This window comes from Ruegeria sp. A4, from assembly GCF_056543025.1.
The window spans coordinates 114,187-225,858 of record NZ_JBQGAW010000001.1 but is presented as its reverse complement, the minus strand read 5'-3'; the positions used below and the strand labels follow the sequence as shown (position 1 = coordinate 225,858).

The following is a 111,672-nucleotide window of genomic DNA, read 5'->3' as shown; positions in this document are numbered from 1 at the left end:
CTGCCGGGACGTGGCAACATGGACCCGAAGTCCAGCGGATAATTTGCGCCCGGCAGCCCGCGCCCGGCATAAGTGGTAAAACAGGCCGCCCCCAGCTGTGTCAAAATCTGACGCCAATCATTCGACCTGCATCCGCCACCTAGGATGAACAGCGGCCTGCGGGCAAGGTTCAACATGGACACGACCGATGACACGTCAGGCGGCAAGGCTTTGGTGCGCAGCGCAGGCTGGTTGGGGAACGGCGCGGAGTCGGCCTCGGCCTGCAACTGCGCGATGGGCACCTGAATGTGCTTGGGGCGCGGGCGAGAAAGCTCGAATTCTTCAAACGCCCGTTCTATCAGCCCATAGGCAGCTTCGGCGGAGTTGGCCTGTACGGACCAATCCGCAACCGTACCGGCGGCAGCACGTTGATCTTTCATCTGGTGCAACTGACCCCGGACAGCCTGCGTTTCATCCAGACAAGAGGACAGAATCAGCATCGGAACCGAGTCGCTGTAGGCCTGTCCGATCGGGGTCATGATGTTGCACAAACCGGGGCCGGTGATCACATAGGCGACGCCGGGGCGACCGGTTGCGCGCGCGTAACCATCAGCCATGAATCCGGCCCCCTGCTCGTGCCGGGCCAGAACATGCGTGATGCCGGCCTCTTCGATACCACGATACATTTCCTGGTTGTGGACGCCCGGTATACCGAAAATCACATCCACGCCACGATCCTTGAGCATATGCGAGATTTGCGCGCCAAGGGGTCTTTTCATCAGCCTCTCCAGAATTGAACGGTGAAGATTGCGTATACCGCTAAAAGCTCGAGCCGCCCGACCAGCATTCCAGTTGTAAGCAGCCATTTGGCCGTATCGTTGAGACCAGCAAAATTACCCGCCGGTCCGATCTGATCGCCGAGACCCGGTCCAACGTTCGCCAGCGCTGTCGCGGCCCCGGAAACGGATGTAATGAAATCCAGACCTGTCAGTGCCAACGCCCAAGACAACACCCCCATCGACAAAACGAAAAACATGAAAAAGCTCATCACCGATGTCAGAACGTCCCGTCCGACCGGCCTTCCATCATAGAGCGGCATGAACACGCCATGCGGGGACCGGATCCGTTTGATCTGGCTTTTGATTGAGGCGAACAGCAACTGATAGCGAAAAACCTTGATCGAGCACGCAGTCGACCCCGCGCATCCACCGATCAATCCGATCAGGAAAAACAGCATGATCGGAAAGCTGCCCCAACCCATGTAATCGACACTGGCATATCCTGTCCCCGAGATGATCGAGGTGATGTTGAACAGTGACTCGCGGAACGCCTGTTCCCAATGATGCGGAAAGACCGAGGTCAGAAAGACTGACATGATGACAACCAGAACCAGAATGGTCGCCAGAAATGCCCGGATTTGACTGTCTTTCCATAACGACGCCGTATGACCATTGGCCAACTGGACATAGCGCACAAAGGGAAGAGCAGCCAGTATCATGAAGACGGATGCAGCATATTCGGCCGGGCCTGAAAATGTTCCAAACGAGGCATCATAGTTCGAAAAACCGCCCGTGGACACCGTCGTGAAAGCATGCACTAACGCGTCGAAAAAGCTCATCCCAAACGCGGCATAGACCAGCACGCACACAAGAGTCAGGAAGACGTAGATCAGGGAAATCTGCCCCGCAATCTCCTGCGCGCGAGGCAGAATTTTTCCCATGGTCTCAAACCCTTCCGAGCGGAAGATTTGCATGCCACCAACCCGCAATTCGGGCAGGAATACCATCGCGACGACGATGATACCGATGCCTCCCAGCCATTGCAGGATACCGCGCCACAACAAAAGGCCCTTTGGCAGCGTGTCCAACCCTGATATCACGGTCGAACCGGTCGTCGTAAGGCCTGACATCGCCTCAAAATAGGCATCGACAAAACGCAGCTCGGTTTCACCGAACAGAAACGGGATTGCACCAAACACCGGCAGCGCGACCCACACGCCGGTTGTCAGCAAAAAGGTCTGCCGGATGGTCAGCCCCTCGCCCACACCGTTCGAGCAACTCATCGCCAGGACGGATCCGGTCAGCATTGTGATTATCGCGCTTTCCAGGAACACATTCCATTCGCCGCGACCTTCGATAATGTCCGCGAGCATAGGAAACAGCATGGTCGCCCCAAGAATGGCGACCAGCAAGCCAATCACATATCCGACCGGGCGAAGATCCATCATAACGCGCAGCGTTGGCGCGCCAGCCCGACCGTGTCAAGCAGATGATCCCGGTTTACGTGTCTGTTTTGGTATCTGCCCCCGGCATTGCGGGCGGTTTTGACGGCGGTCGCGTTTTGCGCGCCTGCGGTTTTGATTGTTCTGCCGATGCCGCAGGTTTTGACTGCGCGGCAGCGGGCGCCGGCTTCTGACGTTCTGCTTTGGGCGCAAGGGGCGCGGTTTTTGCTCGGGTCAAAACGGTTTGTTCAATAGGCTTTGCGGCTTTGGCACGCGCAGCAGGTGCCTTGGTCGCAGAAGCCGCCGGTCTGGTACGAGGTTTTTTTGCCGGGGCCGACTCGCCAGAGGAAGGCGTGGTTGCAGTCGCGTTCCGCGCAGCCGGTTTGGCGTTTTTTGCAACAGCTGCGGCCGGTTTCGGTTCTGTTTTTGGCTTCGGCGCCGGTTTGGGTGCTGGTCTTGGTGCGGGCTTTGCTATCGCCGCAGGTTCAGCCTTTGGCGTGACGGCGGCGCGCGGCTTCGCGGAAAACTCCGCAGGTTTGGGCTCAGGTTTACCGGCGGTGACCTTCGTTACGGTTTTTTTCACTGCTGCGGTCTTTTTGACGGCAGATTTTTGCACACGCGGCGCAGTGGCTTTTGCCTTGACCGTCGTCTTTACCACCGTCTTTTCCGGGGACGCCGCAGCCACGTGCAACGCCTGCACAGGAGCCATCGGCAATTCGAACGCTGAACGGGCCACGATCTGCATGATCTTCATCTGGTTGACCATTGCGTAGCCAGCCATGCGAATTGCCGCAGCTTGAAACTCCAGCGGTTGGGTAATCGGATTCATTACATGCTTCTCCTGTAATAACGATGCAGCCCAAATGTGATGGATGAAACGCCTTGCCCTCTTCGATTTCTCGAACAGTGGTCGCGGTCTTGCAGTCCAAGGCGTCTCACGTCTCGGCATCCTTTTCGGGGCGGCCAGCCAATCAAATGGCAAGCATCCAGCTGCTGCATTCACGATAGATATATAACAAACGACTGCGCAAATGCAGCATTTTTGCTGCATTGCGGCAAAAGAACGCCTACCGCCGCAATCTCTGATTAAATCCTAATCGCTTACACAGCGGTATTCACCCAACGTGAAACAAAGTGTTGAACAGTCTTGGATCCAAGCTGGATGCCGCAAAGGTTGGGCCTTCGGTCAGAATCGACACAGCGTCGTGGCTATGCAGGCTTTCCTGATGGCTGGCTATTATCCGGAAATCACCAACATGATGATCTGCCAACAATTCAGCGCAGAACAAGCGCGCCGCATCTTCGACAAAAATCGGATTGGCTGCGTTCAACTCGGCGAAAGCCTGTTCGTCTTCACGTTTGACCATGACCTGAGTTTCGGTCGGCACCGCGCGTCGGCACAACCCGATCAGGTCTTCAAACCAAAGACAATCGGCATCGCAATCCACCACCACGGAAATCCGCGCGACGGATCGCTGCGAATGCGGTGTTGCCAGTTGTCCCCGCGTGGCACGGGCATGTTCGCTCAACTCCAGAGAGCACGGGCAAGTCGAGGAGTAGACATAGTCCAGATGCATGATCTTCTGGCGCACACCGCCCGACTCCACCAGTTCCAGAGCGATGTCGTAATATTGATATCCTTCCAGACCTGATCTCAGGCTTTTGATCTTGTCGGGGTAAGAAAACCGCATTTGGATACGAGCGTCAAAGCTGTCCAGATCGGTCATATAGTCGTCAAGCGCCGCCTGCATCACTTCGAAGCTGAATGTACGCTCGGCATGTTTGTAAAAAGACCGCATGATCCGGGACATGTTGATGCCCTTTTTCTCGGCCTCAAGGCTGACAGTGCCCGTAACAGACGTCTCAAGCGTCAGGTCTTCCCCATCTTTTCGATGGAAACGGATCGGCAGGCGAAAGTTCGAGATGCCAACATGCTGAATCTGTTGCTTGGCACCCCGGATCAAGCTGGACGGGCCGTTTTGCAAGTCGGGCAAAGACGCGCGGTAATTCGCGTCAACCGAGAAACCCTCCGGGTACGCGCGCGAAAGCGAAGGATAGTTCACCTGCGTCAGGCCGGGCACCAGCTGCGCAATAGCCGGATCCAGCTGGGTGATCTCGGATGCCGTCGCAGATTCCGCCCATTGCCGCAGAACTTTCAGGGCCTCGGCGGCTTTTTCCTGATCCGGGGTCTCATCAATGTCGCGCGGGTGGATGTTCATCGGCTGCGGTTCCTCGATTGGTCGTAGAAATATATACGACTGCAGGTGATTTACCAGTTTAACCCAATACGCAGGCAATAGCAGTCCGGATTGAAAAAACCGGCGCAAAACCGTCATTCTGCAACGAAATACGCCTTTCGCAGACACAAAGGCCAGGCTTCAACCGCGAACACCACCCGGAAAGACGCCGCGTTCACAGATAACGCGACGACCCCTAGTGGTAAGAGGCTTGTCACTGTGCTGCTGTTTGCTTCTGCGAAGCCTCCAATGCCTGCTGGATGTCTGCCAGCAGGTCTCCGGCGTCTTCCAGGCCAACGGAAAAACGGATCAGGCCCGGCGTAATGCCCAGCTCGTCCTTCTGCGCATCGCTCAGACGCTGGTGCGTTGTGGTCGCCGGGTGCGTCGCGATCGACTTGGCATCGCCCAGATTGTTCGAGATCACAGGAATGGTCAGCGCATTCAGGAAAGCAAAGGCCGCGTCCTTGCCGCCCTTGACATCCAAGGACAATACAGTCCCGCCCTTTCCGCCAAGTTGCGATTGAACCAGAGCATTTTGCGCGTGGGTCTTCAAACCGGGGTAAAGGGTGCGCGCCAGCGCCGGGTGCCCTTCCAGCGCCTCTGCGATCCGTTGTGCACTGTCGGCCTGCGCATTGACGCGCAGCGCCATGGTTTCCAGACCTTTGAGCATGACCCATGCATTGAACGGGCTGAGCGCACCGCCGGTATGCTTCAGATACGGCTCGACGGTTCCACGGATGAAATCCCTGGTGCCGATGATGACGCCGCCCAGCGCACGGCCCTGTCCGTCAATATGCTTGGTCGCCGAATAAACGACCACATCCGCGCCCTGTTCTATCGCGCGCGAAAAGACGGGCGTCGAAAACACGTTGTCCACCACCACAATCGCCCCGACGGCGTGGGCCAACTTGGACACGGATGCGATGTCGATCACTTCAAGAGTCGGGTTTGACATCGACTCGAAGAAGACCGCCTTGGTGTCCGGGCGGATCGCTGCCTGCCATTGCTCCAGATCGGTGCCGTCCACAAAAGTCACCTCGACGCCAAAACGGGTCAGGATGTTTTCCAGAATGTACAGGCAGGACCCGAACAGTGCCCTTGCTGAAACAACATGGTCCCCGGCCTTCAGCATCGAGGTCAGCGCACCGTTCACCGCCGCCATGCCCGAGGCCGTCGCGAACGCATCCTCGCCACCTTCAAGGGCCGCGATACGCTGTTCGAACATAGACACGGTCGGGTTGCCATAGCGGGCATAGATGAACTCATCAGGGCCGCATTCCAGAAACCGGGCTTCGGCCTGTTCGGCAGTTTCGTACACAAAGCCCTGCGTCAGGAAAATCGCCTCGCTCACCTCGTTGTACTGACTGCGGCGGACACCGCCATGGACGGCTTGGGTGCGTTTGTTCCAGTTCTCGCTCATCTCATTCCCTTTCAGCCTCCGGCGGAGGCAAACAAAAAACCCCAGACGCGGCCAAGCGAAAGGGGTCTTTCATCCTGACCTTTTAGCGGTGTTGTTTAGCGTGGCCCGCAATCCGGTAACAAATCGCCACGAAGCTTCAGGATCGCAATACGCCTCGGGCGGTTTGCGGTCAAGCCCGGCCTGCATTTTGGTCACGCTTTCGTAAGCGGCCCTTGCCGAACCGGCAGAAACCCGCATGATCCCTTCAACATCAGGAGAACACATGGCCGACCCGATTGATCTGTACTTCTGGCCCACACCGAACGGCTGGAAAGTGTCCATCGCCCTGGAAGAGATGGAGCTGCCCTACACCACGCATCTGGTCAATATCGGAAAGGGCGATCAGTTCGACCCGCAGTTCCTGAAGATCGCCCCGAACAACCGGATGCCCGCAATCGTGGACCCTGACGGGCCGGATGGTGCACCGATCTCGGTTTTTGAAAGCGGGGCAATTCTGATGTATCTGGCCCGCAAGACCGGGCGGTTCTATGGCAAGACCGAGCGTGATCGGATCGCCGTCGAAGAATGGCTGATGTGGCAGATGGGCGGCCTTGGGCCGATGGCCGGTCAGGCGCATCACTTCCTGAAATACGCCCCGCAACTGAACCCGCCACAGGACCTGCCCTATGCCAAAGATCGTTACCGGGCCGAGGTCGGTCGTCTGTACGGGGTGCTCGACAGACGGCTGGCCGAGAACGAATACGTTGCCGGAAATTTCTATTCGATTGCAGACATGTCGATCTGGGGCTGGGCCAGCCTGTGGGAAGGGCAGCAGCAAGTGCTGGAGGACAAACCCCACTTTGCGCGCTGGCTGAAGACCGTCGGCGCCCGCCCCGGTGTTCAGGCCGGGCGCGCTCTGCACGCAGAGCTACGAGGAGACAATCGTGACAAACAGGCGCAGGAGGTCTTGTTCAAACGATGACTGCGTTGAAAACCCGTTTGGATTGATGCGGATCATCAGCCCTGTCCGCCCTGGCCACGGCTGGTTCGGCTAGCGAAACTTGAATTCGGGTTCCGCCGGGAAAGGCATCGGGGTGTTCCTCCAAGCACCACTGCGCAGCGCGGCAGGATTTCTGTGGTCAACGCGCATCCGGGGCGTCAGGACAAAAGCCGCTTGCTTCTTCCCATCCGTTTCCCGCACCAAGCGTGTCATCTCTTTGCGCTTTAGACGCTGCAATTCCGAGAGGTATTTTTGGGTGTTCCCAAGGTGTCTGCGCTCGAAAGAGTGGGCACTCAATGCTTCCTCGATCATTCTGGCGGTATGCACGTATCCTTTTGAACGCGTATGCTCCAACAGCTCGCCAAGGCGACCGGCAATCTGGCTCTCATCCAGCTGGACGGTTTTTTCGAACGATCCATTTCGTGTTACTTCGGGCATCTGAACTGACTCTGAGAAGATGTTGAGTAGCGTGCCGTCGCGCCTACGTTCAGACACAGGCCGACGCATAGAGATGCCCGCAGTACTAACACGGCATCAAAGAGTCGACCGGCCAATGCCGAATTGGCGGAAAAGCGCCTTTGACCCAGCGTGATATGCGGAAACTTACCGACATTCATCAGCGCACAGGTCTTGCTGTGCGCAAGGCGGCAAGGCAGCCGCTCGCTATTGTCCGTCACGGCAGGCCGCCCCTGCGCCCTGCACCAGCATATCCAGCATCCCCGAAATATCCTCGATTTCTTCCGCAATCACATGGGTCACTGAATGCGCCCGCTGCATCCGGCCCGTCACCTTCAGCAAACGCCCCGAAATCACCGCACGGCGGAACCGTTCGTAGATTTTGCGCCAGACCACCACATTCACGATCCCGGTCTCATCTTCAAGCGTCAGAAAGATCACGCCCTTGGCCGTCCCCGGCCTCTGCCGCAGGATCACAAGCCCGGCCACAGCCACGCGCGCGCCCTCGGGTGGGGAATCCAGTTGGCTGGAAGGTAGGCAGGACGGCGGGCGCGGCCAATCCCGGTTTGAAACCACAGGGCGAATGGGTGTAACAAGCATAAGAACAAAAATAGAACAAAACACAAGAAAGTCCAGACACGGCGCGCTGAGTCGCAAATGAGGCTGGAAAGACCTAAATGCCTTCACTAAGGAAGAAATCGAACATCGCAAAAGGAAGACGCACGCAATGGCAAAGATCACCTATGTCGAGCACGGCGGTACCGAACACACAGTCGAGGTCGCCAACGGACTGACCGTCATGGAAGGGGCCCGTGACAACAACATTCCCGGCATCGAGGCCGATTGCGGCGGCGCCTGCGCCTGCTCGACCTGCCATGTCTACGTCCACCCCGACTGGGTCGAGAAAATCCCGGCCAAGGATGACATGGAAGAAGACATGCTGGACTTTGCCTATGAGCCCGACCCGGCCCGCTCGCGCCTGACCTGCCAGATCAAGGTCACCGACGCGCTGGACGGTCTGGTCGTTCAGATGCCCGAAAAGCAGATCTGATGCACAACGATGCGCCGCGCCTGCCCCGCCGCTTTTGGCAATCTCGGGCACGCGGCGCTTTGCTATCTTTCGGACTTTGGCTCACGCTGCAACCGGCTGACGCGGCGGAAACCATCAACGACGCCCGCTTCACAGAACCAACCACCCGCTACGCCCATGGCGTCCTGGGTGACACGATCGAATATGGCGCGGTGGAACTCACGACCGAAACTACGGTCGTAACTGTTCGACTGCCGCAGGATCGCGTGTTCGAAGACCTCGCTCCGCGTTTGGCAGACGTCAACCTGGACGGCGCGCGCGAAGCAATTGTCGTTGAATCCCGCGACAAATCAGGGGCTCAACTTGCGATCTACGACGCCGCCGGAGACAAGATCGCGGCCACGCCTCATATTGGCACCCGATTTCGCTGGCTCGCCCCGATCGGGGCAGCCGACCTGGACGGCGACGGACATGTCGAGATCGCCTATATCGATCGTCCGCACCTTGCCAAAACCCTGCGCATCTGGCGCTACAAAGACAACGCCCTGAGCGAAATCGCGGCTCTGCCCGGATTGACCAACCACAGGATCGGTGAAGATTTCATTTCCGGTGGCCTGCGCATCTGCGGCGACCGCCCGGAATTGATCGTGGCCAGCGCCGACTGGACGCGGATCGTCAGCGTCTTCTACGACAACGGCTGGATCATATCCGACCGGGGCCCGTTCAACGGCCGCAAAAGCCTTGCCCAAGCCCTGAACTGCTGATCCGCCTCTTCATCTGGCCAAAAATATCCCGAGGCGTGAGCGGTTGAAAGGAATTCGTCCAGTGGACGATTTCGACCGCGAACACGCGCAGCGCCGGGAAGCCGCAAGGCCGAGGGGGCACCCCCCTGCCCCGTCAACCTTCCAAAGCACGCCATCCGATATCGCGCCGGTAAAACCCGTCAGGCCAATCCACAGCTTCAACCATTTCATAGGCCCGGTCGCGCGCCTCTTGCAGCGTGTTCCCACGGGCGGTCACGTTCAGCACGCGCCCGCCCGATGCAACCACCTGTCCATCGACACTCTTTGTACCAGCGTGGAACACCATGTTCCGGCTGTCTTCGGGCAGGCCTTCGAGCCCTTTGATCGCAGTGCCTTTCTTGTAAGCACCCGGATAGCCATTGGCCGCCATTACCACCGTGATGGCATGGTCATCCGCCCAATTCACCCGCATCTCACCCAACCTGCCTTCGGCGGCGGCGTGCATCAGGTCCATCGCCTGCGCGCCCAACCTCATCATCAACACCTGACATTCCGGATCACCGAAGCGGACGTTGTATTCAACCAGCCTTGGCTGCCCGTCCTTGATCATCAAACCTGCATAAAGAACGCCCTGAAACGGCGTTCCCCGGCGCTTCATCTCGGCGATGGTAGGGCGCACGATCTCTTCCATCGCGCGCGCTTCCACCTCTTCGCTCAACACCGGCGCCGGAGAATACGCGCCCATCCCGCCCGTGTTCAGCCCGGTATCGCCCTCGCCAACCCGTTTGTGATCCTGGGCCGTCCCGACAGAAAGAATGTCCTCACCATCACACAGAACGAACAGCGAGGCTTCTTCACCATCCATGAATTCTTCAATGACGACTTCCGCACCAGCACCACCAAACGCACCGCCAAACATGTCGTCAATGGCGTCCAGTGCGGTCTTTTCGTCCATCGCAACGATAACGCCCTTGCCCGCGGCCAGACCATCGGCCTTGACCACAATCGGTGCGCCCTGTTCGCGGATATAGGCTTTGGCAGGCTCAGCCTCGGTAAACCGGGCATAAGCTGCGGTGGGGGCGTTGGCCGCGTCGCAGATTTCCTTGGTAAAGCTTTTCGACGCTTCCAGCTTCGCCGCCTCGGCTGAGGGCCCAAAAACCAACACTCCGGCTTCGCGCAACCGATCAGCCACTCCGGCCGCCAAAGGCGCCTCGGGCCCGACGATCACGAAATCAATCGCATTTTCTTCGGCAAAGCTGACAACAGCCCCGCCGTTTTCAATATCCAGAGCGGCACAATCCGCGATCTGCGCGATCCCCGCATTCCCCGGAGCAACGATCAGGCGATCACATTTGGGGTTTTGCAGCACTGCCCATGCCAGGCTGTGTTCGCGCCCTCCGCTGCCGAGAATGAGGATATTCATGAAAGCTCTCCGATCTGCTTGGCCTTGCCTGCGCGGCGTTCTAAGCTGGGCGCGCATTTGAAACAAGGCGCTGAAATGTCCGACCTGCTTGATGACCCGATTCCGGGCCAAAACACCCCTGAATACACAGTGTCCGAAATTTCGGGCGAGGTGAAACGGACGCTCGAAGGCTCATTCGGCCGAATCCGCGTGCGTGGTGAGGTTGGGCGCGTGTTCAAAGCCCGATCCGGGCATCTGTATTACGACATCAAGGACGACCGGAACGTTTTGGCCTGCACCACGTGGAAAGGTCAGATTTCCGGCCTGTCCGTTGTGCCCGAAGAAGGGTTGGAGGTCGTCGTCACCGGCCGCCTTACCGCTTTCGGGGCGCAATCCAAATACAACCTGAACGTCGATGAGGTTTCCGTCGCGGGTCAGGGCGCGCTCATGGCGCTGCTCGAGAAGCGCAAAAAACAACTGGAATCCGAAGGTCTGTTCGCACCTGAACGCAAGAAACCCCTGCCTTACCTGCCGCAGATCATTGGTGTTGTGACATCCCCTTCCGGTGCCGTGATCCGCGACATTCTGCATCGGCTCAGGGACAGGTTTCCGCGCAAGGTGCTGATCTGGCCTGTGGCGGTTCAAGGGGCCAACTGCGCGCCCGAGGTCGCCCGCGCCATCGAAGGCTTCAACCAACTGACACCCGGCGGCGCGTTGCCCCGGCCCGATCTGATCATCGTGGCCCGTGGCGGCGGATCGATCGAAGACCTCTGGGGCTTCAATGAAGAGATCGTCGCCCGCGCCGCAGCCGCGTCGGACATACCGTTGATCTCGGCCGTCGGGCATGAAACCGACACCACCCTGATTGATTTCGTGTCGGACCAGCGCGCGCCAACGCCCACCGCGGCCGCCGAACTGGCCGTTCCGGTGCGCATGGAACTGCTTGCCTGGACCGAAGAGCAGGCCGCGCGCCTGTCCCGCGCGGCAACGGATGCCGTTCAACGCCGAACGCAGAGGCTGCGCGATCTGTCCCGCGCCCTGCCGCGCCCGGACAGCCTGTTGAACACACCAAGACAACGGCTTGATTTGATTGCAGATCGGCTCACACCCGCCTTGATCCGCGGGGTTCAGAACCGTCGCCTGCAAGTGGTGGAACTGTCTGCACATCTGCGCCCCTCGACCCTGCGAAGCTTGATATCGACGCGACAGGAATCGCTGCGCAACCTGTCATCGCGCCTGTCCTTGCGACCGATCCAAAGGGAAATCGATCAACAGCGGCAAAACCTCGATCGTTTGGGCGATCGAATGCACACGGCCCAAACCACGCGACTGGACCGCCTCAAACAGCAACTCGAAGCGACGGACCGCCTGCGCGAGACGCTGAGCTACAAAGCCACTTTGGACCGCGGATACGCGGTCGTCCGGGCCGAAGGGAATGTGATCACCACCAAGGCTCAGGCCGCCAAACAAACGGCGCTCGAGATCGAATTCGCCGATGGTGTTCTCAGCACCGGCCCGGCCGCGAAATCACCCTCGAAGAAACCCAGGCCGGACGCCCCGGATCAGGGATCACTGTTCTAAGCCATGCTGACCATCTGGGGCCGTGACAATCGCCGATGCGCAACTTTCTGAAAACGCTTTCCTGTGCGGTTCCTGCCTGACTTTGGCCGATATCCAGTTGGGACACATACTCGATCGCTAATATGACATCGATGTTTCGCACGCATAACTGCCCAGTTTGCGCCGCTATTATGAAGGGTTGACGGACAGGACATCTTACCAAACCCATGTCATGATCGATTATGATGAGCTGCGCGCAAACTGATCAAACGCCAACGTCCGGCCCGTAACAAACCATTTCCTCCCCAAGGTCCTCGGCCTCATACAGTTCGGTCGCTTGCGGATTGCCTTCGAACTGCGCAATCAAACCGCCACCGGATTGAGTGAAAACCCAGCATTGCGGATCCAGCCTGTCTTCGTAGACAAAGCAGATCTGCTCACCCTGCTGATACCAGATACCTTCCTTGCAATTCCCGTCGAGAAAAGACCAGATCACACGACGGTTCGGAAGATACCGCTCCACCCCGTAAATCTGACCTTCGAACCCGTAAAACAGAGTTTTGCCCTGCGTATACTTGTCGAACTCCGAGCCAGACAGAGGCGTTTGTGCCGCCACGGAATGTGCGGCAAAAGTCACGAGAATCATCAGGAACCTGAACATGTTTCCATTTTGTCAGAAGCGCTTCGGTCATGCCATTCGCCTGTTGAACCGGTGTCATCACATAGCACTTAACTCAACGTAAGCGGTTGATTTCACGCCACGTCCCAGATCAGGTTATTCTGAACCGGCGAGGAGATGACATGCCAACCCTACTGTTCTGGATCGCCTTTGGCTGTGCCCTTGGGTACCTGCCGCTGACCTCCCGGCCCGCCGGTTCTTTGCGCACTGTACTGAAAACCGCGTCGGTCGCCCTATTGGCGGTCACGGCCATCATGAACGGTGGGCCTTGGCTGTTGGTTCTTGCCCTCGCTCTTTGTGCGACAGGTGACGCGCTGCTGTCGCGCGAAACAGATGCCACCTTCATGACGGGCATCGCCGCATTTGCCGCCGGGCATCTGGCCTATATCGCTCTGTTCCTGACATTGCCGATCAGTTCTGCCGGGCTGATCCTCAGCGCGCCTGCGATTGTATGGTCCTTGATCATTCTGGGCATCATCATGGCCACATTGCTTGCGCCCCGCGCCGGAGACCTGAAGGGGCCCGTTCTGGCCTATATCCCCATCATTCTTGGCATGGGGATCACGGTGCTGGCACTGCCGGATGCCGGTCCCCTTCGGTGGGCCTTTCCCGCCGCAATGGCCTTCATCGCGTCAGATCTGATCCTCGCAACCGAGAAGTTCCTGCTGCCGCGGCACCATCCGGCCCTCAAGGTGACGCCCTATATTGTGTGGCCCCTTTACTGGGGTGCTCAGCTTGGCTTTGTCCTTGCGTTTGCGTGACCCTTTGCAACTGCCGCAAATCCGCATTAGGTGAAGGGAACACCTGTGGAGACCAAGTATGGCGTTTTTCTCAAAGCTAAAGGACAAGCTGTTCAAATCTTCATCTCGTCTTGAAGAAGGGCTGGAAGCCATCGTCGAGGATGGCGGCGAGGAAACAGCGGTTCCGGACCCTGTGATCCCCCAGCCGCAGCCCGATCCGCAACCCGTTCCAGAAGTGCCAGAGCCTGCCCCGGCACCGCAACCGGTTGAACCGCCGGCACCGATCCCGGCTGACCCCACGCCTGTCGCTCCACCGCCGGAAATACCGGAATCCAAGGGTATCCTGAACCGCCTGTTCAATCGAGGCGCCGTCACGGAAATGCGCCGCACCCTGGACGATGACATGCTGGAACAGCTCGAAGAGCTGCTGATCGCCTCGGACATGGGCGTCGACACGGCCTTGCGGGTCACGTCTAACATGGCTGAGGGCCGCTTTGGCCGCAAACTGTCGACCACAGAGATCAAGCAACTTCTGGCACAAGAAATCGCCCGCGTGATGGAGCCTGTGGCCAAGCCTCTGCCGATCTATACCAAACGGCCACAAGTGGTGCTGGTCGTCGGCGTCAACGGCTCGGGCAAGACCACGACAATTGGAAAACTGGCCAGCCAGTTCAAAGAGGCCGGCAAAAAGGTCGTCATCGCCGCCGGCGATACCTTCCGCGCCGCGGCCGTGGAACAGTTGCAGGTCTGGGGTGATCGCGCCGGAGTTCCGGTTCTGACCGCCCCCGAAGGCTCGGACCCCGCCAGCCTCGCCTTTGACGCGCTGACCCGTGCACAGGCAGAGGGCGCCGATCTGCTGATGATAGATACGGCGGGCCGCCTGCAAAACCGCACCGACCTGATGGAGGAACTGGCCAAAATCGTCCGCGTCATCCGCAAGGTTGATGACACTGCTCCGCACAACACCTTGCTCGTACTCGACGCCACCACCGGACAGAACGCGCTGAGCCAGGTGGAAACGTTCCGCAATCTGGCGGACGTTTCCGGTCTGGTCATGACCAAGCTGGACGGCACGGCCAAGGGCGGTGTTCTTGTTGCCCTGGCAGATAAATTCGGGTTGCCCATCCACGCGATCGGCGTCGGCGAACAGATCGACGACCTTGCCCCTTTCGACCCCGAAGAATTCGCCGCCGCCCTCACCGGTCTCGACAAAGGCTGATCCCAGGCTTCATCTGGCCCCAAATATCCTCGGGGAGTGTGGGGGGCAGACAGCCCCCCACCCTCTCCGCTCCGCAAAAGGTCCGCGTATTTGAGCGACTGGCTGATCTCTCTCGAAGGCACCGAAGCCGGACACCAGCTGGCATTGGTGCTGGCTTTGATGGCGGCGTTCCTGCACGCGGTCTTCGGTGCATTGCAAAAAGGCAGGCATGACCCATGGCTGTCCCGCGGCGCGATCGACGCCTGCTATTGCCTCATGGCCGCCCCCTTCGCCTTTTTCGTGGTGCCCTGGCCCGAACCTCATATGTGGCCGATCTTCGCGCTCGTCTGGCTGATCCACATCGCCTACAAGACACTGCAAGCCATGGCATATACCAAAGGCTCTTACACCGTCGTCTATCCGGTGGTGCGCGGGACGGGCCCGCTGTTCACGGTCATCGGTGCCTATCTTCTGTTCGGCGAAACATTCTCGGCCGTTCAATGGCTGGGCGTGGCCACCTTGCTGGCGGGGATTTTCGGGTTGGCTGCCTACAACTTCAGGTTCCTGGAAACCAACAGGGATACGCTAGGCATCGCGCTGACACTGGCGATCATCACTGGCCTGTTTGTGGCCCTGTACACCACCTATGACGCCTATGGCATTCGCGCCACCGCCGATCCGTTCACCTTTCTGGCCTGGTTCTTCATGATCGACGGCGCGGCCATGCCGATCTACGCATTTCTCAGGTGGCGCGCGATGGCGCACAGACCTGCGCCTGGTCCGCTGATGCTGCGCGGCCTCGCTGGCGGTATCATCGCCCCTTTGTCCTTCGGGGCGATCATGCTGGCCACCCGGCTGGACAAAGTCGGTGAAGCAGCCGTTCTGCGCGAAACCTCAACAGTCTTCGCTGCGCTGATCGGCTGGCTTGTGCTAAAGGAAACGGTTGGCCCAAGACGCATTGCCCTGATGGCATTGATTGCACTTGGCGCCGTAATAGTTGAAATGGGCGGATAAGCAGCAGGAAGTACAGATGACAGGCAAAAAAGACATCAACCCGTTTCTGAAACAGGTTCTGGAACTTGGCCCCCCGCTGGCCTTCTTCTTCATCTACCTGCGCCTGCGCGACGACAGCTTTCTGATCGGCGGCATCGAGTATTCCGGCTTCATTATCGCCACGATTATCTTTGTCCCCCTGATGCTGGTGGCAATGGGTATCCTATGGTATTTGACCGGCAAACTCAGCCGGATGCAGATCTTCACGGCCATCATGGTGATTTTCTTCGGCGGTCTCACAGCCTGGTTCAACGACGAGCGGTTCTTCAAGATGAAAACCACACTTGTCTATGGTCTGTTTGCCCTGATCCTCGGCATCGGTCTGATGCAAAAGAAATCCTACCTGGCCTATGTTCTGGACGAAATGCTGCCGATGAAACACGAAGGCTGGATGATACTCACGCGCCGTCTGTGTGCTTGTTTCGCCGTTCTGGCCGCCGCAAACGAATTCGTCTGGCGCACCATGTCGACGGATCTGTGGGTCAAGATCGAGACCTTCGGCTTTCCCATCGCGCTGATGGCCTTCCTGATGCTTCAGTTCAGCATTCTGCAACGCTATATGGACGATCCCGAGCAGAAATAGCGGCCTTTACACCCGCCAGACCTGCCAAAACAAACAAAATTCTTGGCTTGAGCGCCCAGCTATGGGAAGTTGTGCCACCACCCACTCTCATACCCTGCCCAAGATCGGTGCATACATGACGGCCTTTCCCACCAGCGGCTTCCTTGCCGAAGCTTCCGACGGGCTCAGAGAAATGCTTTCGGCGCAGGCGACCGAAATATCTCTGTCCCAAGGTGAAATACTTTTTGAACAAGGTGACGAGGGCGACTCTCTCTATGCCATTTTGGAAGGCACGTTAGAGGTTTCCTTTCTGGCAATGAGCGGCCGCAAACTGACACTTACCTTGATGCGCCCCGGCGAAGTCTTCGGTGAAATCGCGTTGTTCGACAATGGTCCGCGTACGGCCACCATTGCGGCGGCAGAAAAGTCGCGTGTACTGCGCGTGCGCCGCAACGACGTTATGAACCAGATCAGACAACAGCCAGACCTTGCCGTGGATATGATCCGTCTGGCCGGATTGCGGATGCGATGGATGGGATTGCAATTGAACGAGCAGGTCTTTCTGCCCATGCCTATTCGGCTGGCCCGCAAGCTGCTGCACCTGTCCAGTTTGCAGGACGACCCGGCCGCGCGCATCACCCTGTCGCAGAGCGAACTGGCCGAATTTGTCGGTGCCACACGCGAGGCAGTATCCAAAACCATCTCGATCTGGAAACGCGACAACATGGTCGAAGCCTCTCGAGGTGGTTTGCTGATCCAGGACTTTGAAGCCCTGCGAGAATTGGCTGATTCAGATCTTATTTGATCCGGTGTGATCTGGTTCACAGACCATCGATTACGCTTTGACCTAACGTGAGATTGTTACCGTAGGAGGTCAGAGAATCATCCCCGATATCTGTCCACTGACCTCTCCCTGTATCTGAGCCATACGCAATCACTGCGTATGGCTCATTTTTTTGGCGCATCAGTGATACCTGGTCTGGCCCGCAATCAGAAAAAAGGCCGGGAGGTTTTCCCGGCCTGTTCAATCAGTTCTCGAGGCTCAGCGCCACAAAACGCGGATCGCCGCCCCTGCGCACCAACAGCAGCAGAGATTTGCGACCAGCTTCGCGCGATTCTTCCATGCGGGCTTCGAGATCTCCGATGGTTTCCACCTTTTGCTGGCCTGCTTCGGTGATCAGATCACCTGCCCGCATTCCCTTGGCATACGCCTCAGATGCTTCATCGACATCTGTAATCACAAGGCCGTCTGCATCACCATCCAGACCCAAATCTGCACGCAGCGTATCGTTCAGGGGGGAAATCGTCAGGCCCAGAATATCCGCGTTCTCTTCAATCGGAGCTTCCTGCGGTTCCTCCTCGCCAGTGTCAGCGCGCTCCGCATCTTCCCGACGCCCCAGTGTCACAAGTACGGTCTGGGTTCCACCGTCGCGGTGCACGACCACTCTGACCGACTTGCCAACTTCTGCTTCACCGACCTGACGCACCAGACCTCGGGTGTCTTCCACCTCGACTCCATCAAAGCTGAGGATCACGTCACCCGCCTTCAACCCAGCTTCCTTGGCGGGGCCGTCCGGTACATCGCTGATCAGCGCCCCACCCGGCTTTTCCAGGCCCATGGCCTCGGCCATGTCCTCGGTTACGTCCTGAATACGGACGCCTAACCACCCGCGGCGGGTCTCGCCATATTTGCGCAGTTGATCCACGACCTTCACGACAACATTCGACGCCATCGAGAAACCAATGCCGATTGAACCGCCGTTGGGCGAAAGGATTGCGGTGTTCACTCCGATCACTTCGCCGTCCATGTTGAACAGCGGCCCGCCCGAGTTGCCCCGGTTGATCGCCGCGTCCGTTTGAATGTAATCGTCATAGGTTCCGCTCAGCGCTCGGTTGCGTGCTGAAACGATCCCAGCCGATACCGAAAAGCCTTGCCCAAGCGGGTTGCCCATGGCGATAACCCAGTCACCCACACGTGCTACGTCGCTGTCGCCGAATTTCACATATTTTAGTGGGCCCGAAGCCTCGACCTTGAGCAGCGCGATATCGGTTTTCTCATCCGTTCCGATAACCTTGGCCACAAGCTCTTTCTTGGGTTGGCCATCGCCGGGGAAGAATTCCACAAGTATCTCATCGGCTTCGGCGATCACATGGTTATTTGTGACGATAAAGCCATCTTCCGAGATCACGAACCCAGATCCCAGCGCGTTGCTTCTGCGCGGCGCGTTGTCACCGTTGTCACCGTTGCGATCCTGAAACTCGCGAAAGAAATCCTCGAACGGAGAGCCTTCAGGAACAATACCTTGCGGTCCAGTCTGGCCTTCGATCAAAGTGCTGGTGGTAATGTTCACTACTGCCGGGCTGATTTCCTCGGCCAGCGGTGCCAAACTTTCACTTTTGGCCTGCGCTGCAACCGATTGCGCCAGCAACAGCAGTGAACCTGCAAAAGCCAGCCACATCAGCCGCATCCAAACACTCACTTCGTCCCACCGGACGGATACACTGCGCGCTTTCGCCTGCACTTGAGCTCTCCTTGTCGACATTCACGCCAAGACCGCTTGTTCTCGGCCTTTCTTACAAACCAATGTAGTCAGTTTGCCCCCACGAGCAACTCGGGATCGCAGCGAAATCACCAGCAAGTGAAACCACAGCGTCAAAATCCCAATTGTTGCGCGCCCCAAAGCAGGACCAAACCGCTGATCACGCATAGCAATCCGACCAGGCGCCGGGCTTGCTCTGGCATGTCCCGCAAGGCTTCAAGCATCCGCTCGATAAGCGAAGGGGCCAGCGCATAGGCCAGCCCCTCGACAATCAGTACCAGCCCGAAAGCCAGAAGGATCATACCCATTATTCAGACGCCGCAGCCGCCGGTGCTCGCCGTCCGGTTGGCGAAGCGAGGTAGTTGAAAAACTCGGAATCCGGGCTCAGGATCAATGAGCTATTACCACCTTGCAGCGCATTTTCATACGCGGTCAGCGAACGGTAGAACTCGAAGAACTCCGGGTCTGCACCATACGCTTCTGCAAAGATCGCGTTGCGTTCGGCGTCAGCTTCACCGCGGATGATTTCCGCCTCACGACGGGCATCCGAGACCAGTTCGACCACGGTACGGTCTGCCTGAGCGCGAACACGTTGTGCAGCTTCGTTACCGCGGGCGCGCTCGTCGGTCGCCTCACGTTCGCGTTCAGCCTTCATCCGGTCGAAGGTTGCCTCAAGGTTCGCCTGCGGCAGGTCGGTTGCCTTCAGGCGCACGTCGATAACGTTGACGCCCAGCGCACGTGCCTCGGCAATCGCACTATTGCGGATGCGCAGCATCAGCGCGGCACGGTCTGAACTGAGGATGTCACGCGAGGACACCGAACCCAGTACTTCGCGGGTTTCAGCGCGCAGGATACGATCCAGACGGTCTTCGGCGACCGGAATACCACCGACACCAACGGCCTGACGGAACTGTTCCAGATCCGAAATTCGATAGCGGGCAAAAGCGTCCACCACCAGTCGGCGATCATCCAGAGGCGTAACCTCCAACGGCTGAACATCGATGGACAGGATCCGGTCGTCATAGCGGACAACTTCCTGAATCAGCGGGATCTTGAACGCCAGACCCGGCTCTTCCTTGACCGCAACAACGCGGCCAAATTGCAGAACCAACGCGCGCTCACGTTCATCCACGATAAAGATCGAGGACAGTACACCAACAATCGCGATGAAAACGATCGGCAGAATAAAGGTCGCTTTACGCATCAGTTGCTCTCCTGTCCGGAATTGCGGCGCAGTTCGTTCAGCGGCAGGTAAGGTACGACGCCCTGCCCCGATCCGGTCGAGTTTTCGTCCAGAATGATCTTGTCGACATCACCCAGAACCTGCTCCATCCGCTCCAGGTACAGACGTTTGCGAGTCACATCAGGCGCTTTGGAATATTCTTCCAGAACCGCGCTGAAACGGCTCGCCTCACCCATGGCGCTGTTGATCTGCTGTGCGCGGTAGGCTTCGGCTTCTTCCAGAACCTGAGCGGCTTCACCGCGCGCCTCAGCCAGAACCCGGTTGGCGTAGGCGTCGGCGACGTTTTGCAGTCGGTCACGCTCCTGCGCGGCGGCCTGAACATCGCGGAAGGCGGCGATCACGTCCTGCGGCGGGTCGGCCTTGTCGAAGTTCACTCGGATGATGTTAACACCCGAATCGTAGCTGTCCATCGTCGTCTGGATCAGTTCCTGAAGGCGCTCAGCAATGATGCCGCGATCCCGGTTCAGGATTGGTGCCAGCTCGCTCTGCGCGATAATCTCGCGCATCGCCGATTCCGACACGGCACGGATCGTCTGACGCGGATCACGCAGATTAAACAGGAACTTGGCCGGGTCGTTGATGTTCCAGACGACCTGATAGTCGATATCGACGACGTTTTCGTCGCCGGTCAGCATGAGACCATCGTCGCTGCCCCGGGCTCCGCCCATATCTTCGGTCTGTTCGCGGGTGACCGGAATCACCTCGGCAGTGACAAACGGCCATGGCGCGAAGTTCAGACCCGGATTGCCAACCGCAGAAAACTCACCCAGAAACAGCTCAACTGACTGTTCTTCCGGTTTTACAGTATAAAAGCTGGCCAGCCCCCACAAAACGGCAGCCGCCACCAGACCAATCGCAACTGTACCTTTGGTAAAGGCCGGGCCTCCACCGCCCTGACCACCGCTGCCACCACGGCCACCGCCGCCGCGACCGCCCATCAGCACGCGCAGCTGCTCCTGGCCTTTTTTCATCAGCTCGTCGATCTCGGGAATCTGCGGGCCTTCGCCTTCGGGTGGGCGTCGCCCGTCCCCGTTGTTACCCCGATTTCCTCCACCTCCTGAAGAGCCTCCGCCCCCCCAGGGGCCACCGCTGTTGCCCGCCATATGTATCATTTCCTTCGTTTAGGCCCGTGTGATCACGGGCACACTTGTAACTTGTGTGCGCGCGCTTGCAAATCAAGCGGAGCGTACAGGTTGCCGCATTGTCACCAGTTCTTCCGCCATAACGGGATGTACTGCAACCGTGCGATCGAAATCTTCCTTTGTCGCGCCCATCTTTACGGCAATTCCGGCCAGCTGGATCATCTCTCCTGCTCCGGGGGCGACAATATGGCAACCCAGTACCTTGCGCGTGGCCTGAGACACGATCAGTTTCATCAGAACCCGTTGCGTGCCACCGGCAAACGCCTTCTGCATCGGTTTGAATGAAGTGGCATACACATCGATCGGTTCCAGGGCCGAGGCTTCTTCCTCGCTCAGGCCAACTGTGCCGAATTCCGGTTGCGTGAAAATGGCGGTTGGGATCAGCGCGTGATCCACAGGCGTGGGGTTACCTTTGAAGACGGTTTCCACAAAGGCCATACCCTCGCGGATGGCCACGGGTGTCAGGTTGACCCGGTCGGTGACATCGCCAATGGCATAGATCGACGGAACGGCGGTCTGGCTGTATTCATCCACGACGATCTCGCCCTTGCGCCCACGTTCAACGCCCAGCTCTTCCAGCCCGAGGTTATCGGCATTCGGTGCCCGACCGGTGGCGTACATGACAACGTCAAAACGATCCTCGGTGCCGTCCGTCGCCTTGACACGTATCTGGTCGCCATCTTTGGCCATTTCCAGCACATTGGTGCCCAGCCGTACGTCGATGCCGTTCTGGCGCATCTCTTCGCAGATCAGCCCACGCGCTTCTTCATCAAAGCCACGCAGGATCTGCGCACCGCGGTAGAATTGCGTGGTCTTGACGCCCAGACCGTTCATGATCCCGGCAAATTCGCTGGCGATATAGCCACCGCCGACGATCAGGATGCTTTCGGGCAGCTTGTCCAGATGGAAAATCTCATTCGACGTGATCGCAAGATCCGATCCCGGGAAATCCGGCACCACCGGTCGACCGCCTGTTGCAATCAAGATGTGTCTGGCGGTTTTGCGGGTGCCATCGGCCAGCTCGACCGTGTGCGCATCCACCAGGCGCGCGCGCCGATCAAAGCTTTCAACGCCGTTGTTTTTCAGGATGCTGCGATAAATCCCTTCCAACCGGTCCAGTTCTGCAACCAGTTTGCCGTGAAACATGTCCCAGTCAAACGCGCCTGGCTGAACATCCCAACCATAAGCTTGCGCATCTTCGATCATGCCCGAGTATTCACTGGCAAAGACCATCAGTTTCTTTGGCACGCAGCCCCGGATCACACAGGTGCCGCCATAGCGGTCTTCTTCAGCCAGCGCGACCTTTGCACCGGCTTCACCCGCTGCCACGCGTGCCGCCCGGACCCCGCCCGAGCCTCCGCCGATCACAAAAAGATCATAGTCAAAGCTCATGCCGGGTTCCTTCGTTCAACTTGCAAAAATCCTCTGGATATCTGGGCGCGAAAACCCCGGTGCCAACCCCCGGGCGTGGAATTTTCGATCTTTTGCCGACGCTTGTCCGATTGGCTTGCATAAAACTCAGTCCGTTTGGTCGGAAAACAGGTTTTCCCGGGATCCGCTCAGCAGCTGATCCAGTTCCAGGGTGCCCGCGTTGATATCCCGCAGTTCGACCCGCCCGTCGCCGTGGCCGATGATAACCTTGTCACAGATATCGATGAACAGGCCGTTTTCCACCACGCCGGGAACCTGGTTGAGGATCAGGGCCATCTGACGGGGATTGCCGATGCGTTGCAGGTGCAGGTCCAGAATGTGGTTGCCCTCATCCGTCACGAACGGGGCCGCGCCATTCATACGCAGCGCCGACGAGGTTCCAAGTACATCCATCGCGTCCAGCGCTTCTTCGATCAGTGTTCGCGTGGTTTGCCAGCCAAATGGAACAACCTCGACCGGCAAGGGGAAAGCACCCAGCGTTTCCACCTCTTTCCCGGCATCTGCGATGACAACCATCTGATCGCTGGCCGTGGCAACGATCTTTTCCTGCAAATGCGCGCCGCCGCCGCCCTTGATCAGGTTCAGGTCGGCGTCGAATTCATCCGCGCCGTCGATGGTCATGTCCAGCCACCCGGCCTGATCCAGAGAAATGACTTCGATCCCGACTTCGCGTGCCAGCTGCGCGGTGCGGGTGGAGGTGGGAACGCCCTTGATCCGCAGACCTTCGTCCTGCACCCGTTCGCCCAAACGACGGACCAGCCAGGCCGCAGTGGATCCCGTTCCAAGACCCACGCGCATGCCGTCCTCGACCATCTCGGCGGCACGACATGCGGCCACGTATTTTGCGGTGTCGATGGGCGACAGTTCTCCGGTCATGGCAGCTTTCCCAGTTTGGCCTGCCGGAGTTATAGGGAATGCGCCGCGCGACTGCGACCACAATTTGCGGTTCGGCAAGCGTAAAGATGCCTGAAGACTGCGCGTTTCCTATCGGAAACGTCGCAATCATGTCTTACGCTCTCATCTTTGTCATATAGATTGCCCGCATGTTGACCCGATACCGCCTGCACTACGCCCCTGACAACGCCTCGCTGGTGATCCGGCTGGTGCTGGAAGAAATGGGTGTGCCCTATGAAACTGTGCTGGTCGATCGCCGTCGCAACGAACAGGACAGCGCGGCGTACAGGGCATTGAACCCCAACGGGCTGATCCCGGTGCTTGAAACTCCGCAAGGGCCGATCTTTGAAACGGCGGCAATCCTGCTGTGGCTGTCCGAGCGCCACGGGCAACTGGCCCCGGCGGCAGGCGCCCACGAACGCGCAGAGTTTTTGAAATGGCTGTTCTTTGCGTCCAACACGCTGCACGCCGATCTGCGCATTCTGTTCTATGCCGAGAAATACATCACCCCACCACAGGCTGATACCCTGCGCGCAGGCATCAGACCCCGTTTGAAGCAGCACCTGCAACCGCTGGACGCGCTGGCAAAACGCGCGCCAGCCTGGTTCTGCGCGGAATGCCCATCGGTTTTGACCTATTATGTCGCCTGCATGATGCGTTGGATGGCCTTGTATCCGGCCGATGCAGATCGCAGCTGGTATGCGCTGGCTGACACCCCGGCCCTGCAAACCATCCTGGCACAGCTCGAGACACGCCCCGCCACCCACACGGCCATCGCGGCCGAGGGTCTGGGCCCCGCACCCTACACCTCTCCTATTTACGCCAACCCCTTAGAAGGCTCAGCTACCTGACATGTTCCTCTCTGTCTTCGATATGTTCAAAGTGGGCATCGGCCCGTCCTCCTCGCACACCATGGGCCCCATGGTGGCGGCGGCGCGCTTTCTGGATATGATGCGTGCTTCACCCTTTGAATTTGCAGGTCTGAAGGGCTCGCTGCATGGCTCGCTCGCCTTTACCGGAGTCGGCCATGCGACCGACCGGGCGACCATACTGGGCCTGGCCGGCTTTGTTCCGGATACCTATGACAACGACAAGGCCGAGGCCGCATTGGCGGATATCGCCAAGACGCACACGGTTACGCCCGACGGCCTGCCGACGCTTCAGTTCGATCCCAATACAGACCTGATTTTCGACTATGACACCAACCTGCCGGGACACGCCAACGGGATGATCCTGATGGCTACGGACGCGCAGGGGGACGTGATCCTGCGCCAGGTGTTCTATTCCATCGGTGGCGGTTTTGTCCTGACCGAAGAAGAACTGGCCGAAGGTAAGGCAACGGATGAAGGCGCACCGGTGCCGTTCCCGTTCAAGTCCGCGGCTGAAATGCTAGAGATGGCCAAATCCAGCGGCAAAACCATCGCCGAGATGAAGCGCGCCAATGAGATTGCGCGCGGCTGCGCCGACAGTTTCGCCAAAGGATGCGCCCGTCTGTGGGACGTCATGAATGCCTGTATCGAACGCGGTTTGACGACCGACGGCATTCTGCCCGGCGGGCTGAAAGTGCGACGCAGGGCAAAGGGTATCTATGACGCGCTGATGGCCGAACGCGGCATGAACCTGACCGCGCCGCACACGATCAACGACTGGATGAGTGTCTACGCCATGGCGGTCAACGAAGAAAACGCCGCCGGTGGGCAAGTCGTAACGGCACCGACCAACGGGGCGGCGGGCGTTCTTCCTGCGGTGCTGCGCTATTACCTGGACCACGTTCCTGGTGCCTCGGAGAGCCATATCGAAGATTTTCTTCTGACCGCGGCCGCGATTGGCGGGCTGGTCAAATACAATGCGTCCATCTCGGGGGCCGAAGCGGGGTGTCAGGCCGAGGTCGGCAGCGCATCAGCCATGGCCGCGGCGGGGCTCTGCGCCGTGATGGGCGGTACGCCCGAACAGGTTGAAAACGCCGCCGAGATCGCGTTGGAGCATCATCTGGGCATGACCTGCGATCCCGTCGCCGGGTTGGTTCAGGTGCCCTGCATCGAACGCAACGGGCTGGGGGCCATCAAGGCCGTGTCCGCCGCGTCTTTGTCCCTTCGCGGGGATGGCGAGCATTTCGTGCCGCTGGATGCGGTGATCGAGACGATGCGTCAGACCGGTCATGACATGCACGAAAAATACAAGGAAACCTCGCTTGGTGGATTGGCCGTGAACGTGCCAAACTGCTGAGATCGCAACAAATGGGGGTCGAAATGCGTGGACATTGCCTGTGCGGCAACATCAAGTACGAAATCGACCCTCCTGCCCTGTCGTGCGTCACCTGTCATTGCGACAGCTGCCGACGCCAATGCGCCGCGCCGATGACAACCTATTTCGCGGTTCGTGACGGTCAGTGGCGCTGGATCGGGGAAGAGCCGAAACGCTTCAACTCTTCGCCCGGAGTCGAGCGCAGCTTTTGCCCGGATTGCGGCACGCCAATCTCGTTCCGCTCGGCCAAAATGTCGGATGTGCTGCATCTTTACGTCGCCACTTTGGAGAACCCCGAAGCAATGCAGCCCACATTGCACGTGGCTCATGAAGAAAGGCTGAGCTGGCTGCATCTGGATGACAACCTGCCCACCTGCACCGGGCCGGATTACACAAAGGTTCAACCCCTGCCCGAGGCCTGACATTCGACCTTTCCACTGCGCCGCGAAGCAGATAGCGTCGCGCGCATGACTCAGGATCGTCCCGTCTTTGGCATCTTTTTGATGCTCGGTTTTTGCGTGCTTGCACCCTTGGGGGATGCGATGGCAAAGCTGTTGGGCGAAACGACACCGTTGGGTTTGCTGGTTGCAGCCCGGTTCGCGGTGCAAGCGCTGATTCTTATCCCGTTGGTGATGATAACAGGCCGGCCCTGGCGGATGCACGGGCGTATCCTGCGCCTGACAGTCATCCGCACGCTGTTGCACATCATCGGCATAACCGCGATGTTCAGTGCGTTGCAGTTCCTGCCCCTGGCTGATGCCATCGCCATTGCATTTGTCATGCCGTTCATCATGTTGCTGCTGGGCAGATACGTTCTGGGCGAAGAGGTCGGCGCGCGGCGCCTGGTGGCCTGCATCGTCGGTTTCATCGGCACACTCCTGGTCATACAGCCCAGCTTTGCCGAGGTGGGCTTACCTGCCCTGCTGCCGTTGATCGTTGCCGTGGTCTTCGCCCTGTTCATGCTGGTCACGCGGCAAATCGCCAAGGAAACTGATCCGATTTCCTTGCAGGCGGTGTCTGGTGTCATGGCAACTGTGGGGCTGGTTCCTGTCCTTGTGATCGGAACATCGCTTGGTATCTGGAACCTGTCAGCCGCCTTGCCCGCCCCCGACATGTTTTGGCTGCTGATCGCGATAGGAGTTTTGGGAACTGTCGCACATCTGCTGATGACATGGTCGCTGCGCTATGCACCTTCGGCCACGCTGGCCCCGATGCAATATCTGGAAATCCCTGTGGCGACCCTGATTGGCTGGGCCATCTTCAGCGACCTGCCGGACGGGCTGGCGGCGGTTGGGATCATGATCACGGTCGCCGCCGGTTTGTACGTTATTCTTCGCGAACGGGCCACCGCTCGCTCTGCCCCGACAGAAACACCTGCATAAGCGGATCGAGTGCGGCGCGGGGAACCATCACCAACAGGCCGGGCCCATCCATCTGCAATTCAACATCCGACAGTGCGCGATTGGAGGTGCCCACCTGGTCGTCCGGTTGCAACCGCAGGCCGTCGATGGGCCATTCCAGCCCGGTGCTGCGCCCGGTCACAGGGCACATTGGAAACAGCGACACCACATCCCCCGGCAAGACCGGCAGCCGGATTTGGCGAGGCGCGTGAAACACCACCTCATGCGCACCCAGCAGAATGCAGGCCTGTTCCTGACGTTTGACCAGCACGTTCAGAACGGCAAGCTGATGATCAAGCCGTCCGCCCAGAAAACCGGCCCCCAAAACCAGTGGAGCCTGCACATTACGCAAGGCCTTGTCGAAATCGGTGCTGTCCTGTTCACGAATGGCAAAAAGCCGGTCAGACGGGATATTGGCTTTCGTTGCTTTGTCCAGCGAATCGAAGTCCCCGATGACCGCATCCGGAATCCGGCCTGATTCTGTCAGAACTGCCGCTCCACCATCAGCTGCAACGACAGAAGTGACGCGGTTCAGCACCAAATTCAGGTCCTCGGAACCAATAAAACCACCCCCAAACAGCCCGATTGGATCGGCAGAGCGTACAATTGGTTCATTTTTCCAAAGATTGGCCATTTTTCCCGGATTTGGACACATTAAGACCACAAAATGATAGGTTCATGCATAAAGTTCAGAGCCTTCGTGTGCTCCCGATTCCGGGTAAGTGGGCTCTCGTAGTTTGTAAAGGACGTGCGTCTGATGGTACAGAATAACAAGGTATTGACCGTTTCATATGGAACCTTCTCCTGCACTTTGGAAGGATTCGACGATTCCTTTGAAACGATGAAAGCCATTGCCGAATATTTCCGCGATCTTGCTGCAGATGATCGTTACTTCGGCTCAGAGCCTCCACAACCAGACGCCGAAATGCTGACCCGTATCGCACGCCGCGACGCATCGCAACGCGTCGAAGCCAGCCAAAACGAATCCGGGCTTCTGCTGCGTGCCGCTCCAAACACCGAAGCCCCGGCACCGGTCGCTTCTGACGCACCGGTCCCGCACGCGCAAAATGCAGATGCCATGACCACTCCCCCTCCCACATATACCCAACCAAACCCGGGGCAGACCGCGTTCACGGACGCGGAGGCCGTCGACGTCACCACATCTCCGCCGGCCGACAGCATTGCCGCAAAACTGCAACGCATCCGGGCCGTTGTTTCCCATTCGGACGTCCCCCCTACTGCTTATTCCGAAGACGAGGAATCTTCGCTGCTGGCCAACACCGCCCCTCCGGTGGACGCCGTGGCCGCCGCGTTCGAAGCAGGTGCTCTCAATGCGGATGACTTTGCTGAACCTGCTGAGCCCGAGGCCGCAGAAATCGAGGATCTGCAAGCGCTTGACGCGGAAGACGTACAAGACGACGCGCCGGCAGTATCTGAACACCAGGCCTTCGAATCCGCCGCGCCGAGTATCGAGAACGATTCCGAACAGCAGGTGCAATTGACCCCCGACCACCTGCGAGATGAAGAAATCGAGGTCGCAACGGACGACGCGCAGCTTCCTGCTGAGCCCCTGTTCTCGGATCTGGAAGAGGATACCGACGAGGAAATCGACGAAGAAGATGTTCCAAACATCCTCAACGTCGAAGACGTGGCGATCGAATCCGAAGATGAAGCAGATGACGAGCCGCAAGACGATCAGGCGCAAGGAGTATTGTCGGAAGAGGACGAAATTCAGCTGCTGTCCGAGATTTCCGAAATCGAAAAAGACATGGCAGGCCGTTCAGGCCAAAAACTGACGGATGACGCCGATCCTGATCAGGATATCTCGCGACTGATGGCCAAAACCGGTGAACATATGGAGGATCCCTCCAGCAGCGACGCGCGAGAAACCTATTCGCACCTTCGCACCGCCGTTGCCGCGACCGAGGCCGACCGTGATGACCAACCGGCCCCGAAAACCTCGCCTGTTGATGAGTATCGCGTTGATCTTGCGTCAGCGGTCAGCCCGCGCCGCCCCGAAGTGAACGTGACCAGCATACGCCCGGAGGCAGATACTCCGGCTCCGTTGAAGCTGGTTGCTGAGCAGCGCGTGGACGATCAAAGCGAATCCAATGGCCCCGTGATGCCGCGTCGCGTGACCACTCAGGTGGAAGAAACCGGGTCGGAAGAAGGCGGTTTTGCGCAATTCGCACAGGATCAGGGTGCACAGTCGCTTCAGGACCTGCTTGAAGCGGCCGCAGCCTATCTGTCTTTCATTGAAGGACAGCAACAATTCTCGCGCCCGCAACTGATGAACAAAGTCCGTTCTTTGAAGCAGGATGAGTTCAATCGCGAAGAAAGCCTGCGTTCCTTCGGACAGCTGCTGCGCGATGGAAAAATCGAAAAAGCCGGTGGCGGCCGTTTTGCGGCCTCTGACCTGATCGGCTTCCGTCCTAATAATGAGCGCGCAGTAGGCTGACTGCCGCGCCAATTGACAAAAAGGGCCGGGTAAACCCCGGCCCTTTTGCTATGGCGCGCCCAGAGACAAACGCACGTTGTTAAACAAGACACAGCGTTGCCCATTGTACCGGGCCCGACCAGCCGCCTTGGTCCGAGCAATGGCCCGGCTCAGGATTGATCTGGGTCCTCTTTGCCAACGCCGCGAAAAACGAACTTGAACGGCAGGGCCCAAAGAATGCCCAGAACGATATAGACCAGAAGTTCCACCCATATTGGGGGGCGCTCCAGCCAGTTCAGAACCGTCACCACCGCCACAATGTAAAGTGGCAGGCCGATCACAAGAATAACCAACGACCAACGCCGGCGCGCCTTATAGCTCAGACCTGTTTTCTGCTCTTTGTTCATCAATCTGCAAACGGGTCGGTCACCAGAATGGTGTCGTCCCGCTCCGGGCTGGTGGACAAAAGGGCCACAGGGCATTCGATCAGCTCTTCCACCCGGCGCACATACTTGATTGCGTTCGCGGGCAAATCGGCCCAGCTGCGCGCGCCTTCAGTGGATTCGCTCCAGCCCGGCATTTCTTCGTAGATCGGGGTGCAGCGCGCCTGCTGTTCTGCGGCAGTCGGCAGATAGTCGAGGCGCTCGCCGTCCAGTTCATAGCCTGTGCAGATCTTCAGGGTTTCAAACCCATCCAGAACGTCCAGTTTTGTCAACGAGATACCGTTCACGCCACTGGTCGCGCAGGTCTGACGGACCAGGCACGCATCGAACCAGCCACAGCGGCGCTTTCGACCTGTCGTCGTTCCGAACTCATGCCCGCGTTCCCCAAGGCGCTGACCATCCGCATCCTCAAGTTCTGTCGGGAATGGGCCTTCGCCGACACGGGTGGTGTAGGCTTTGACAATCCCCAGCACAAAGTCGATCGATCCCGGTCCAATCCCCACCCCGGTCGCGGCCTGACCTGCGATCACGTTGGACGAGGTCACGAATGGATAGGTGCCGAAATCGATGTCAAGCAGAGCGCCTTGCGCCCCTTCGAACAGGATGCGTTTACCCGCTTTGCGCTTTTCGTTCAGCACTTTCCACACAGGCGCAGCAAATGGCAGAATCTCTTGCGCGATCTCTTTCAATTGGGCGATCAGCGCGTCGCGGTCGACCGGCTCGATTCCCAGACCCTTGCGCAGCGGGTCATGGTGCTGCAAAGCACGGTCCACCCGAGCCTCGAGCGTGGCCTCATCCGCCAGATCCGCGACGCGAACGGAACGGCGCCCGACCTTGTCTTCATACGCGGGTCCAATCCCACGACCTGTAGTGCCGATCTTGGTTCCCTTGCTGGCCGCCTGTTCGCGCGCACGATCCAACTCGCCGTGGATCGGCAGGATCAACGGGGTGTTCTCGGCAATCATCAGCGTATCGGGGGTGATTTCCACACCTTGTGCCTGGATGGTCGCGATTTCCTTGACCAGATGCCAGGGGTCCAACACCACGCCGTTGCCGATGACGCTCAGCTTACCGCCGCGCACGACACCGGACGGCAGAGCGTGCAGCTTGTAAACTTCGCCATCAATCACCAGCGTATGTCCGGCATTATGCCCGCCCTGAAAACGCGCGATCACGTCCGCCCGTTCGCTGAGCCAGTCGACGATCTTGCCTTTTCCTTCGTCACCCCACTGGGCGCCGACAACAACCACGTTGGCCATATCCGGTCCTTTTGCGCTGAGTTATCAAACCCGGCTCATATAGCGGGGCGCAAACGGCAGGGAAACCGATATTTCGCCGCAGATGAAAATCGCGCGAACGCGCGATGCCTCCGGCGGGGATATTTATGGCCAGATGAAAAGCGGTCCCCTGCTTCATCTGGCTGAAAATATCCCGGGGGAGCCGCACGGAACGGGCGGCGGGGGCAGAGCCCCCTGCCCGGCATCAACGCAGATGCACCGGTTGCCCATGAGGTGTCGTCAGATAAGCCTCTTCCCAGGACTGACGTAGCCCTTTTACCTCCTGTGGCGGCGCGACGCCCTGCTCGGCCAGCAACCCCTCGAGCGTTTCCAGCCATGCATGGAAATAGTCGTCGCCGCCGTCCAGCTCTCGCGCGAGCCCGTGGCGTTTCAACGTGCTCGAGAACCGTGCCGCCCAATCGGACCAATCGAACCGCCCCGCCTCGTTCAGGGCAACGGTGACGGCAAAGACCTGAGCGTGCCAGGGTTCGGCAAACACCGGTTCTGGGGCTGAATGCTCGTTGCAGCCGCTCATGCCGGTTCCAGATAACTTTGCCATAGGTCCAGTACCACTTCGTCATCCGGATGCTCCGGGCTGGTCCAAAGTTCCGAAGCGGGGAAGACCACGGCATAGATCGGTTCGGGCGCTTCGCCCAGCCCATGAGCATTGGAATCGGGCAGGACATGGGTTCCGTGCAGGCGCAGTATTCGACCCCTGGCACCGGACGCATAATTCGGCAGGCGTGTGTGCCCGCCATCCACAATGCGATTTCCCGCCGGACGGGTCGTGACCACTTGTTGACCGACGGAAAACTGTACCGCCACGTTCGAAGGTCTGTCCGCTGGTCCACCTTTGGCCAGGGCGGCTGACACGGCGTCCGCCTTGAGCATCCGTTCCGCCAACGGATGCGGCCCATCCTCTCCGCCGCTGCGCAGGTCATCCAGAGAAAGAACGCCGCGTTCAACCAACAGGTCAGCCAGGCCCGAAATCCATTTCTCGTAATATGAAAACCGGGCATAGTCCTTTGGCGACAACCGTTCCCTTGCGTGGCGGGATACGTCGATATTCCACTGCCCCAGAAAGCCGGATGCAAGTGTCACCGCCAGCGCCCGTGCGTGCCAGTCTTCGGCAAAAACCGGCCCATCCTCGGCCTCGGGATTTATCGGACCATCTCCAAAGCGGCCGCCCATATCGTGAACGCGGGTCATGAAGGGGCCTTCGGCAGGCCCGTGCCGATCATGCTGTCACGTGTCACAAGTGCGGCAAGCGCCTCCTCACTCATCCCATCAGTTCCATCAGGACGCATCGGCAGAACGAGATAGCGAACCTCGGCCGTCGAATCCCAGACCCGCACCGAAGTGTCTTCAGGCAGGGTGAGGCCGAATTCGGCCAGTACCTTGCGGGGTTCACGCACCGCTCGGGCACGGTAGGCATCAGATTTGTACCAGCCCGGCGGGATACCCAACAACGGCCAAGGATAGCAGCTGCACAAGGTGCAGACGACCATGTTGTGCCGGGTTGGCGTGTTCTCGACAACAACCATGTGTTCACCCTGGCGACCATAATAACCAAGATCCGCGACCATCGAGGTGGCGTCTTCCAGCAGAGCGGCCTTGAAAGCTGGGTCGCGCCAGGCTTTGGCAACCACCCGCGCACCGTTCTGCGGGCCAATCTTGTTCTGATAGGTGTCGATGATTTCGTCCAGAGCCGCCGGGTCGATCAGGCCCTTGCGGGTCAGAATCGTTTCCAGCGCTTTGACGCGCAGCGCGGGTTCGGGCGGCAAAAGGGCGTGCGGGTGGTCGTGGTCGTCATGAGGCATGGGCCGCAGCCTGCGTCACGCATCGGCGTTCTGTCCAGTCCCTTTGACGTGATATGACATATCACGTGCGGTGATGCGAACTCGTGACTTGCCCCCGCTGGTAAACTTGCATAGATACCACGCGATACACGCCACGCTGTACAGGAACACCATGGAAAACGTCGTTCTCATCATCCACCTTCTCTTGGCCCTAGGCTTGATTGCCGTTGTTCTGATGCAGCGGTCCGAAGGCGGTGGCCTTGGCATGGGTGGCGGTGGTGGCGGAGCCATGACAGGCCGTGCAGCAGCGACCGCTTTGGGCAAACTGACCTGGATCCTTGCCGCTTGCTTCATCGTGACCTCGATCACGCTGACCATTCTGGCGGCGCAGAAATCTTCGGGCAGCTCGGTGATCGACCGTTTGGGCGTGCCGGCTCCGGCTTCAAGCGAAGAAAGTACTCCGGCAATTCCGTCGGCGGATGACCTTCTGCCGCCTGCACAGGGCGACAACGCGCCACTGATCCCGCAGGCCGACTGACCTACAAAACCTAGAAACATGGAAGAGGACTGCAACAGCATCTTGCGGTTCTCTTGCGCTTTTGGCGCGAATCCTTTATACGTGAAGTCCCGTGATGCAGCGGTTTTTCGAAACCGTCGGGCAGCTGATAATGACGTCTCACGGGAGCAGCCGAAAAACTATGGCGCGTTTTATATTCATCACTGGTGGTGTGGTTTCGTCCTTGGGCAAAGGACTGGCTTCGGCGGCGTTGGGCGCCTTGTTGCAGGCCCGGGGGTACTCGGTACGGCTGCGCAAGCTGGACCCCTATCTGAACGTGGATCCGGGGACGATGTCGCCGTTTGAGCACGGCGAAGTGTTCGTCACCGATGATGGGGCCGAAACCGATCTGGACCTGGGCCATTACGAACGGTTCACCGGAGTGGCCGCGCGCAAGACCGACTCGGTCAGTTCGGGGCGGATCTATTCCAACGTGCTCGAAAAGGAACGCCGCGGGGATTATCTGGGTAAGACCATTCAGGTGATCCCGCACGTCACCAACGAGATCAAGGATTTCATCGCCATCGGCGAGGATGAGGTTGATTTCATGCTGTGCGAAATTGGTGGCACCGTGGGCGATATCGAGGGTCTACCGTTTTTCGAGGCGATCCGCCAGTTCAGTCAGGACAAGCCGCGCGGGCAGTGCATTTTCATGCACCTGACGCTGCTGCCTTATATCAAGGCCTCGGGCGAGCTGAAAACCAAACCGACTCAGCACTCGGTGAAGGAACTGCGCTCGATCGGTCTGGCGCCCGATATTCTGGTCTGCCGCTCGGAAGGGCCGATCCCGACCAAAGAGCGCGAGAAACTGGCGCTGTTCTGCAACGTGCGCCCCGACAGTGTGATCGCAGCGCAGGACCTGAGCACCATCTATGACGCGCCGCTGGCCTATCACCGCGAAGGTCTGGATCAGGCCGTTCTGGACGCGTTCCAGATCAGCCCTGCACCCAAACCCGATCTGGCAAAATGGGAAGACGTCAGCGACCGCATCCACAATGCCGAGGGCGAAGTGAAGGTCGCCATCGTAGGCAAGTATACACAGCTTGAAGACGCCTATAAATCGATTGCCGAGGCGCTGACCCATGGCGGCATGGCCAACCGGGTCAAGGTCAAGGTCGAATGGGTTGACGCCGAGGTGTTCGACAACGAAGACGTCGCACCCTATCTTGAAGGTTTCCACGCGATCCTCGTCCCCGGAGGCTTTGGCGAACGTGGCACAGAGGGCAAAATCAAGGCCGCGCAATATGCGCGCGAGCACAAAGTCCCCTATCTGGGCATCTGCCTTGGGATGCAGATGGCCGTGATCGAGGCCGCCCGAAATGCGGCTGGCATCAAGGAAGCTGGTTCGGAAGAATTCGACCACGAAGCCGGGAAGAAACGTTTTGAACCTGTCGTGTACCATCTGAAGGAATGGGTGCAGGGCAATCACAAGGTCGAACGCAAGGTCGGCGACGACAAGGGCGGCACCATGCGTCTGGGTGCTTACAATGCGGTGCTGGCAGAGGGATCGAAAGTCGCTGAAGTTTATGGCGGCACACAGATCGAAGAGCGCCACCGTCACCGCTATGAAGTGGACATCAAGTACCGCGAGCAGCTTGAAAAGGCCGGGCTCAATTTCTCGGGCATGTCGCCGGACGGACGCCTGCCCGAGATCGTGGAATGGTCGGATCACCCATGGTTCATCGGCGTGCAGTACCACCCGGAACTGAAGTCCAAACCGTTCGATCCGCATCCCCTGTTCCGCGATTTCGTGCGCGCTGCGAAAGACACCTCGCGCCTGGTCTGACCCTGGGCTGTGTCGGACTGTCACCCCGCGTTGTTTTGTGCGGGCTGATCTCTTAACTGTATGTGCAAGCAGAATTTCTGCTTCGCAGGCTCAATGCCGTTCAGAGTTTCAGGAGATTTCCGATGAGCAACGCAACAACGATTACCAACCTCCAGCAAGCGCTTCATATGGAGCTGACGGCGGCGCACCAGTATCAGCTGCATGCCCATGTGCTGGAGGATTGGGGGCTGGACATCCTTGCCGAAAAAATGCGCGCTGAAATGCAGGAAGAATTGGGTCACTCCGACGCGTTCATCGAGCGTATCCTGTTTCTTGGCGGCGTGCCCGAGCTTGCGTTTCAGAAAAGTCCAGTTGCCGCGGGGTCTCTGGAAGACATGTTTGCCGCGGACCTGAAGGATGAAACCGAGGCGGTCGACTTCTATACCAAGGCCGCGTTGCAGGCCGCCGAGGTCGGCGACGTTGGGTCAAGGACCCTGTTCGAACGCATCTTGCTGGAAGAAGAAGGCCACAAGGACTGGCTGGACACTCAGCTGAACCTGTTGAAGCGTTTGGGTGAGGCCAACTTCAGCGCAAAATTCGTATCCGGCGCGGCAGAAGAAGCCTGAGGCACGCACCGCCGCTTGCCCATGCACCAGCATGGCCCGGACCATCTTGCCATGGACCGGGCCATGCGGCTTCCGTCACTTCAATGTGACGCTGCCGAGCAAAATATCTCTACTCGGTCTGCCCTCATGGGGTTAACTGTTGATCACACCACGACAGGAGAGCCCCGATGAGCGATCAATCCCAACGCGCGAAGACCTTTACCAGCCTTCACAAAAAGGGCGACCCCGTCATTCTGTTCAACATCTGGGATGCTGGCAGTGCCGGCGCGGTGCGGGATGCAGGCGCGCAAGCCATTGCCACAGGCAGCGCACCTGTCGCCATGGCACAGGGTTTTGGCGACGGTCAGAACATCCCGCTTGAGGCCGCATTGGACAATGCGCGCCGCATCGTTGCAGCGGTTGATCTTCCGGTGACACTGGATTTCGAAGGGGCATATGCCGAAGATCCACTGGGCATTGCACAAAACGTCAAGCGTGCGCTGGATTGCGGCGTGGTTGGTTTCAACTTCGAAGATCAGATCATCGGCGGTGACGGGCTGTACGATACAGCGGTTCAGGCCAAACGCGTCGAAGCCATGCGCGCGGCCTGCGAAGACGCGGGCATACCTGCCTATGTCAACGCAAGAACCGACATTTTCCTGAAAGCCCCGGCAGAAACACATGATGAGGCCATGCTGAACGACGCCATTGCCCGTGCTTCGGCCTATGAGGCTGCGGGCGCCAGCGGTTTTTTTGCTCCGGGGCTGAAAGACGAGGCGATGATCAGCCGTCTGTGCGAGCGTACGAATCTGCCGGTCAACATCATCGCCCTGCCCGGCACCCCCGGCACAACACGTCTGGCTGAACTGGGGGTTGCGCGCGTCAGCTATGGTCCGGTTCCTTATCGTCAGATGATCAAGTGGTTAACAGATCAGGCGCACGCCGCTATTCACTACCGCAACTGATCACCCTGAAGTTGTGGGATTGCAATTGCCGTCACTTCTCATCACCCTGCTTTTGAAACCGAACAGGAGGCAAGCCTGATGAAAGGCTATTGGGTTGCACATGTCGATGTGGACGACATGGACACGTACAAGACCTACATTGCTGCAAATGCGGAGCCCTTTGCAGCTTATGGTGCGCGCTTTCTGACGCGCGGAGGAAAGCGCGAAGTTAAGGAAGGCGCAGCGCGCGCCCGGACCGTTGTGATCGAATTTCCCAGCTATGAGGATGCGCTTGCCTGTTACGAAAGCGAAGCATACCAGAAAGCCAAAGCACTGCGCGCCCCGGTATCGATGGGCGATCTTGTGATCATTCAAGGCTATGACGGGTAGACTACGCTTGGCGCACCACAAAATATGGAATAATCTTTTGCCATGTTGAAAAAGTTCCTTCAGGCGCTCAGACCGCCCCAGCATGAACATCTTCCGGACCCGGATGCCGAACTTGCTCTGGGTGCGCTCATGGTGCGCGTGGCGCAGGCTGATCGGGACTACAAGCTGGAAGAGATCCGCCTGATCGACAAAATCCTGGCCCGTCTTTACCAGCACAACGCGATCGAAGCAGCCAAGGTGCGCGCCACATGCGAAAAGCTTCACGCGGCAGCGCCGGATACCGATACCTTCGGCAAGCTGATCCGTGAGACCACGGATCTGAAGGAACGCCTGGCCGCTCTGGATGCGCTGTGGGAAGTTGTTCTGGCAGATGGAAACACCGACGAAGGCGAGGTGAAAATCGTCGAGGAAGCCCGCGTTGCCATGGGGTTGAGCTTTAACGACAGCAAGGCTGCGCGTGAACGCGTTCAAAGCCGCTTGGATGTGAGTTAGTCGCTCGCTATATCTAACGCATGTTCAGTGAATTTCTTTCCAGGCTCACGCAGCCTCAGCCCGATCCTCTTGTCGACGATGACGCCCGCCTGGCCCTGACGGCCCTGCTGGTGCGTCTGGCACGGTCCGACAATGACTATTCCGATACCGAAATGGCCCGTATCGACCGAATTTCGGCGCAACGCTATGGCCTGTCCCCGTTCGAATGCGCCGCCCTGCGTGCCCGCGCAGAAGATCTTGAGGCCGAGGCCCCGGACACCGTCCGCTTTACCCGAGCCATCAAAGAGGCGGTTGCCTACGAAGATCGTCTTGCGGTCGTTCAGGCGCTGTGGTCCGTGGCGTTGGCCGATGGGCACCGTACAAGCGAGGAAGATTCGCTGCTGCGTCTGGTGGTCAGTCTTCTGGGCGTAAGTGACGTGGATTCCGCTTTGGCACGGCAAAAGGCTGCAAAATCGTGATTGCCATGCTGGGCATGTATGACATGCCTGCCCTGCAAGCCGCCAATGACAGGTTCTGGAACCTGATTCGCACACAACTTGGATCAGGCCCGGAACACCTTACCCGCGACAAAGACGTGTGGACGGTCTGGCGGGACCCAAACCTGGTTCTGGCACAAACCTGTGGCATGCCGTTTCGAACCCGATTGCATGGTCACGTGCAACTGGTTGGCACCCCGGACTATGACCTGCCCGTATGTCCCCCCGGATACTATTGCTCTGTCTTTGTGGCGCGGCATGACGACGATCGGGATCTGGCGGGGCTGAGCACAGGGGTTTTCGCGTATAATGAGGGCTTGTCCCAATCCGGCTGGGCTGCCCCGATCACACATATGACCCAGGCAAACCTGCACCCCACTGGATTGTTGGAAACCGGCGGGCATGCGCTGTCTGCCCAAGCCGTCGCAGATGGCAAAGCGGACTTTGCCGCACTGGACATGCTGACGTGGCTGATACTGCAACAACATAGCAATTTGGGGACCAAACTGCGCGAACTGGCAAGAACGACTCCGACTCCGACCCTGCCCTACATCACATCGATGGGTCAGAATCCGCAGGTCATTGCAGGCGCTGTTCGGGCCGCGATTGACCAGCTTTGCGACGACGATCAACGATTGCTGCATATACGCGGGTTGATCGATATTCCCGCGGCGCACTACTTGGCTGTCCCCACTCCGGCGCCCCCCAAAGACGGCGGATCAACGACTGCCCAATTTGTCGACTGATTTTGGCCAATTTGGGTGTTTCTCCGCTTGATTCTGTCATTTGCACATTGCATTGACCTTTTTTTTCGGTCCTAGTACCGGACCAACACCACCAACCACTGGACTGCCCGTGACAGAAACTGCACCCGTTATCGAAATCAAAGACCTTCACAAAAGCTTCGGAAATCTTGAAGTGTTGAAGGGGGTCGATATCACGGCACATCGCGGTGACGTGGTATCACTGATTGGGTCGTCCGGGTCCGGCAAGTCGACGCTTCTGCGATGCTGCAATCTTCTGGAAGACAGCCAGCAAGGAGAAATCCTTTTCAAGGGTGAGCCTGTGAAATGGTCCGGGGAAAGCCACGGCCGCCGCCCCGCCGACTCCAAACAGGTTCTGCGCATACGCACCAACCTGTCGATGGTGTTTCAACAATTCAATCTTTGGGCGCATATGACCATCCTGCAAAATGTGATGGAAGCCCCCGTGACCGTTCTGGGGCGCGACAGGGCCGAGGTGGAAGAGAGCGCGCGCAAGTATCTGGACAAGGTTGGCATCGGCGACAAATGCGACGCCTATCCGGCGCAATTGTCCGGCGGGCAGCAACAGCGCGCCGCCATCGCCCGCGGCCTGTGCATGGAACCCGAAGCCCTGCTGTTTGATGAACCGACTTCGGCTTTGGACCCTGAACTGGAACAGGAAGTGATCAAGGTGATCAAGGACTTGGCCGCCGAAGGGCGTACCATGATCATCGTGACGCATGACATGAAAATGGCCGCCGACATTTCAAGCCACGTGGTGTTCCTGCACCAGGGCCTGATCGAGGAAGAAGGCACGCCCGAAGATATCTTCACATCTCCTGAATCCGAACGGCTTCGGGGTTTTCTCTCCGCCACTCAGGCGGCTTAACTTCAAAAACAGAACCAAACTGGGGAGCAACCAATGAAAAATCTGATTCTGTCCACTGCCGCACTGGCGCTGACCGCCGGTATCGCCATGGCCGACACGGTCCGCATGGGAACCGAGGGCGCCTACCCTCCGTACAACTTCATCAATGATGCGGGCGAAATCGACGGCTTTGAGCGTGAAGTCGGCGACGAACTGTGCAAGCGCGCAAACCTTGAATGTGAATGGGTCAAGAACGACTGGGATTCGATCATTCCGAACCTGGTCTCGGGCAACTACGACACCATCATCGCGGGTATGTCGATCACCGACGAACGTGACGAAGTCATCGACTTCACCCAGAACTACTTCCCGCCTGCGGCCTCGGCCTATGTCGGTGCGTCTGCGGATGTTGATGTCACCACCGGCGTCGTTGCCGCACAGACCGCCACCATTCAGGCAGGCCACGTAGCCGAGTCGGGCGCGACTCTGGTCGAGTTTGCAACTCCGGAAGAAACCATCGCAGCCGTGCGCAACGGTGAAGCCGATGCCGTGTTTGCCGACAAGGACTTCTTGGTGCCGATCGTCGAGGAATCCGCCGGAGAACTGGTCTTCGTGGGTGATGACGTTCCGCTGGGCGGTGGCATCGGGCTGGGCATCCGTGAATCGGATGGCGAACTGCGCGCAAAGTTTGACGAGGCGATCACCTCGATGAAAGCGGACGGTTCGTTGAACGAACTGATCATCAAGTGGTTCGGCGAAGGCGTTCCGACCTACAACGCTGACGGTTCGGTCGTTACAAACTAATCTGTATCAAGCGGTTCGGCGCGTCCATCGCGCCGAACCCTGCCCGGTGGAACAACCGGGTACGACGTTCGAAAGACGCTACATGTTTTCCTATTGCGCTGACCCTGACACGCTCGGAACATTCCGATGGTTCTCCTGCTATCTGACCAACGGCGTGCACTGGTCCTTCTACCTGTCGTTCCTCAAGGTGTTGGGATTGCTGGCGGTGACCGCGCCGGTCGCATTGGCGTTTGGTTTTGTTGGCGCAATGGCCGCCCGATCACATTTCCCGCCGCTAAGCTGGCTGGGCAAAGGGTATATTGCCATCGTGCGTGGTGTTCCGGACATCGCTTTCTTCCTGTTTTTCGTTATAGCCTTGGATCAGGCATTCGAATGGACGCGGCATAAGATATTGTGCCCCGAATGGACCGACCCGATCCGGCAGGGAAATGACTTTATCGTCTGTCAGGCGGCCAAGCTGCCATTGGGGACCGCACCGGAATGGGTGCATGAAACCTACGGCTTTTTCCTGGCCGTCGTTACCTTCTCGATTGTTTTCGGGGCGTTTGCGGCAAACGTTTTGTTTGGTGGAATGCGCGCCGTGCCCCACGCGCAACTAGAAACCGCCGAAGCATATGGCATGTCCCGTCGTCAGACCTTCTGGCGCATCCTTGTGCCGCAGATGTGGGTCTATGCCCTGCCCGGCCTGTCGAATCTTTGGATGGTTCTCATCAAGGCCACTCCGCTGCTGTTCCTGCTGGGGATCGAAGACATCGTTTATTGGGCCCGCGAACTTGGCGGCACCAAGACGTCAAAGTTCACTCAGTATCCGCATGGCGACTGGCGCATGTGGTACTTCCTGTTCCTGCTTGTCTTCTACCTCGGCATGACGCGCGTATCTGAACTTGGGCTTGAAAAGCTGATGCGGAAACTGTCCCACGGGCAGGCCACGTCCGGCGGCGAGCTTCTGCGCAAGGAGACCACGGCATGAGCTGCTTGCAGACGATTCAAGATTACGGCCTGCGGTCCCTGGGTATCGGCGAGCGGCTACTGCCCAAAAGTGACTTCACCCTGTGCGAACAGTTCACGCTGATCGGGTCGGGGATGATCTGGAATGTCTATTTCGGGATCATGGCGCTGGCGACCGGCTTCTTTCTGGCCACGGCCCTGGCCGTCGGCAAGGCGTCAGCAAACAAATGGCTTCGCAAGCCTTCGGAATGGTTCATTTTCCTGTTTCGCGGCTCGCCCTTGTTTATCCAGTTTTTCTTCGCCTATTTCCTGTTCTTGTCGCTGAAGAAATCCAACCCGATGTTCGACGCCTTCACCTCAGCCTGGCTGGGGGCGCTGATCGTGCTGTTCCTCAACACCGCAGCCTATTCGGGCGAGATCTTTTACGGAGCGCTAAGGTCCATTCCCAAGGGCGATATCGAAGCCGCAGATGCCTATGGCATGTCAGGCTGGGCCCGTTTTCGCCGGATCGTCTGGCCCACCATGTTGCGGCTTGCCTGGCCTGCCTACACAAACGAAGCGATCTTTCTTTTCCACGCAACAACGCTGGTCTTCTTTTCAGCCTTCCCGGCATGGCAGCAACGCGGAGACGCCCTGTATTACGCCAGTTACTTTGCAGACAAGACGTTCAACCCGTTCATCCCATACCCGATACTGGCGTTCTATTTCATCCTGCTGACGCTGGTGATTGTCGGGGGCTTTGGCCTGATCAATAAACGCCTGAACCGGCACCTGCCGGTCGCAAAACGGGCCAAGATGCGGTTCAAACTGAACCTGGCGCGCTGAGTTTCGGCGCGCCAGTCACGTCTGGACACCAAACCAAATCAACGCCAATCACCGCGCGCCCGCGCGCTTTACAGCACATTCAAAAGGGGAGAAGTGGTACCGCCTCCCTGGCTTGAACAGGGGACCTCTGGATCCACAATCCAGCGCTCTAACCAACTGAGCTAAGGCGGCACTCGTGAGGGGCGATGTACCGAACACGCCCGCGGAATGCAAGAGCATTAAAGCCGAAATTTCCAGCTTTGTTCGACAAGATCGACACCGAAGGAATGCACCGCTTTGCTGTCTGTCAATTCCCAGCCGGACGCCTTGTAAAGTGCGCAGGCGGCGGTATGGCTTTCGTGCGTCCACAGAACCATTTCTTTGTATCCTGCCCCGCGTGCGAAGGCAGTGCATGCTTGCAACAGGCGCTTTCCCAGCCCCAGCCCTCGTGCTTGCGGGACAAGCAGAAACAGCCGCAACTTGGCGGTATTCCGGTCAACAGCAACGCAGAATATACTGCCCAGACGTTGCCCGTCCTGCTCGGCGATCCAGCCTCTTTCAAGCTCGGGGTCACTGTTGGTGATGAAGTCGTCAAGGATGCTGGCCACCAGGGGCGCAAAGCTGTCATCAAACCCTTCGTCGCGCGCATAAAGCAGACCGTGCTGTTCAACCAGCCACGCGGCGTCATCGGGGTGAAAGGGTCTGAGAACGGCGTCTTCCATATCTCATCTGACCGCAAAGGTGACTTGATTCTCAACCCCGTGCGCGCTAGCAGGAACGCTCAGTCTCGGAGGCACAGATGGGCATCAATACCGAACGCGACATTCAGGCAAACCTGCAAATCGGTCCGACCGATCAGGGTATGGTCCGCCTGTTCATCGAAGCTGACGGCATCGAAATACCGATGGATTTTGACCCGGAAGAAGCAGAAGAAATCGCCGACGAAATTCGTGCTGCGGTACAAGCCGCCCTTTCGGTCAAAGGCTGACCTTACAGCCTGGGATCCCGAAGCGCGTGTAAACGGCGCGCCGCATCCGTTGCAAATTTCTGGATCATCTTCTTGCGCCGCGCCGGTGCGATTTTGTCCTCGGGCGCCATGCGCACGATTTCCGCGTCATAGGCATCGGCGATGATCAGGCCTGTTTCATCTGGCAACAGATCGGTCGGGAATTCCGTGTCGACGGCCCAAAAGAATCGGTCACACCATTCCAAATAGCCCTGCCATTTCGAATCCGACTGATAATCGGCACGGCTGGATTTGCATTCAATCACCCACAACTCACCCTTTGGCCCCAGCCCCATCACGTCAACGCGCAACCCGCGCGCAGGCACGAATTCCTCCACGGAAACAAAGCCATGCGCCGCAAGATGCCGCGCGACGCCACGTGCCAGTCTCTGTCCAGGTTGCAGATCCAAAGTCATAGCTGAAAATGTGAACAATTAGCGAACAAAAGTAAAGTGCCTTTGCGTCTTGACATAGTACCTTTTGGTATTGCACTAATATGACACCAAAAGGTACTATTTCTGGGGTTGCTTATGGAGAACCAAACTCAAAACGCGTTTCGCGCGCTGGCCGATCCCACACGCCGGAACATCGTGCGACTGCTCTCGTCACAGGACATGACGATCGGGCAGTTGACGGACCGGTTCGACATGACCCGCGCTGCGGTCAAAAAACACCTGACGATTCTGTCCGACGGTGGGTTGATCACAGTCGAAGCGCGCGGCCGGGAACGCATCAATCGACTTGAACCACAGGGTATGGCCCCGGTGCTCGACTGGCTCAGCTATTTTGACCAGTTCTGGGACGATCGCCTCAACTCTCTCAAGGAAGCCATTGAAAGGAAACAAAATGACTGATGCCGTATTGAAGAAATCGATTTTCCTCAGGGCGGAACCGGAAACCGTTTGGGCCTATCTGACGGAACCTGAGCATTTGGCGGAATGGTTCCACAAACCTGAAAGAACACTGGCAGAAGGTCAGAAGCTTGAGATGTTCGGCACGACAAGCGGCGACTTGCTGATCTGGGGAGAGGTCCGTGTCGCCCGCCCCCCAAAATATCTTGAACACACCTTCACCGTCAAACCGATGGGAGACGCTGTCAGCGTGGTCAAATGGACATTGGAGCCGGTCTCGGGCGGCACACGTCTTGAGCTTGTGCACGAAGGATTGCCGCAAGGCGTCGCAGCATTTGATCTGATCCTGGCCCTGGACAAAGGATGGGATGAACATTTCGGCAAGTTGCGTGTGGCATTGCACGAAACTGTTGACGCCTGACCTCTTGCGCGAACCCGTCAGACACCCTACTTAAGCGCGTGGCGGGTTCTGCCCTTCTTGTGACAGGTAGCATTCTGGTGGCCTTAAGCAATTCCGAGGGGGCTGGCTCTGTTCAGGTCCTGGCCTGATTACCCGGCGCCCACCTGTACATACAGGTCCTCGGGAATCAAACCGCACGGTTGACTGGTGGTCCCGCCGCACTTTCCCTGAAATATCAGCGCCCTGCGCGGGCTTCCTGTTTCACGGTTGCCGGCTCAAAACTGTGTGCGACCGGTGTTCCCCGACGCGGCCCCTGCGGCTTTTCCGCCATGCTCATGATCTTGTACGCGAACTGAACGCCGGCAAAGACGATGCCGTTCATGAACCAGATCATCACCAACGCGATCAGGCCGATTTCCGACCCGGTGATCAGATGCCGAAGGTTCGCGACGTTCAGCGCCAAGAGCACCCCGACAAACACGGCCGAAATGACGAAACCCCAAGCGACTTGCGTGATATACAGGCGGATCAGTTTGGGCATGGCGAACCTCCTTGCGCTTCGACAACAATGCTAGCGCATGTCTGGTTCAGGTAAACGTGTCAGAACGCCTCGGGCTGGGCCTCGCGCGCCATGTGATCCAGCACGGCATTGACGAATTTTGGTTCTTTACCTTCTGAAAAAAAGGCACGCGCCACATCGACAAACTCGGTGATCACCACCTTGGGCGGTGTGCCGCTTTGGGTCAGTTCCGCACCCGCCGCGCGAAACAGCGCGCGCAGGGTCGGGTCGATGCGCGCGATCGGCCATTTCGCCACCAGCGCGCGGTCGGTCATCTGGTCGATCGGCGCCTGATAGTTCACCGCGTCATCCACCAGCTTGCGGAACAGCGTGCTGTCGCCCTCAAGCATCTCGTCGCCCTCGTAGACCGCGCCGAACCGGTGGTCCAGAAACTCGTTGACCACCTGCTCGGTCGTCTGGCCCGACTGTTCCATCTGGAACAGCGCCTGCACGGCATAAAGCCGCGCTGCGGATTTCATCAGGCGTTTCCGGTTTGCCGGTTTCGGCGTGTCTGTCTGGGTCATGCTGTCGTTGATCCGTTGCTGTCGCCCGCCACCAGGATGGACTCGGACGGCGGCTTGAATCCGACGCCCTTTTTCGAAGCGCCCCACTTACGGCTGAGCGCGATCAGATGCAAGGCCGCAGCGGCCGCGCCGCCCCCTTTATTCATCTTTTCGGGGTTGGCGCGGACTTCGGCCTGCTCGTCATTCTCGACCGTCAGGATGCCGTTGCCGATGCACAGCCCCTGTAGGCCCAGCAGCTGGATCGCGCGGCTGGAGTCGTTGCAGACGGTTTCGTAATGCGTGGTCTCACCGCGGATGACGCAGCCAAGCGCGACATAGCCGTCAAAGTTGCACTGTCGGTCGGCCATTGCGATGGCCGTGGGGATTTCCAGCGCGCCGGGCACTTCGACCACTTCGCAGGTACCGCCAGCCGCTTCGATCTCGGCCGTGGCGCCCGCAATCAGGTTGTCGGCGATCGAGCGGTAGAACGGAGCGGCCACGATCAGCAGTTTCACCGGCTTGTCGAAGCTGGGTGTCGGCAGAATTCCGTGTTTGTCTTGTTCAGCCATGTTCAGTCTTCCTTCAGAATCGAGCGGGTGCCGACGATGGACAGGCCAAACGCGTCCAGCCCAAGATACACCGTTTCAGGAGAGTCGGTCAGAAGCACCAGTTCCTGAATCCCCATCTTGGACAGGATCTGCGCCCCCAGACCGGTTTGCTTGATCGTGCGCGGGCCTTCATCCTCGACCGCATACAACGAGTTGCGCGGCTGGCGGAACAGGCAGACCACACCGCGGCCCTCTTCGGCGATCTTTTCCATTGCGCGCGGCAGCTCGCGGGATGATTTCGGACCAAGCCCCAGGATATCCGGCGCTTCGTGCAGGGCGTGCGTGCGCGTCAGAACGGGCTCGGGCGTGGTGATGTCACCTTTGATCATGACAACATGTTCAATGCCGTGGGTCTGATCGGTGAAAATCCGCATTTCCCACTCACCGCCGTATTCCGAGGTGACTGTTTGACGAGAAGTCTCGACAACCAGATTGTCATTGCGCGCCCGATAGCTGATCAGATCGCTGATCGTGCCGATTTTCATGTCGTGCTTTTTGGCGAACTCGACCAGATCCGGCAGGCGCGCCATGGTTCCGTCTTCATTCATGATCTCGCAGATCACGCCTGACGGGTTCAGCCCGGCAAGACGCGAGATATCCACGGCGGCCTCGGTATGGCCTGCGCGCACCAGCACCCCGCCCCGCTTTGCCCGCAACGGGAAGACATGGCCCGGGGTGGCGATATGCGCCATCGTGTTCTGTTCGTTGATTGCGGTCGCCACGGTCAGCGCCCGGTCGGCGGCTGAAATCCCGGTGCTGACACCTTCGCGCGCCTCAATCGAAACCGTAAAGGCCGTCTCGTGCCGGGACGAGTTGTTCACGGCCATCATCGGCAGGCCCAGCGCATCTATCCGTTCCGCCGTCATCGGCAAACAGATCAGACCGCGCCCGTGGGTGGCCATGAAGTTGATCGCCTCGGCATCCGCAAACTCGGCCGGGATCACCAGATCGCCTTCGTTCTCGCGATCTTCGTGATCGACCAGAATGTACATCCGGCCGGCGCGCGCCTCTTCGATGATTTCTTCGATCGGGCTGATCGCGTCACGCAACTGGGCCTCGACCGGTCCGGGGGTTTCAAAGCTCATGGGGCAGCCTTTCACATGGCGGGTTTGCTCGGCGGAATAGACCACTGAGGGCGCAAAGACCAGTCCACAAACGGCGCAGGGGTTTTCCGACGCGACGTATCAGGACATCTCGGACAGGCGCGCGACGTACCGGGCCAGCGTATCGATCTCAAGATTGACGCGATCGCCCACACCGACATCGCCCCAGGTCGTGACTTCCTTGGTGTGAGGGATGAAATTGATGCCGAACTCGCAATCATTCACGTCATTGACCGTCAGCGATGTCCCGTTCAGCGCAACCGACCCTTTGGGCGCTATGAACCGCGCCAGTTCCTTCGGTGCAAGCAAGGTGACACGTGTACTGTCGCCTTCATCTTCGACCGCGACCACGTCGGCCACGCCATCCACATGACCCGAAACGATGTGACCGCCCAGTTCATCACCGACTTTCAGCGCTCGCTCCAGATTGACGCGTTTGCCGACGGCCCAGGTATCAAGATTGGTCTTCGAAACCGTCTCGGCGCTGATCTGAACGTCATACCAATCGTCGCCCAGCGCGATCACCGTCAGGCACACACCATCACTGGCAATCGAGGCTCCGATATCTATACCGGCCGTGTCATAGGTCGTCTTGATCCGGGCGCGCAGATCCCCCTGCTGTTCCAGCTCGGTGACGGTGCCGATGTCGGTGACGATCCCTGTGAACATTCCGTTAACCCTCTGTTCCTAACCTGTGCCTGCTATTCACCGTCGAGGTAAGCCCAATGGGCCGCGCGGGCAAGCCCCGCCTTGCCGTACAAGGCCCAAACGGGCATAGTTTCCGCAACAAAAACCAAAAGAGCAGTCCAGATGCCGCACATGCCTTCAGGCTCAGACAAACGGGTCTTCCTGTTTCTTCAGGGACCTCACGGACCGTTTTTCTCGACACTCGGGCGGATGTTGCGCGCCACGGGGGCACAGGTCTGGCGGGTTGGGTTCAATGCGGGGGATCAGGCGTTCTGGTTCGACAAGGCAAGTTTCATCGCATTCCGGAACACGCCCGGCGATTGGCCCGAGACATTGAACAGGTTGATTGCCGACAAGGGCGTCACGGATATCGTTCTTTATGGCGACACGAGACCGGTCCACGCCCGCGCAGTTGAGATTGCAAAGTCTCAAGGGCTGACAATTCATGTTTTCGAAGAAGGCTACCTGCGGCCCTGGTGGGTTACGTACGAGCGGGACGGGTCAAACGGGCATTCGCGCCTGATGTCACTGGATGTCGACCAGATGCGGCAGGCTCTGGCCCGCTCGGACAGCAAATCGCCCCCGCCACCGTCGCATTGGGGGGATATGCGGCAACACATATTCTACGGTGCCCTCTATCATTGGTTCGTCATGTTCCTGAACAAGGGATACCGCAATTTCCGGCCTCATCGTGATCTGTCGGTTTCACAGGAATTCCGGTTGTATTTCAAACGCCTGATGCTGATGCCTGTTCATCGCCTGCAACGCAGCATTGCCACGGCGCGCGTCAGATGGGGGGGCTTCCCCTATCACCTCGTGTTGCTGCAACTGGGGCATGACAGTTCGGTTCAGGCCCATTCCGAATTCTCTTGCATGTCCGATTTTCTGGAACTGGTCATCGCAGGATTCGCGCAAGGCGCACCGGCGCATCACAGGCTGGTCGTTAAAGAGCACCCTTTGGAAAACCACCGTGAACCATTGCACCTGCGCGCCATGGAGATTGCCAGAAAACACGGGGTGCAGAACCGTGTTCACTATGTCCCCGGCGGAAAACTGGCAGGTTTGCTGGATGAGGCAAACTCGGCCGTCACCGTGAATTCTACTGCGGGGCAGCAGGTCTTGTGGCGGGGTATTCCGCTGCGTATTTTCGGACGTTCGGTTTATGACAAGACCGACTTCGTATCACAGCAGTCGATCGCTGCTTTTTTTGCTGAACCAGACGCGCCGGATGTCGACGCCTATCGCTGTTACCGGCAATTCCTGCTGGAAACCAGCCAGGTTCCGGGCGGGTTTTATTCCCGGCGCGGCAGGCGGCAGTTGCTGCGCCGCGCCGTGGACATGATGCTCAGCAGCAGTGACCCTTATCAGGCCCTTCTGAACAAGAACGAGGCACCGACGCCACAGTTGAAAATCGTCAAGCAATTCGGGCGCACTGTGACTGGAAGTTGAGCTGCTTCCCGGCTAATCTTCCCGCAACAACAAAAGACTGAGGATATCCGGCAGTGCAATTCTCTCCTAAGCGATGGATGCGAGGGGTTTCCCTTGTAGCCGCAATCGGCTTGATGGCGGCCTGCCAACTTCCGAAATCCGGGCCGAACAAGACCGAAATTCTGGCGGGCGCAGTCCAGAATGGCGGCAACGCGTTTGTCGTCGAAGTCGATGACCGCGTGACACGCCTTACATCCGCCGTGCCTCAGTTCGGCTTTTCGTCCTCGTTCAGCAGCGCCCAGGCCTTGACCGCCGACACTGTCCGCCCCGGTGACGTGCTGGGCCTGACCATATGGGAAAACGTGGACGACGGGTTGCTGTCCGGCGAAACCGGTGCGGCGACCATTCTGGACGAAGTTCAGGTCGACAGCGACGGTTTCATTTTCGTCCCCTATGCGGGTCGGATTCGGGCCGCGGGCAACACGCCCGAACAGCTTCGCGTGTTGATCACGAACAAGCTGCGGGAACAGACACCCGACCCACAGATCGAAGTCCGGCGTGTTGCGGGTGACGGTTCCACCGTCTCGCTGACGGGTACAGTCGCAACCCCCGGCATCTATCCGATCGAACGCCCAACCCGTTCCCTGCTTGGCATGCTGTCCAAGGCGGGCGGGGTCTCAGTAGCGTCGGATATCGCACTGGTGACGCTGATCCGAGGGGATCAAAAGGGCACCGTCTGGTACGAAGATCTGTTCCGCAACCCGAAACTGGACGTCGCTTTGCGTGGCGGCGACCGCATTTTGGTGGAAGAAGACAGCAGATCATACATAGCTCTCGGCGCGACCGGGGGTCAGTCTCGTGTGGCCTTTGACAGTCAGGACCTTACTGCGTTGGAAGCTTTGGCTCAGGTCGGTGGTCTGCTAACACTGTCCTCTGATCCAACCGGCATTTTCATTCTGCGAAAAGAGCGCCAAGACATCGCGCGCAGCATCACCGGACGCGCCGACCTGAAGGGGGATCAACGCATGATCTACCTGCTGAACCTGACGGCCCCCAACGGCCTGTTCATCGCGCGGGATTTCGTGATCCGCGACGATGATACGATTTATGTGACCGAAGCGCCCTATGCACAGTGGAGCAAATCGATCTCGCTGATCGCTGGTGGCCTGACCCCCATCGCAAACGTCGCCACGCTGACCGGCAACTGATGCATGGTACCCGATCCGGACAGCACAGCCGGGGCCGAGCGCACCCGGCTGTTCGTCTACAACGGCGGGTTTCTTACGCAAAAACGCCTGAGACGGATTCTAACGCTTGCCGGATATGACATTCGTCTGGGTCTTCCCAAGGATGGCGATTGCGTGGGCATATGGGGCAACAGCCCGACCGCGTATCGGGGCCTGCGCATCGCCGAAAAACACCGTGCACCCGTTCTGCGGGTCGAGGATGCCTTTCTCAGGTCTCTGCACCCGGGGCGCGCCGGTGAACCGCCCTTGGGTCTTTTGCTGGACCGTTCAGGCCCGCATTTCGATGCGGCAGAACCTTCCGACCTTGAGAAGCTGCTGAACACTGATCCCTTGGACGACACCGCGCTGCTGAACCGCGCACGCGCGGCGATGGAGCGGGTCAGGGAATTGCACCTCAGCAAGTATTCCGCGTTTGACCCCGATCTTGCCGCACCTGACCCCGGTTATGTACTGGTCATCGATCAGACGGTTGGCGATGCCGCCGTCACGGCAAGCGGTGCCGATCGTGCCCGTTTTCTTGAAATGCTTGTGGTCGCGCAGGAGGAAAACCCGGGCGCGCGCATTCTGATCAAGACACATCCAGAAACGATGGCAGGTCATCGTCAGGGGCATTTCACCGATCAGGACCTGTCAGACCGGGTCACGTGGTTTGACAAATCGATCAGCCCCTGGCCCCTGCTTGAGGGTGCCGTTGCGGTTTATACCCTTTCCTCGCAGCTGGGCTTTGAAGCAATCCTGGCCGGTCACAAACCGCGCGTTTTCGGCCAACCGTTCTATGCCGGCTGGGGCCTGACGCAGGATGAATTCCCAGTCCAACGCCGACAGCGCAACCTGACCCGCGCGCAACTGTTCGCGGCCGCGATGCTGCTTTACCCGACCTGGTACGACCCCTTTCGCGATCAGCTCTGCGAACTGGAAACGGTTCTGGACATTTTGGAGGCGCAGACCCGCGCATGGCGGCAGGACAGGCACGGTTGGACGGCGGCCGGCATGCGTCTGTGGAAACGCCGGCACATGCAGCAGATTTTCGGGCGGCATGGCACGTTGCGCTTTACGGCCACACAGCCTGCCCCCTCGGATCGCCCCCTTATGGTCTGGGCCAGTCAGGCGCGCGACAGCGAAGGGGCCGTTCGTGTGGAAGACGGCTTTTTGCGTTCCCGCGGACTGGGGGCGGCGCTTGTTCCGCCCCTATCCCTGGTAACCGACGAAATCGGTATCTACTATGACCCCACAAAGCCCAGCCAGTTGGAAAACCTGATCAGCGAGCGCGCAACATTGCGCCCGGATCAGGAATTGCGCGTTGAACGGCTTGTTGAGAGATTGCTGGCCGATGGTTTGAGCAAATACAACACGGGCCAATCCGCGCCGGTTCTGCCCCATGGGCACCGAATTCTGGTGCCCGGACAGGTTGAAGATGACGCCTCGATCCTGCTGGGCACCAACACGGTGCGCAGCAATCTGGACCTGCTGAAAACAGCGCGCGAAGCCAACCCCGATGCAATCCTGATCTACAAACCGCACCCTGATGTCGAAGCCGGGTTGCGGGATGGCCAGATAGACGCAGAGTCACTTGCGGACCTTGTCGTGACCCGGACTGACCCCGCCTCTTTGCTGACGCAGGTCGACGAGGTTTGGACGATGACATCGCTATTGGGGTTCGAGGCATTGTTGCGCGGGGTGAAGGTCACGACTCTGGGCGCGCCCTTCTATGCGGGATGGGGCCTGACCACCGATCTGGATGCCATCCCCGTCAGGCGAGGTGCACGGCCGTCGCTGATGGGTTTGGTGCACGCCACCTTGATTGACTATCCACGCTATTTCGATCCGATCACCAGACAACCCTGCCCTGTCGAAGTGGCCGTTGAACGCTTGGCGCTGGGGTATTCGGCACCGTCCGGTCCGTTCAACCGCTTTCTGTCAAAGCTTCAGGGCGCGTTCGCAACGCACGCTCATCTTTGGCGTTGACGTTATTCCGACGCTCTGCGCCAACGGTGCAATACATCCCCGCCGACCGCCTGCGTCTCGATCAATTCGAACCTGGGGGCGGCCTCCAGCGTTTCCAGACCTAGTGTCCCGACCGCGGCCAGGCCCTCGGCCCCGATGGTTAAGCCGGCAGTGAACCCGATCAGCTCGTCCACCAGGTCTTCGGCCAGTAACGAGGCCGCAAGCGCGGCCCCGCCTTCGCAGAAGACACTGGTCAAACCGGTCTGACCCAGTTGCTGAAGCAGATCCACCGCATCGATATGATGATCTTTCAACGCACAGGGGATCAGCTTTGCCCCCAATCCCTCCCACGCCTGTGCACGTTCGGCATCCGGGTGATGCGCATGGCAGAGCCAGACAGGTACCTTTGAGGCTGTGCGCGCCAGCTGCCCCATCAGAGAAATATCCATATGGCGGGACACCACGACGCGGACGGGTTGATGCTCAACGCCAAGATCCCGAACGGTCAGCGAGGGGTCGTCGGTGCGCGCCGTCCCTGCCCCGACCATAACCGCATCGTGACGTGCGCGCATGGCATGGACCACACGACGTGCCTGCGGTCCGGTGATCCATTGACTGTGCCCTGTCGAGGTTGCGATACGCCCGTCAAAACTGCTGGCCATCTTCAGCGTCACAAAAGGCCGGCCTTGTTCAGTCTTGAGGAAAAAGCCTTCCAGATCCCGTTCTGCCTGTTGCGCAAGAACGCCAGTTACAACGTCAATCCCCGCCTCGCGCAACATGGCAAAACCCTGCCCGGCCACGCGCGGATCGCTGTCTTCGACAGCGGCCACAACGCGGGATACACCTGCCGCAATCAAGGCCTCGGCGCAGGGTGGCGTTTTGCCGTGATGGGCACAGGGTTCCAGAGTTACATAGGCGGTCGCACCACGCGCACCCTGCCCGGCCTGAGCCAAGGCTTCGGTCTCGGCATGAGGGCGGCCACCCGGCTGTGTCCAGCCCCGCCCAATGATCCGGTCATCACGAACGATGACACACCCCACAGCGGGGTTCGGCCAGCACGTCCCCTGACCGCGCCGCCCCAAAGACAGGGCAAGCGCCATGAATCGCTTATCTGTTTCGTTCACTCGTCAGTCGAAGGCTGCGGCGGGCGCAGTTCGTGGACGAACTCCTCGAAATCATCGGCCGCCTGGAAATTCTTGTACACACTCGCAAAGCGAACATAGGCGACAGTGTCGATCCGCGCCAGAGCTTCCATAACGATCTCACCGATCTTGTTGGACGGGATATCCGTGTCGCCCATGCTTTCCAGACGGCGCACGATGCCCGAAATCATCTGATCGATCCGTTCGGGATCAACGGGGCGTTTCTGCATCGAGATGCGGATCGAACGCTCCAGCTTGTCGCGATCGAAATCTTCGCGTTTACCATTGGTTTTTATGACAACCAGATCACGCAGTTGCACACGTTCGTAGGTCGTGAACCGTCCGCCACAGGCCGGACAGAACCGGCGTCGGCGGATTGCCACGTGGTCCTCTGCCGGGCGTGAATCTTTCACCTGAGTGTCGATATTTCCGCAAAACGGGCAGCGCATCCGCCGTCTCCTCGTCCCATGTTCGGCCTCTTTTTGTAAGCGCTGCGGCTTACTTATCCACAACTATAGGGCAGCCGCTAGGGTTTGGGTAGTCGGAAATTCAAACCGCTAAATAGTGGGTCAGGCCAGATACGCCGCAACCTTCCTTTGATGCGGCGCGGTGCGGTGTTCAAACAGGTAAATCCCTTGCCATGTTCCCAGAACAGGCCGCCCCTGCGACACCGGGATCGTCAGCGAAACCGGCAAGAGCGCGGCCTTGATATGCGCAGGCATATCGTCCGGGCCTTCATAGGTGTGCCGAAGATAGGACATGGCAGGGTTGTCTGACGGTGGAACCAGCCGTTCGAAGAACGCCTGAAGATCTGTTTGAACTTCGGGGTCCGCGTTTTCCTGAATCAGCAATGAGCAGGAAGTGTGGCGAACGAACAGGGTCAAGACCCCATCTTTCGCCACCCGTTCAAGCCATTGCAGAACGTCGGACGTGAATTCGTACAGCCCCGGTCCACGGGTGTGCAAAACGAACTCGGTCTGCATCGTGTCTATCCTGCGCGTTTGTCAGTCGTTGAAGAACGGTCGATAATTACAACGTGCATTCGCACCTTGTACAGATTCACTGTTGCCAGGCTGAAACCCGAACGAGACAAAGCTGCTGGGTTGCACATCAACCGTTTGAGGTTGCTTGATCGAAAACTGAACCGCTGTTCTGCGACCGGTTGTGACACTGGGCCCGTACCCCCGCAGCACGTAAATCCGGTCCGTCCAACCCAATCCCAAGGTTCGGCGCGCATAATCTGCGGCCGCACACCAATAGCCTTCGGTACGCATGTCGCCGCGGGGGATGACCTCAAAATCAGTGGCGTTTATGGGTTCCGTTCGAAATCCGTTCCGTGCAGCATCTGCTGTCAATGGAAGACTGAAGGCCAAGGCTGCCAACGCGGCGAAAGTGTATGACTGTTTCATGGTAATTTCTTCCCTGATTGCTTGTTCCAAATAGTGACCTCTAAATAGGTTAGTCGAACTTCACCGCGTGCACAGGGTGCCTCACGATCAATTCAGCCCGTCTGGTACATAGCGTGATCCGGTGTGAGCCAGCCTTGACAGCGGATCAGCAGGCCCAAGCCCGGTGTCGCAGACCAACGCGTCACCTGCGGGAAAAAGAGCGTGCCGGGGAGCCCTGAGCAGAGATTGGTGATTTCTCCGAGGCTCTGACCTCATCCCCATAAAGGTCCCGACCCGGCAACAAAGCTGATTTGGACAGCCCCGCTCTGCACTTCATGCGCGTTCCGGTCAAAACCTTTCGAGAACTTGCCAACAAGTAGTACTCAAGTGCAAAATCCTTTCTGCCAAAAGCCAAAGTCAACAAAGGGATTTCCCTGATAAACTGTTAGTGTATTTGAGAACGTAAGGTGTTGTACCACGATGGATGTAGATATCGACCGACTACATTTTTTGATCCAAGCACTGGATCGCCACGCCGGCAACAGCAAAGTATCCCAGCGGGTATTGAAACAGGCCGGGCTGCGTCAGCAGGATATCGCGCCCCCTGCCGCAGTCTACAGCGCACATAAAGAGGCCCTGTTCATCCGGCACGCCTGTGACGCCGTTGGTGACATCACATTTGCGGCGCGCACTGGGCTCGAGGTCACGTCGGCTTCGACCGTGACGGGGTATATCAGTAAATACTCACGCGATTTGAGGCAGGTGATGGAAAACCTGTCCCGTTTTCACGGCATCATCGATCCGGCCATCGGGCTCAGCTTCCGTGTTGCCGGTAACTTCGCGGCCCTTGAGGCCGATTGGAAAGACGCCAGCTTTGCCCGCTATCATCGGCGCACGGAATTCCTGTTGTTCGCTGCGCTGGCCAGGATGAGAAACCTCACGCAGGTGAAGTTGCACCCGATCGAGATGCGCTTTCAGCACAAAGTTGGAAGCCACGCCAAAACCTACGAAAAGCTGGCGGGCTGCCCGGTGGTTTTCAGCGCTGAAAAGATTGAGATCATTCTGCCGCTATCTGCGCTGGAATTGAAAGTGCCGACCTATGATCCCAAGCTGCGGGAGCATTTGCTGGAATACGGTGAACGTCTGCTGGCCGAAAAACCACTTCCCAAGCACCAGACCCGCGCCCGTGTCGAAGGTCTGATCACCCGATCCCTGCCCGGCGCAATCCTGCAAGCCGAAGATGCGGCGGCTGATCTGGGGATGAGCCTCAGAACCTTCAGTCGACGTCTCAAGGAAGAAGGCACAAGCTATCGCGATATTGTGGACGATCTAAGATGTGATCTGGCCCAGACTTTCATCACAAATGGCATGACTCTGTCTGAAATCTCATATGCGCTGGGGTATGCCGATCAGGCTGCTTTTTCGACCGCCTTCAAACGGTGGACAGGTCAGCCGCCCAGCGCCTTCAAGACCCGAGTGGAACATCCCATTCGGACAGTTGGCCGGGGGTCATCAGCCTGAAAAGCCTCGCCCCGACCTGTCCCATGAGTGGACAAGACCGATATAGAAAGGCACACCGCCCCGGCCTTGTGCATTCGCGCCAACGTGATGCGAGAACCAGCCAATGTGAACGAAAAAAGGCGCCTCTGACGGGGCGCCTTTGTTCTTATTGATCTTTGTTCTTATTGATCCAGGAAAGACCGGAGTTTTCGTGAACGGCTGGGATGCTTCAGCTTCCGCAGCGCCTTGGCCTCGATCTGACGGATCCGTTCGCGGGTCACGCTGAACTGCTGCCCGACTTCTTCCAAAGTGTGATCGGTGTTCATGCCGATGCCAAAACGCATCCGCAGAACCCGTTCTTCGCGCGGGGTGAGCGAGGCCAGGACCCTTGTGGTGGTTTCCTTGAGGTTTTCCTGAATGGCGCTGTCCAAGGGCAGCACGGCATTCTTGTCCTCGATGAAATCGCCCAGCTGGCTGTCTTCCTCGTCGCCAATCGGCGTCTCCAGAGAAATCGGCTCTTTGGCGATCTTCATCACCTTGCGCACTTTTTCGAGCGGCATCTGCAACTTTTCGGCCAGTTCTTCCGGCGTCGGCTCGCGGCCGATTTCATGCAGCATCTGACGGCCCGTGCGCACCAGCTTGTTGATCGTTTCGATCATATGAACCGGAATACGGATCGTGCGGGCCTGATCCGCGATCGAGCGGGTGATCGCCTGGCGGATCCACCAGGTCGCATAGGTCGAGAACTTATAGCCACGACGGTATTCGAACTTGTCCACCGCCTTCATCAGGCCGATGTTGCCTTCCTGAATAAGATCAAGGAATTGCAGGCCACGGTTCGTGTACTTTTTGGCGATCGAGATCACCAGGCGCAGGTTGGCTTCGACCATTTCCTTCTTGGCCTGCCGCGCCTCTTTCTCGCCCTTCTGAACCTGCTGCACGATACGGCGGAATTCCGAGATATCCAGACCGACATACTGGCCGACCTGAGCCATGTCGTTGCGCAGTTCCTCGACCTTCGCGGTCGAGCGTTCGATGAACATCTGCCATCCCCGGCCCGGCTTTTCGGCCATCTCGGCCAGCCAGTTCGGATCCAGCTCACGTCCCCGATACGCTTCGATGAACTCACGGCGGTTGATGCGTGCCTGATCGGCCAGCTTGACCATCGCGCTGTCCAGAGACATGACGCGGCGGTTGATACCGTAAAGCTGGTCGATTAGCGCTTCGATCCGGTTGTTGTGCAGGTGAAGGCCATTCACCAGTTCGACGATCTCAGCCCGCAGTTTCTGATAGGTTTCTTCGTCCTTTTCACTGAACGTGCCGTCTTCGTTCAGCGTGGCCGAAATCCGGCTGTCCTGCATTTCGGACAGCATCGAGAAGTCGGTCGAGATACGCTCCAACGTGGTCAGGACCTGATCCTTCAGCGCCGCTTCCATCGCGGCCAGTGACATGTTGGCCTGATCGTCGTCATCGTCATCGTCATCGTTGTTCAGCGGGTTGCCATCCGCATCCAGCTCGGGGCCGGTATCCTTGGCTGGCTTGTTCGCCTGCACGGCCGAGGTATCGACGACCGGCTCTTCAACGTCACCGTCTTCGTCCAACTGGTTGCCGAACGTGGTTTCCAGATCAATGACATCCCGCAAAAGAATGTCTTCGGACAGCAGTTCGTCGTGCCAGATGGTGATCGCCTGAAAGGTCAGCGGGCTTTCACACAGGCCCGCAATCATCGTGTTGCGACCGGCTTCGATCCGCTTGGCAATCGCGATCTCACCCTCGCGGCTCAGCAGTTCGACCGACCCCATCTCACGCAGATACATGCGGACAGGGTCGTCGGTGCGATCCAGCTTTTCCGTGCCGGAACCGGCCAGTGCAACCTCACGGTTGCTTTCCGCAGTAACCAGTTCGGTCGAGCCTTTGTTCTCTTCTTCTTCGGCCTCTTCATCTTCGATGATGTTGATGCCCATCTCGGACAGCATCGACATTACGTCTTCGATCTGTTCCGAACTGACCTGGTCAGGCGGCAACACCTGATTGAGCTGGTCGTAGGTGATGTAACCTTTCTCGCGAGCCTCGGCGATCATCTTCTTGACGTTCGCCTGGCTCATGTCCAGCGAGATTTCCTGTTCCTGCTCGTCGGATTTGCGGTCTTCGTTCGTATCCTTAGCGGCCATTCAATGCTCCTGCAGGGATGGGTGATTCGTCTCAGCCGAATCATTAGCGCGTATAAGTGATTCGGCCACCCGTTTACCCGTTTTTCTTTTCCAGTGCCTTACGAAAACACCACTTATCGGCGTTTCCGCTCGAATTTGATACCTGACATGATCGCCGCAAACGCGTCTTTCTCGTCACGATTGATTCGCGCCCCATTGTCAGCAATGTCGAAAACGGCCCTATCCTCGTTTTGGCTTCGACTCGTGCGGTTGCGCTCTTCGGCGGCTTGCGCCAGCCGGTATGTCAGCGCCTCATCGGGCAGATCGGACAGTTCTTCCGCCGCTTCGGCAATCTCGGCATCCAACCCCCGGAGCGCTTTGATCTTTGCGAGTTCCTCGGCCAGTGTCATCTCGGCCTTTTCAACGTCGCCTGGCTTGGACACACAGGGGATGACTGCCACATGGCGAAGGGTCAGCAGGTTTTCAAGGGCGTCAGGCCCCATTGATGCGATAATGTGGTCTTTCAGGTTGTCCGGATCATCAATTGCGTGGCGCAGAACAGCATCGCGCAAGGCCGCGTAGTCAGGATTGTGGCATTCCATTTCTTCCAACTGTTGCTCAAATTGGACAACAACCTTGGGATTCAGAATCGAAATCGCCAGAATAGCGGCTTCACGCAGCTGGATATCCGCGTTTTCCGAAGAGGCCAGAAACGAACTGCGCGCGCCCGGCGTCGCGGTTGGCTGCGACTGCCATTTTCCCCGCGGTTGCCAGGGACGGTTTTGAGGTTGTCGTCGCGGGCGGAACAGTTGCCAGCGCAGGTCTTTGATTTCCTGACCGTAATGCAAGCGGATCGAGGGATCCCGGATCAGTTTGATCTTGTCCCGCAGCGCCTTGTCCAGTGCTGCCTTGCGTTCCGGGCTGTCGAATACCTTTCCTTCGGTCTCGCGCTGCCACAGCAGTTTGACCATCGGTATGGCCCCTTCCAGAACGGCCTGAACGGCGCCCGGGCCTTCGGTGCGCAACAGATCGTCCGGGTCCTTGCCTTCGGGCATCAAGGCAAAACGCAGGGATTTTCCGGCCTCCAGCAGCGGCAGTGCCAGATCAACCGCCCGCATGGCCGCCCGCAGACCCGCGGCATCCCCGTCCAGTGCAATGACCGGTTCATCCGCGATCCGCCAGAGCAGCTGCAACTGATGTTCAGTAATGGCCGTTCCCAAAGGCGCAACCGACGCGCCAAAACCCGCCTCGGCCAGCGCGATCACGTCCATATACCCTTCGGCCACGATCAGCGGCTGCCCTTTGCCCGCCGCCTGCCGCGCTGGACCTTGATTGTAAAGGCTGCGCCCCTTGTCGAACAACTCGGTCTCGGGCGAGTTCAGGTATTTCGCGTTGTCATTCGGATCCATCGCGCGGCCACCGAATGCAATGCAGCGCCCACGCGGATCCCGGATCGGGAACATGATCCGGTTGCGGAATGTGTCATAGGGTTTTTTGCCTTTGTTTGAAGGCTTGGCCAGCCCGGCGCCAAGGATCAGCTCCTCTGGGATGCTCTTGCCGCGCAGGTGATCCCAAAGCGCCTGCCAACTGTCCGGCGCAAACCCGATCTCCCACCGATCCAGCGCGCTTTGATCCAAACCCCGGCGCGACAGGTAATCCCGTGCCTCTGCCCCCGCCGCTGTTTTCAGCTGCAAGCGGAAAAACTGCACCGCCTGTTCCATCACATCGGCAAGCTGACTGCGGCGATCCTGCTTTTCCTGTGCTTTCGGATCCCGCGCAGGCATCGGAATGCCAGCCTCGCGGGCGAGGATCTCCACCGCTTCGATGAACGAAACATTTTCCGTTTCTTTCACAAAGCTGATCGCGTCGCCCTTGGCGTGACAGCCGAAGCAGTAATAAAACCCCTTCTGATCATCGACATGGAATGAGGCTGTCTTTTCGTGATGAAACGGGCAAGGCGCCCACATGTCGCCTTTGCCTTGATTGGATTTGCGCTGATCCCAAATCACCTTGCGCCCGACGACCTGAGACAGGCTCAGGCGGGTGCGCAGTTCATCCAGAAATCCGGGGGGCAGTGACATGGGTCAAACCTGACAGAAACAGGAACGCGCGCCAAGGGGATGGCGCGCGTTTGTCCACAGGGAAATGTCCGGGCTGTGGATTATTGCTGCAAACACAGCTCAAGCCAAGCGGCGCCCAGATCCTTTTTGCGCACGTCGCGCATCTTTTGTTCATAGACCCACGGTGTGATCAGCGGAATCGCGGCGTTGTAGTTCTCGGGCCATGTCGGGCCACTATCAGCCACGGCTTGCGCCACATCGCGTTCTTTCACGCGGTCCAGCCGCGCCTTCTGGATCGCTGCCACCACATCCGCCTGATATTTGCAGCTTTGTTCCTTAGTTTCCTGAGCGGCCAAAGGGGTGGCCAGCAGAGCCGCGACAATGGCTATACGCAACATGGAGGTCTCCGGGATTCGTTTCTCTGAGTGTCTACTATCCGTCAAACTAACGGGCCGCCATCGACATTCAAGCCGCGGCGCGTACCGGCGGGGCGAAATGATCACCCCACCCGTCTGCTTCAGAGCCCCTTGGCGCGATAGCTTTTGGCCACGCGGTCGATCGCCACGATATAGGCCGCAGTACGCAGGTCTTCGACATCGTCGCGGCTGTGCCACACTTCACGCATCGACTGGTAGGCGATACGCATCGTGTCGTCGAGGCCCGAGCGCACCAGTTCAAGCTCATCGGCACCCTTGAGGTATTTTGCCTTGAAGTCCGGCGACATCGACCACGCGTCACCCAGATACCTGTCCAGCCGCTCCAGTTCGCTGACGATCAGTTCATGTCGCGCCTCTTCCTGCCGACGCTGCATCCGGCCGAAACGAATGTGGCTGAGGTTCTTGACCCATTCGAAATAAGACACCGTCACACCACCCGCGTTGGCATACATATCCGGGATGATAACGGTACCTTTCTTGCGAAGAATCTCATCCGCGCCAGCGGTGACCGGGCCGTTCGCTGCTTCGATGATCAAAGGAGCCTTGATCCGTTCGGCGTTGGAAAGGTTGATGACACCCTCCAGGGCAGCCGGGATCAAAATATCACACTCAGCCTCCAGAACGCTTGTGCCTTCCGCTGAATGAGTCGCGTCCGGATAATCCTTGACGCCGCCATGCTTGACGATCCACTGGCGGACGGCTTCGACGTCGATACCATCCGGGTTATACAGCGCTCCGTCCCATTCGATGATACCTACAACGCGTGAACCGTCCTCCTCGCTCAGAAACTTCGCAGCGTGATAGCCCACATTGCCGAGCCCCTGCACCACAACACGCTTGCCGTCCAGCTTGCCCGACAGGCCGGCCGCCCTGACATCTTCGGGGTGACGGAAAAATTCGCGCAGAGCGTACTGAATGCCACGTCCGGTGGCTTCGACCCGCCCAGCGATACCACCTGCGTTCAATGGCTTGCCGGTCACACAGGCCCGTGCATTGATGTCGGTGGTGTTCATCCGGGCGTATTGGTCGGCCATCCAGGCCATTTCGCGTTCGCCCGTTCCCATGTCGGGCGCGGGAACGTTTTGCGACGGGTTGATCAGATCCCGCTTTGCAAGTTCATAGGCAAAGCGTCGCGTGATTTGCTCCAGCTCGTGTTCTTCATATTTCCTGGGATCAATGCAAAGCCCGCCTTTCGATCCGCCAAAAGGCGTTTCGACAAGAGCGCATTTGTACGTCATCAACGCAGCCAGCGCTTCGACCTCATCCTGGTTCACCGCAGTGGCATAGCGAATGCCGCCTTTGACCGGCTCCATATGTTCGGAATGGACAGACCTGTACCCGGTGAACGTATGGATCTCACCGCGCAGACGCACACCAAACCGAACTGTATAGGTCGCGTTGCAAACCCGGATTTTCTGCTCCAGCCCCGGCGGCAGTTCCATCAGGGCGGCCGCCCTGTTGAACATCAGGTCAACACTCTCGCGAAAGCTTGGTTCTTGGATGCCGGTCATAAAATCCTCCGTACCGCTGGATGACGAAACGTCATGACGTTTTGTCGCACCACTCAAGTCTGGCTGCAATCAAACAATGCACTTTTTTTCATCACCTTCTTAACAGAGACTTGAGGGCCTGATGGTGAGTCGCCCAATCCAGTCAATCGCTTAACTGATTGTCTTCATTTCATCGACAGACCAGGGGAAAACGTGAAAATTATACCCCTTGAGTGCGCAAAAAGGCCAAAACCAAGCCTTTTTCGCCCAATTCACGCCACGTTTGAAAATTAAATTTAACCGGAATTTCCTTTTTTTGGCGCACGACTTCTATGTGCGAGGCGGAGTCATCAAATGATAATTTTCTCGCTTCAGAACGACGGCTCGAAGCCGAAACACAAGATTTCCCAGTTGCGGCTGTTTGCCCGAAAAGAAGACGGCACTTTTACGATATTCACCCTGCTCATTTTAATCCTGATGCTGGCCATTACCGGCATGGCGATGGATCTGATGACGTACGAGCGCGACCGCGCCAGCCTGCAATCCACGCTGGACCGCGCGGTGCTTGCTGCGGCAGATCTTGACCAAAAGCTGCCACCCAAGGATGTTGTCGACGCCTATATGGAAAAGGCCGGGCTGGGCCATCTTGAGAAAACCGTGACCGTCACCGAAGGATTTGGCTCCAGAAAGGTGGCCGCGACCGCCAATGCAGTCGTTCCGACGCGTTTCATGAGGTTCGGAAAAGTTACCGAACTGAATATGAAAGCGGCAAGCACTGCCATAGAGTCCATCGGTTCTGTTGAAATCTCGCTGGTTCTGGACATGTCCGGTTCCATGACAAGGTCTTCCGCGACCGCCGGAAAGTCGAAGATCGAAGTCTTGAGAACTGCGGCGAAGGGCTTTGTCACCAAAATGCTTGAGGAATCTGGTGAAACGAAGATTTCGATGTCGATTGTCCCCTATGCCACTCAGGTCAATGCCGGGCAGGACATTCTGGGTAAATTCACCAACGTGACCTCAGAGCACAACTATTCCCATTGCGTGAACTTTACTTCCGGACAATTCGGATCTGCGACGCTTAGCCCGAATACCTTCTATCAGCGTACTGGGCATTTCGATCCTTGGCGATACAATTGGGCAAACGTCAACGGCGTTTCAACCGATGGAGAACAGCCCCCGGCCTATTTCGTATGCCCTGTTCGCGCCGGCAGTGAAATTACAGCTGTCACCGACAATGTCCAATATCTGCACAACCGCATCGATGCCCTGACCGCAAGTGGCAACACATCCATCGACGTAGGCATGAAATGGGGTGTCGGCATGCTGGATCCGTCATTCCAGCCTGTGATCAACGCCTTGGCCACCGAAAACAAGGTTCCTGCAAAATTCGCTCTGCGCCCGGAATCTTATGACTCGGACGTGCTTAAGGTCGTAATCGTAATGACCGACGGGCAAAACACTTCGCAGTACATGTTGGACTCGTCCGCGCGTAGTGGCCTGACTGAAGTTTGGTTCAACCCTGACTACCAAAGGCCCGACGGGAAAAAGGGTGAATATAGTATCCGCTATTCGACCAACCCGGATCGTTGGGTCTGGATGCAACATACAGAAGAAAACGGCAGCTATGTCACGGCAGGCCATCCTTTTGGGAATCCACCCAATGAAAACTCCTCTAACGAAGAGATTGGCACCGCCACTCGCCTGACCTATCCCGAGCTTTTTGCCCGAGCTTCGCTGTGGTGGAACGCCAAGAACAACTTCTATTGGCAAAGCAACCACGAGAATAACTGGTACTACGGCCTCAGAAAATCAGTGGGATCTTCCACAAAGAACGCGCGCACGACCAGCATCTGCGGCGCGGCCAAAGACAAGGGTGTCATCATCTATGGCATCGCTTTCGAGGCCCCCACCAGCGGCTTGAACACCATCAAGTCCTGCGCAAGCTCGGACAGCCATGTTCACAATGTAGCTGGATTGGATCTGGACAAGGCGTTTACTGCGATTGCTTCGTCCATCCGCAAATTGAGGCTGACGCAATGATCCGCAAATCACTGTCAAAACTCCGTACTTTCAAGCGATCCGAGTGCGGGAACGCGACGATCGAATTTGTCATGATCATTCCGTTTTTCCTGGCATTCATTGGTATTGGTGGAGAGATGTCGATAATCACCACCAAGCACGCCGCGCTGGAACGGGGTGTTGATCTGGTCGTTCGGGATATCCGTCTGGGCACAGGCACCAACTGGAGCCACGATGTAATCAAGGACCGGATTTGCGACATTTCCGGTATCAAGAATTGTAAAACCAACCTGCGGCTGCAAATGCTTCGCCAGAATGCATTCAATGGCATCGTTCTTTCGGACGAAATACCCTGCACCGACAGTTCGGAAGACCCCAAACCAGTGCTCGACTTCAAAAGCGGGGCCTCAAACGAGTTGATGATTTTGCGGGCCTGCCTGCGTATCGATCCTGTTCTGGAAAGCTCGATCATCGCAAACACAGTGGTCGACGAAAGCGGCCACTATGCAGTGACCGCAACGACCGCATTCGTGCAGGAGCCACGGTAAAGCTATGTTTGTATTCAGAAACGTGAAAAACCGCATCAAGGCCTTCAAGCAGGACGAAAGTGGTATTCTGACCGTCGAGGCCATCATGATCTTCCCGCTGTTGTTGTGGACGATTACGTTTACGTTCACCGCATTCGAGGGATTTCGTCAAAGCGCGTCGAACCTGAAAGCTGCTTATACGGTCAGCGATCTGATCTCACGTGAATCGGCCGCTGTGACTGATGTTTACATCGACTCGCTTCACGAACTTATGGGCGAAATGGTCAACAACCGGTCTGAAGTGCGCATGCGTGTCTCTCTGATCCGTTTTGACGAGAACGACAACCGCCACTACGTGGATTGGTCGACCGTGCGCGGCTATGACACGGAATGGAACGACAACAACATCCAGGAAATCGAAAACCGTCTGCCGCCGATGCCGGATCAGGACACGGTCATTCTGGTGGAAACATCCAACGAGTATATTCCTCAGTTTAAACCTGGCTGGGATCTGGCGACCGGCATTAACTTTCAAAACTTCATCTTCACCCGTCCCCGCTTTTCCACCAAGGTCGCTTGCAACCTAGTGCGCCCTCCGGTCGTCTGCGTGGATAATAGCGCTTAAGACTTCTGACATGAACTTGGCCTCGGCGGCAGACGTCATGCCGCCAACGCCGACCCGGCGACCAATCCGCCACCACAATCCGGGCGCCCATTGGTACGTATCTTTGTGCTTGGTGCGAACCAGAAAGCCGTTTGACGGCTTGAACGCGAATACGCCGCGATCCACCGACTCAATATCAGCCACCTTTGCGATCATTTGACCTGACCCGGTACGCAATTCCGACTGTGTCAGTTCAATATAGTCCTGGGTCGCGTGCCATACACGATAGGCCAGCCAAAGCGACGCGCCCCCTACAGCAAAAAGAAATACTTGCCACGCCGGTTCGGGCGGAGATGCCAAAGCGACGTATGTGACCAGCACCCCAACCGTCGACAGCATCCCTACTCCGATCCACCGTCTGGGGGATGACGCCTGAATCGTTGCCAGCACTTCGTCCTGCATGGATGTCTCCTGTCCGTTCCGCTTCGACTTAGCGACTTTCCAGGGGAAACAACAGGGCTTTGGTTGATCAGCAAATTTGCACAGCTCCGGTTAATTGGCGCTGATTGACCGCAATCACGCAGGGGTTACATGCTGGTCAAACAAACCGGAGGCGAATATGTCCCTTAGACCCACACTGGAAACACGCAGGGCCACCCCAACGATGGAAGGGGCTGGCGTGAAACTTCACCGGGCGTTTGGGTTTCAGGACCCGTCCGAACTTGATCCTTTCCTGCTGTTCGACGACTTCAGGAACGAACGCCCGCAGGACTATCAGGCCGGTTTTCCCTGGCATCCGCATCGCGGTATCGAGACGATCACCTATGTTCTGGCTGGATCGGTCGAGCATTCGGATTCGCTGGGCAACACCGGCACGTTGGGCGCGGGCGACGTGCAGTGGATGACGGCGGGGTCCGGCATCCTGCATCAGGAAATGCCGCAGGGAAACACCTCGGGGCAGATGCACGGGTTTCAGCTGTGGGGCAACCTGCCTTCGGATCAGAAGATGACTGCCCCGCGCTATCAGGATGTTCAAAGCAAGGATATCCCCGAAGTCACTGATGACGACGGCACCACCGTTCGGGTGATTGTCGGAGAGTTCTGGGGCAAAACCGGCCCCGTGGACGGCATCGCGGCAGACCCGCAGTATCTTGATATCTCGGTCCCCGCAGGTGTGAAGAAGACCTTCCGCATCGACACTTACCGAAAAGCCTTTGCCTATGTCTTTCAAGGTCAGGCAGCCTTTGCAGATGCGTCACGCCCGTCCGGTGTGCTGTTGGAAAAAGAGGTTGCCGGGCAAGAGGTGAATATCCGGGATATGTCGGGCGACCGCACGCTTGTCCGTTTCGGGACGGGGGACGAAATCACCGTTCAGGCTGGCCCCGACGGCGTGCGGTTTCTGTTGATCTCGGGGGCTCCGATCAATGAGCCCGTCGCATGGCACGGGCCTATTGTGATGAACACGCGGGCCGAATTGGAACAAGCGTTTCGCGAACTGCGCAACGGGACTTTCATTCGCCCTGCGCACTGACACAGTGACGGTCTGGCCCTGTCAGGCCGTCACCGCCTTATGCACCATGTTCCAATAAATCTGTTCGACCTCGTCCAGTGACAGCCGCCCTCCGGACCTGTACCAGGTCATCACACCGTTCAACATGGCAATCACCGCCAGCGTGGCGATCTTGGTGTCCGGTATCGCAAACTGACCAGCCTGCTGGCCAGAGTGAAGGATGTACTCCAACGCGTTTTCGTATTGGCGTCGAAGGTCTTCGATTTCGGCGAAGTTTTCGGGCGAGAGGTTGCGCAATTCCATATAGGCGATGAACACCTCGTCAGGGCGTTGCAGGTGGAAACGAATGTGAAAACCGACAAATCGGCGTAACGCTTGCCGGCAGTCATCGCAGCGCTCCAGCGCGTTGAGCGCCGAAAGCAGATCCTGCATATGTTCCCGCATCAACCGATACAGCAAACTCTGCTTGTCCGGCGTGTAATTGTATAGCGCCCCCGCCTGAACGCCGACCTCTTTCGCGATCTGCCGCATCGAAACCGCGGCATAGCCGTGGCGGGCAAACAGGTTCAGGGCCGCCTTTCGAATGCGCGGGCCTGTGATATCAGAGTGGGAGCCTTGAGTACGTGCCATGCGCCCACAGTATCTGAACAAATGTTCATATAGAACCCCGCTTGATCGGCGCCGGCAAAAGGTGCATCACGAAAGGACGAACGAAACCGAAAAGCGTGCCACATGAAACTGCTGCCTGTTCTGCCTATTATTCTTGTGTTTGCCGGGTGTTCAGACTTTCCCGAACTTGAAGGCAGTGAACCGGCCTCGGTCAAATCGGCCCCCTACCCGCGCCTTGTTCCGGTGCAGGAAACGTTGGGGCCCTCGATTGATCCCGTAAGCCAGGCCGCAGAGGTGGAGGAAGACCTGACGCAGCGCAGCGAGGCGCTGGCGAAAAAGGCCCAGGCGCTGCAAAACGCGCAAACCAACTGAAGCGTGACATTTGACCTCGACAATCCCCCGGTGACGGATTGCACCCTTGGCCTGAACCCGATAAGGCAGCGCTGATCGGGCAGGCGTCCGAATTCAGACAAGTTTCGAGCGGAAAGGAACCCACGACATGACACAGGCACTGCGGCTGGGAATTGCGGGCTTGGGAACTGTCGGCGTGGGTGTCGTCAAGATTGTTCGCCGCCACGCAGATTTGCTGAAGGCGCGCACGGGCCGGTCGATTGAAATCGTGGCCGTATCGGCGCGGGATCCGAACAAGGACCGCGGCGTGAACCTGTCGGATTATGCCTGGGAAACCGACCCGGTTGCGCTGGCGAAACGTGACGATATCGATGTCTATGTCGAACTGATGGGCGGCGAAAACGGTCCGGCCAAGGCCTCGGTCGAAGCCGCGCTGGCCAGCGGCAAAGACGTCGTGACCGCCAACAAGGCTTTGCTGGCCATTCACGGGCAGGAACTGGCCGAACAGGCCGAAGCTGCTGGCCGCGTCATCCGGTTTGAGGCCGCAGTCGCGGGCGGTATCCCCGTAATCAAATCCCTGACCGAAGGGCTGGCCGGAAACGAGATCACGCGCGTGATGGGCGTAATGAACGGCACCTGCAACTACATTCTGACCCGGATGCAATCGCAGCGTCAGGGCTATAACGCCCTTTTCGACGAATGTGCAAAACTTGGGTATCTTGAGGCTGACCCCAATCTGGATGTCGGTGGCATCGACGCCGCGCACAAACTGGCTTTGCTGGCCTCGATCGCTTTTGGCACCAAGCCCAATTTCGACGGGATTGAGATCGAAGGCATTCAGCAAATCAGCCTCGACGATATCGACCAGGCCGAGGATATGGGCTTTCGCATCAAATTGCTGGGCGTGGCGCAGCGTACCGCGCGCGGGCTGGAACAACGCATGCAGCCTTGCCTTGTGCCCAGCGACTCGCCCTTGGGGCAATTGGAAGGCGGCACCAACATGGTGGTGATCGAAGGCGACGCGGTTGAACAGGTTGTTCTGCGCGGCCCCGGTGCGGGTGAAGGCCCGACGGCCAGCGCCGTGATGGGCGACGTCTGCGATCTGGCACGCGGGCTGCAAATCCCGACCTTTGGCCGACCGGCCAAATCGCTTGAGGCTGCGGCCCCCGCCGTCACGGGCCTACCGGCGCCTTATTATTTGCGGCTGGGTCTGCTGGATAAACCGGGCGCACTGGCCAAGGTTGCAGCCATTCTGGGCGATGCCGGTGTTTCCATAGACAGGATGCGCCAATATGCCCATGCCGAAAGCACGGCGCCTGTGCTGATCGTTACCCACAAAACCACCCGCGCCGCGCTGGACGTTGCGCTGGACGGGTTCCGTGACACGGATGTGGTTGCCGGTGCCCCCGTCGCGTTGCGGATTGAAGAGGTTTGAACTTGCGGCCTGCATGAAACGCAAGCTATGCCGATAGAAACGGCTTAAATGACCAGAGGATACATGACAATGAGTGCTGCCAAAACCGATTTCAACGACCGCCTGCTGTCTCTGGGGCTGGCAAGGGTGGCGGAACAGGCTGCGCTGGCCTCGGCTTCGCTGGTGGGGCGTGGTGACGAGAAAGCCGCCGACCAGGCCGCCGTGAATGCGATGCGAGAACAGCTGAACATGCTGGACATTGCTGGCGTTGTGGTGATCGGTGAAGGTGAACGCGACGAAGCACCGATGCTGTATATCGGCGAAGAGGTCGGCACCGGAAACGGCCCCGGCGTGGACATCGCGCTGGATCCGCTGGAAGGCACAACGCTGACCGCAAAGGATATGCCCAACGCGCTGACCGTGATTGCCATGGGTCCGCGCGGCTCAATGCTGCATGCGCCGGACGTCTACATGGACAAGCTGGCTGTTGGTCCGGGCCTGCCCGAGGGTGTCGTCAATCTGGACATGTCTCCACGTGAACGGGTGGAAGCCTTGGCAAAGGCCAAGAACTGCAAGCCTGCGGACATCACCGTCTGCATTCTGGAACGCCCCCGTCACGAGGCGATGATCGCCGAAGTGCGCGAAACCGGAGCATCGATCCGCCTGATCACCGATGGTGACGTGGCAGGTGTCATGCATTGCGCAGAAAGCGAAGTGACCGGCATCGACATGTATATGGGCCAGGGTGGCGCCCCCGAAGGCGTACTTGCCGCTGCCGCGCTGAAATGCATGGGCGGACAGATCTTTGGTCGCCTGTTGTTCCGCAACGATGACGAGCGGGGCCGGGCTGCCAAGGCAGGCATCACCGATCTGGACCGGGTCTATTCGCGCGATGAGATGGTGACCGCGGATGTGATTTTTGCCGCAACCGGTGTAACCGGCGGTTCTCTGTTGCCGCGCATCAAGCGCGAGCCGGGTTGGGTGGAAACCACGACGCTGCTGATGCGTTCAAAGACCGGGTCCGTGCGCCGCATGTCGTATCGCACCCCCACCTGGCCGCACGATAACGCCTGACGGCTTGCGCCGTTGCCTCCGGCGGGAGTATTTGGAAAAAGATGAAGAGGCCGGGTCCGAAAGGATCCGGCCTTGGTTCACAAGGGGCAGGCAATGGGTTTTCTTGGCGTAGAACAATCACTGACCGGGCGGCGCTGGGGTGGCCCGGAAGCCGAGCTGGAGCGGGCTGCCGAGATGATGACTCAACAGACCGACCTGCCGCGTGCGGTATGTCAGGTTCTGGCCCGTCGTGGCGTGCCGGTCATGGAGGCGCGCGGCTTTCTGGACCCCAAGCTCAAGGAGCTGCTGCCAGATCCCCGCGACATGAAGGACATGGAAACGGCGGCGGCGCGTTTTCTGGACGCCGTACGCCATCGCCAGAAAATCGCGGTGTTCGCGGATTACGATGTTGACGGCGGATGTTCTGCCGCTCTGCTGCTGGTTTGGCTTCGGCAGATGGGGTTGCAGGCGACGCTTTATGTGCCGGATCGGATTGATGAGGGATATGGTCCGAATGTTCCGGCAATGCGGGAACTGGCAACCAGCCACGACCTGATCATTTGCGTCGATTGCGGCACGCTCAGCCATGAGCCGATTGCCGCGGCCACGGGGGCGGACGTGATTGTTCTGGATCACCATCTCGGCGGCGAAACCCTTCCGGATTGCGTTGCAGTCGTGAATCCCAACCGGCAGGATGAAAGCGGTGATCTGGGCTATTTCTGCGCGGCGGGTGTCGTGTTTTTGATGCTGGTCGAAGCAGGGCGCCAGTTGCGCGCGGCAGGCGCAAAGGGGCCTGACCTGATATCGATGCTGGACCTGGTGGCCCTGGCAACCGTGGCTGACGTTGCGCCTTTGATCGGCGCCAATCGCGCCCTGGTTCGACAAGGCCTGAAAGTGATGGCCCAAAGGCAGCGCCCCGGACTTGTCGCATTGTCCGATGTCTCGCGCATGGATACGGCGCCCAACAGCTATCACCTGGGTTTTCTGCTTGGCCCCCGCGTGAACGCAGGCGGTCGCATCGGGCAGGCCGATCTGGGTGCCCGCCTGCTGAGCACGGATTCCCTGCACGAGGCACAGGCCCTGTCCGAACGTTTGGACGCGCTGAACACAGAACGCCGGGACATTGAAAACGCCGTGCGCGCCGCCGCGATGGAGCAGGCAGAGGGTCGCGGACTCGACGCGCCGCTGGTCTGGGCCGCCGGTGAGGGCTGGCATCCGGGTGTGGTGGGCATCGTGGCGTCTCGTTTGAAGGAAACCGCCAACCGTCCGGCCATCGTGATCGGCTTTGAAGGTGATGAGGGCAAAGGCTCGGGGCGTTCGGTCTCGGGCGTGGATCTGGGGGCATCGATCCAGCGGCTCGTGGCGGAAGGGTTGCTGGTCAAGGGTGGCGGTCACAAGATGGCCGCTGGACTTACCGTCATGCGCGACAAACTGGAACCTGCGATGGAACGCCTCAGCGAGCTGCTGGCAAAACAAGGCGCAGGCCAGAGCGGCCCTGCGGATATGAAGCTGGAAGGCGCCCTTATGCCCGGTGCCGCGACAGTGGATCTTGTCGAACAGATCGAACAGGCCGGACCGTTTGGCGCCGGAGCCCCTGCCCCGCGATACGCGCTTCCGGATCTTCAGGTGCGTTTTGCCAAACGTGTCGGGGAAACGCACCTGAAGTTGTCATTGTCCGATGGCATGGGTGGTGGGCTGGATGCGATTGCCTTTGGTGCCTTTGACGGTCCGATGGGCGAGAGACTGTCAAATCATGGTGGCGCGCGCTTTCATTTTGCAGGCCGGCTTGAGGTGAACACCTGGGGCGGGCGGCAATCCGTGCAGCTCAGGCTCGAGGACGCGGCAGAGGCAAATTGACGTCTCGCTCGGGCGGCGCAAAAAACTTTCTCATCCCTGCGTTTTTCGGCTTGCGGGGGTCACGGTGAAACCGTAAAAGGCCCCCCACAAGCCAGCGTGGCCCGTTCGTCTATCGGTTAGGACGCCAGGTTTTCAACCTGGAAAGAGGGGTTCGATTCCCCTACGGGCTACCACTTGTGCTTGCGTCACGACAAAGTGGCCCGTTCGTCTATCGGTTAGGACGCCAGGTTTTCAACCTGGAAAGAGGGGTTCGATTCCCCTACGGGCTACCATTTTTCCTGATCAAACCCCGAACTTCTCGCGGCACAAGTTTCCAATCTTTTGCCAGGTGGATTTGTATTCGGGTGTGTTTTCTGCCGCGTAGTGAAAGTTTTTCATCAATCCGGTCAGTTGCGTGAACACCTGCCTTGCCTCGGCCTTGTCGACAAAGACTGCCTTGGATTGCGTCACATCGTACACAAGCTTGAACGTCTTTATCTGCCGTTCAAGCGGCACCGTCGCATCGACTGTGTCAAATGCGTCCTGCTGCAAGTAGACCATATCGACGAACAAGGCTTTCTGTTGGGTTACAAAGTCGTCAATTGTGACGCCCTCTTCCCCGGTGACCTGCATCATCTGATCGACCTGTTCGCCTTTTTCGATCAGGGCCAACAGGGTGCGCACTTTGGCTGTCCACCCCGGCTCGGCGTTCCTGTCATACCAGTCGGACAATTGGTCAGTGTACCGAGACCAGCTGAGCATCGGATCGACCGCTGGATAGAACCGCTTGTAGGCGCGTTCGGATGACAACCCGAGGAAACACTTGACCGTCGACAAGGTTGACTGGGTTACCGGCTCGTCAAAATTGCCGCCAGCAGGCGAAACCGTTCCGATCAGCGTCAGGCTGCCAAGATCGCCGTCATTCGTTTTCAGCGCCCCGGCGCGTTCGTACAAACCCTTGATCGAACTTTCCAGATAGGCCGGGAACCCCTCTTCGCCCGGGATCTCTTCGAGCTTGCCAGAGGTTTCGCGCATGGCTTGCGCCCACCGGCTGGTGCTGTCGGCGATCAACAAGACATCATTGCCCATCTGGCGGTAGTATTCCCCCAACGTGATCCCGGTGAAGATCGACGCCTCGCGCGCGGCAACCGGCATGGAAGACGTGTTGCAGATGATGATCGTCCGATCCATCAGGCTGCCACCGGTGGTTGGATCGGTCATCTTCGGAAATTCCTCGATGGTCTCGACCACCTCACCAGCACGTTCGCCGCAGGCCACGACGATCACGATATCAACCTTCGCATTCCGTGCGATCAGGTTTTGCAGCACGGTCTTGCCCGCACCGAACGGCCCGGGAATACAGGCGGTGCCGCCGCGTGCAATCGGAAAGAACGTGTCGATCAGCCGTTGCGACGTCAGAACCGGTTCCGTGGGATACAACCGCTCGGACAGTGCGCGCTTCAGTATGTTTTCCGGCAATGGTCGCCGAACCGGCCATTTCTGCGAAAGCGTCAGCGTATGCTCGCCACCGACTTCGTCTTCCAGGCGGGCCACGATGTCATGGATCGTGGCCGCGCCTTTTTGCACCCACACCACCTTGTACGCGCCGGTCCAGTTGAACGGCAGCATGATCTTGTGGCTGAAATGGCCTTCGGGCACCGTTCCAATGCTGTCCCCGGCAGTGACCGTGTCGCCCACCTTCACGGACGGCGTAAAGGACCATTTCGCGTGTTCATCCAAGGGCGCGACATCTGCGCCGCGCGGCAGGAAGGTACCAAATGCTGCCGCGACCTTAGGCAAAGGCGACTGCAACCCGTCAAACACCTGCCCCAGCAGCCCCGGACCCAGCTCGACCGACAAGAGCTGACCTGATTGCTCCACCGGGTCGTCGACCGCCACCCCATCAGTGCTTTCATAGACCTGAACGTCCGCCATATCCCCACGTACGCGCAGCACTTCGCCCTTGAGCCTTTCCTGCCGCCCACCGGGGCCGGAACGCGAAGGCAATATGTAAACCACTTCGTTTTTGACCAGTTGACCGGGGTGGCCGGTCGCGTCCGGATTGGCCTGTATCCGCACAAGCCCTTCCTGAACCAGGACGACGCGTGCGGTCGATGAGTGTTTGGCTGAGATTGGGGCTGTCATGCGCTTGCTCCCTCAAAATCGACATCAGCGAAGTCGGCCATGGCCTGTTGTGCCAGTTTCTCAAATCTCTTGGCGGCTTCCGCAGCGCTGCTTTGCGCCCAGCGGTCGAAAATGTTCCAGATCAGAACGTAAATGGCGACCGCCTCGAAATCGAACATGTGACGAGCCGCGTGCAGCTTGAGCTGCTTGTGGCTTATCGACAAAAGCAGACGTTCCAGACCCAGCGGATCTTCGTTTTCCAGCAATTGGGTTGCCTCTTTGATCCAGGGCATGAGCCGTTCCAGCCGAAAGCTGGGATCACCCCAATTGGCGGGGATGTGGCGGCTCCATCGTCCGACTCCGAATGGGCCTGAAGGCGCTGGTTCTCCGCGTTTTCTCAGGCGCAGCGCCGCAACCACCGAGCGCAGTTCCATGCGTTCCATGAAGAGGTTGCGCAAGGTGGGCTGAGGGATGTCCACCATCGCTTGTTTGCAGCGCTGGATCGCCTGAGCGTCGGTGACATCCATGTCGTAGGCGCTCCAGCTCAACGCGTGCTCGAGGACCTTCAGAACGTTGCTGTCCTCCGGTGTCAAAGCCTTCAATCGACGGTCCAGCCTGATACGTGACAGGGGCGGCTGCTTGGCAACGAACAACCGTTCCGAACCCGGAAGGCTGCACATCAACGCGATATAGGCGTCCTGTTTTGACATCTCAGCGGATGACCCCTTCCAGAACGGCGCGGAACCTGGGCTGTAGATGCTCCATCAACAGCGACGCCACCGCCTTATCCGTCAGGTCCAGAACAACACCCTGTTCTTCTGCGCGAACGCGGATGCCTTCCTGCACGTCATCGGCTGCGTGCAATTCGACATTCTCGCGCAGCATCTTCGCAGTCAGGCCAAGAACATATTTTGTCAGCTTGCCGGATTGAATGTCATCAGCGTTTTGCTTGATGTCTTCCTGCGTGGCGACCCGGGCAGGAAGAACGACGGAAACCCTGCCATTCAAATTTGCACCTTCCCCGGCCCGGCCCACCACCTCGAGGATCATCTGCCTCAGAAGCTCGGGATCGGACATCTCTTTGGTCACAAGGCGTTCGACATCTGCCTTGAAGCGATCCGTCAGACCCGCCTTCATGGTCAGCACGGCATCCCGCATCGCGGTGTTCAATGCTTCTTCGCCGGCAGCCCTGTAATTATCTGTCTCCGTGCGGGCTTTCTTTTTCAACTCATCGGCTTCGCGCTTTGCCTCTGTCACGATGCGCGCGGCTTCGGCTTTTGCTTCTGCGCGCAACTTCTCGGCTTCGGCCTGACCAGCGGCAACCCCATCGTTGCGCAATTTGTCGATTAGCGCGTCAACCCCATGCGCAATTGTTCTGTCTTGTGCCATCAGCTGATCCCCGCACTGATGACCAACGCAAACACGAAGGCAAATACACCAAACCCTTCGATGATTGCGGCAGGAGCCAGAGCAAGGCCAAAAATCTCGGGCTTTTCCTTGGTCGCATTGATCGCAGCCGCACAGGCCCGACCCTGCCAGATGCCGCAATACATCAGCGCGATACCCGACAGGATACCAATTCCGAACAGACCGCCCGCGTTTTCAGGTGTCACGTCGCGGTTCAGGGTGAACATGATGACGATCCCATAGATGACCATCGTTGAGGGAAACGCGGATACACCCACGAAACGGCCATAGCCGCCCTCGGTTTCCGTCATGGCCCCGATACTGGCCATACCGGCGATCGAACACCCTATGGCGCTGGCCGCAGCCCCCAACGCCATTGGCGCATAAATACCCAGCCAACCCAGTGTAAGAACAAGCTCATTCATTCCTGAACCTCCTTGCGGGCAAATGGACGAAAGATGATGCCTTCATCCGGCAGACCCCATTTAAAGAATTCGATGTAATTGAGACGCAAGCCGTGCACGACGCCGCTCATCATCGCGAGCGCGAAGTTCAAGACATGACCTATGATCAGTATCAGCAGCCCAAACAGAATGCCCGGCCCCCTAAGGGCCTGCATGACCGACACCGCCAGATCATTGAACGTGATCGCCAGCGAGGCCGAAGCAAGGCCCAACGCGAAAAGACGCATATAGCTGAGAACATCCCCAAACGCGCCCATCGCCCCGGCAAGGCTTTGAACCCCTTCGAGCAAACGCCAGATCCAGTCCATCGGCCTCTGGATGACCCGCTCGCTGGAAAACAGGACAATCGCCACGATGCCGGCGCTCAGGATAGCTGCGCCCGGCACCGGAGACTTGCCGTTCATGTAGCCGAGCCAAAGGGCAAACCCGCCGATCAGGGCCGCAATCCAGCCCAGATTGGCAACCGCCTTGCGTTGCCCCCACGCCGCGCGCGCCGCAAGTGCGTTGGCCAGGACAAGGTGTATGACGCCAACGACGATCGAGACCATCATCATCGCGCCGAAATCGTTCAAATCCAGCACCTTGAGCCTTGTCCAAATTGAACCCGCAGCCGGTGATACCCCAAAATAGCTGCCCACCATGACCCCGTAAAATATCGTAGCAGCCGAGATGATCAGGCCGAACAGACGCCAGGATCTTTGACCAGCGGTGCGGTCCATCCGTCTCCAAAAGGCCAGCACCGCCAGCAGGATGACGGCGCCGTACCCGGCATCCGCTACGATCATGGCAAAGAAGATTGCGAAGGACGCCGAGACGATGACGCTGGGGTCCCAGTCTTGATATCCGGGCACCTGATAGAACAGCGCCAGATCGACAGCGGCCCTGCGGTTTTCAGGCTGCTTTAGCAAGGTCGGAGGCGCGTCGCCCGGCCCCGGATCTTCAATCAGGACGGCCGAACCCTTGGCGTTTGCCATGGCAAGAACAGCATCCACCTGATCCACGGGAACCCACCCCTGCAAAGCAAACACTGCCTCTTCGTCGCGCACTTTCTGAGTTGCATGGGCAAGCTCGGCGGCACTTTCGGCGACGGACAGGTTCCGGCGCATCAATGTCAGATAGCGCGTCAGCGCCACGCGTTCGGCTTCCAACGCCTCGAGGGCGATCTCGGCCTCTTCCAACTGGGCCTCAAGCTCGTGTACCGGCAGCGAACCGACATGGGTTCGCGGAACAGGAAGAACATCATCATCGGGTTCGTCAGGTGAAATCAGAACAGCATACAGGTACCGGTGGTCTTCCTCCAATATCGCCCAAGGAAGCTTGACCTTGGACAGGGCATCCCGGTGCTTCAGCGGCAGCTGATAGAACCACAGCCTGTTGCCAGCCAGCGCATCGGTCGGCGGAAAATCCAAATCCCCCCAGGGTCGCACCTGGGCGATGCGATGCGCCAGAAAGTCACGCCGGTCCATCGTATCCCGAACGCGCTGCATGAGGTCGGTCACCTCGCGCACGAAACGGTCCATGTCGAAATCGGGCGCACGCCGGACCTGGCGGCGCGGGTCAGGCACTTCTGCAAGGAAACGCAATGCCTTATACGCCTCTCTTGCACCGCGCTCACTAATCTTTTCCGGCTCTTTCGGTGTGGGAACAAGCGGCAAAACATGCATGCAGCCAAGGGCCTGAAGCGCCTCAAGCGTTTCCGCCTTTCGGGCAGCAGGCCCGATCAGAGACATCTTTTTCAGACGCGCAACGCTCATGTCAAAGCCTCCTGCGCGTGTTTGCGTTTCGAGATCTTCGACCGCACGACGGCCTGCATCTGTTCGTCGCTCAGGTAGATGCGGATCTTCTTGATGTTGGCCTTGGCGCGCGGGATCAGAACCTTTTCGAACAAGTTGACCCGCTGGGTGATGGTGGCCACCGCCTTGTCGAAGATGCGAACGCGTTCTTCGGCAATCTTCACCCGCACCCGCGCTTCGATGACGTCGTGCAGCAAAAGCGCAGCGGCATCGACCCAATGGGGCTTGGCCAAAACGGAATACGGGCGCACCTCCACTTCGATCCGATCAAGGTCAGGCAGCTTGACCCCTACCACATTGACCTCTTTGACCTTGTAGTCCTTGAGCTTGACCAGCCCATCCAGAGCGACACCTTGCTGCGCCAGCATCGGCAGCTTTTCACCAACCTGCTGCACCAGCGCCTGCACCATTTGCTCGAGGCGGTCGACCTCTTCCCGGGCCCGAACCCGTTCAGCCATCAACTGTTGTCGCTTCAGGTCCAGCGACGGCAGGAACCGCTCATAGCTTTTCAGCTGTGTCTGCTCGCGCGCAAGCGACGATTTATTCAGCTGCAACCGCGCCATTGGCATCCTTCGGGAAATACTTGTCGATCAATGCCTGCTTCATCAGCAACTGTTCCGGCGCAAAGCACTCTGCCAGCGTCTTCCAACCCAGATCAAGCGCCTCTTCCAGCGGGATCGAAACATTGATGCCCATGAACCGAGACCGGAACAGGCCGCCGAATTTCAGCAATTGGTGATCATAGTCTGACAGGTCGAAGGCCATCGCCTGTTTTTGCGCGGCATCGCGGCTTTCAGAATAGAAACGGATCATCGTGTTCATGATCTGCCCATGATCTTCGCGGGTGGTCTTGCCGATCACGTTCTGCTTGAGGCGCGACAGGCTGCCGAACGGATCGATCACGCCAGAATGCAGATAGAACTGCCCTTCAGTGATATAGCCGGTGTTGTCAGGCACCGGGTGGGTTACGTCGTTTCCGGGCATGGTCGTGACGGTCAGAACCGTGACCGACCCGCCTTTGGCATAGTCACAGGCTTTTTCGTATCGGCGCGCAAGCTGCGAATAAAGGTCCCCCATATAGCCGCGCTGAGATGGCACCCTTTCCTGACTGATGCCGACCTCTTTCATCGCGTCAGCATAGGCGGTCATGTCCGTCAGCAGGACCAGCACGCGTTTGCCCTCTTCCACAGCGAACTTCTCGGCCACTGCCAATGCCATGTCCGGCACCAGCAGACGTTCCACCAAAGGATCCATCGCCTGATTGACGAACATGACGGTGCGCGAAAACACACCCGCATCTTCGAACGAGGTGCGAAACGTGTGGTAGTCGTCAAAAATCAGCCCCAGCCCGCCAAAGATCACGATATCCGCGTCGGCCTGAATACCGATTCGGCTGAGGAACGCGTTGAACGGCTCGCCTGAAACCGAGAAGATCGGAATTTTCTGGCTCTCGACCAATGTGTTGAACACGTCGATCATCGGCACATCCGTGCGGATCATTCTGTTTGGAACCGCGCGTTCCGCCGGATTGACGGTCGGTCCGCCAATATCGATGTGCGGTTCCGCAGACAGGTCGGGGCCTCCATCAATGGCCACACCGGCGCCATCAAACACGCGGCCCAGAATGTTGGCCGAATAAGGTGTCTGCATCGGGTTCCCGAGAAAAGTTGCCGTTGCTTCGGTCGATATGCCCTTGGTGCCGGAAAACACCTGCAACGTGACGACATCCCGGTCGATGAAGATCGTCTGGGCCAGTGTTTTTCGGCCATCCACCGTCTCGATCATAGCGAGGTCGTTGAACCGGACAGCCGGCTCTCCTTTGTTCTGGATCGGAACCCGAACCTTGATTGTGTCCCCGACGATTTCCAGAACACGCGTGTACTTCAACAGACTTCGGGACATTGCCTATCCTCACTGTTCCAAGTCGTTTTTCGTAATTCGCGCCGCACGTCTCAGCGGTAATTTTTGCAATGACAATCCTAGCTTACAACGAATTCACAAATTGGCAAACGAGTTCAGCGCCACCTCTTCCGGGATGCCTGAACGTCAATTACTAAATTTTTAGTTTGACACATACGCAAGAAATCGCTGATGCTGTCCGTCATCCGGTTTCCGCCGGAGAACCATAATTTTGGGAGGAGACAGATGCGGAGACATCTACTTTCCGCAGTGGCGGCGGCTGCCGTCATTGCGGGGCACGGTCCTGCTTGGGCCGACGAAGCCGCAGCACAACGTTGGATCGACGACGAATTCCAGCCATCGACCTTGTCGAAAGACGAACAGATGGCCGAGATGCAGTGGTTCATCGAAGCTGCACAGCCTTACGCAGGTATGGAAATCAACGTCCTGTCCGAAGGTATCCCGACACATTCCTACGAATCCGAGGTGCTGACCAAGGCGTTCGAGGAAATCACCGGCATCAAGGTCAACCACCAGATTCTGGGTGAAGGTGAGGTGGTTCAGGCCGTTCAAACCCAAATGCAAACGGGTCGGAACCTGTATGACGGCTATGTCAACGACAGTGACCTGATCGGCACCCATTCGCGTTTGCAGCTGGCCTATCCGCTGACGGACATGATGGGCGGTGACTGGGCCGCGACAACTTCGCCGACGCTGGATCTGGATGACTTCATGGGCATTCAGTTCACCACCGGACCGGACGGCAAGCTGTATCAGCTGCCCGATCAGCAGTTTGCGAACCTTTACTGGTTCCGCAAGGACTGGTTCGATGATGAGGCGAACAAAGCCGCGTTCAAAGAAAAGTACGGCTATGATCTGGGCGTTCCGGTCAACTGGTCCGCGTATGAAGATATCGCCGAGTTCTTCACCAATGATGTGAAAGAAGTCGATGGTACCACGATCTACGGCCACATGGATTACGGCAAGCGCGCGCCCGACCTCGGATGGCGCATGACCGATGCCTGGCTGTCGATGGCCGGTGCCGGCGACAAGGGCGAACCGAACGGTGTGCCTGTCGACGAATGGGGCATCCGCATGGAAGCGGGCACCTGTAACCCTGTTGGCGCTTCGGTGTCGCGCGGTGGTGCTGCAAACGGTCCGGCTGCGGTCTATGCGATCCGGAAATGGGATGAATGGCTGCGGGCCTATGCGCCTCCGGGTGCCGCGTCTTATGACTTCTACCAGTCGCTGCCGGCACTTAGCCAGGGCAACGTGGCCCAGCAGATCTTCTGGTACACGGCCTTCACCGCCGACATGGTCAAGCCGAAGTCCGAAGGCAACAACACCGTGGATGACGAAGGCACGCCGCTGTGGCGGATGGCGCCCAGCCCGCACGGCCCCTATTGGGAAGAAGGCCAGAAGGTTGGCTACCAAGACGTGGGGTCCTGGACGTTCCTCAAATCGACCCCCTCGGATCGTGCCCAGGCAGCTTGGCTTTATGCCCAGTTCGTGACCTCCAAAACTGTCGATGTGAAGAAGTCCCATGTGGGTCTGACCTTCATCCGCGACAGCTCGGTCAATCACGAGTCGTTCACCGAGCGCGCACCCAAGCTGGGTGGTCTGGTCGAGTTCTACCGCTCACCTGACCGCGTGGCATGGTCGCCGACCGGCATCAACGTGCCGGATTATCCGAAGCTGGCCCAGATCTGGTGGCAGCAGATCGGTGACGTGAACTCGGGCGCCTTCACCCCGCAAGAGGCGATGGATCGTCTGGCCGAAGAGATGGACATCACTATGGCCCGGATGCAGGCCGCTGATGAAAGCGCCGGTGTCTACGGCGGCTGTGGTCCGCGCCTGAACGAGCCGCAGGACCCATCTTTCTGGCTGGAAAAGCCGGGCTCACCCAAGGCCAAGCTTGAGAACGAAAAGCCGCAGGGCCAGACCGTCAACTATGACGAACTGGTTCAGCGCTGGCAGTCAAAGTAAGCCGTTGAAACCCGGGGGTGCCGCGTCAGGCACCCCCACCTCAAGACCAGTGCATTGCACTGAAGGACCGGAACCCACGGACATGATCGAACTTCAAGACGCGACCAAAAGGGTCGGCAACGTCATCCATATCAAGCCCACAAACCTGACCCTTCAGACAGGCCACTTCAACGTGCTGCTGGGCGCGACGGGCTCGGGCAAGACCTCTCTGATCAAGATGATGGCTGGTCTGGACCCGATCGCCTCGGGCAAGGTCCTGATGGATGGGCAGGACGTCACACGGCTGAATACGCAGAAGCGAAAAATCAGCCTCGTGCACCAGTTCTTCGTGAACTACCCACATATGACCGTATTCGACAACATCGCCTCGCCCCTGCGCGTGGCGGGCATGGCGCAGTCCGAGATCGAAGGCCGCGTGGAAGAGGCCGCCGACCTGTTGCAACTGCGCCCGATGCTGTACCGCCGTCCGCACGAACTGTCGGGCGGCCAACAGCAGCGTACCGCGCTGGCGCGTGCCATCGCCAAGGACAGCCGCGCGGTATTCTTGGACGAACCGCTGGCCAACCTGGACTACAAGCTGCGCGAGGAATTGCGCGAGCAACTGCCTGAGCTGTTCGCCGGGCGCGGGGCCGTGGTGGTCTATGCCACGTCCGAGCCCGAAGAGGCGCTGCTGCTGGGCGGCTACACCGCCCTGATGGAAGATGGACGCGTAACCCAGTTCGGGCCAACCGCTGACATCTATCGCAACCCCGAGAACATCGCCGCCGCGCGGGTCTTTTCAGACCCCCCGATCAATGTCGCACGCATCACCGTTTCCGCTGCCCAGGCGCAACTGGCCGGTGGAGGTGGCTGGGCCGTCACCGACATGGCCGACGGAGATTACATGGTCGCGGTGCGGCCGCATCGTGTGACGCCGTTCCGGACGTCTGACGCGGACGTGGAACTGACCGGCCGCGTGATCGTGACCGAGCTTTCGGGTTCGGATTCCAGCGCGCATTTCCAGCATGGCGAGGACGCCTGGGTGTCGCTGGCCGCCGGAGTCCATCCCTATCAGGTGGGCGAGGATCACACATTCTTCATGAACCCGGCCCATTGCCGGTATTTCGGCCTAGACGGCAAAAGGGTGGCCTGACATGGCACAGATCAAACTTTCAAACCTCCGCCACAGCTACATGCCGTCGCCAAAAGGCCCCGAGGATTATGCGCTGAAGGAAATCGACGTGACCTGGCGTGATGGCGGGGCCTATGCCCTGCTGGGCCCGTCGGGCTGCGGCAAGTCCACGCTGCTGAACATCATCTCGGGCCTGCTGACCCCGTCCGAAGGGCAGATCCTGTTCGACGACCGTGACGTGACCGCTCTGCCCCCTGATCAGCGCAACATCGCACAGGTGTTCCAGTTTCCGGTGATTTACGACACGATGACCGTGGGCGAAAACCTGGCCTTTCCGCTCAAGAACCGCGGCGTCGATCCGGCGACGATCAAGCGCCGCGTCGATGCGATCGCCGAGATGCTGGATGTCACCGACATGCTGAACACCCGTGCCAGCGGCCTCAGCCCGGACAACAAGCAGAAAATCTCGATGGGTCGCGGCCTGGTCCGCGACGACGTAAACGCGGTGATGTTCGATGAACCTCTGACCGTGATTGACCCGCATCTGAAATGGAAGCTGCGGTCCAAGCTGAAAGAACTGCACCAGCGCGTCAAGGCGACGATGATCTACGTCACCCACGACCAGACCGAGGCCCTGACCTTCGCGGACGAGGTCGTGGTGATGCAAGAGGGCGAAGTGGTGCAGATCGGCACTCCGGTGGAGCTGTTCGAGCGCCCGCAGCACACGTTCGTGGGCCATTTCATCGGCTCGCCCGGTATGAACGTGCTGCCCTGCGAGGCGCGCGGCGACCGCGCCCTGTTCGAAGGGCACGAAGTCATGCTGGAAGGTCCCATTCACGGTGATGGCGGCCGTACCGATCTGGGGATTCGCCCGGAATATGTCGGCTTGGGCGAGACCGGCATCCCGGCGCATGTGACCAAGGTTTCCGACATCGGTCGCCACTTTGTGGTCAGCGCGATGGTCGGCAATACCGCCCTCAAGGCCGTGGCAGAACACAGCGTGCCCGAGCCCGGATCACAGGTCTTCCTGCAATTCAAACCTGAACAATCCCGCGTCTACCGCGACGGCTGGATCGCAACCGAGGAGCGGGCGCTATGAGAACGGAAAACCAAAGAGCATGGTTCTTTGTCCTGCCCGTGCTGGCACTGGTCGCGTTCAACGCGCTGGTGCCGATGATGACAGTGGTCAACTATTCGGTGCAGGAAACCTTTGGTAATAACCAGTTTTTCTGGGAAGGCCTGGGTTGGTTCGAACAGATCCTGCGGTCGGACCGGTTTCAGGCCGCACTTGGACGACAGTTCCTGTTTACTTTCCTGATCCTGATCATCGAAGTGCCTCTTGGCATCATCGTGGCCCTGTCGATGCCGCGCAAAGGTTTCTGGGTGCCTGTCTGCCTGGTGCTGATGGCCCTGCCGATGCTGATCCCGTGGAACGTCGTTGGGTCCATGTGGAACATCTTCACCCTGCCCAAAATCGGTCTGTTGGGATATTTCCTGAATGACGTTCTGGGCATCAACTATGACATGACGCAACAGCCGCTTTCGGCCTGGATCACCGTCATCGTTATGGATGTCTGGCACTGGACGTCGCTCGTCGTGTTGCTGTGCTATGCAGGCCTCGTGTCGATCCCGGACGCCTACTATCAGGCGGCCAAAATCGACGGCGCAAGCCCTTGGTCGGTGTTCCGCTACATCCAGCTACCCAAGATGAAGACAGTTCTGACGATCGCGGTCCTGCTGCGGTTCATGGACAGTTTCAACATCTATACAGAGCCCTTCGTGCTGACCGGGGGTGGGCCCGGCAACTCGACCACCCTGCTGTCGATCGACCTTGTGAAGATCGCGCTGGGGCAGTTTGATCTTGGCCCTGCGGCTGCGATGAGCCTGATCTATTTCGCCATCACGCTGCTGGTTTCGTGGCTCTTCTACACCCTCATGACAAAGGATGACGCGCAATGAAGAAGCGGTCTCTCATCCCGATCCTCTATATCGCGTTCCTGATGCTGCCGATCTATTGGCTGGTGGCGATGTCCTTCAAGACAACGAACGAGATCCTGTCGGGCTTTTCCCTGTTCCCCCAGACCTTTACGCTGGAGAATTACATCACCATCTTCACGGACCCGACGTGGTATTGGGGCTATATCAACTCGATCACCTATGTGACGTTGAACACGGTGCTTTCGGTCAGCGTCGCCTTGCCTGCCGCCTATGCGTTCTCTCGCTACAGGTTCCTAGGTGACAAGCAGCTGTTCTTCTGGTTGCTGACCAACCGGATGGCCCCGGCAGCGGTCTTCGCCTTGCCGTTCTTTCAGCTCTATTCTTCGATCGGCCTGTTCGACACGCATCTGGCCGTGGCACTAGCCCACACACTGTTCAACGTGCCGCTGGCAGTTTGGATTCTGGAAGGCTTCATGCGGGGAATTCCAAAAGAGCTGGATGAAACCGCCTATGTCGACGGCTATTCCTTCCCACGTTTCTTCGTGACGATCTTCCTGCCCAATATCAAAGCGGGCGTGGGCGTGGCGGCCTTCTTCTGCTTCATGTTCTCTTGGGTGGAAATGCTGCTGGCCAAGACCCTGACCGCGGTCGAGGCCAAACCCATCGCCGCCGTGATGACCCGCACCGCGTCCAGCGCGGGCTATGAATTGGGCCTGCTGGCCGCCGCCGGCACCCTGACCATCATCCCCGGCGCCATCGTCATCTGGTTTGTCCGCAACTACATCGCGCGTGGTTTCGCGATGGGACGTGTGTGAGGTTCGATATGCGTAAACTTCTTCTCACCCTTCTTTTCCTGCCTTCCACGACCCTTGCCCAGCAGGCCGGATGGGGCAGTGTCGGCCAGCAAGAGGAAAAAAGTTTTTCCTGGACTGCACCACTGTGGCCCGATTTCTGGATGGCCTGGACCCCGGCGACACTTGCCGTATTTGTCGGCATCTTTTCGGCCATCGCGCTGATTGGCGTTCTTGAGGGCTTCAAGTATCGCGATGGCATAGAACGGCGCGGTGTACTGGGGCTGACTACTACATTGGGCGATCGGCTTTTCATCACCCTTCTGGGGTCCGCCTATATCTTCCTCGCATGGCTGGGCATTGTCGGGCAGCCGGTATGGACACCTCTTTTCCTGTCTATCGGCTGGGGCGTTTTTGTGTTCTGGAAAGTTTAGACTTTGAGAAATCGCGAAAGGATGCTTGTCTGGCAGGCATACTAAACATGACAACACCGAGATCGATGCGAAAGAAAAAGACAACAAATCTGCTGACCGAGGTTGAACTGGAGTTCATGAACGAGCTCTGGGCCCTCGGGCAAGGCTCGGTGCGAGATGTCCTGGACCGCCTGCCTTCGGAACGCAATCTGGCCTATACATCCGGTGCCACGATCCTGCGTATTCTGGACGAGAAAGGTTTTGTGGAAAGCCGCAAGACAGGAAAGACCCTGATCTATACGCCGCTTCTGGAAAAGGACAGATATCAGGCCCGCTCTCTCCAAAACCTGTCCCGCACTCTGTTTGACGACACACCCGCCACACTGGTGGCCCGGCTTGTCGATGATGCGGGGCTGAGCGAAGCCGACCTGGAGGAAATTCGAGCACTGGTAGAAAGGAGACTGCAAAATGACAGCGGTTAGACCGGTTCTCGACACGTTTATCGAACTCAACATCGTGCTGGCCTTGTCAGCCGTCATCTGGCTGGCGGCCCGCGCAGCCCTGACCCGAACAGCCCTGCGCCACAGCTATGTCGCGCAGTTGCGTGCGATCAAGGCGCTGTGCGTGTGCGTACTGATCAGCCCGTTTCTTGCGTTCGGCGTGTCATCATTCGCCTCTTACGCATGGCCGGGCAGCGCCATGGCGCTTGGCGACATCGCCGTTGCCGCCTATCTGCGCGGCGATATCGCCATGCCCGCCACCCAGTTCGAAGCCTTGCTGAACACCCGTGAACGGTGGGTGGACCTTGCATTGTCAGGGCAACAGCCGGTGATCACTGCCCTTGCAACCCTGCTTGTTATGGTCGCAGCGGTGTTTGCGGCCCGCGCGCTGCGGGATGCGATGATGATCCGCCAGACAGTCAAGTCCAGCTTTCTTTGGCGGCAGTCGGCCAAGGTTGACATCCGTCTTTCGGATCGCATCACCGTACCGTTCGCCGTACGCGGATTGCGCCGTCGCCATGTCGTTCTGCCAAGCCACCTGCTGGATACCCCGCACGAACTGCGCTTTGCGTTGGCGCACGAGCTTCAGCATGTTCGGGCCGGTGACGTGGAATGGGAACTGGGCTTTGAAATGCTGCGCCCGCTGTTGTTCTGGAACCCAGCCTATCTGATGCTCAAGTATCAGTTCGGCCGCTTGCGTGAACTGGCATGCGACCAGTCCGTGGTGGCCCGCAAACGGATCGATGCGCGCGAGTACACCGCGTGCCTGCTGGATTATTGCGCACGTACGATCTCGGTTAACAATCCCCGCGTTTTGAATGTTGCCTTTGTGACGGGCGGCAAGGCCAAGCGTGTGCTGCGCCAGCGCGTGCTTGCGCTGACTGATGCGCAACCGACGGTGCCCACCCTGCCCGCTCTGTTCCTGGGGATGGCATTGACCTTCGCCATCCTTCTTGCATTGGGGTCTGCGTCGATCCGGCAAACGCAGGACTGGAGCCATGACCGCCTGATGCTGTCAACCGTGGTCAATCTGGAACGGCTGGAAGCACGCAATCAGGGGAACTGATCCGACCTGATCACCAGCCGCGACGCCCGAACAGCGAATGAAGCCGACCCTGATCTGAAAAAGGCTCGAGCGCTTGCGAGCGCTCCAACCGCGCCACGACCCGCGCGACCATAACCCAGCCTATGACTGCAAAGATGACGCCTCCAAACGCCTGCCCCAGCAGAACGCCGGATGCGCCGGCGATCTGTGAACCAATCGTCGCGAAAACCCAAGTGCCGATAGTGTGACGACCCCAGTTTATCCATGTGGAATAGACCGGATGCCCCAGATTGTTGAAGCTGGCATTTGTCACGAAGATCACGCCATTGAAGAACGAAGCCAATGCCAACGGGCCGCAGAACAGATAGATCAGACTGCGGGTTTCGCCCTCGGCAGCAAACAGATCCGCAATCGGTGCGCGCAGCAAAAACAAAATGGCCGACATGCAAGCGACATAAAGAGCCGTGAACTTGATCCCTGCCAGAAAGGCAGCGCGCACGCGATCGAACTTTTCGGCCCCAAAATTCTGTCCGATGATTGGCCCTATCGCGCCGGACAGAGCGAAGATGACCGAAAACGCCACCGGCAAAAGGCGCCCTATCACGGCCATGCCCGCAACCGCATCCGTTCCATATTGCGCGATTTCCCTGACAACGATTGCATTGCCGATCGGCGTGGCGACATTTGTCAGAACCGCTGGAATTGCAATCGCCCGCACGGGGCGCAAATCCTTTGCAACCTGCTTCAGTGAAGGGCGCGCAAATCCCCGATGCACCCGATGCGCTGGCCACAACGCCGCCCCCAGCATGCACAGCCGCGCCAGGACCGAGGCGATAGCGGCGCCATCCAGCCCCAGCCCGACCGCAAAGATCAGTATCGGGTCCAGAACTGCATTCACCACTCCGCCGTAGATCGTGGCCATCATTGACCTCCGCGCATCGCCATGAGCGCGCAGCACGGCCATCGCCGTCATCGCAATGGACATCACGAACATGGTCGGAAGGATGATCGACACATAACGCGTCGCCAGCCTCAGAACCTCTCCTTCCGCACCAAGCAAGGACAGCAGAGAGCTGAGATTCAACAAGACCAGTCCCGAGGTCGTCAGCCCGGCAATCAGCCCAATAACGGCCACGCTGGACGCGTAGTGTCTTGCCTGTTCAGCCCGCCCGGCCCCGAGTTCGCGAGCAACCAGCGCCCCGGCGGAAATCGACAATCCGATATTAATCGCGTTGGTGAAAAACAGCAGCGTACCGGCATAGCCCACCGCCGCCGCAAGCGCATCGTTGCCCAACATCGAGATGAAGATCATATCGACAAAGTCGACGGCAAAAATGGCCATCAGGCCAATGCTGGTGGTCAATGACATGCGTGTCACATGCAGCATCAGACTGCCGCTCAGAAACACCGCTTTGCCTGCCGATTGATCCGCCAAAACCCTGTTCGCCCCACCTGTTCGACCCCGACGGGCCTTTGATGCCGTTGCGCCCGGCAAGGGAAAGCCCCGGCCAACGCTGAAGCAAACTCACGCGTTTCCGGGGCATTGTACACAAGTTATTTTCAGGACCGGCTAGAACCCACGGGGATCAGACAAAACGGTTCACGTAGTTCTCGAGGATTTCCTGACGCCCCGAGCGCGGATCTGGATTGAGACCCTCGGCCAGCACCCGCGCTGCAATCTCGTCAAGACCAGAGGTCAGCATTGCCTGCGCCTCGGGCGTATTCCAGCCCGCATACCGATCAGCCAGCGCCTGTTCCAATCCGCCATCTTCGATCATTGCTGCCGCTGCTTTCAGGCCCCGGGCACAGATGTCCATCCCGCCCACATGCGCGGCGATCAGATCTTTGGCATCGATCGACTGCCTGCGCAGCTTGGCGTCGAAATTGGTGCCGCCGGTGGTAAACCCACCCGCCTTCAGGATGTGGTAATAGGCTAGCGCAACCTCGGGAGTGTTATTGGGAAACTGATCCGTATCCCATCCTGATTGATAATCGTTCCGGTTCATGTCGATGGAGCCCAGCATCCCCTCGGCCGCGGCTACTGCAATCTCATGTTCAAAACTGTGCCCCGCCAGAATCGCGTGACCCTGTTCGAGGTTCAGTTTGACCTCATTCTCAAGCCCATATTTGCGCAGGAAACCGATGCAGGTCGCGGCATCGAAATCATATTGGTGCTTTGATGGCTCCTGCGGTTTGGGTTCGACGAGGATCGCACCTTTGAACCCGATCTTGTGCTTGTACTCGACCACCATGTTCAGGAACCGGCCCATATGATCCAGCTCGGTTTTCATGTCGGTGTTGAGCAGCGTCTCGTACCCTTCGCGCCCACCCCACAGCACATAGTTTTCTCCGCCCAGCTTGTGGGTGGCATCCATGCAGGATTTCACCGTGGCGGCAGCAAAGGCAAAGACGTCGGGATCGGGATTGGTGCTGGCACCGCCCATCCAGCGGCGATGGCTGAACATGTTGGCCGTACCCCACAACAGCTTGGTGCCGGATGCCTGCATCTTTTCACCGATATAGTCGGTGATCTCGTTCAACGTGCGCAGATTGTCGGCGAAGTTCCCCTGCTCTGGACGGATATCGGCATCATGCCAGCAGAAATAGGGCTGTCCCAGAATCTGGAACATCTCGAACGCGATATCGGCCTTCATCTTGGCGCGGCCCATGTCATCCTGTGGGTGCCAGGGGCGCTCGAAAGTGGGGCCGCCAAACGGATCTCCGCCCTCCCACGCGAAGGAATGCCACCACGCCACGGCAAAACGCAGGTGATCCTCCATGCGCTTGCCCAAGATGATCTCGTCCGGGTTGTAGTGACGGAATGCGAGCGGGTTCTTGCTGTCCTCGCCTTCAAATTGGACTTCTTCAATTCCCTGAAAAAAACCGCTCGTCATTTCGCTTACCTCATTCCGTCTTTTCGCCGGGCTTTTTGCCCAGAATGATCATCGACAACAGATCGTCATCGGTGACGTCTGCGATATCGACTGTTCCAACCAATTGCCCGTTCTTCATGACCGAGGCCCGGTCACACAGCTCCATCACCGCGTGTACATCATGGTCGATCAGGAAAATCCCGATCCCCTGCGCCTTGAGCTGTTGGATCAGGTCCGCCACCATCTGTGTTTCGTGCGGGCCAAGTGCGGCCGTGGGCTCGTCCATGATCAGGATACGCGCGTTGAAATACACCGCCCGTGCAATGGCCACCGATTGACGCTGACCACCCGACAGGGCCGAGACCGGATCATTGAACTTCTGAAAGTTCGGGTTCAGCTGCGCCATGATCTTGCGGCATTCCGCCTCCATCGCGGCGTCGTTGACCAGACCAAAGGGCGTGACCATTTCGCGGCCCAGAAACAGGTTCGAACTTGCATCCAGGTTGTCCGCCAGCGCCAGCGTCTGATAGATCGTCTCGATATTGTTGGCGCGCGCGTCACGGGGGTTGTTGATCTCGACCTTCTTGCCGTCGATCAGGATTTCGCCATGCTCCATCTGATAGGCGCCCGAAAGAACCTTGATCAGGGTGGATTTGCCGGCCCCGTTGTGGCCCAGAAGGCCCACGACCTCGCCCGGGTAGAGATCGACCGACACATGGTCTACCGCCTTGATACCCCCGAAAGAAATCGAGATATCGCGCATTTCCACCAGCGGAGGCTGGCCCGATCCGCGACCCGAAGCCCGGTTCTGTGTTTCTTGTGCTTGCATCATTTCGCCCCCAGACGTTTGCGATAGACGATGTCGATATAGACGGCCAGAACCAGGACGGTGCCGACGACGATATTCTGGAACGGCGCATCCACGCCAACCATGGCCATGCCGGATTGCAGCGCCTGCATGATCAACGCGCCAAGGATTGCGCCGTAGATCGTTCCGATGCCGCCGGACAGCGCCGTTCCACCGATGACGGCAGCGGCAATCACGCGCAGTTCATCCAGCGTCCCGATATCATTCGAGTGGTTGGCCAGACGGGCCGAGGCCACGACTGCCGACAGCGCGCACAGGAAGCCCATCAGGGCAAAGATCTTGACGGTCATCAAACGGGTGTTGATGCCCGACAACTCGGCCGCGTCCGGGTTGCCGCCGGTGGCAAAGATGTAACGGCCAAAGCGGGTTTTGCGGGCCACGACGGTCAATGTCACCGCCACAATGATCAGGATCAGAACCGAAATCGGGATGCCGTATCCCACAACCAACCCTTCCGGCATCGTCTCGCCGCGCGCTTCGAACATGCGTTCAAGACGACGGGTCGGGATGGCATAGCTGTTGACGATCAAGACATAACCCATAATGGCGATGCCGATGATCCCGGCCAGCGTTGCTTCAGCCCAGACCGGCTTAACAGGGAATCCATGAGCGGCTTTGGACCGGCGACCGCTCCACAACGCCCAGATCGCAACAGCCGTGGCGGCCAGGCCGAACAGAAGGCTGACGGTTGTTCCCAAGGTCCCGTTGGTGCCGCCAAACATCAGAAACGTGCTGTCCAGCGGGCCGATCGTCTGTCCATCGGTCATGTACCAGGCGACGTTGCGCCAGACCAGAAAACCGCCAAGCGTCACGATAAAGGCTGGTATGGTCAGATACCCCACCATCCAACCGTGGAACGCGCCGATCAATGTGCCAACCACAAGGCCCACCACCAACGTGATCGCCCAGGTCGCCGGGTGGTTCAAACCCATGCCCAGAACATTCGGCAAGAGCTCGGTCTGGGTCATCGCCATCACGGCAGATGTGGTCGCCAGCAGCGCCCCAACCGACAGGTCTATGTGGCGCATGACGATGATGAACACCATGCCGCAGGCCATGATCGCAACCGAGACGGTCTGGATCGACAGGTTGAACAGGTTTCTGGGCGTCAGAAAGCGGCCATCCGTCACGATGTTGAAGCCAATGCACAGGATGATGAAGGCGCCGATCATGCCCAATAGCCGCATATCCAGTTCCAGTTGCTGAAACAGGTTGGCCTTTGCTTTTTGGGGTACCGGCTGAGACGAAGTTTCGGTCATATCCGATCTTTCATGTTCAGCTATGATCTCTGGCCCGCCCTTGCGGGCCAGAGATATTATGGTTTGGAACTTGGTTTAGTTACAGGGTGCAGGGCCGTTTTCGACGCCCTGACACAGGTCTTCCAACGGAATCCAGCCAGCATCGACCACGACGGACAGGTTGTCTTTGGTGATCGGTACAGGCGCAAGGAAGACCGAATTCATCTCGGTTCCGCCGGGCGAAGTCCATTTGATGGCACCTTCAATGTCCTCGGGGCTTGTCCCGTTGCTCAACGCAACTGCAATTTCACCGGCAGCTTTGCCCAGCTCACGCGCATCTTTCCAGACAGAAACGGTTTGCGTACCCTTGGCAACCCGGTTCAGCGCCGCGTGATCGCCATCCTGACCCGAGACCGGAATGCCTTCCATGCCCTGCGCGGTCAGGGCTGCAACAACACCGCCGGCAGTACCGTCATTCGAGGCCACGACGGCATCAACGTTGTTTTCGTTCGCGGTAAGGATCTGTTCCATGTTGCGCTGTGCGTTCGCAGGCAGCCAACCGTCGGTATAAGCTTCTCCCACGATGACGATATCGCCGCTGTCAACGGCGGCCTGGATGATCTCTTGCTGACCGCCACGCAGGAAATCCGCGTTCGGATCCGTGGGCGAGCCCTTGATCATCACATAGTTGCCTTTCGGCATCGCCTCGAACACCGCGCGGGCCTGCATCCGGCCAACTTCAACGTTATCGAATGTCAGATAGAAGGCACGGTCGTCTTCGATCAGACGGTCATACGCGATGACCGGAATGCCTTCGTCTGCCGCCGCCTGCACTGCCGGGCCGATAGCCTGGGAATCCTGCGCCAGAATGATCAGCGCATCAACGCCCTGGGCAATCAGACTTTCAATATCCGACAATTGCTTGGCAGAAGAAGATTGGGCATCAGACGAGATGTATTCCGCACCGCCCGCTTCCAGTGCAGCCTTGATCGCCGCTTCGTCGGTCTTCCAACGCTCTTCCTGGAAATTCGACCAGCTTACGCCGACCGTGGGCTCTGCGAATGCAGCTGTCCCCATCAGGACCGCCACTACAGAGGCGCTGAGAATTCGTTTCATGATTTCCTCCCGGTTTCATTGAGCCATCGTTTCATGATTCGTGGCCCCGATAATTCTGAGTAGCATATTTATTTCAGTCGGTAAAATATTTATGCTATCGGTAACTGAAAAAACCACCTAGGTTGAAACAGGGATCAGATTCGCGAGGGCAAGATGCTGAAAAGCAAAGCTTCTTCAAATGCCACGGACCAAAGGAACGTCACTCGCCTGCGCGTTCTGGAAAAAATCCGGGCCACAGGAACCATTTCACGAATCGACATAGCCACCGCGTTGGAGACCAGCCCAGCGACCATCACAACCGCCACTGCCGATCTGCTGTCTGCCGGTCTGATTGCGGAAATAGAAAGCGAAACACCTTCCAAATCAGCGCGCCGCGGCAGACCGCGGGTACAGCTGAAACTGAATGGCGCGTCACATCTGATCGCGGGCGTGAAAGTCGCCCGCCAGCAGGTTTCAGTCATACTCGTGGATTTCGAAGGAACCGAAATCACTTCGTATACGCATCCGCTGGACCAAGCCCGCATGGCCCCGGATGCGTTTGCCAAGAAGATCCGCGCCGTGCTTGATCAGGCCTGCGCCTCGGCAAACCGATCCCTTGCCGATTTGTCCGGTGTCTGCATCGGCATCGCTGGCCTTATCGATGCAAATCAGAACTTCGTGCATTGGTCATCTTCGCTGACGGAACGAAATGTGGATTTGAGCCCGCTGTTGTCCAAGGTGCTCCCCTGCCCCGCCTTCATCGAAAACGACGCCAATCTGGTCGCAAAGGCGGAACAGCTTTTTGGATTGGGAAAGGGGCTGAAGAACTTTTTGGTTGTTACGATCGAACACGGCATCGGTCTGGGCATCGTTCTTGATGGCAAGCTTTATCGCGGTGAACGCGGATGCGGCGCAGAATTCGGGCACCTCAAAGTTCAGTTGGACGGCGCCTTGTGTCAATGCGGGCAGCGCGGATGCCTGGAGGCCTATGTGGGGGAATACGCCCTGATCCGCGAAGCGACGATCGCCAGTGAAGCAACGGATCCCCGCACGCTTGTCGATATACTTGCAGCAGCAAAAGCCGGCGACGCCCGATCCATTTCCGTTCTGGCCCGCGCGGGCCAAATGTTCGGGATGGGAGTTTCGAACCTGATCAATCTGTTCGACCCCGAGTGCATTATCCTGTCCGGCGCCAGAGGTCGATTTGATTACCTGCATTCAGACGAGGTGATGGCACGTGTCCAAAACGGCGTCGTCAGCGTCGACGCGCCGTTGCCGGAAATCAAGGTCAACCACTGGGGCGATTCAATGTGGGCAAAAGGGGCGGCGGCTTATGGAATTGAACAAGTTTCTATCCTGAAGGTCAGGGAACTGGCGGCTCATGCGAATTAAGATGGCAATCTTGCTTGCGGCAGGTTCCGCTGCCGCTGCGGATACCGTTCCACCCCGCTTTCAAAAGGTGGAAACCCCCGGCCATGTTTACGATGGCGGCTGGGAACATTTCGTCGGCGGGGGTGTCGCGGTCTTTGACTGCAATGATGACGACCGCCCTGAAATGTTCGTGGCTGGGGGATCAAACCCAGCGCAATTGTTCATCAACATATCCGACGCAATAGTCAGTTTTCGCTCGGAAACACCTGACCAGCTATCCTTGACCCGTGTGACCGGCGCATACCCGGTAGACATTGATGGCGATGGGTTCCTGGATCTTGCGGTTTTGCGCGTAGGCAAAGACCTGTTGCTTCGTGGCAAACCGAACTGCGCGTTCGAGCCCTTCACGGCACTGGGTTTTCAATCTCAGGACCATTGGACAACCGGCTTTTCCGCCACTTGGGAACGCGGGCAAACCCTGCCAACGCTGGCCTTTGGAACCTATGTCGACCGAAGCAATCCGGATGGACCTTTTGAGGCTTGCGGGCCGACGCTTCTGTACCGACCCCAAGACGAAAAGTATGGCGATCCTGTCCGTCTGGAACCCGGTCACTGTTCGCTGTCGATCCTGTTTTCCGACTGGGCGCGCACGGGTCGCGCGGATCTGCGTGTCAGCAATGACCGCCACTACTATGTGCGTGGCGGGCAAGAGCAATTGTGGGCCATGGAAGACACCCCGCGCCGATACAGCGAGGCCGATGGATGGCTACCCTATTCGATCTGGGGCATGGGGATCGCTTCGCGGGATCTGACCGGTGACGGGTTTTCCGATGTTTATCTGACGTCCATGGGGGACCAGAAATTCCAGGTTTTTGATCCTGCATCAGATGGGCCGACATGGCGAGATGCGACTTACGACCGTGGAACAACGGCACACAGGCCACATGCAGGAGGTGACGGCCGCCCCTCGACCGGCTGGCATGCACAGTTCGGGGACGTCAACAATGATGGGCTGGACGACATTTTCGTTGCCAAAGGCAATGTTGAGCAGATGCCCGACGCGGCGCAGAACGACCCCAACAACCTGTTGATGCAGACCTTCAACGGTCAGTTTTTCGAAACAGCATCACAAGCTGGTGTCGCGTCCATGGCAAAGTCCCGCGGCGGAGCCCTGACGGATTTCAACGGGGATGGATGGCTGGATTTGGTGGTGGTCAATCGCGGCTCGGACCTTGAGGTTTTCCAGAATGAACCGACGACCGGCAACTGGCTCATGATTGATCTCGGCCAGAGCCACCCCAACAGACAGGCAGTCGGCAGTTTTATCGAGGTCAGGACGCCCGAGGGCATTCAAACCCGTGAAGTGACCATTGGCGGGGGGCACGCCAGCGGAATTGCCGGGTTCCACCACTTTGGTTTAGGAGACCTCGAAACCGCAGAAGTACGGGTGATCTGGCCTGATGGTGAACATGGAGATTGGCAGAAGGTAGATGCCAATCAGGTGATCCGCCTCGGCCGTTGATCATTGATCGACGGGCAATCCGCTGGGAACCGATTGGGGAACACCCAACCGAACTGCCGGATCTTCCAGCGTGCCCAGAAAACTCAGGATGGCATCGACCTCGTCATCACTCAGGTCGATGGGCGCCAGATCGTTTGACGCAGCTATGGCTTCGACATGCCGGGGATCAAGCAAAGCCTTTTGATCCTCTGCCCCGAAAAACTCTGGCAGGTCAGCCATTTCGATGGCGTAGTTCCGCAAAGCGGAAACCGGATCCAGATGATGACGCACGACATCCTCAAGCCGTGCGTAGGCACCGCTGTGGCCATAGGGCGCCGTCAAGGTCACGTTGCGCAGCGAAGGCGTGCGGAATGCGAATGCATCATCCTTGTCGCCCGTGACGCGCAGTCGCCCGTCATCCCGCACATGATTTTCGAAACGGGCTGATTTTCCGGGGCCGATCTGAGGCATGGCGATGGAATGGAACCCGTGATCGGTCTGGAACCAGCCGGAATGGCAGGCACTGCATCCAGCCTTTCCGTAGAACAGCTCCATCCCCAGCTGCGCTTGTTCGGGCAGCCTGTCTTCGCCTTGCATCGCACGATCAAACAGGCTGTTGTCAGCCCGCCACTCAAACGCGATGAAATCGGCAATGACATTGGCGATTGCGGTAAAGGAGATGCCTTCTCCGGGCGCGATGTCATCAAATCGCCTTTGATACTCTGGTATCGCCGCCACGCGCGCGGCGATCAGATCCCAGGCGCCACCCTCTTGGGTCAGCAAGCCGAGTCGTACGGCCTTGCTCACCTCGTTTTCAGAATAATGCCCCGCCATTTCGTCAGGTGACAGCACCGGAAACATCGCCTGCGCCGCCAAAGCCGATTTGAACCCCGGCCTCATATGCGTCCCCAACGGGGTTCTGATGCCATTGGGCTGTGACGGGTCCGTCTCGAGGCGGCCGTCATGGAAAAACGTCGTGAATTCCAGCGCCCCGAGGTTCCACATCGCGGGCGAGTTCCGGGGAATGCGCTGTTCGGGTCTGTTGTCTTGTGTGACCTTGCGCTGACCGCCCAGCCCAGCCCCACCTTCGCCGATACCCAGTGAAAGCCCGTCGGACGTTCCCAGCTTCGGATGATGACAGGTTGCGCAGCTGATGTTCTTGTTGCCCGACAGGATCGGATCGTAGAACAGCAGTTGCCCCAACTCTGCGTTTGCAAAGTCAGGTTCGATGAATTCCGGTTTCGGACCAAGGTCTTGCGCCTGAGCAATTGAAAGCGACATCCAGATGCCTACGGCATTTGCTGCAATCTGAAGTCTCATGATCGTTCCTCGGATATCTCAAGTGTCAAAGTTTGTTGATACGGGTTGTCCGGCGTATGGATGACGGACGGGAACGCAGGGATGTTCACGGCGTTCGGATATCCTGACGGTTCAATGCACAGCCCCGCACACGGGCTAAATCGGCCTGACAGGTGTGCTCCGGCATAGACCTGTGCACCGGGTTGATCTGAATACAGGTTCATCTTCAATCCCGAAGGTGCCGTGACCTCTGCGACCGGATGATCATGGGTTCCACCGTCATCAAACACAAAATAATGGTCCAGCTCGCGCCCCTCTGGCCCGACGGTACGTGACAACGCGAAATCTGGTACACTGTCGCCGACGGCTGAGATATCTCCGGAAGGAACGGAACGCGCGTCCAACGCCAGCACCCGGTTCGATCTCAGCCTGAGCCGGCAGTCCAGGATATCCTCAGGGCAGCCCAGAGTGTAATAATTGTGCTGCGCGATGCTGATCGGCGTTGGGCGATCCGGGCGCGCCCTGATTGTGTAGATCAGACGCGGACAGGTCAGTTCGACATGCACCTCAAACTTGACTTCACCGGGAAAACCGCCTTCACCGTGAGGTGAAGTCAAGGACAGAACCACCTGATTTGGAGAGGTTTTCACGATATCCCAGTATTTGCGGGACAGCCCGCTCGGACCACCATGCAGCGTGGTCGGCCCTTCGTTTGCTGTCAGGTGATGAATGCGCCCCTGCAATGCAAACTGCGCCCCGCCGATGCGGTTGGCCACTCGCCCGACCATCGCGCCAAGGTAGAACGGGTCCGACAGGTAATCCTGCGGGTTTTCGTAGCCCAATATCAAAGGTGTTTCGCCAAGCCACCAGCCTTGCGTGATTGCGCCATAGTTCAACAGGGAAACGGACATGTTGCCGTCTTCCAGAAGGACCTGCTCGACAGGCATGGGTTTGGGATCAGCCATCAGCGCGCGGCCAAAGGGGACAAAGCAGCATAGTATTTGCGATACCGCTGATATTCCGCCTCATATGCGCCGGACAGCTCGACACGTGGTTCAACACGCTCAGCGACTTCCGGGGCCAGCATGACATCCTTTGGATCGGTGCCGTCCACCGCACATGCAGCAAGACGCGCTGCGCCTATGGCTGCGCCGAACCCACTTCCATCGGGCACAGCAAGCGGCGTGTTCAGAACCGTGGCCAGCGTTTCCAGCCAAAACCGCGACCGCGCCCCGCCACCGACGACCAGCAGACTTTCGGGATTGGTGCCCGTGCTTTTGAGCGCCTCCAAGCAATCGCGCATGGCAAAGGAAACCCCCTCTGTCACGGATTGCGTCAGATCAGCGGGCTCCGATGCGATATCCAGTCCCAGGAATGCCCCACGTATGTCGCTGTCGTTGTGAGGCGTCCGTTCACCGGACAGGTACGGAAGGAAGGTAATCTTTGAAGGCCCCTTCACCGAATCCGGCAGGGTCGACGCCAGCGCACCGACGGGTTGACCGAGGTGACGCGACAGCCAGTTGAGACTGTTGGTGGCCGACAGGATCACACCCATTTGAATCCAGCGATCCGGAACCGCATGACAAAAACAATGAACCGCTGTTTCCGGCGCGGGCGCATAGCTTTCCTTTGCGACAAGCAGCACACCCGACGTGCCCAAGGAAAGAAATCCGCTGCCCTCGCCAATACTTCCGATACCGCAGGCCGCCGCCGCGTTGTCACCGGCCCCACCGGCAACCACGACGGGCCCGGTCAGACCCCATTGCCCGAGGATCTCTGACCGCAGTTCTCCGCCTGCCGAACTGCCTTCAACCAGCTCTGGCATTTGGTCCCGGCGCATGTGGCTTAGATCCAGCGCGGTGTCCGACCATTCACGTTTTCCAACGTCCAGCCACGCCGTACCGGCGCTGTCGGACATGTCGCTGACATAGGAGCCGGTGAGCCAGAAACGCAGATAATCCTTCGGAAGCAACACTTTGGACGTCTTTTCAAACACGTCGCTCTCGTGTCTGCGCACCCATTCCAGCTTGGGTGCGGTGAAACCCGGAAAAACGATGTTCCCGGTGATCGCGCGCATCGATGGCAGACCATCCAGCTCCGCAGCTTCCTGCGCTGATCTCGTGTCGTTCCAAAGGATACAGGGCCGCAGCACATTGCCATCCCGATCCAGCAACGTGGCACCGTGCATGTGGCCGCTCAGACCGACGCCGCGCACCGCAGAAAATGCGGAACCGTTCAACGCGCGCAATTGGGCAACGACGTTTTGGCAGGCCTCTAGCCAATCGGACGGATCTTGTTCCGACCAGCCGGGATGCAAAATCGATGTCTCGACACCTGCTTCGGCTTCGGCGACGACTTTGCCCTCTTCGCTGACCACAATTCCCCGAAGACCTGACGTCCCCAAATCCAGACCGAGATACACGCGATTTCCCCCTTCGTATGCCGCACGGATCGCGGGCGCTACAAAGCGCACCCCAAGCCTATGTCAGACCTTACCAGCACAGTTTGCGCTAACACAACAATTCGAAACAAGAGATGGCCGGTATTTTTGCGAACCGCCTCACAGAATGCGCGAGATCATCGGCAAATCCGATCATGGTTTAACTGAACTCAGCTGGAGCGGAAAATTTTTCGAATTGCCTGACGCGGATTTCACGTAAACAGTTCAATCAGTTCTCAGCCCGCTGATTTCGTTTTGACTGACCCTCTGGAAACGAAAACAGCCTCAGGAAGGAATGCGTCGAATGCAGTCACATGCCAAGGTTGTCGTCGTAGGAGGCGGATGCGTTGGGGCTTCGGTTCTTTATGGTCTGACGCAGCATGGATGCACAGATGCAGTCATGCTGGAGAGAACGACGCTGACCTCCGGCTCTACCTGGCATGCGGCGGGTCTGCTGGTCACCTTCGTGCGGTCCCACAATGTTTCGAAGATGACGATGGAGACCATCCGCATCTACTCCGAAGTCGAAAAGAAGATCGGCGCCTCGGTCGGGCTGCGCCAGGTGGGCCAGTTGCGCGTTGCCAATACGCAGGAACGCTGGGACGAGTTCCTGTCCTATGTCTCGATTGCCGAAGCCGCCGGTGTGCCCTGCAAGCTGCTGACGCCAGAGGAAATCGCCGAACTGCACCCTCTGCTCAACCAATCGGAACATATTCGCGGCGGCATCCTGCATACCGAGGACGGCTATGTGAACCCTGCCGACATCACCATGGCAATGGCCAGGCTGGCGCGCGAGAAAGGCGCCAAAGTGTTTCAGAACACCGAAGCGCAGGCTTATGAAAAACTGGAAAACGGTCTTTGGAAGGTTACAACCAATCAGGGTGAGATCACTTGCGAACATCTTGTCTTCGCAACCGGAAACTATGCCCGCGAAAACGCGCGCCGTGTTGGCCTGGATCTGCCTTGCATTCCAATCGTTCACCAATATTGGACAACGGAAACCGTTCCGCTGCTGAAAGAACGCCGCGCGCAGGGGTTGCCCGAGTTCCCGATCCTGCGGGATGAAGATTACGGTGCCTATCTGCGCGAAGATGTGGGCGGCATTCAGTTCGGTCCTTATGAGTTCACCAAAGACCTCAAGCTATTTGCCGAAGATCGCGTTCCGCCTGACTTTGGTGCCGACCTCTTGCCCGAAGATTTCGACGCGGTCCAAACGCAGTGGGAACGCGCCATCGAGAGGGTTCCAACACTTGCAGTGGTGGGTATCAAGGCCAACACCCGAGGTCCGTTCCAGATGACGCCGGACGAGTTGCCGCTTGCGGGGCCTGCGCCGGGGCATGAAAACCTGTGGCTGGCCGAAGGCATGCCCGGCGGCATATTGTGGGGGGGCACTGTTGGTGAACGCCTGGCCCGCTGGATCGTCGATGGGGATCCGGGCATGGACATGTCTGAACTCGACCCGCGCCGTTTTTCGGATTACGCGTCCAAGCGGTGGACCATGGACAAGGTGCGCGAAACGTGGGGGACCCACATGAACGCGCACATTCCCGGAGAGGACTTTCCCGACGCGCGCCCGATGAAAACGATGGGGTCTTACGACCTGCTGAGCGCGCATGGCGCCGTCTGGACCAGCTTCAACGGATATGAGTTTCCGCGCTGGTTCGCCAAATCGCGCGAGGACGCTGTTCCGGAACATTCCTTCCGCCGCACCAACCACATGGAACGCGTTCAGGAAGAAGTGCGCACCACCCGTGACGTGGCCGGTTTCATCGAGATGTCGCCGATGACCAAGTTCACCCTGCGCGGACCCGGGGCCGCCGAATGGCTGGATGGCCTCATGGCGAACAGGCTGCCCAAAGTGGGGCGAATGACCCTGTCGCTTTTGTTGAACCCAAAGGGCGGCATGGATGCGGAATATACGGTCGTCCGCTATGCCGAGAATGATTTTTACCTGGTCTCCACTCCGAACTGGCGCGCCTACAACTGGGATCAACTGCGACGTTTACTGCCCAATGACAGCTCTGTCCTTCTTGAAGATGTTTCAGAACAATTGGGCGTGATTGCTCTGGCTGGCCCCAAGGCACGAGAGATCCTGCAACCGTTGACCGACAATGATCTGTCGAACGAAGCCTTCCCCTGGCTTTCTGCGCAAAGGGGTGAAGTGGGATACGCCAAGGGCGTTCATCTGCTTCGCCTGTCCTATACCGGCGAGCTGGGGTGGGAACTGCATCACCCGGTCGGTTACAACCGCCATCTTGTCGACCTGCTGCTGAAGGCCGGTGTGAAACCTTTCGGGCTTGAGGCACTGGAATCCATGCGTCTTGAAAAATCCTATCGCGCCATCAATCGCGAGATTTGCAAGGACATGACGCCATACGAGGCCGGCCTTGATCGGTTCGTGGTAACTGATGGTCGCGACTTTATAGGCAAGGCCGCTCTTTTGAAACAGAAAAAGGAAGGCGCGTATCGGCGGTTGGTCACGCTGAAACTGCCCTATGGCGAAACATCGGTGATGTTTGACGAGGGCGTCTATGCTCAGGGCAAGCTGATCGGCCGTGTCACCTCGGGCGGGTTCTCTTATTATTGCAACCACGACATTGCGATGGCACTAGTGCCACAGAACATGACGGCGCCCGGAACGAAAATGCAGGTGCTGGTCCACAATGAGATGCGCGACGCCGTGGTCATCGACACATGTGCTGTCGATCCCGCAAACACACGCCCGCGCGCTTGAGTGCAAAAACAGAAAGACTGGACTCGAACCGATGACCGAACAACCGACAAAAACGCTTTCACTTGCCGAAGTTCGGGACTTGGCCAAATCGGTTCTTGTTTCTGCCGGAGCGGACACGCGCAGCAGTGATGTACTTGCCGATATCGTCACCCGGTCTGAACGGGACGGCCCACGCAGTCACGGGTTGCGCATGTTGCCGGTCTATGTCCAAAGCTTCACGTCCGGCTATGCCAACGGGCACGCGAAGCCCAAAACCGAAAAGGTTGCCCCGGGCGTTTTGCGCTGTGACGCCGACAACGGGTATTATCAGGTTGCAGCGGCAGCAGCCCGCGAGGATCTGATCGCGATGGCCCGGGAAAACGGGATTGCCGCGTTCACCTGTGCGAACTGCCACCATCTGGGTGCGTTACGGTTTGACACCGAACCTTTGGCCGAAGCCGGATTGGTGGCCTTTGCCGTGATCAACTCGTTGTCCATGGTGGTTCCGCAAGGTGGGGTTCGCCCGGTTTTTGGCACCAACCCCATGTCTTTTGCCTGCCCGCGTGACGGCGACGCGCCCGTGGTCTGGGATCAGGCCTCGTCCATGGTGGCCCTCATGGATATCCGCATGGCCGCTGCCGAGGGGCACGACCTGCCCCGCCCTGCCGGTCTTGATCCCCAAGGCGAGCCCTCAACAGACCCGAATGCCATCCTTGAAACCCGCAGCCTGTTGCCATTCGGAGAGCATAAGGGGGCCGCGATCGCCTTCATGGTTGAGGTGGTGGGCGCCGCGCTGGCCGGTGGGACCCTGTCCGTGGACAACGAAGAACGCGAATCCTTCGGCGCCCTGAACATCAAAGGTGGTGCGACCCTGATTGCCATCGATCCCACCCGGTTCGGCAACGCGGCCTTCAACGAATATGTCGCCCGCATCTGCGCCGAGATTTCCGGCAACGGATCCGCCCGGGTTCCGGGGGACGGTCGCCTTGCAAAACGGGCAGCCGCCGAAGCCCATGGCATCGACGTGAGCACCGAGGTTCTGGCCGCACTTGGCTGAAACTGAAATCACCCGCCATCGAATGGCCGGACAGCACCTGCCATCGAATGGCCGGACAGCACCTGCCCGGCTTGCCAACCAAGCCACTCAATGGCCGCCGAAATAGGCCTCGAGCAAGCGTTTGTCATTTCTCAGTTCGTCAGCTGTACCCGACGTCTGCATCCGCCCGGACTCCAGCACATAGATGCGGCTGGCAAGCGACAGGGCAAAATTGGCATTCTGTTCCGTGATGACGACGGTCAGCCCGTATTCCTTGTTCAGCTGACGGACGACTTCGGCAATCTCGTGACAGATCTTCGGGGCAAGACCGATCGTCGGCTCATCGACAAGCAGCAGTTCCGGGCTGGTCATCAAAGCCCTGCCAAAGGACACCATCTGCCTTTCCCCGCCGGATTGGGTCGACGTCTCCTGTCCTTCCCGTTCTTGCAGACGCGGGAAAAGACTGTGCACCATCTCAAGGTTGTTTTCGATATCGTCTCGTGCGGTGAAGGCCCCCACCATCAGGTTGTCGCGCACGGACATATAGGGAAACAGGTTGAACCGCTCGGGCGCATAGCCCACCCCGTGACGCACGATTTCCGAAGGGCTTCGACCGGCAAGGCTGTGCCCGCGCAAGCGGATGTCGCCTTCGATTTTCACAAGGCCCATGATGCTGTCCAACAAGGTGGATTTACCTGCACCGTTCGGGCCGACCACGGCGACGATCTCGCCGGGCTGCACCGTGATCGAAATATCGGTCAACGCCTGGGCCTTGCCGTAAAACGCGGACAGGTTCTCGATTTCCAGATAGGACATCAGACGCTCCCCAGATACGAGGCCTGAACGGCCGCGTCGTTCATCACGTCGCTGAACGCGCCTTGGGCAATCATGGTGCCCCGCTCGATGGCGATGGCGCGGTCGATCAACGGTTCCAATGCTGGCAAATCATGGCTGACGATCAAAAAGGTCATCCCGTCCTTGCGCATGGATTGTATGAGATCGGAAATCTGCGCGATTTCACCAACTGTCAGACCCGCAAACACCTCGTCCAGCAACATGACACGCGGTGCGGTGGCCATGGTTCGGGCCATTTCGAGCTTGCGCAGATCACCCATGGCCAGTTCGGCGGGTGAGCGGCTCAGATCCGTTTCCGTGAACCCGACACTCAGCGCGAGCTCTTTTTCCCTGTCCGTATCCGGCGGCGAAACGATCATGCGCCAGATGTCGTCCGGCATCAGGCCCACCCTGATGTTTTCTGCAACACTCATGTCGCCGAACGGCCGAGGTATCTGATAGGTTCTACTGACCCCGGCCCGGATACGCTGAGGCGTCGACAGTGCCGAAATCTCATTGCCGAACAGCTCGATCATACCGCTGTTCTGCCGCAATTCGCCCATGATCTGGCTGAATACCGTCGTCTTTCCCGCGCCATTCGGACCGATCAGGCCCAGCGACTCTCCTTCTTGCAGGGAAAAGGACAGATCATTCGTGGCCACCAGCCCGCCGAACCGTTTGACGAGACCGGAAACTTTCAGCGCAACGGTCATGCCAGCCCCCCTTTCCGCAGTCTTTGAAAGCCGCGTTGCACAAGCTCAACCAATCCCTTTGGCTGATACATGTAGAGAAGCAGTGCGATGGCACCGTAGACGAAATACCGTTCAGCCCCGGGAAGCACGGGGCGCAGGTATTCCAGAAGGAACGTCATGAAGAACGCACCGATCATGGGGCCGATGATGGTCGATGTTCCGCCCAGCAATGCCGCCACGATGATGGTGAAAAGAAAGTTGATGTCAAACAGCGCGCGGGGCGCGAGTGAGCCCAGGTAATGGACATAGAACGCCCCACCCAGACCTGCGATGAATGCGCTGGTTAAAAACGCAAAGGCCTTCAACCGCGTGGTGCTGAGCCCCGAACCGCGCACGCTTTCTTCATTCATCCCGATGGCGGCCAGTGCAGTGCCCAGCCGGGTTTTCATCAGCAGCCACATGCTGACCGCCACGCCGAGCATCAGGGCCGTGGACAGGTAGTAGCCGTTTGCAGCGCCGCGTGTCAGAGTTTGAATTCCCGACATCCCGCGTGTGCCGCCGGTCAGATCCGGGCGGATCACCTGAACCAGCTGATAGAGCAGCTCCATGAAAGCCAGTGTGACCAGCGCGAAGTAGCTGCCGCGAATGCGCAGAGCGGGCAACAACACAATCAGGCCTGCGATCATCGTGACCAGCACGGCCACAGGGATTGAGATTTCGACCGGCACGTCAAACCGTTTGGTCAGGATGGCAGTCGTATAGGCCCCGATACCGATCAGAAAGGGATGCCCGAAACTCACATACCCGGTCCTGCCCGACAGCACATCCCAGCTGATGGCAAAGATGGCCAGATAGTTGGCAAAGATCATCGTGCGCAGCGTCCCGTTCGAGACGATCTGGGGCAGCAGCAGCATCCCCGCAATCAGGCCGCCCCAAAGGACAAAATGAAACCAGCGCAGACCCATGTTACAACTCCTCGCGGCCGAACAGGCCCTGCGGTCGCGTCACCAGCACGCCTATGATCAGCAGCATGGTGAAGACACCGCGCAGTTCCGGCGCCAGGGTAGCGACAACGATGACTTCGAGAAAGCCGACGATATGAGCAACGACCAGCGTGCCGATGATCGACCCGATGCCGCCCACAATGACGACGGCCACCGAGATGATCAAAGGCGCAACCCACATTGACGGCGAAAGCTGCGTATAGCTGGCGAAAAACACACCGCCCAGCGCACCCAGTGCCCCTGAGATACCCCATGTGATCAGGTTGATCCGATCCGGATCGATCCCTGAAATCGCGGCCCCCTTGGCGTCCATCGACACCGCCTGCATCGCTCGCCCCGTATGTGTCAGGCGGACAAAAGCATACAGGCCCAGCAAAACAGCCCAACTGATCAGCGTTGCAATCAGGATATTATAAGTGACGGACGCTCCGGCCACGTTGATCACGCCCGGCACGATCGGCAGCAGGATCTTGCTGCTGTCGCCAAAGACAAGAACGATCCCGGCCTGAATCACGACCGCCAGGATCAGCGTCGAGATCTCGACGGCTACGTGATCCCCTTTCAGGGTCTTGACGATCAGGCGGTATTTCAGAACCCCCATCAGAACGCCCAGAACCACGGCCACCGCGACGCCCATCAGTTTTGGCATTCCCAGCGTCTGGGACACCCAGAAATACATGTACCCGCCGACCATCAGATAGGCACCGTAGGCCAGGTTCAGGACCCGACCGATGCTGAAGATCAGCGTGAAACCCATTGCGATAAGCGCATAGAGACCGCTGAGCAAAAGCCCCTGGATCAGTATTTGCAACATGTAAGGATCCCTGGCTGCGGGTGCGCGCCCCCGCGCACCCATTTCAAGCTAAGCGAACGGACAGGTTACTGTTTGACCCAGCTTGGCAAAGTGAATTCACCGGTCGCGTATTTCTCGGGATAGACAACGGCGGCGGTGCCGTCCTCGTACCATTGGACCACGACCATTGACGGCGCGGCATCGTCGAACGGCTCGGACAGGTCAAAACGGATATTGTGCGGATAAGTCCGACCTGTCACGGGCTCTACCTCGTCATCGCCCCAGAAGGCGTAACGCAGCCACAACTGGCCATCCAGTTCCAGAACCAGATCCTGTTTCTTCATCGCATCGGCCCAGCCTTCGACATTGTCGAAACCGCCGGCCTCTTCGGCTGCGGCCATTGCCTGTTTCAGCCCATGATAGGCATTGAACCCGTTGAAATGCGGCAGCAGCGGGCGGGTGTCATACTTCGCCTGATAGGTATCGACAAATTTCTGGCTGACCGGATCAAGCCGAAACCCGACCGAAGGGATCGGAGACAGGGTCGAGATACCGCCACCGGCACCGCCCGTATCTTCCCAATATTCCATACCCAGCGCAGCGACGTTCACGCCCGTCATCGCCATCGGCACCTGAAGCTTCACATATTGCGAAGACACAACCTGCGAGTTCACCGACGAGACCTGATAGATGAAGTCCGCCCCGGTATCCTGCGCGCGGCTGAAGATCGGAGCGAAATCGACGGTGGCAACGTCATATGTGATGATGTCCTTGACCTCGATACCCGCAACCGGTGCAAGCGCTTCGGTGACAAGGCCCGTGATCGCCTCGCCAAAGGCCGTATCTTCCGCCAGAATGACGACGGACTCCCACCCCATCTTTTCCTTCAAAACATCCGCGCCAAAGTTGATGTACAACGTTGCCAGCGCCTCATCCGAGGCGATGTTCATGAAATAGGGCGCCATGCTTTCAGGGTCTTCGACCACCATGTCGATGATGCCGATATAGGATGTCCAGGTGTCCAGCGTCGGAATCCGGTATTCCTGCATGCGGGGCAGCCATCCCAGCGACACATCGTCAATCGAGCCCGAGATGATGAAATCAACCTCTTCCGTTTCCGAAAGATATTCATAGGCCCGGATGCCCTCGGTCGGGTCCTGTCCGGTATCCGCCGAGACCAGTGTGATCTGTTCGCCCATCACGCCGCCATTTGCGTTGAGCTCTTCAATCGCAATCTCGGCCCCGCGCAGCGTCGACAATCCGGTGTCCGAGGAAAGCGACCCAATGAATCCTACCTTGATTTCCGCTCCGGCCGCCGAGGCCATGAGCGCGATGCATGTTCCGCTGAGCAGCGCTGTCTTGATCATCACATTAGCTCCCTGTGTCTCATTATGCCTTCTTGTATTCTGTATACAGTACACAAGAACATGGTTCGATCAATTCCTTTCTTGAAGACTCATGTTCAGAATCCGCTGATTTCGCCGTTTTCATCGTGGATCACGGCATCCACGTCGATTTCCACCATCAGCCCCGGCTGCGTCAGCCCAGCCTGAACAGCCGTCAGAACCGGATCGATCCCCTTGAAAACTTCACCATGCGCCTGCGCGAACGCGCCCGCTTGGGACAGATCGGTCAGATAGGCGCGCACCCGCCCCACATGTCGCAGTTCGGCGCCAACCTCTTTCAGTGCGTCCTCGATGCGAGACAGGATGTAAAAGGTCTGCGCACCAACGTCCCCGGGCGCGTGGATGCGACCCGTCGGCTCGATGGCCGTTGTCCCGGCAACCCAGACAAAGGGGCCGATGCGCTTGGCCCGAGAGTACGAGGCCACCTCTTCAAACCGTCCGCCGGATTTCCAAAAACGCTGGGTCACAGGCCCAGCCTCAGCCGGATCGCTTCGGCCGCGTTTTGCAATGCCGCGTTTTCTTCGGCGGTCAGCCGCAACTCCTCGACCTCAACCAATCCGCCTGCACCCAGATGGGCTGGCACGCCCAGCACGACACCGTCGATGCCGTATTCCCCGTGCAGCATGACCGAAACCGGAACCGGGCCTGTACGCGCGCCCCGAATGTGATCAATCAATTCGATCGAGGCATGAGCCGGAGCTATCGTTGCAGAACCTGACTTCCGAAGCGCAACAACCTGGCCACCCCCGGTGATCGCATCCTGGACACAGGCTTCGATCTGTTCGCGGGTCAGAAATACATCCAGCGGACGGCCTTTGATCCTGGCGCGGCTGGGGATCGGGGCCATTTCGTCCCCATGACTGCCAAGCGTGAAGGCTTCGACGTCCGCAGGCGTGACACCCGCGGCCAGCGCCAACGCGTTGCGAAACCGGCTGCTGTCCAGCGTTCCTGCCATACCCAAAACCTGTTCGCGGGGGAAACCTGTTGCACGCAGCATCTCGACCGTCATTTCGTCCAGCGGGTTGGTCACCACGATCACGATGGCCTTTGGCGCGGCCGACCGGATCGCTTCGGCCGACTGACGGATCACGCGGGCATTCACATCGATCAGATCGGCACGTGTCATACCCGGACGGCGGGCTCGTCCGGCCGTGACGACGACCACATCTGCCCCGGCCACCAGATCCATCGCTTCGCCACCGACACATCGGGCCCGCGCACCGGTGATCCCGGAGGTATGATTGAGATCCAGCGCAGTCGAAGCCGCCAATCCCGGAGTGATGTCGATCAGCGCGATTTCATCCGCCAAGTCCGCCATCGCCGCCAGATGCGCGATATTGCCGCCAACACCCCCCGCCCCGATCAAGGCAAGCTTGCCCAGCCTGCGGGCTTTGCGCGGCGCACGCGAAGGGGCAACCCATTTGGGTGAACGGCGGTACAGCACCCGGCGCATGGAAACAGCACCATCCGTACGCGGCGGTTTCGGTCGCTCCAGCGGGCCATCCACCAAGGCGATACCAACACGCTCTGCGGTTTCACGCGCAAGGGCCGTCACGATGTCACCCGGCAAAACCTCGAACACGATCCTGCCCCGGCGGCGCGCATCCTCGACCGCATCCGAGCCTATGACGCGTGGTGTTGCCATCAGCCGTCCTGCCCGTCCACCGCCTCGATTGCACGCGTCGCGGCCTCGACGGCGGTTTTGACCGAATTTTCAAACCCCGAGATGAACAAGCGGCCAAACCGCCCCACCGCGCGCACCTCGACGATGTCAATCTCGGCGGCCTTTTCGGCCTCATTCGCGGCAATCGAGATATAGGCGGCCGGCGCACATTCCACGATCCCCAATGTCTGCCCCGGCACGATCAACGCGCCCTTGCGCCATTTGTTCAAAAGCTGCGCCTGATAGGGTTCGACACTTGTGATGATTTGCGTGGAACTGATGGCAGGCTTCAACCGGTCTGTCATGGAAGCCCCAAGTTCGGCCAGCATCGCGTCCCGTGCAGCGGATACTTCGGCGTTTGAAGGCGAGCGGAGGATGAAGAAGCCGAACTCGCGCTCGACCATCTGCGTCGTCGCTTCGACCGAGGACGCCTTGAGCGCCCGGT

At 58.6% G+C, this 111,672-nt stretch carries 115 protein-coding genes, 3 tRNA genes and 1 riboswitch (2 of these 119 cut by a window edge); of the genes, 55 read left to right on the top strand and 63 right to left on the bottom strand.

All coding sequences use genetic code 11. The features are described 5' to 3' along the window. From ACR0E2_RS01115 to metZ, 5 genes are all read right to left on the bottom strand, one after another. Positions 1-758 carry the beginning of a thiamine pyrophosphate-binding protein gene (locus ACR0E2_RS01115; protein WP_480444790.1) on the bottom strand. Its footprint begins 817 nt before the window's first position, so the window shows 758 of its 1,575 coding nt (coding positions 1-758); the start codon lies at positions 756-758; its stop codon lies off the left edge, out of view. Further along, entirely contained in the window at positions 758-2,206 is a 1,449-nt protein-coding gene (locus ACR0E2_RS01110; protein WP_152457609.1) for a TrkH family potassium uptake protein, read from the bottom strand. The genes ACR0E2_RS01115 and ACR0E2_RS01110 overlap by 1 nt, the downstream gene beginning before the upstream one ends. A 52-nt stretch (positions 2,207-2,258) precedes the next feature. Continuing rightward, positions 2,259-3,251 carry a hypothetical protein gene (locus tag ACR0E2_RS01105; RefSeq protein WP_480444789.1) on the bottom strand — a complete coding sequence of 331 codons (993 nt, stop codon included), beginning with the start codon at positions 3,249-3,251 and terminating at the stop codon, positions 2,259-2,261. A gap of 64 nt (positions 3,252-3,315) precedes the next feature. Beyond that, positions 3,316-4,419 (bottom strand): GTP cyclohydrolase FolE2, encoded by a 1,104-nt coding sequence (folE2, locus tag ACR0E2_RS01100; protein WP_480444788.1) that lies wholly within the window; start codon positions 4,417-4,419, stop codon positions 3,316-3,318. A gap of 232 nt (positions 4,420-4,651) precedes the next feature. After that, positions 4,652-5,857: an O-succinylhomoserine sulfhydrylase gene (metZ, locus tag ACR0E2_RS01095; RefSeq protein WP_480444786.1), complete on the bottom strand. Its 1,206-nt coding sequence runs from the start codon at positions 5,855-5,857 to the stop codon at positions 4,652-4,654. A 62-nt stretch (positions 5,858-5,919) separates the two neighbouring features. Continuing rightward, positions 5,920-5,997: riboswitch (SAM riboswitch) on the bottom strand. Between the two features lie 122 nt (positions 5,998-6,119). Between metZ and ACR0E2_RS01090 the strand changes: the two genes are divergently transcribed. Then, positions 6,120-6,818: a glutathione S-transferase N-terminal domain-containing protein gene (locus ACR0E2_RS01090; RefSeq protein WP_480444784.1), complete on the top strand. Its 699-nt coding sequence runs from the start codon at positions 6,120-6,122 to the stop codon at positions 6,816-6,818. 69 nt (positions 6,819-6,887) lie between these two features. Here ACR0E2_RS01090 and ACR0E2_RS01085 read toward each other — a convergent pair whose 3' ends face one another. Both ACR0E2_RS01085 and ACR0E2_RS01080 read right to left on the bottom strand, forming a co-directional pair. Then, entirely contained in the window at positions 6,888-7,274 is a 387-nt protein-coding gene (locus tag ACR0E2_RS01085; RefSeq protein WP_171119571.1) for a hypothetical protein, read from the bottom strand. Positions 7,275-7,499: 225 nt separating this feature from the next. Next, the gene (locus ACR0E2_RS01080; protein ID WP_152459842.1) at positions 7,500-7,892 is read right to left on the bottom strand and encodes an OB-fold nucleic acid binding domain-containing protein; all 393 of its coding nucleotides are present in this window, start codon (positions 7,890-7,892) and stop codon (positions 7,500-7,502) included. A 127-nt stretch (positions 7,893-8,019) separates the two neighbouring features. Between ACR0E2_RS01080 and ACR0E2_RS01075 the strand changes: the two genes are divergently transcribed. Both ACR0E2_RS01075 and ACR0E2_RS01070 read left to right on the top strand, forming a co-directional pair. Further along, on the top strand, positions 8,020-8,343 hold the full coding sequence (locus ACR0E2_RS01075) for a 2Fe-2S iron-sulfur cluster-binding protein (protein ID WP_152457603.1): 324 nt from the start codon (positions 8,020-8,022) through the stop codon (positions 8,341-8,343). Then, positions 8,343-9,086 (top strand): FG-GAP repeat domain-containing protein, encoded by a 744-nt coding sequence (locus tag ACR0E2_RS01070; protein ID WP_480444783.1) that lies wholly within the window; start codon positions 8,343-8,345, stop codon positions 9,084-9,086. Before ACR0E2_RS01075 ends, ACR0E2_RS01070 begins: the two co-directional genes overlap by 1 nt. Positions 9,087-9,219: 133 nt before the next feature. Here the strand turns inward: ACR0E2_RS01070 and purD are convergent, their stop codons facing one another. Beyond that, entirely contained in the window at positions 9,220-10,488 is a 1,269-nt protein-coding gene (gene purD / locus ACR0E2_RS01065; RefSeq protein WP_480444781.1) for a phosphoribosylamine--glycine ligase, read from the bottom strand. Between the two features lie 75 nt (positions 10,489-10,563). On the opposite strand from purD, the gene xseA reads away from it, so the two are divergent. Beyond that, positions 10,564-12,048 (top strand): exodeoxyribonuclease VII large subunit, encoded by a 1,485-nt coding sequence (gene xseA / locus ACR0E2_RS01060; RefSeq protein WP_480444780.1) that lies wholly within the window; start codon positions 10,564-10,566, stop codon positions 12,046-12,048. Positions 12,049-12,292: 244 nt separating this feature from the next. On the opposite strand, the gene ACR0E2_RS01055 is transcribed toward xseA, so the two are convergent. Further along, positions 12,293-12,688: a hypothetical protein gene (locus ACR0E2_RS01055; protein ID WP_253283775.1), complete on the bottom strand. Its 396-nt coding sequence runs from the start codon at positions 12,686-12,688 to the stop codon at positions 12,293-12,295. A 140-nt stretch (positions 12,689-12,828) separates the two neighbouring features. On the opposite strand from ACR0E2_RS01055, the gene ACR0E2_RS01050 reads away from it, so the two are divergent. The 5 genes from ACR0E2_RS01050 to ACR0E2_RS01030 all read left to right on the top strand — a co-directional run bounded on the left by ACR0E2_RS01050 (position 12,829) and on the right by ACR0E2_RS01030 (position 17,064). Then, positions 12,829-13,467 carry a lysoplasmalogenase gene (locus ACR0E2_RS01050; protein ID WP_171228499.1) on the top strand — a complete coding sequence of 213 codons (639 nt, stop codon included), beginning with the start codon at positions 12,829-12,831 and terminating at the stop codon, positions 13,465-13,467. Positions 13,468-13,525: 58 nt separating this feature from the next. Then, positions 13,526-14,665, top strand: a complete 1,140-nt coding sequence (ftsY, locus tag ACR0E2_RS01045; RefSeq protein ID WP_480444778.1) for a signal recognition particle-docking protein FtsY — start codon at positions 13,526-13,528, stop codon at positions 14,663-14,665. 90 nt (positions 14,666-14,755) lie between these two features. Further along, a complete protein-coding gene (locus ACR0E2_RS01040) occupies positions 14,756-15,658 on the top strand; it encodes an EamA family transporter (RefSeq protein ID WP_171328829.1) in 903 nt (300 codons plus the stop codon). Between the two features lie 16 nt (positions 15,659-15,674). Next, positions 15,675-16,280, top strand: a complete 606-nt coding sequence (locus ACR0E2_RS01035; RefSeq protein WP_480444776.1) for an inner membrane-spanning protein YciB — start codon at positions 15,675-15,677, stop codon at positions 16,278-16,280. 115 nt (positions 16,281-16,395) lie between these two features. Next, positions 16,396-17,064, top strand: coding sequence for a Crp/Fnr family transcriptional regulator (locus ACR0E2_RS01030; RefSeq protein WP_171170683.1), 669 nt, complete (start codon positions 16,396-16,398; stop codon positions 17,062-17,064). Between the two features lie 223 nt (positions 17,065-17,287). On the opposite strand, the gene ACR0E2_RS01025 is transcribed toward ACR0E2_RS01030, so the two are convergent. The 6 genes from ACR0E2_RS01025 to rpiA form a co-directional block, all read right to left on the bottom strand. Beyond that, the gene (locus ACR0E2_RS01025) at positions 17,288-18,802 is read right to left on the bottom strand and encodes a Do family serine endopeptidase (protein WP_480444775.1); all 1,515 of its coding nucleotides are present in this window, start codon (positions 18,800-18,802) and stop codon (positions 17,288-17,290) included. A gap of 110 nt (positions 18,803-18,912) precedes the next feature. Beyond that, a complete protein-coding gene (locus ACR0E2_RS01020; RefSeq protein WP_152457591.1) occupies positions 18,913-19,107 on the bottom strand; it encodes a DUF2065 domain-containing protein in 195 nt (64 codons plus the stop codon). Further along, positions 19,107-20,003: a protease modulator HflC gene (gene hflC / locus ACR0E2_RS01015; protein ID WP_152457590.1), complete on the bottom strand. Its 897-nt coding sequence runs from the start codon at positions 20,001-20,003 to the stop codon at positions 19,107-19,109. The genes ACR0E2_RS01020 and hflC overlap by 1 nt, the downstream gene beginning before the upstream one ends. Next, a complete protein-coding gene (gene hflK, locus ACR0E2_RS01010) occupies positions 20,003-21,145 on the bottom strand; it encodes an FtsH protease activity modulator HflK (RefSeq protein ID WP_152457589.1) in 1,143 nt (380 codons plus the stop codon). Before hflK ends, hflC begins: the two co-directional genes overlap by 1 nt. Positions 21,146-21,217: 72 nt before the next feature. Continuing rightward, on the bottom strand, positions 21,218-22,576 hold the full coding sequence (gene gor, locus ACR0E2_RS01005) for a glutathione-disulfide reductase (RefSeq protein ID WP_480444774.1): 1,359 nt from the start codon (positions 22,574-22,576) through the stop codon (positions 21,218-21,220). 126 nt (positions 22,577-22,702) lie between these two features. After that, on the bottom strand, positions 22,703-23,491 hold the full coding sequence (rpiA, locus tag ACR0E2_RS01000) for a ribose-5-phosphate isomerase RpiA (protein WP_171119560.1): 789 nt from the start codon (positions 23,489-23,491) through the stop codon (positions 22,703-22,705). A 167-nt stretch (positions 23,492-23,658) separates the two neighbouring features. Between rpiA and ACR0E2_RS00995 the strand changes: the two genes are divergently transcribed. Genes ACR0E2_RS00995 through ACR0E2_RS00980 form a run of 4 tightly spaced genes read left to right on the top strand, consistent with a single transcriptional unit; the run spans position 23,659 to position 27,135 of the window. Next, on the top strand, positions 23,659-24,360 hold the full coding sequence (locus tag ACR0E2_RS00995) for a glutathione S-transferase family protein (protein ID WP_480444773.1): 702 nt from the start codon (positions 23,659-23,661) through the stop codon (positions 24,358-24,360). A 1-nt stretch (position 24,361) separates the two neighbouring features. Next, on the top strand, positions 24,362-25,735 hold the full coding sequence (locus tag ACR0E2_RS00990; RefSeq protein ID WP_171170577.1) for an L-serine ammonia-lyase: 1,374 nt from the start codon (positions 24,362-24,364) through the stop codon (positions 25,733-25,735). Positions 25,736-25,758: 23 nt separating this feature from the next. After that, entirely contained in the window at positions 25,759-26,175 is a 417-nt protein-coding gene (locus ACR0E2_RS00985; protein ID WP_480444771.1) for a GFA family protein, read from the top strand. 45 nt (positions 26,176-26,220) lie between these two features. Continuing rightward, a complete protein-coding gene (locus ACR0E2_RS00980; RefSeq protein ID WP_171231882.1) occupies positions 26,221-27,135 on the top strand; it encodes a DMT family transporter in 915 nt (304 codons plus the stop codon). Here ACR0E2_RS00980 and ACR0E2_RS00975 read toward each other — a convergent pair. Beyond that, positions 27,080-27,787, bottom strand: coding sequence for a thiamine diphosphokinase (locus ACR0E2_RS00975; RefSeq protein ID WP_171231883.1), 708 nt, complete (start codon positions 27,785-27,787; stop codon positions 27,080-27,082). The two genes, ACR0E2_RS00980 and ACR0E2_RS00975, sit on opposite strands and share 56 nt — an antisense overlap. A 123-nt stretch (positions 27,788-27,910) precedes the next feature. Between ACR0E2_RS00975 and ACR0E2_RS00970 the strand changes: the two genes are divergently transcribed. Then, complete coding sequence (locus ACR0E2_RS00970; RefSeq protein WP_480444769.1) at positions 27,911-29,611, top strand: hypothetical protein; 1,701 nt, start codon at positions 27,911-27,913, stop codon at positions 29,609-29,611. A 149-nt stretch (positions 29,612-29,760) separates the two neighbouring features. On the opposite strand, the gene ACR0E2_RS00965 is transcribed toward ACR0E2_RS00970, so the two are convergent. From ACR0E2_RS00965 to nthA, 5 genes are all read right to left on the bottom strand, one after another. Beyond that, positions 29,761-29,997, bottom strand: a complete 237-nt coding sequence (locus ACR0E2_RS00965) for a DUF2842 domain-containing protein (RefSeq protein WP_171228487.1) — start codon at positions 29,995-29,997, stop codon at positions 29,761-29,763. Continuing rightward, positions 29,997-31,292: an adenylosuccinate synthase gene (locus ACR0E2_RS00960; RefSeq protein ID WP_152457579.1), complete on the bottom strand. Its 1,296-nt coding sequence runs from the start codon at positions 31,290-31,292 to the stop codon at positions 29,997-29,999. Before ACR0E2_RS00960 ends, ACR0E2_RS00965 begins: the two co-directional genes overlap by 1 nt. 223 nt (positions 31,293-31,515) lie before the next feature. Then, complete coding sequence (locus ACR0E2_RS00955; RefSeq protein WP_480444767.1) at positions 31,516-31,845, bottom strand: nitrile hydratase accessory protein; 330 nt, start codon at positions 31,843-31,845, stop codon at positions 31,516-31,518. Then, on the bottom strand, positions 31,842-32,519 hold the full coding sequence (nthB, locus tag ACR0E2_RS00950) for a nitrile hydratase subunit beta (RefSeq protein WP_480444765.1): 678 nt from the start codon (positions 32,517-32,519) through the stop codon (positions 31,842-31,844). The genes ACR0E2_RS00955 and nthB overlap by 4 nt, the downstream gene beginning before the upstream one ends. Next, positions 32,516-33,130: a nitrile hydratase subunit alpha gene (nthA, locus tag ACR0E2_RS00945; protein WP_480444763.1), complete on the bottom strand. Its 615-nt coding sequence runs from the start codon at positions 33,128-33,130 to the stop codon at positions 32,516-32,518. Before nthA ends, nthB begins: the two co-directional genes overlap by 4 nt. Positions 33,131-33,281: 151 nt before the next feature. On the opposite strand from nthA, the gene secG reads away from it, so the two are divergent. The 12 genes from secG (at position 33,282) to ACR0E2_RS00885 (ending at position 42,525) form a co-directional block, all read left to right on the top strand. After that, positions 33,282-33,647, top strand: a complete 366-nt coding sequence (gene secG, locus ACR0E2_RS00940; protein ID WP_152457575.1) for a preprotein translocase subunit SecG — start codon at positions 33,282-33,284, stop codon at positions 33,645-33,647. A gap of 160 nt (positions 33,648-33,807) precedes the next feature. Then, positions 33,808-35,451: a CTP synthase gene (locus ACR0E2_RS00935; RefSeq protein ID WP_152457574.1), complete on the top strand. Its 1,644-nt coding sequence runs from the start codon at positions 33,808-33,810 to the stop codon at positions 35,449-35,451. Positions 35,452-35,573: 122 nt separating this feature from the next. Next, the gene (locus ACR0E2_RS00930) at positions 35,574-36,056 is read left to right on the top strand and encodes a bacterioferritin (protein ID WP_152457573.1); all 483 of its coding nucleotides are present in this window, start codon (positions 35,574-35,576) and stop codon (positions 36,054-36,056) included. Between the two features lie 167 nt (positions 36,057-36,223). Further along, complete coding sequence (locus tag ACR0E2_RS00925; protein ID WP_480444761.1) at positions 36,224-37,000, top strand: isocitrate lyase/PEP mutase family protein; 777 nt, start codon at positions 36,224-36,226, stop codon at positions 36,998-37,000. Between the two features lie 75 nt (positions 37,001-37,075). Beyond that, positions 37,076-37,369, top strand: coding sequence for a DUF1330 domain-containing protein (locus tag ACR0E2_RS00920; protein WP_152457571.1), 294 nt, complete (start codon positions 37,076-37,078; stop codon positions 37,367-37,369). A gap of 42 nt (positions 37,370-37,411) precedes the next feature. Next, positions 37,412-37,861 (top strand): tellurite resistance TerB family protein, encoded by a 450-nt coding sequence (locus ACR0E2_RS00915; RefSeq protein WP_152457570.1) that lies wholly within the window; start codon positions 37,412-37,414, stop codon positions 37,859-37,861. 20 nt (positions 37,862-37,881) lie between these two features. Further along, entirely contained in the window at positions 37,882-38,319 is a 438-nt protein-coding gene (locus tag ACR0E2_RS00910; protein ID WP_152457569.1) for a tellurite resistance TerB family protein, read from the top strand. Between the two features lie 5 nt (positions 38,320-38,324). After that, positions 38,325-39,083: a phosphate/phosphite/phosphonate ABC transporter substrate-binding protein gene (locus ACR0E2_RS00905; RefSeq protein WP_480446166.1), complete on the top strand. Its 759-nt coding sequence runs from the start codon at positions 38,325-38,327 to the stop codon at positions 39,081-39,083. A gap of 109 nt (positions 39,084-39,192) precedes the next feature. Continuing rightward, positions 39,193-39,969: an ABC transporter ATP-binding protein gene (locus ACR0E2_RS00900; protein ID WP_152457567.1), complete on the top strand. Its 777-nt coding sequence runs from the start codon at positions 39,193-39,195 to the stop codon at positions 39,967-39,969. 33 nt (positions 39,970-40,002) lie between these two features. After that, positions 40,003-40,752 carry a transporter substrate-binding domain-containing protein gene (locus tag ACR0E2_RS00895; protein ID WP_480444759.1) on the top strand — a complete coding sequence of 250 codons (750 nt, stop codon included), beginning with the start codon at positions 40,003-40,005 and terminating at the stop codon, positions 40,750-40,752. Between the two features lie 82 nt (positions 40,753-40,834). Then, positions 40,835-41,722, top strand: coding sequence for an ABC transporter permease (locus ACR0E2_RS00890; RefSeq protein ID WP_171170555.1), 888 nt, complete (start codon positions 40,835-40,837; stop codon positions 41,720-41,722). Then, positions 41,719-42,525, top strand: coding sequence for an ABC transporter permease (locus tag ACR0E2_RS00885; RefSeq protein WP_152457564.1), 807 nt, complete (start codon positions 41,719-41,721; stop codon positions 42,523-42,525). Before ACR0E2_RS00890 ends, ACR0E2_RS00885 begins: the two co-directional genes overlap by 4 nt. A 94-nt stretch (positions 42,526-42,619) precedes the next feature. Here ACR0E2_RS00885 and ACR0E2_RS00880 read toward each other — a convergent pair. Both ACR0E2_RS00880 and ACR0E2_RS00875 read right to left on the bottom strand, forming a co-directional pair. Continuing rightward, positions 42,620-42,696 (bottom strand) — tRNA-His (locus ACR0E2_RS00880). A 47-nt stretch (positions 42,697-42,743) separates the two neighbouring features. Further along, on the bottom strand, positions 42,744-43,226 hold the full coding sequence (locus tag ACR0E2_RS00875; protein WP_480444757.1) for an N-acetyltransferase family protein: 483 nt from the start codon (positions 43,224-43,226) through the stop codon (positions 42,744-42,746). A gap of 77 nt (positions 43,227-43,303) precedes the next feature. Between ACR0E2_RS00875 and ACR0E2_RS00870 the strand changes: the two genes are divergently transcribed. Continuing rightward, positions 43,304-43,492, top strand: a complete 189-nt coding sequence (locus tag ACR0E2_RS00870) for a DUF6324 family protein (RefSeq protein ID WP_171228478.1) — start codon at positions 43,304-43,306, stop codon at positions 43,490-43,492. 2 nt (positions 43,493-43,494) lie between these two features. Here the strand turns inward: ACR0E2_RS00870 and ACR0E2_RS00865 are convergent, their stop codons facing one another. After that, the gene (locus ACR0E2_RS00865; RefSeq protein WP_152457561.1) at positions 43,495-43,926 is read right to left on the bottom strand and encodes an MmcB family DNA repair protein; all 432 of its coding nucleotides are present in this window, start codon (positions 43,924-43,926) and stop codon (positions 43,495-43,497) included. Positions 43,927-44,040: 114 nt separating this feature from the next. Between ACR0E2_RS00865 and ACR0E2_RS00860 the strand changes: the two genes are divergently transcribed. Both ACR0E2_RS00860 and ACR0E2_RS00855 read left to right on the top strand, forming a co-directional pair. Further along, a complete protein-coding gene (locus ACR0E2_RS00860) occupies positions 44,041-44,364 on the top strand; it encodes an ArsR/SmtB family transcription factor (RefSeq protein WP_152457560.1) in 324 nt (107 codons plus the stop codon). Then, complete coding sequence (locus ACR0E2_RS00855) at positions 44,357-44,782, top strand: SRPBCC family protein (protein WP_171170550.1); 426 nt, start codon at positions 44,357-44,359, stop codon at positions 44,780-44,782. Before ACR0E2_RS00860 ends, ACR0E2_RS00855 begins: the two co-directional genes overlap by 8 nt. Before the next feature lie 214 nt (positions 44,783-44,996). On the opposite strand, the gene ACR0E2_RS00850 is transcribed toward ACR0E2_RS00855, so the two are convergent. The 6 genes from ACR0E2_RS00850 to ACR0E2_RS00825 form a co-directional block, all read right to left on the bottom strand. Beyond that, complete coding sequence (locus ACR0E2_RS00850; protein ID WP_152457558.1) at positions 44,997-45,302, bottom strand: hypothetical protein; 306 nt, start codon at positions 45,300-45,302, stop codon at positions 44,997-44,999. 59 nt (positions 45,303-45,361) lie between these two features. Further along, complete coding sequence (gene nusB / locus ACR0E2_RS00845) at positions 45,362-45,844, bottom strand: transcription antitermination factor NusB (protein WP_152457557.1); 483 nt, start codon at positions 45,842-45,844, stop codon at positions 45,362-45,364. Next, positions 45,841-46,392 carry a 6,7-dimethyl-8-ribityllumazine synthase gene (locus tag ACR0E2_RS00840; protein ID WP_171206893.1) on the bottom strand — a complete coding sequence of 184 codons (552 nt, stop codon included), beginning with the start codon at positions 46,390-46,392 and terminating at the stop codon, positions 45,841-45,843. Before ACR0E2_RS00840 ends, nusB begins: the two co-directional genes overlap by 4 nt. A gap of 2 nt (positions 46,393-46,394) precedes the next feature. Next, positions 46,395-47,516, bottom strand: a complete 1,122-nt coding sequence (ribB, locus tag ACR0E2_RS00835) for a 3,4-dihydroxy-2-butanone-4-phosphate synthase (protein WP_170346543.1) — start codon at positions 47,514-47,516, stop codon at positions 46,395-46,397. 99 nt (positions 47,517-47,615) lie between these two features. Further along, on the bottom strand, positions 47,616-48,203 hold the full coding sequence (locus tag ACR0E2_RS00830) for a riboflavin synthase (RefSeq protein WP_480444755.1): 588 nt from the start codon (positions 48,201-48,203) through the stop codon (positions 47,616-47,618). A gap of 32 nt (positions 48,204-48,235) precedes the next feature. Then, positions 48,236-48,373: a hypothetical protein gene (locus ACR0E2_RS00825; protein ID WP_480446192.1), complete on the bottom strand. Its 138-nt coding sequence runs from the start codon at positions 48,371-48,373 to the stop codon at positions 48,236-48,238. Between ACR0E2_RS00825 and ACR0E2_RS00820 the strand changes: the two genes are divergently transcribed. The 3 genes from ACR0E2_RS00820 to ACR0E2_RS00810 all read left to right on the top strand — a co-directional run bounded on the left by ACR0E2_RS00820 (position 48,354) and on the right by ACR0E2_RS00810 (position 52,861). Then, on the top strand, positions 48,354-49,670 hold the full coding sequence (locus ACR0E2_RS00820) for a capsule biosynthesis protein (RefSeq protein ID WP_480444753.1): 1,317 nt from the start codon (positions 48,354-48,356) through the stop codon (positions 49,668-49,670). The genes ACR0E2_RS00825 and ACR0E2_RS00820 overlap by 20 nt on opposite strands. A 77-nt stretch (positions 49,671-49,747) precedes the next feature. Then, positions 49,748-50,857, top strand: coding sequence for a polysaccharide biosynthesis/export family protein (locus ACR0E2_RS00815; RefSeq protein ID WP_171633859.1), 1,110 nt, complete (start codon positions 49,748-49,750; stop codon positions 50,855-50,857). A gap of 3 nt (positions 50,858-50,860) precedes the next feature. Further along, positions 50,861-52,861 (top strand): capsular polysaccharide biosynthesis protein, encoded by a 2,001-nt coding sequence (locus tag ACR0E2_RS00810; RefSeq protein ID WP_480444751.1) that lies wholly within the window; start codon positions 50,861-50,863, stop codon positions 52,859-52,861. Between the two features lie 2 nt (positions 52,862-52,863). Here ACR0E2_RS00810 and ribD read toward each other — a convergent pair whose 3' ends face one another. From ribD to ACR0E2_RS00790, 4 genes are all read right to left on the bottom strand, one after another. Continuing rightward, positions 52,864-53,964, bottom strand: coding sequence for a bifunctional diaminohydroxyphosphoribosylaminopyrimidine deaminase/5-amino-6-(5-phosphoribosylamino)uracil reductase RibD (gene ribD, locus ACR0E2_RS00805; RefSeq protein ID WP_480444749.1), 1,101 nt, complete (start codon positions 53,962-53,964; stop codon positions 52,864-52,866). Then, the gene (gene nrdR / locus ACR0E2_RS00800; protein ID WP_117869416.1) at positions 53,961-54,431 is read right to left on the bottom strand and encodes a transcriptional regulator NrdR; all 471 of its coding nucleotides are present in this window, start codon (positions 54,429-54,431) and stop codon (positions 53,961-53,963) included. The genes ribD and nrdR overlap by 4 nt, the downstream gene beginning before the upstream one ends. A gap of 120 nt (positions 54,432-54,551) precedes the next feature. Then, positions 54,552-54,965, bottom strand: a complete 414-nt coding sequence (locus ACR0E2_RS00795; RefSeq protein ID WP_171228470.1) for a secondary thiamine-phosphate synthase enzyme YjbQ — start codon at positions 54,963-54,965, stop codon at positions 54,552-54,554. Between the two features lie 21 nt (positions 54,966-54,986). After that, positions 54,987-55,391, bottom strand: coding sequence for a hypothetical protein (locus ACR0E2_RS00790; protein ID WP_480444747.1), 405 nt, complete (start codon positions 55,389-55,391; stop codon positions 54,987-54,989). A 459-nt stretch (positions 55,392-55,850) separates the two neighbouring features. Between ACR0E2_RS00790 and ACR0E2_RS00785 the strand changes: the two genes are divergently transcribed. Next, positions 55,851-56,891 carry a helix-turn-helix domain-containing protein gene (locus tag ACR0E2_RS00785; protein WP_480444744.1) on the top strand — a complete coding sequence of 347 codons (1,041 nt, stop codon included), beginning with the start codon at positions 55,851-55,853 and terminating at the stop codon, positions 56,889-56,891. Between the two features lie 161 nt (positions 56,892-57,052). Here ACR0E2_RS00785 and rpoD read toward each other — a convergent pair whose 3' ends face one another. The 4 genes from rpoD to ACR0E2_RS00765 form a co-directional block, all read right to left on the bottom strand. After that, positions 57,053-59,041 carry an RNA polymerase sigma factor RpoD gene (rpoD, locus tag ACR0E2_RS00780; protein ID WP_171228468.1) on the bottom strand — a complete coding sequence of 663 codons (1,989 nt, stop codon included), beginning with the start codon at positions 59,039-59,041 and terminating at the stop codon, positions 57,053-57,055. A 113-nt stretch (positions 59,042-59,154) separates the two neighbouring features. Continuing rightward, the gene (dnaG, locus tag ACR0E2_RS00775; RefSeq protein WP_480444742.1) at positions 59,155-61,101 is read right to left on the bottom strand and encodes a DNA primase; all 1,947 of its coding nucleotides are present in this window, start codon (positions 61,099-61,101) and stop codon (positions 59,155-59,157) included. 80 nt (positions 61,102-61,181) lie between these two features. After that, positions 61,182-61,478 carry a hypothetical protein gene (locus ACR0E2_RS00770; protein ID WP_152457544.1) on the bottom strand — a complete coding sequence of 99 codons (297 nt, stop codon included), beginning with the start codon at positions 61,476-61,478 and terminating at the stop codon, positions 61,182-61,184. A gap of 119 nt (positions 61,479-61,597) precedes the next feature. Beyond that, a complete protein-coding gene (locus ACR0E2_RS00765; protein WP_152457543.1) occupies positions 61,598-63,028 on the bottom strand; it encodes a Glu/Leu/Phe/Val family dehydrogenase in 1,431 nt (476 codons plus the stop codon). A gap of 333 nt (positions 63,029-63,361) precedes the next feature. Between ACR0E2_RS00765 and ACR0E2_RS00760 the strand changes: the two genes are divergently transcribed. Genes ACR0E2_RS00760 through ACR0E2_RS00750 form a run of 3 tightly spaced genes read left to right on the top strand, consistent with a single transcriptional unit; the run spans position 63,362 to position 66,178 of the window. Further along, positions 63,362-65,047, top strand: coding sequence for a Tad domain-containing protein (locus ACR0E2_RS00760; protein WP_152457542.1), 1,686 nt, complete (start codon positions 63,362-63,364; stop codon positions 65,045-65,047). Further along, positions 65,044-65,574 carry a TadE/TadG family type IV pilus assembly protein gene (locus ACR0E2_RS00755; protein ID WP_152457541.1) on the top strand — a complete coding sequence of 177 codons (531 nt, stop codon included), beginning with the start codon at positions 65,044-65,046 and terminating at the stop codon, positions 65,572-65,574. The genes ACR0E2_RS00760 and ACR0E2_RS00755 overlap by 4 nt, the downstream gene beginning before the upstream one ends. A gap of 4 nt (positions 65,575-65,578) precedes the next feature. After that, entirely contained in the window at positions 65,579-66,178 is a 600-nt protein-coding gene (locus ACR0E2_RS00750; protein WP_152457540.1) for a TadE/TadG family type IV pilus assembly protein, read from the top strand. On the opposite strand, the gene ACR0E2_RS00745 is transcribed toward ACR0E2_RS00750, so the two are convergent. Next, on the bottom strand, positions 66,137-66,619 hold the full coding sequence (locus tag ACR0E2_RS00745) for a hypothetical protein (protein WP_480444739.1): 483 nt from the start codon (positions 66,617-66,619) through the stop codon (positions 66,137-66,139). The genes ACR0E2_RS00750 and ACR0E2_RS00745 overlap by 42 nt on opposite strands. Before the next feature lie 157 nt (positions 66,620-66,776). On the opposite strand from ACR0E2_RS00745, the gene ACR0E2_RS00740 reads away from it, so the two are divergent. Continuing rightward, complete coding sequence (locus tag ACR0E2_RS00740) at positions 66,777-67,688, top strand: pirin family protein (RefSeq protein WP_480444737.1); 912 nt, start codon at positions 66,777-66,779, stop codon at positions 67,686-67,688. A gap of 21 nt (positions 67,689-67,709) precedes the next feature. Here the strand turns inward: ACR0E2_RS00740 and ACR0E2_RS00735 are convergent, their stop codons facing one another. Further along, positions 67,710-68,297: a TetR/AcrR family transcriptional regulator gene (locus tag ACR0E2_RS00735; RefSeq protein WP_480444736.1), complete on the bottom strand. Its 588-nt coding sequence runs from the start codon at positions 68,295-68,297 to the stop codon at positions 67,710-67,712. 102 nt (positions 68,298-68,399) lie between these two features. Here ACR0E2_RS00735 and ACR0E2_RS00730 point away from each other — a divergent pair, with 102 nt between their 5' ends. The 6 genes from ACR0E2_RS00730 to ACR0E2_RS00705 all read left to right on the top strand — a co-directional run bounded on the left by ACR0E2_RS00730 (position 68,400) and on the right by ACR0E2_RS00705 (position 73,223). Beyond that, positions 68,400-68,648: a hypothetical protein gene (locus tag ACR0E2_RS00730; RefSeq protein ID WP_170346526.1), complete on the top strand. Its 249-nt coding sequence runs from the start codon at positions 68,400-68,402 to the stop codon at positions 68,646-68,648. Positions 68,649-68,775: 127 nt separating this feature from the next. Continuing rightward, positions 68,776-70,062, top strand: coding sequence for a homoserine dehydrogenase (locus tag ACR0E2_RS00725; RefSeq protein WP_480444734.1), 1,287 nt, complete (start codon positions 68,776-68,778; stop codon positions 70,060-70,062). Positions 70,063-70,131: 69 nt separating this feature from the next. Then, positions 70,132-71,115 carry a class II fructose-bisphosphatase gene (gene glpX / locus ACR0E2_RS00720; RefSeq protein ID WP_171228463.1) on the top strand — a complete coding sequence of 328 codons (984 nt, stop codon included), beginning with the start codon at positions 70,132-70,134 and terminating at the stop codon, positions 71,113-71,115. A 93-nt stretch (positions 71,116-71,208) separates the two neighbouring features. Beyond that, positions 71,209-72,951, top strand: coding sequence for a single-stranded-DNA-specific exonuclease RecJ (gene recJ / locus ACR0E2_RS00715; RefSeq protein ID WP_480444732.1), 1,743 nt, complete (start codon positions 71,209-71,211; stop codon positions 72,949-72,951). A 98-nt stretch (positions 72,952-73,049) separates the two neighbouring features. Then, positions 73,050-73,124 (top strand) — tRNA-Glu (locus tag ACR0E2_RS00710). Positions 73,125-73,148: 24 nt separating this feature from the next. After that, positions 73,149-73,223, top strand: a tRNA-Glu gene (locus ACR0E2_RS00705). Positions 73,224-73,233: 10 nt separating this feature from the next. On the opposite strand, the gene ACR0E2_RS00700 is transcribed toward ACR0E2_RS00705, so the two are convergent. From ACR0E2_RS00700 to ACR0E2_RS00670, 7 genes are read right to left on the bottom strand one after another with little or no spacing between them, the layout of a single operon-like run. After that, positions 73,234-75,075, bottom strand: a complete 1,842-nt coding sequence (locus tag ACR0E2_RS00700) for a V-type ATP synthase subunit A (RefSeq protein ID WP_480444731.1) — start codon at positions 75,073-75,075, stop codon at positions 73,234-73,236. Next, entirely contained in the window at positions 75,072-75,764 is a 693-nt protein-coding gene (locus ACR0E2_RS00695) for a hypothetical protein (RefSeq protein WP_480444730.1), read from the bottom strand. Before ACR0E2_RS00695 ends, ACR0E2_RS00700 begins: the two co-directional genes overlap by 4 nt. 1 nt (position 75,765) lies before the next feature. Beyond that, positions 75,766-76,443, bottom strand: coding sequence for a hypothetical protein (locus ACR0E2_RS00690; RefSeq protein ID WP_480444728.1), 678 nt, complete (start codon positions 76,441-76,443; stop codon positions 75,766-75,768). Further along, positions 76,443-76,886, bottom strand: a complete 444-nt coding sequence (locus ACR0E2_RS00685) for an ATP synthase subunit C (protein WP_152457528.1) — start codon at positions 76,884-76,886, stop codon at positions 76,443-76,445. Before ACR0E2_RS00685 ends, ACR0E2_RS00690 begins: the two co-directional genes overlap by 1 nt. Continuing rightward, positions 76,883-78,679 (bottom strand): V-type ATP synthase subunit I, encoded by a 1,797-nt coding sequence (locus ACR0E2_RS00680; protein WP_480444726.1) that lies wholly within the window; start codon positions 78,677-78,679, stop codon positions 76,883-76,885. The genes ACR0E2_RS00685 and ACR0E2_RS00680 overlap by 4 nt, the downstream gene beginning before the upstream one ends. Further along, positions 78,676-79,281, bottom strand: coding sequence for a V-type ATP synthase subunit D (locus tag ACR0E2_RS00675; RefSeq protein ID WP_480444725.1), 606 nt, complete (start codon positions 79,279-79,281; stop codon positions 78,676-78,678). Before ACR0E2_RS00675 ends, ACR0E2_RS00680 begins: the two co-directional genes overlap by 4 nt. After that, positions 79,259-80,620, bottom strand: a complete 1,362-nt coding sequence (locus ACR0E2_RS00670; RefSeq protein WP_480444723.1) for a V-type ATP synthase subunit B — start codon at positions 80,618-80,620, stop codon at positions 79,259-79,261. Before ACR0E2_RS00670 ends, ACR0E2_RS00675 begins: the two co-directional genes overlap by 23 nt. Positions 80,621-80,863: 243 nt before the next feature. Here ACR0E2_RS00670 and ACR0E2_RS00665 point away from each other — a divergent pair, with 243 nt between their 5' ends. From ACR0E2_RS00665 to ACR0E2_RS00630, 8 genes are all read left to right on the top strand, one after another. After that, positions 80,864-82,603 carry an ABC transporter substrate-binding protein gene (locus tag ACR0E2_RS00665; protein ID WP_152457524.1) on the top strand — a complete coding sequence of 580 codons (1,740 nt, stop codon included), beginning with the start codon at positions 80,864-80,866 and terminating at the stop codon, positions 82,601-82,603. 82 nt (positions 82,604-82,685) lie between these two features. After that, a complete protein-coding gene (locus tag ACR0E2_RS00660; protein ID WP_480444720.1) occupies positions 82,686-83,735 on the top strand; it encodes an ABC transporter ATP-binding protein in 1,050 nt (349 codons plus the stop codon). A 1-nt stretch (position 83,736) separates the two neighbouring features. Beyond that, a complete protein-coding gene (locus ACR0E2_RS00655) occupies positions 83,737-84,813 on the top strand; it encodes an ABC transporter ATP-binding protein (protein WP_480444719.1) in 1,077 nt (358 codons plus the stop codon). Then, positions 84,810-85,673: a carbohydrate ABC transporter permease gene (locus tag ACR0E2_RS00650; protein WP_480444718.1), complete on the top strand. Its 864-nt coding sequence runs from the start codon at positions 84,810-84,812 to the stop codon at positions 85,671-85,673. Before ACR0E2_RS00655 ends, ACR0E2_RS00650 begins: the two co-directional genes overlap by 4 nt. Beyond that, positions 85,670-86,467 carry a carbohydrate ABC transporter permease gene (locus ACR0E2_RS00645; protein ID WP_152457520.1) on the top strand — a complete coding sequence of 266 codons (798 nt, stop codon included), beginning with the start codon at positions 85,670-85,672 and terminating at the stop codon, positions 86,465-86,467. The genes ACR0E2_RS00650 and ACR0E2_RS00645 overlap by 4 nt, the downstream gene beginning before the upstream one ends. An 8-nt stretch (positions 86,468-86,475) precedes the next feature. Further along, positions 86,476-86,877, top strand: a complete 402-nt coding sequence (locus ACR0E2_RS00640) for a DUF2160 domain-containing protein (RefSeq protein WP_480444716.1) — start codon at positions 86,476-86,478, stop codon at positions 86,875-86,877. 65 nt (positions 86,878-86,942) lie between these two features. Then, entirely contained in the window at positions 86,943-87,338 is a 396-nt protein-coding gene (locus ACR0E2_RS00635) for a BlaI/MecI/CopY family transcriptional regulator (protein WP_170346648.1), read from the top strand. Further along, positions 87,325-88,422: a M56 family metallopeptidase gene (locus tag ACR0E2_RS00630; RefSeq protein ID WP_480444715.1), complete on the top strand. Its 1,098-nt coding sequence runs from the start codon at positions 87,325-87,327 to the stop codon at positions 88,420-88,422. The genes ACR0E2_RS00635 and ACR0E2_RS00630 overlap by 14 nt, the downstream gene beginning before the upstream one ends. A gap of 10 nt (positions 88,423-88,432) precedes the next feature. On the opposite strand, the gene ACR0E2_RS00625 is transcribed toward ACR0E2_RS00630, so the two are convergent. From ACR0E2_RS00625 to xylF, 5 genes are all read right to left on the bottom strand, one after another. Next, on the bottom strand, positions 88,433-89,788 hold the full coding sequence (locus ACR0E2_RS00625) for an MATE family efflux transporter (RefSeq protein ID WP_480444713.1): 1,356 nt from the start codon (positions 89,786-89,788) through the stop codon (positions 88,433-88,435). Positions 89,789-89,987: 199 nt separating this feature from the next. Next, positions 89,988-91,295 (bottom strand): xylose isomerase, encoded by a 1,308-nt coding sequence (gene xylA, locus ACR0E2_RS00620; RefSeq protein WP_480444712.1) that lies wholly within the window; start codon positions 91,293-91,295, stop codon positions 89,988-89,990. 10 nt (positions 91,296-91,305) lie between these two features. After that, positions 91,306-92,103, bottom strand: coding sequence for an ATP-binding cassette domain-containing protein (locus tag ACR0E2_RS00615; RefSeq protein ID WP_480444711.1), 798 nt, complete (start codon positions 92,101-92,103; stop codon positions 91,306-91,308). After that, positions 92,103-93,401 (bottom strand): sugar ABC transporter permease, encoded by a 1,299-nt coding sequence (locus ACR0E2_RS00610; protein ID WP_171228450.1) that lies wholly within the window; start codon positions 93,399-93,401, stop codon positions 92,103-92,105. Before ACR0E2_RS00610 ends, ACR0E2_RS00615 begins: the two co-directional genes overlap by 1 nt. Positions 93,402-93,476: 75 nt before the next feature. After that, complete coding sequence (gene xylF, locus ACR0E2_RS00605; protein WP_152457515.1) at positions 93,477-94,496, bottom strand: D-xylose ABC transporter substrate-binding protein; 1,020 nt, start codon at positions 94,494-94,496, stop codon at positions 93,477-93,479. Positions 94,497-94,649: 153 nt separating this feature from the next. Here xylF and ACR0E2_RS00600 point away from each other — a divergent pair, with 153 nt between their 5' ends. Both ACR0E2_RS00600 and ACR0E2_RS00595 read left to right on the top strand, forming a co-directional pair. Next, on the top strand, positions 94,650-95,867 hold the full coding sequence (locus ACR0E2_RS00600) for an ROK family transcriptional regulator (protein ID WP_480444709.1): 1,218 nt from the start codon (positions 94,650-94,652) through the stop codon (positions 95,865-95,867). Position 95,868: 1 nt separating this feature from the next. Beyond that, positions 95,869-97,368: a CRTAC1 family protein gene (locus tag ACR0E2_RS00595; protein ID WP_480444708.1), complete on the top strand. Its 1,500-nt coding sequence runs from the start codon at positions 95,869-95,871 to the stop codon at positions 97,366-97,368. On the opposite strand, the gene ACR0E2_RS00590 is transcribed toward ACR0E2_RS00595, so the two are convergent. From ACR0E2_RS00590 to xylB, 3 genes are read right to left on the bottom strand one after another with little or no spacing between them, the layout of a single operon-like run. Next, positions 97,369-98,667: a cytochrome-c peroxidase gene (locus ACR0E2_RS00590; protein ID WP_480444706.1), complete on the bottom strand. Its 1,299-nt coding sequence runs from the start codon at positions 98,665-98,667 to the stop codon at positions 97,369-97,371. It abuts the gene before it with no gap. Next, positions 98,664-99,611: an aldose epimerase family protein gene (locus tag ACR0E2_RS00585; RefSeq protein WP_480444705.1), complete on the bottom strand. Its 948-nt coding sequence runs from the start codon at positions 99,609-99,611 to the stop codon at positions 98,664-98,666. Before ACR0E2_RS00585 ends, ACR0E2_RS00590 begins: the two co-directional genes overlap by 4 nt. Then, positions 99,611-101,068: a xylulokinase gene (xylB, locus tag ACR0E2_RS00580; RefSeq protein WP_480444703.1), complete on the bottom strand. Its 1,458-nt coding sequence runs from the start codon at positions 101,066-101,068 to the stop codon at positions 99,611-99,613. The genes ACR0E2_RS00585 and xylB overlap by 1 nt, the downstream gene beginning before the upstream one ends. A gap of 322 nt (positions 101,069-101,390) precedes the next feature. Between xylB and ACR0E2_RS00575 the strand changes: the two genes are divergently transcribed. Both ACR0E2_RS00575 and ACR0E2_RS00570 read left to right on the top strand, forming a co-directional pair. Further along, positions 101,391-103,820: a GcvT family protein gene (locus ACR0E2_RS00575; RefSeq protein WP_480444701.1), complete on the top strand. Its 2,430-nt coding sequence runs from the start codon at positions 101,391-101,393 to the stop codon at positions 103,818-103,820. A gap of 31 nt (positions 103,821-103,851) precedes the next feature. Next, entirely contained in the window at positions 103,852-104,856 is a 1,005-nt protein-coding gene (locus tag ACR0E2_RS00570; RefSeq protein ID WP_480444698.1) for an Ldh family oxidoreductase, read from the top strand. An 87-nt stretch (positions 104,857-104,943) separates the two neighbouring features. Here ACR0E2_RS00570 and ACR0E2_RS00565 read toward each other — a convergent pair whose 3' ends face one another. The 8 genes from ACR0E2_RS00565 to ACR0E2_RS00530 all read right to left on the bottom strand — a co-directional run. Next, complete coding sequence (locus ACR0E2_RS00565) at positions 104,944-105,651, bottom strand: ABC transporter ATP-binding protein (protein ID WP_152457508.1); 708 nt, start codon at positions 105,649-105,651, stop codon at positions 104,944-104,946. Then, on the bottom strand, positions 105,651-106,382 hold the full coding sequence (locus tag ACR0E2_RS00560) for an ABC transporter ATP-binding protein (RefSeq protein WP_480444696.1): 732 nt from the start codon (positions 106,380-106,382) through the stop codon (positions 105,651-105,653). Before ACR0E2_RS00560 ends, ACR0E2_RS00565 begins: the two co-directional genes overlap by 1 nt. Beyond that, positions 106,379-107,326 carry a branched-chain amino acid ABC transporter permease gene (locus ACR0E2_RS00555; protein WP_171228442.1) on the bottom strand — a complete coding sequence of 316 codons (948 nt, stop codon included), beginning with the start codon at positions 107,324-107,326 and terminating at the stop codon, positions 106,379-106,381. Before ACR0E2_RS00555 ends, ACR0E2_RS00560 begins: the two co-directional genes overlap by 4 nt. A gap of 1 nt (position 107,327) precedes the next feature. After that, complete coding sequence (locus ACR0E2_RS00550) at positions 107,328-108,179, bottom strand: branched-chain amino acid ABC transporter permease (protein WP_171613569.1); 852 nt, start codon at positions 108,177-108,179, stop codon at positions 107,328-107,330. A gap of 65 nt (positions 108,180-108,244) precedes the next feature. Then, positions 108,245-109,525, bottom strand: a complete 1,281-nt coding sequence (locus tag ACR0E2_RS00545; protein ID WP_480444694.1) for an ABC transporter substrate-binding protein — start codon at positions 109,523-109,525, stop codon at positions 108,245-108,247. A gap of 95 nt (positions 109,526-109,620) precedes the next feature. Then, a complete protein-coding gene (locus tag ACR0E2_RS00540; protein ID WP_480444692.1) occupies positions 109,621-110,031 on the bottom strand; it encodes a Rid family hydrolase in 411 nt (136 codons plus the stop codon). Further along, positions 110,028-111,209 (bottom strand): malate dehydrogenase, encoded by a 1,182-nt coding sequence (locus ACR0E2_RS00535; RefSeq protein ID WP_480444690.1) that lies wholly within the window; start codon positions 111,207-111,209, stop codon positions 110,028-110,030. The genes ACR0E2_RS00540 and ACR0E2_RS00535 overlap by 4 nt, the downstream gene beginning before the upstream one ends. Further along, positions 111,209-111,672, bottom strand: the 3' portion of a protein-coding gene (locus ACR0E2_RS00530) for a BMC domain-containing protein (RefSeq protein WP_480444689.1). Its footprint extends 160 nt past the window's final position; only the last 464 of its 624 coding nucleotides appear in the window; its start codon lies off the right edge, out of view; the stop codon is at positions 111,209-111,211. The genes ACR0E2_RS00535 and ACR0E2_RS00530 overlap by 1 nt, the downstream gene beginning before the upstream one ends.

Coding starts and splice junctions, on each gene's coding strand:
- ACR0E2_RS01090 (WP_480444784.1), top strand. CDS start 6,120: ATGGCCGACCCGATTGATCTGTACTTCTGGCCCACACCGAACGGCTGG.
- ACR0E2_RS00725 (WP_480444734.1), top strand. CDS start 68,776: ATGACACAGGCACTGCGGCTGGGAATTGCGGGCTTGGGAACTGTCGGC.
- ACR0E2_RS00660 (WP_480444720.1), top strand. CDS start 82,686: ATGATCGAACTTCAAGACGCGACCAAAAGGGTCGGCAACGTCATCCAT.
- ACR0E2_RS01105 (WP_480444789.1), bottom strand. CDS start 3,251: ATGCAGCAAAAATGCTGCATTTGCGCAGTCGTTTGTTATATATCTATC.
- ACR0E2_RS00910 (WP_152457569.1), top strand. CDS start 37,882: ATGTTCAGTGAATTTCTTTCCAGGCTCACGCAGCCTCAGCCCGATCCT.
- ACR0E2_RS00815 (WP_171633859.1), top strand. CDS start 49,748: ATGCGAGGGGTTTCCCTTGTAGCCGCAATCGGCTTGATGGCGGCCTGC.
- ACR0E2_RS00960 (WP_152457579.1), bottom strand. CDS start 31,292: ATGGCCAACGTGGTTGTTGTCGGCGCCCAGTGGGGTGACGAAGGAAAA.
- ACR0E2_RS00970 (WP_480444769.1), top strand. CDS start 27,911: ATGGTACAGAATAACAAGGTATTGACCGTTTCATATGGAACCTTCTCC.
- nthA (WP_480444763.1), bottom strand. CDS start 33,130: ATGCCTCATGACGACCACGACCACCCGCACGCCCTTTTGCCGCCCGAA.
- ACR0E2_RS00840 (WP_171206893.1), bottom strand. CDS start 46,392: ATGGCTGAACAAGACAAACACGGAATTCTGCCGACACCCAGCTTCGAC.
- metZ (WP_480444786.1), bottom strand. CDS start 5,857: ATGAGCGAGAACTGGAACAAACGCACCCAAGCCGTCCATGGCGGTGTC.
- ACR0E2_RS00905 (WP_480446166.1), top strand. CDS start 38,325: ATGCTGGGCATGTATGACATGCCTGCCCTGCAAGCCGCCAATGACAGG.
- ACR0E2_RS01075 (WP_152457603.1), top strand. CDS start 8,020: ATGGCAAAGATCACCTATGTCGAGCACGGCGGTACCGAACACACAGTC.
- glpX (WP_171228463.1), top strand. CDS start 70,132: ATGAGTGCTGCCAAAACCGATTTCAACGACCGCCTGCTGTCTCTGGGG.
- ACR0E2_RS00760 (WP_152457542.1), top strand. CDS start 63,362: ATGATAATTTTCTCGCTTCAGAACGACGGCTCGAAGCCGAAACACAAG.
- ftsY (WP_480444778.1), top strand. CDS start 13,526: ATGGCGTTTTTCTCAAAGCTAAAGGACAAGCTGTTCAAATCTTCATCT.
- ACR0E2_RS01080 (WP_152459842.1), bottom strand. CDS start 7,892: ATGCTTGTTACACCCATTCGCCCTGTGGTTTCAAACCGGGATTGGCCG.
- ACR0E2_RS00685 (WP_152457528.1), bottom strand. CDS start 76,886: ATGAATGAGCTTGTTCTTACACTGGGTTGGCTGGGTATTTATGCGCCA.
- xylA (WP_480444712.1), bottom strand. CDS start 91,295: ATGACGAGCGGTTTTTTTCAGGGAATTGAAGAAGTCCAATTTGAAGGC.
- ACR0E2_RS00735 (WP_480444736.1), bottom strand. CDS start 68,297: ATGGCACGTACTCAAGGCTCCCACTCTGATATCACAGGCCCGCGCATT.
- ACR0E2_RS00895 (WP_480444759.1), top strand. CDS start 40,003: ATGAAAAATCTGATTCTGTCCACTGCCGCACTGGCGCTGACCGCCGGT.
- ACR0E2_RS00625 (WP_480444713.1), bottom strand. CDS start 89,788: ATGCTGCATGTGACACGCATGTCATTGACCACCAGCATTGGCCTGATG.
- ACR0E2_RS01030 (WP_171170683.1), top strand. CDS start 16,396: ATGACGGCCTTTCCCACCAGCGGCTTCCTTGCCGAAGCTTCCGACGGG.
- nrdR (WP_117869416.1), bottom strand. CDS start 54,431: ATGCGCTGCCCGTTTTGCGGAAATATCGACACTCAGGTGAAAGATTCA.
- ACR0E2_RS00560 (WP_480444696.1), bottom strand. CDS start 106,382: ATGACCGTTGCGCTGAAAGTTTCCGGTCTCGTCAAACGGTTCGGCGGG.
- ACR0E2_RS00650 (WP_480444718.1), top strand. CDS start 84,810: ATGAGAACGGAAAACCAAAGAGCATGGTTCTTTGTCCTGCCCGTGCTG.
- ACR0E2_RS00770 (WP_152457544.1), bottom strand. CDS start 61,478: ATGTTGCGTATAGCCATTGTCGCGGCTCTGCTGGCCACCCCTTTGGCC.
- ACR0E2_RS00550 (WP_171613569.1), bottom strand. CDS start 108,179: ATGTTGCAAATACTGATCCAGGGGCTTTTGCTCAGCGGTCTCTATGCG.
- ACR0E2_RS00990 (WP_171170577.1), top strand. CDS start 24,362: ATGTTCCTCTCTGTCTTCGATATGTTCAAAGTGGGCATCGGCCCGTCC.
- ACR0E2_RS00820 (WP_480444753.1), top strand. CDS start 48,354: ATGCCTTCAGGCTCAGACAAACGGGTCTTCCTGTTTCTTCAGGGACCT.
- ACR0E2_RS01110 (WP_152457609.1), bottom strand. CDS start 2,206: ATGATGGATCTTCGCCCGGTCGGATATGTGATTGGCTTGCTGGTCGCC.
- recJ (WP_480444732.1), top strand. CDS start 71,209: ATGGGTTTTCTTGGCGTAGAACAATCACTGACCGGGCGGCGCTGGGGT.
- ACR0E2_RS00645 (WP_152457520.1), top strand. CDS start 85,670: ATGAAGAAGCGGTCTCTCATCCCGATCCTCTATATCGCGTTCCTGATG.
- ACR0E2_RS00865 (WP_152457561.1), bottom strand. CDS start 43,926: ATGACTTTGGATCTGCAACCTGGACAGAGACTGGCACGTGGCGTCGCG.
- ACR0E2_RS00695 (WP_480444730.1), bottom strand. CDS start 75,764: ATGTCAAAACAGGACGCCTATATCGCGTTGATGTGCAGCCTTCCGGGT.
- ACR0E2_RS01035 (WP_480444776.1), top strand. CDS start 15,675: ATGACAGGCAAAAAAGACATCAACCCGTTTCTGAAACAGGTTCTGGAA.
- gor (WP_480444774.1), bottom strand. CDS start 22,576: ATGAGCTTTGACTATGATCTTTTTGTGATCGGCGGAGGCTCGGGCGGG.
- ribB (WP_170346543.1), bottom strand. CDS start 47,516: ATGAGCTTTGAAACCCCCGGACCGGTCGAGGCCCAGTTGCGTGACGCG.
- ACR0E2_RS00555 (WP_171228442.1), bottom strand. CDS start 107,326: ATGGGTCTGCGCTGGTTTCATTTTGTCCTTTGGGGCGGCCTGATTGCG.
- purD (WP_480444781.1), bottom strand. CDS start 10,488: ATGAATATCCTCATTCTCGGCAGCGGAGGGCGCGAACACAGCCTGGCA.
- ACR0E2_RS01020 (WP_152457591.1), bottom strand. CDS start 19,107: ATGGGTATGATCCTTCTGGCTTTCGGGCTGGTACTGATTGTCGAGGGG.
- ACR0E2_RS00670 (WP_480444723.1), bottom strand. CDS start 80,620: ATGTCCCGAAGTCTGTTGAAGTACACGCGTGTTCTGGAAATCGTCGGG.
- ACR0E2_RS00675 (WP_480444725.1), bottom strand. CDS start 79,281: ATGGCGCGGTTGCAGCTGAATAAATCGTCGCTTGCGCGCGAGCAGACA.
- ACR0E2_RS00980 (WP_171231882.1), top strand. CDS start 26,221: ATGACTCAGGATCGTCCCGTCTTTGGCATCTTTTTGATGCTCGGTTTT.
- ACR0E2_RS00635 (WP_170346648.1), top strand. CDS start 86,943: ATGCGAAAGAAAAAGACAACAAATCTGCTGACCGAGGTTGAACTGGAG.
- ACR0E2_RS00700 (WP_480444731.1), bottom strand. CDS start 75,075: ATGACAGCCCCAATCTCAGCCAAACACTCATCGACCGCACGCGTCGTC.
- ACR0E2_RS00885 (WP_152457564.1), top strand. CDS start 41,719: ATGAGCTGCTTGCAGACGATTCAAGATTACGGCCTGCGGTCCCTGGGT.
- ACR0E2_RS00570 (WP_480444698.1), top strand. CDS start 103,852: ATGACCGAACAACCGACAAAAACGCTTTCACTTGCCGAAGTTCGGGAC.
- ACR0E2_RS00750 (WP_152457540.1), top strand. CDS start 65,579: ATGTTTGTATTCAGAAACGTGAAAAACCGCATCAAGGCCTTCAAGCAG.
- ACR0E2_RS00595 (WP_480444708.1), top strand. CDS start 95,869: ATGGCAATCTTGCTTGCGGCAGGTTCCGCTGCCGCTGCGGATACCGTT.
- ACR0E2_RS00870 (WP_171228478.1), top strand. CDS start 43,304: ATGGGCATCAATACCGAACGCGACATTCAGGCAAACCTGCAAATCGGT.
- ACR0E2_RS01070 (WP_480444783.1), top strand. CDS start 8,343: ATGCACAACGATGCGCCGCGCCTGCCCCGCCGCTTTTGGCAATCTCGG.
- ACR0E2_RS00930 (WP_152457573.1), top strand. CDS start 35,574: ATGAGCAACGCAACAACGATTACCAACCTCCAGCAAGCGCTTCATATG.
- ACR0E2_RS00575 (WP_480444701.1), top strand. CDS start 101,391: ATGCAGTCACATGCCAAGGTTGTCGTCGTAGGAGGCGGATGCGTTGGG.
- ACR0E2_RS00610 (WP_171228450.1), bottom strand. CDS start 93,401: ATGACCGAAACTTCGTCTCAGCCGGTACCCCAAAAAGCAAAGGCCAAC.
- ACR0E2_RS00795 (WP_171228470.1), bottom strand. CDS start 54,965: ATGCAGACCGAGTTCGTTTTGCACACCCGTGGACCGGGGCTGTACGAA.
- ACR0E2_RS00590 (WP_480444706.1), bottom strand. CDS start 98,667: ATGAGACTTCAGATTGCAGCAAATGCCGTAGGCATCTGGATGTCGCTT.
- nusB (WP_152457557.1), bottom strand. CDS start 45,844: ATGACCCAGACAGACACGCCGAAACCGGCAAACCGGAAACGCCTGATG.
- ACR0E2_RS00975 (WP_171231883.1), bottom strand. CDS start 27,787: ATGGCCAATCTTTGGAAAAATGAACCAATTGTACGCTCTGCCGATCCA.
- ACR0E2_RS00830 (WP_480444755.1), bottom strand. CDS start 48,203: ATGTTCACAGGGATCGTCACCGACATCGGCACCGTCACCGAGCTGGAA.
- ACR0E2_RS00585 (WP_480444705.1), bottom strand. CDS start 99,611: ATGGCTGATCCCAAACCCATGCCTGTCGAGCAGGTCCTTCTGGAAGAC.
- ACR0E2_RS00985 (WP_480444771.1), top strand. CDS start 25,759: ATGCGTGGACATTGCCTGTGCGGCAACATCAAGTACGAAATCGACCCT.
- ACR0E2_RS00655 (WP_480444719.1), top strand. CDS start 83,737: ATGGCACAGATCAAACTTTCAAACCTCCGCCACAGCTACATGCCGTCG.
- ACR0E2_RS00790 (WP_480444747.1), bottom strand. CDS start 55,391: ATGAAACAGTCATACACTTTCGCCGCGTTGGCAGCCTTGGCCTTCAGT.
- ACR0E2_RS00690 (WP_480444728.1), bottom strand. CDS start 76,443: ATGGCACAAGACAGAACAATTGCGCATGGGGTTGACGCGCTAATCGAC.
- ACR0E2_RS00925 (WP_480444761.1), top strand. CDS start 36,224: ATGAGCGATCAATCCCAACGCGCGAAGACCTTTACCAGCCTTCACAAA.
- ACR0E2_RS00755 (WP_152457541.1), top strand. CDS start 65,044: ATGATCCGCAAATCACTGTCAAAACTCCGTACTTTCAAGCGATCCGAG.
- folE2 (WP_480444788.1), bottom strand. CDS start 4,419: ATGAACATCCACCCGCGCGACATTGATGAGACCCCGGATCAGGAAAAA.
- ACR0E2_RS01085 (WP_171119571.1), bottom strand. CDS start 7,274: ATGCCCGAAGTAACACGAAATGGATCGTTCGAAAAAACCGTCCAGCTG.
- ACR0E2_RS00810 (WP_480444751.1), top strand. CDS start 50,861: ATGGTACCCGATCCGGACAGCACAGCCGGGGCCGAGCGCACCCGGCTG.
- ACR0E2_RS00890 (WP_171170555.1), top strand. CDS start 40,835: ATGTTTTCCTATTGCGCTGACCCTGACACGCTCGGAACATTCCGATGG.
- ACR0E2_RS00860 (WP_152457560.1), top strand. CDS start 44,041: ATGGAGAACCAAACTCAAAACGCGTTTCGCGCGCTGGCCGATCCCACA.
- nthB (WP_480444765.1), bottom strand. CDS start 32,519: ATGACCCGCGTTCACGATATGGGCGGCCGCTTTGGAGATGGTCCGATA.
- ACR0E2_RS01025 (WP_480444775.1), bottom strand. CDS start 18,802: ATGTCGACAAGGAGAGCTCAAGTGCAGGCGAAAGCGCGCAGTGTATCC.
- ACR0E2_RS00855 (WP_171170550.1), top strand. CDS start 44,357: ATGACTGATGCCGTATTGAAGAAATCGATTTTCCTCAGGGCGGAACCG.
- ACR0E2_RS00935 (WP_152457574.1), top strand. CDS start 33,808: ATGGCGCGTTTTATATTCATCACTGGTGGTGTGGTTTCGTCCTTGGGC.
- rpiA (WP_171119560.1), bottom strand. CDS start 23,491: ATGACCGGAGAACTGTCGCCCATCGACACCGCAAAATACGTGGCCGCA.
- ACR0E2_RS01055 (WP_253283775.1), bottom strand. CDS start 12,688: ATGTTCAGGTTCCTGATGATTCTCGTGACTTTTGCCGCACATTCCGTG.
- ACR0E2_RS00875 (WP_480444757.1), bottom strand. CDS start 43,226: ATGGAAGACGCCGTTCTCAGACCCTTTCACCCCGATGACGCCGCGTGG.
- ACR0E2_RS00740 (WP_480444737.1), top strand. CDS start 66,777: ATGTCCCTTAGACCCACACTGGAAACACGCAGGGCCACCCCAACGATG.
- ACR0E2_RS00665 (WP_152457524.1), top strand. CDS start 80,864: ATGCGGAGACATCTACTTTCCGCAGTGGCGGCGGCTGCCGTCATTGCG.
- hflC (WP_152457590.1), bottom strand. CDS start 20,003: ATGCGTAAAGCGACCTTTATTCTGCCGATCGTTTTCATCGCGATTGTT.
- ACR0E2_RS00915 (WP_152457570.1), top strand. CDS start 37,412: ATGTTGAAAAAGTTCCTTCAGGCGCTCAGACCGCCCCAGCATGAACAT.
- secG (WP_152457575.1), top strand. CDS start 33,282: ATGGAAAACGTCGTTCTCATCATCCACCTTCTCTTGGCCCTAGGCTTG.
- ACR0E2_RS00785 (WP_480444744.1), top strand. CDS start 55,851: ATGGATGTAGATATCGACCGACTACATTTTTTGATCCAAGCACTGGAT.
- ACR0E2_RS01050 (WP_171228499.1), top strand. CDS start 12,829: ATGCCAACCCTACTGTTCTGGATCGCCTTTGGCTGTGCCCTTGGGTAC.
- ACR0E2_RS00730 (WP_170346526.1), top strand. CDS start 68,400: ATGAAACTGCTGCCTGTTCTGCCTATTATTCTTGTGTTTGCCGGGTGT.
- ACR0E2_RS00850 (WP_152457558.1), bottom strand. CDS start 45,302: ATGCCCAAACTGATCCGCCTGTATATCACGCAAGTCGCTTGGGGTTTC.
- ACR0E2_RS00545 (WP_480444694.1), bottom strand. CDS start 109,525: ATGATCAAGACAGCGCTGCTCAGCGGAACATGCATCGCGCTCATGGCC.
- ACR0E2_RS00680 (WP_480444726.1), bottom strand. CDS start 78,679: ATGAGCGTTGCGCGTCTGAAAAAGATGTCTCTGATCGGGCCTGCTGCC.
- xseA (WP_480444780.1), top strand. CDS start 10,564: ATGTCCGACCTGCTTGATGACCCGATTCCGGGCCAAAACACCCCTGAA.
- ACR0E2_RS00745 (WP_480444739.1), bottom strand. CDS start 66,619: ATGCAGGACGAAGTGCTGGCAACGATTCAGGCGTCATCCCCCAGACGG.
- ACR0E2_RS00535 (WP_480444690.1), bottom strand. CDS start 111,209: ATGGCAACACCACGCGTCATAGGCTCGGATGCGGTCGAGGATGCGCGC.
- ACR0E2_RS00630 (WP_480444715.1), top strand. CDS start 87,325: ATGACAGCGGTTAGACCGGTTCTCGACACGTTTATCGAACTCAACATC.
- ACR0E2_RS00765 (WP_152457543.1), bottom strand. CDS start 63,028: ATGACCGGCATCCAAGAACCAAGCTTTCGCGAGAGTGTTGACCTGATG.
- ACR0E2_RS00965 (WP_171228487.1), bottom strand. CDS start 29,997: ATGAACAAAGAGCAGAAAACAGGTCTGAGCTATAAGGCGCGCCGGCGT.
- xylF (WP_152457515.1), bottom strand. CDS start 94,496: ATGAAACGAATTCTCAGCGCCTCTGTAGTGGCGGTCCTGATGGGGACA.
- rpoD (WP_171228468.1), bottom strand. CDS start 59,041: ATGGCCGCTAAGGATACGAACGAAGACCGCAAATCCGACGAGCAGGAA.
- ACR0E2_RS00615 (WP_480444711.1), bottom strand. CDS start 92,103: ATGCAAGCACAAGAAACACAGAACCGGGCTTCGGGTCGCGGATCGGGC.
- ACR0E2_RS00600 (WP_480444709.1), top strand. CDS start 94,650: ATGCTGAAAAGCAAAGCTTCTTCAAATGCCACGGACCAAAGGAACGTC.
- ACR0E2_RS00995 (WP_480444773.1), top strand. CDS start 23,659: ATGTTGACCCGATACCGCCTGCACTACGCCCCTGACAACGCCTCGCTG.
- ACR0E2_RS00955 (WP_480444767.1), bottom strand. CDS start 31,845: ATGAGCGGCTGCAACGAGCATTCAGCCCCAGAACCGGTGTTTGCCGAA.
- hflK (WP_152457589.1), bottom strand. CDS start 21,145: ATGGCGGGCAACAGCGGTGGCCCCTGGGGGGGCGGAGGCTCTTCAGGA.
- ACR0E2_RS00565 (WP_152457508.1), bottom strand. CDS start 105,651: ATGTCCTATCTGGAAATCGAGAACCTGTCCGCGTTTTACGGCAAGGCC.
- ACR0E2_RS00640 (WP_480444716.1), top strand. CDS start 86,476: ATGCGTAAACTTCTTCTCACCCTTCTTTTCCTGCCTTCCACGACCCTT.
- dnaG (WP_480444742.1), bottom strand. CDS start 61,101: ATGTCACTGCCCCCCGGATTTCTGGATGAACTGCGCACCCGCCTGAGC.